Annotated in this window: 83 protein-coding genes, 3 pseudogenes and 1 riboswitch (2 of these 87 running past the window's edge); of the genes and pseudogenes, 29 read left to right on the top strand and 57 right to left on the bottom strand. The window is 33.3% G+C overall.

The window, feature by feature from the left end; translation table 11 throughout:
- The 4 genes from CAB05_RS12190 to CAB05_RS12175 form a co-directional block, all read left to right on the top strand.
- On the top strand, window positions 1-422 hold the 3' portion of the coding sequence (locus CAB05_RS12190) for a MaoC family dehydratase (RefSeq protein WP_088000102.1). It extends 22 nt beyond the left edge of the window; the window shows 422 of its 444 coding nt (coding positions 23-444); its start codon lies off the left edge, out of view; its stop codon occupies window positions 420-422.
- 90 nt (window positions 423-512) lie between these two features.
- On the top strand, window positions 513-704 hold the full coding sequence (locus CAB05_RS12185) for an alpha/beta-type small acid-soluble spore protein (RefSeq protein ID WP_088000101.1): 192 nt from the start codon (window positions 513-515) through the stop codon (window positions 702-704).
- Window positions 705-880: 176 nt separating this feature from the next.
- A complete protein-coding gene (gene nagE / locus CAB05_RS12180; RefSeq protein ID WP_088000100.1) occupies window positions 881-2,245 on the top strand; it encodes an N-acetylglucosamine-specific PTS transporter subunit IIBC in 1,365 nt (454 codons plus the stop codon).
- 222 nt (window positions 2,246-2,467) lie between these two features.
- Window positions 2,468-3,571 (top strand): SDR family oxidoreductase, encoded by a 1,104-nt coding sequence (locus CAB05_RS12175; RefSeq protein ID WP_235821439.1) that lies wholly within the window; start codon window positions 2,468-2,470, stop codon window positions 3,569-3,571.
- A 116-nt stretch (window positions 3,572-3,687) separates the two neighbouring features.
- On the opposite strand, the gene CAB05_RS12170 is transcribed toward CAB05_RS12175, so the two are convergent.
- Complete coding sequence (locus CAB05_RS12170; protein WP_088000099.1) at window positions 3,688-3,999, bottom strand: cyclic-phosphate processing receiver domain-containing protein; 312 nt, start codon at window positions 3,997-3,999, stop codon at window positions 3,688-3,690.
- A gap of 343 nt (window positions 4,000-4,342) precedes the next feature.
- On the opposite strand from CAB05_RS12170, the gene CAB05_RS12165 reads away from it, so the two are divergent.
- The gene (locus CAB05_RS12165) at window positions 4,343-5,149 is read left to right on the top strand and encodes a CAP domain-containing protein (RefSeq protein WP_088000098.1); all 807 of its coding nucleotides are present in this window, start codon (window positions 4,343-4,345) and stop codon (window positions 5,147-5,149) included.
- 60 nt (window positions 5,150-5,209) lie between these two features.
- Here CAB05_RS12165 and CAB05_RS12160 read toward each other — a convergent pair whose 3' ends face one another.
- The 3 genes from CAB05_RS12160 to adhE form a co-directional block, all read right to left on the bottom strand.
- Window positions 5,210-5,902, bottom strand: a complete 693-nt coding sequence (locus CAB05_RS12160; RefSeq protein ID WP_088000097.1) for a copper homeostasis protein CutC — start codon at window positions 5,900-5,902, stop codon at window positions 5,210-5,212.
- Between the two features lie 11 nt (window positions 5,903-5,913).
- Window positions 5,914-6,822, bottom strand: a complete 909-nt coding sequence (locus tag CAB05_RS12155; protein ID WP_088000096.1) for an RluA family pseudouridine synthase — start codon at window positions 6,820-6,822, stop codon at window positions 5,914-5,916.
- Window positions 6,823-6,918: 96 nt separating this feature from the next.
- Complete coding sequence (gene adhE, locus CAB05_RS12150; RefSeq protein ID WP_088000095.1) at window positions 6,919-9,522, bottom strand: bifunctional acetaldehyde-CoA/alcohol dehydrogenase; 2,604 nt, start codon at window positions 9,520-9,522, stop codon at window positions 6,919-6,921.
- A gap of 588 nt (window positions 9,523-10,110) precedes the next feature.
- On the opposite strand from adhE, the gene CAB05_RS12145 reads away from it, so the two are divergent.
- Entirely contained in the window at window positions 10,111-10,752 is a 642-nt protein-coding gene (locus tag CAB05_RS12145; RefSeq protein WP_088000094.1) for a YitT family protein, read from the top strand.
- Here the strand turns inward: CAB05_RS12145 and CAB05_RS22800 are convergent.
- Both CAB05_RS22800 and CAB05_RS22745 read right to left on the bottom strand, forming a co-directional pair.
- A pseudogene (locus CAB05_RS22800) lies at window positions 10,749-10,886 on the bottom strand (YodN-related protein); the annotation flags it as partial. The gene CAB05_RS12145 and the pseudogene CAB05_RS22800 overlap by 4 nt on opposite strands.
- Before the next feature lie 125 nt (window positions 10,887-11,011).
- Window positions 11,012-11,201: pseudogene (locus CAB05_RS22745) on the bottom strand (YodN-related protein); the annotation flags it as partial.
- A 212-nt stretch (window positions 11,202-11,413) separates the two neighbouring features.
- Here CAB05_RS22745 and CAB05_RS12135 point away from each other — a divergent pair.
- A complete protein-coding gene (locus tag CAB05_RS12135; RefSeq protein ID WP_088000092.1) occupies window positions 11,414-11,842 on the top strand; it encodes a MarR family winged helix-turn-helix transcriptional regulator in 429 nt (142 codons plus the stop codon).
- Window positions 11,843-11,874: 32 nt separating this feature from the next.
- On the opposite strand, the gene CAB05_RS12130 is transcribed toward CAB05_RS12135, so the two are convergent.
- The 5 genes from CAB05_RS12130 to CAB05_RS12110 form a co-directional block, all read right to left on the bottom strand.
- Entirely contained in the window at window positions 11,875-12,924 is a 1,050-nt protein-coding gene (locus CAB05_RS12130; RefSeq protein ID WP_088000091.1) for an ABC transporter substrate-binding protein, read from the bottom strand.
- Window positions 12,925-12,946: 22 nt separating this feature from the next.
- Window positions 12,947-13,750, bottom strand: coding sequence for an ABC transporter permease (locus CAB05_RS12125; protein ID WP_235821438.1), 804 nt, complete (start codon window positions 13,748-13,750; stop codon window positions 12,947-12,949).
- A complete protein-coding gene (locus CAB05_RS12120) occupies window positions 13,751-14,602 on the bottom strand; it encodes an ABC transporter permease (RefSeq protein ID WP_088000090.1) in 852 nt (283 codons plus the stop codon). It lies immediately after the preceding gene.
- Entirely contained in the window at window positions 14,599-15,567 is a 969-nt protein-coding gene (locus CAB05_RS12115) for an ABC transporter ATP-binding protein (RefSeq protein WP_088000089.1), read from the bottom strand. Before CAB05_RS12115 ends, CAB05_RS12120 begins: the two co-directional genes overlap by 4 nt.
- Window positions 15,568-15,668: 101 nt before the next feature.
- Window positions 15,669-17,060: an aldehyde dehydrogenase gene (locus CAB05_RS12110; protein ID WP_235821466.1), complete on the bottom strand. Its 1,392-nt coding sequence runs from the start codon at window positions 17,058-17,060 to the stop codon at window positions 15,669-15,671.
- 299 nt (window positions 17,061-17,359) lie between these two features.
- Here CAB05_RS12110 and CAB05_RS12105 point away from each other — a divergent pair, with 299 nt between their 5' ends.
- The gene (locus tag CAB05_RS12105; protein ID WP_088000088.1) at window positions 17,360-17,980 is read left to right on the top strand and encodes a DUF47 domain-containing protein; all 621 of its coding nucleotides are present in this window, start codon (window positions 17,360-17,362) and stop codon (window positions 17,978-17,980) included.
- Between the two features lie 11 nt (window positions 17,981-17,991).
- Window positions 17,992-18,999: an inorganic phosphate transporter gene (locus CAB05_RS12100; RefSeq protein ID WP_088000087.1), complete on the top strand. Its 1,008-nt coding sequence runs from the start codon at window positions 17,992-17,994 to the stop codon at window positions 18,997-18,999.
- 20 nt (window positions 19,000-19,019) lie between these two features.
- Here the strand turns inward: CAB05_RS12100 and CAB05_RS12095 are convergent, their stop codons facing one another.
- The gene (locus tag CAB05_RS12095; RefSeq protein ID WP_088000086.1) at window positions 19,020-20,234 is read right to left on the bottom strand and encodes a D-alanyl-D-alanine carboxypeptidase family protein; all 1,215 of its coding nucleotides are present in this window, start codon (window positions 20,232-20,234) and stop codon (window positions 19,020-19,022) included.
- A gap of 268 nt (window positions 20,235-20,502) precedes the next feature.
- On the bottom strand, window positions 20,503-21,177 hold the full coding sequence (locus tag CAB05_RS12090) for a DNA alkylation repair protein (RefSeq protein WP_088000085.1): 675 nt from the start codon (window positions 21,175-21,177) through the stop codon (window positions 20,503-20,505).
- 144 nt (window positions 21,178-21,321) lie between these two features.
- Here CAB05_RS12090 and CAB05_RS12085 point away from each other — a divergent pair, with 144 nt between their 5' ends.
- Window positions 21,322-22,539 (top strand): MFS transporter, encoded by a 1,218-nt coding sequence (locus tag CAB05_RS12085; RefSeq protein ID WP_088000084.1) that lies wholly within the window; start codon window positions 21,322-21,324, stop codon window positions 22,537-22,539.
- A 43-nt stretch (window positions 22,540-22,582) separates the two neighbouring features.
- On the opposite strand, the gene qoxD is transcribed toward CAB05_RS12085, so the two are convergent.
- From qoxD to qoxA, 4 genes are read right to left on the bottom strand one after another with little or no spacing between them, the layout of a single operon-like run.
- Window positions 22,583-22,864 carry a cytochrome aa3 quinol oxidase subunit IV gene (gene qoxD, locus CAB05_RS12080; RefSeq protein WP_088000083.1) on the bottom strand — a complete coding sequence of 94 codons (282 nt, stop codon included), beginning with the start codon at window positions 22,862-22,864 and terminating at the stop codon, window positions 22,583-22,585.
- Entirely contained in the window at window positions 22,861-23,451 is a 591-nt protein-coding gene (locus CAB05_RS12075) for a cytochrome (ubi)quinol oxidase subunit III (RefSeq protein WP_088000082.1), read from the bottom strand. The genes qoxD and CAB05_RS12075 overlap by 4 nt, the downstream gene beginning before the upstream one ends.
- Entirely contained in the window at window positions 23,429-25,396 is a 1,968-nt protein-coding gene (qoxB, locus tag CAB05_RS12070; protein ID WP_088000081.1) for a cytochrome aa3 quinol oxidase subunit I, read from the bottom strand. Before qoxB ends, CAB05_RS12075 begins: the two co-directional genes overlap by 23 nt.
- Window positions 25,396-26,307, bottom strand: a complete 912-nt coding sequence (gene qoxA / locus CAB05_RS12065; RefSeq protein ID WP_088000080.1) for a cytochrome aa3 quinol oxidase subunit II — start codon at window positions 26,305-26,307, stop codon at window positions 25,396-25,398. Before qoxA ends, qoxB begins: the two co-directional genes overlap by 1 nt.
- Window positions 26,308-27,162: 855 nt before the next feature.
- On the opposite strand from qoxA, the gene CAB05_RS12060 reads away from it, so the two are divergent.
- The 3 genes from CAB05_RS12060 to CAB05_RS12050 all read left to right on the top strand — a co-directional run bounded on the left by CAB05_RS12060 (window position 27,163) and on the right by CAB05_RS12050 (window position 29,820).
- Window positions 27,163-27,495, top strand: a complete 333-nt coding sequence (locus tag CAB05_RS12060; protein WP_088000079.1) for a DUF1904 family protein — start codon at window positions 27,163-27,165, stop codon at window positions 27,493-27,495.
- 265 nt (window positions 27,496-27,760) lie between these two features.
- Window positions 27,761-29,119, top strand: a complete 1,359-nt coding sequence (locus CAB05_RS12055; protein ID WP_088000078.1) for an arsenic transporter — start codon at window positions 27,761-27,763, stop codon at window positions 29,117-29,119.
- 35 nt (window positions 29,120-29,154) lie between these two features.
- Window positions 29,155-29,820: a YwrJ family protein gene (locus CAB05_RS12050; protein WP_088000077.1), complete on the top strand. Its 666-nt coding sequence runs from the start codon at window positions 29,155-29,157 to the stop codon at window positions 29,818-29,820.
- Window positions 29,821-29,835: 15 nt separating this feature from the next.
- Here the strand turns inward: CAB05_RS12050 and CAB05_RS12045 are convergent, their stop codons facing one another.
- Window positions 29,836-30,408 carry a GNAT family N-acetyltransferase gene (locus CAB05_RS12045; protein WP_088000076.1) on the bottom strand — a complete coding sequence of 191 codons (573 nt, stop codon included), beginning with the start codon at window positions 30,406-30,408 and terminating at the stop codon, window positions 29,836-29,838.
- Window positions 30,409-30,904: 496 nt separating this feature from the next.
- On the opposite strand from CAB05_RS12045, the gene CAB05_RS12040 reads away from it, so the two are divergent.
- The 3 genes from CAB05_RS12040 to CAB05_RS12030 are packed head-to-tail and all read left to right on the top strand — an operon-like array spanning window position 30,905 to window position 33,473.
- Window positions 30,905-31,654: a metal ABC transporter ATP-binding protein gene (locus CAB05_RS12040; RefSeq protein WP_088000075.1), complete on the top strand. Its 750-nt coding sequence runs from the start codon at window positions 30,905-30,907 to the stop codon at window positions 31,652-31,654.
- The gene (locus CAB05_RS12035; RefSeq protein WP_088000074.1) at window positions 31,651-32,526 is read left to right on the top strand and encodes a metal ABC transporter permease; all 876 of its coding nucleotides are present in this window, start codon (window positions 31,651-31,653) and stop codon (window positions 32,524-32,526) included. The genes CAB05_RS12040 and CAB05_RS12035 overlap by 4 nt, the downstream gene beginning before the upstream one ends.
- Before the next feature lie 20 nt (window positions 32,527-32,546).
- Window positions 32,547-33,473 carry a metal ABC transporter substrate-binding protein gene (locus CAB05_RS12030; protein WP_088000073.1) on the top strand — a complete coding sequence of 309 codons (927 nt, stop codon included), beginning with the start codon at window positions 32,547-32,549 and terminating at the stop codon, window positions 33,471-33,473.
- 83 nt (window positions 33,474-33,556) lie between these two features.
- Here CAB05_RS12030 and CAB05_RS12025 read toward each other — a convergent pair whose 3' ends face one another.
- The 7 genes from CAB05_RS12025 to CAB05_RS11995 form a co-directional block, all read right to left on the bottom strand.
- Window positions 33,557-34,885, bottom strand: a complete 1,329-nt coding sequence (locus tag CAB05_RS12025) for a DUF4097 family beta strand repeat-containing protein (protein ID WP_088000072.1) — start codon at window positions 34,883-34,885, stop codon at window positions 33,557-33,559.
- Window positions 34,882-35,343, bottom strand: a complete 462-nt coding sequence (locus tag CAB05_RS12020; protein ID WP_088000071.1) for a hypothetical protein — start codon at window positions 35,341-35,343, stop codon at window positions 34,882-34,884. Before CAB05_RS12020 ends, CAB05_RS12025 begins: the two co-directional genes overlap by 4 nt.
- Window positions 35,343-35,816 (bottom strand): anti-sigma factor family protein, encoded by a 474-nt coding sequence (locus tag CAB05_RS12015; RefSeq protein WP_088000070.1) that lies wholly within the window; start codon window positions 35,814-35,816, stop codon window positions 35,343-35,345. Before CAB05_RS12015 ends, CAB05_RS12020 begins: the two co-directional genes overlap by 1 nt.
- Entirely contained in the window at window positions 35,813-36,361 is a 549-nt protein-coding gene (locus tag CAB05_RS12010; RefSeq protein ID WP_088000069.1) for an RNA polymerase sigma factor, read from the bottom strand. Before CAB05_RS12010 ends, CAB05_RS12015 begins: the two co-directional genes overlap by 4 nt.
- 295 nt (window positions 36,362-36,656) lie before the next feature.
- Window positions 36,657-37,841, bottom strand: a complete 1,185-nt coding sequence (locus CAB05_RS12005) for a CapA family protein (protein WP_235821437.1) — start codon at window positions 37,839-37,841, stop codon at window positions 36,657-36,659.
- Between the two features lie 200 nt (window positions 37,842-38,041).
- Window positions 38,042-39,742 carry a HAMP domain-containing methyl-accepting chemotaxis protein gene (locus tag CAB05_RS12000; protein ID WP_088000068.1) on the bottom strand — a complete coding sequence of 567 codons (1,701 nt, stop codon included), beginning with the start codon at window positions 39,740-39,742 and terminating at the stop codon, window positions 38,042-38,044.
- 664 nt (window positions 39,743-40,406) lie between these two features.
- Window positions 40,407-40,811, bottom strand: a complete 405-nt coding sequence (locus tag CAB05_RS11995; RefSeq protein ID WP_088000067.1) for a hypothetical protein — start codon at window positions 40,809-40,811, stop codon at window positions 40,407-40,409.
- 402 nt (window positions 40,812-41,213) lie between these two features.
- On the opposite strand from CAB05_RS11995, the gene CAB05_RS11990 reads away from it, so the two are divergent.
- Genes CAB05_RS11990 through CAB05_RS11980 form a run of 3 tightly spaced genes read left to right on the top strand, consistent with a single transcriptional unit; the run spans window position 41,214 to window position 44,602 of the window.
- Complete coding sequence (locus tag CAB05_RS11990) at window positions 41,214-42,164, top strand: AAA family ATPase (protein WP_088000066.1); 951 nt, start codon at window positions 41,214-41,216, stop codon at window positions 42,162-42,164.
- Window positions 42,164-43,360: a DUF58 domain-containing protein gene (locus CAB05_RS11985; RefSeq protein WP_088000065.1), complete on the top strand. Its 1,197-nt coding sequence runs from the start codon at window positions 42,164-42,166 to the stop codon at window positions 43,358-43,360. Before CAB05_RS11990 ends, CAB05_RS11985 begins: the two co-directional genes overlap by 1 nt.
- 42 nt (window positions 43,361-43,402) lie before the next feature.
- Window positions 43,403-44,602: a DUF4129 domain-containing protein gene (locus tag CAB05_RS11980; RefSeq protein WP_088000064.1), complete on the top strand. Its 1,200-nt coding sequence runs from the start codon at window positions 43,403-43,405 to the stop codon at window positions 44,600-44,602.
- Window positions 44,603-44,653: 51 nt separating this feature from the next.
- Here the strand turns inward: CAB05_RS11980 and menC are convergent, their stop codons facing one another.
- The 5 genes from menC to CAB05_RS11955 are packed head-to-tail and all read right to left on the bottom strand — an operon-like array spanning window position 44,654 to window position 50,151.
- On the bottom strand, window positions 44,654-45,760 hold the full coding sequence (gene menC / locus CAB05_RS11975; RefSeq protein WP_088000063.1) for an o-succinylbenzoate synthase: 1,107 nt from the start codon (window positions 45,758-45,760) through the stop codon (window positions 44,654-44,656).
- An 18-nt stretch (window positions 45,761-45,778) separates the two neighbouring features.
- Window positions 45,779-46,600 carry a GNAT family N-acetyltransferase gene (locus CAB05_RS11970; RefSeq protein ID WP_088000062.1) on the bottom strand — a complete coding sequence of 274 codons (822 nt, stop codon included), beginning with the start codon at window positions 46,598-46,600 and terminating at the stop codon, window positions 45,779-45,781.
- A 25-nt stretch (window positions 46,601-46,625) separates the two neighbouring features.
- Entirely contained in the window at window positions 46,626-48,107 is a 1,482-nt protein-coding gene (locus CAB05_RS11965; protein ID WP_088000061.1) for an amino acid permease, read from the bottom strand.
- Window positions 48,108-48,122: 15 nt separating this feature from the next.
- Complete coding sequence (locus tag CAB05_RS11960) at window positions 48,123-49,268, bottom strand: amidohydrolase (protein ID WP_088000060.1); 1,146 nt, start codon at window positions 49,266-49,268, stop codon at window positions 48,123-48,125.
- 28 nt (window positions 49,269-49,296) lie between these two features.
- The gene (locus tag CAB05_RS11955) at window positions 49,297-50,151 is read right to left on the bottom strand and encodes a MurR/RpiR family transcriptional regulator (protein WP_088000431.1); all 855 of its coding nucleotides are present in this window, start codon (window positions 50,149-50,151) and stop codon (window positions 49,297-49,299) included.
- A gap of 419 nt (window positions 50,152-50,570) precedes the next feature.
- On the opposite strand from CAB05_RS11955, the gene CAB05_RS11950 reads away from it, so the two are divergent.
- Together CAB05_RS11950 and CAB05_RS11945 are read left to right on the top strand one after the other, a co-directional pair.
- The gene (locus tag CAB05_RS11950) at window positions 50,571-51,677 is read left to right on the top strand and encodes a glycosyltransferase family 4 protein (protein ID WP_088000059.1); all 1,107 of its coding nucleotides are present in this window, start codon (window positions 50,571-50,573) and stop codon (window positions 51,675-51,677) included.
- On the top strand, window positions 51,670-52,449 hold the full coding sequence (locus tag CAB05_RS11945) for a HipA family kinase (RefSeq protein WP_088000058.1): 780 nt from the start codon (window positions 51,670-51,672) through the stop codon (window positions 52,447-52,449). The genes CAB05_RS11950 and CAB05_RS11945 overlap by 8 nt, the downstream gene beginning before the upstream one ends.
- Window positions 52,450-52,572: 123 nt before the next feature.
- Here the strand turns inward: CAB05_RS11945 and CAB05_RS11940 are convergent, their stop codons facing one another.
- The 4 genes from CAB05_RS11940 to CAB05_RS11925 form a co-directional block, all read right to left on the bottom strand.
- Window positions 52,573-53,892 carry a UDP-glucose dehydrogenase family protein gene (locus CAB05_RS11940; protein ID WP_088000057.1) on the bottom strand — a complete coding sequence of 440 codons (1,320 nt, stop codon included), beginning with the start codon at window positions 53,890-53,892 and terminating at the stop codon, window positions 52,573-52,575.
- Window position 53,893: 1 nt separating this feature from the next.
- Window positions 53,894-54,793, bottom strand: coding sequence for a UTP--glucose-1-phosphate uridylyltransferase GalU (gene galU / locus CAB05_RS11935; RefSeq protein ID WP_088000056.1), 900 nt, complete (start codon window positions 54,791-54,793; stop codon window positions 53,894-53,896).
- Window positions 54,794-55,248: 455 nt separating this feature from the next.
- Window positions 55,249-56,988 (bottom strand): glycosyltransferase family 4 protein, encoded by a 1,740-nt coding sequence (locus CAB05_RS11930; protein ID WP_088000055.1) that lies wholly within the window; start codon window positions 56,986-56,988, stop codon window positions 55,249-55,251.
- Window positions 56,985-58,079, bottom strand: coding sequence for a CotS family spore coat protein (locus tag CAB05_RS11925; RefSeq protein ID WP_088000054.1), 1,095 nt, complete (start codon window positions 58,077-58,079; stop codon window positions 56,985-56,987). The genes CAB05_RS11930 and CAB05_RS11925 overlap by 4 nt, the downstream gene beginning before the upstream one ends.
- Window positions 58,080-58,318: 239 nt before the next feature.
- Between CAB05_RS11925 and CAB05_RS11920 the strand changes: the two genes are divergently transcribed.
- Window positions 58,319-59,353, top strand: a complete 1,035-nt coding sequence (locus CAB05_RS11920; RefSeq protein ID WP_167374467.1) for an NAD-dependent epimerase — start codon at window positions 58,319-58,321, stop codon at window positions 59,351-59,353.
- Window positions 59,354-59,941: 588 nt separating this feature from the next.
- Here the strand turns inward: CAB05_RS11920 and CAB05_RS11915 are convergent.
- A complete protein-coding gene (locus CAB05_RS11915) occupies window positions 59,942-60,145 on the bottom strand; it encodes a hypothetical protein (protein WP_088000053.1) in 204 nt (67 codons plus the stop codon).
- Between the two features lie 351 nt (window positions 60,146-60,496).
- Here CAB05_RS11915 and CAB05_RS11905 point away from each other — a divergent pair, with 351 nt between their 5' ends.
- Genes CAB05_RS11905 through CAB05_RS11895 form a run of 3 tightly spaced genes read left to right on the top strand, consistent with a single transcriptional unit; the run spans window position 60,497 to window position 64,342 of the window.
- Window positions 60,497-62,068 (top strand): spore germination protein, encoded by a 1,572-nt coding sequence (locus CAB05_RS11905; protein WP_088000051.1) that lies wholly within the window; start codon window positions 60,497-60,499, stop codon window positions 62,066-62,068.
- A 26-nt stretch (window positions 62,069-62,094) separates the two neighbouring features.
- Entirely contained in the window at window positions 62,095-63,198 is a 1,104-nt protein-coding gene (locus CAB05_RS11900) for a GerAB/ArcD/ProY family transporter (protein ID WP_088000050.1), read from the top strand.
- A complete protein-coding gene (locus CAB05_RS11895; RefSeq protein WP_088000049.1) occupies window positions 63,185-64,342 on the top strand; it encodes a Ger(x)C family spore germination protein in 1,158 nt (385 codons plus the stop codon). The genes CAB05_RS11900 and CAB05_RS11895 overlap by 14 nt, the downstream gene beginning before the upstream one ends.
- 173 nt (window positions 64,343-64,515) lie before the next feature.
- On the opposite strand, the gene CAB05_RS11890 is transcribed toward CAB05_RS11895, so the two are convergent.
- The gene (locus tag CAB05_RS11890; protein WP_235821436.1) at window positions 64,516-65,664 is read right to left on the bottom strand and encodes a glycosyltransferase family 4 protein; all 1,149 of its coding nucleotides are present in this window, start codon (window positions 65,662-65,664) and stop codon (window positions 64,516-64,518) included.
- 678 nt (window positions 65,665-66,342) lie between these two features.
- Between CAB05_RS11890 and CAB05_RS11885 the strand changes: the two genes are divergently transcribed.
- Window positions 66,343-68,025 carry a M4 family metallopeptidase gene (locus CAB05_RS11885; RefSeq protein ID WP_088000047.1) on the top strand — a complete coding sequence of 561 codons (1,683 nt, stop codon included), beginning with the start codon at window positions 66,343-66,345 and terminating at the stop codon, window positions 68,023-68,025.
- A gap of 157 nt (window positions 68,026-68,182) precedes the next feature.
- On the opposite strand, the gene poxB is transcribed toward CAB05_RS11885, so the two are convergent.
- From poxB to CAB05_RS11835, 10 genes are all read right to left on the bottom strand, one after another.
- Window positions 68,183-69,919, bottom strand: coding sequence for a ubiquinone-dependent pyruvate dehydrogenase (gene poxB, locus CAB05_RS11880; protein ID WP_088000046.1), 1,737 nt, complete (start codon window positions 69,917-69,919; stop codon window positions 68,183-68,185).
- A gap of 227 nt (window positions 69,920-70,146) precedes the next feature.
- Complete coding sequence (locus tag CAB05_RS11875) at window positions 70,147-74,310, bottom strand: S8 family serine peptidase (RefSeq protein ID WP_158093256.1); 4,164 nt, start codon at window positions 74,308-74,310, stop codon at window positions 70,147-70,149.
- Between the two features lie 148 nt (window positions 74,311-74,458).
- The gene (locus CAB05_RS11870; RefSeq protein ID WP_088000044.1) at window positions 74,459-75,736 is read right to left on the bottom strand and encodes a helix-turn-helix domain-containing protein; all 1,278 of its coding nucleotides are present in this window, start codon (window positions 75,734-75,736) and stop codon (window positions 74,459-74,461) included.
- 242 nt (window positions 75,737-75,978) lie between these two features.
- Window positions 75,979-76,233: a spore coat protein gene (locus CAB05_RS11865; protein ID WP_088000043.1), complete on the bottom strand. Its 255-nt coding sequence runs from the start codon at window positions 76,231-76,233 to the stop codon at window positions 75,979-75,981.
- A 12-nt stretch (window positions 76,234-76,245) separates the two neighbouring features.
- Window positions 76,246-76,434: a hypothetical protein gene (locus tag CAB05_RS11860; RefSeq protein ID WP_088000042.1), complete on the bottom strand. Its 189-nt coding sequence runs from the start codon at window positions 76,432-76,434 to the stop codon at window positions 76,246-76,248.
- 373 nt (window positions 76,435-76,807) lie between these two features.
- Complete coding sequence (locus tag CAB05_RS11855) at window positions 76,808-83,524, bottom strand: immunoglobulin-like domain-containing protein (RefSeq protein WP_088000041.1); 6,717 nt, start codon at window positions 83,522-83,524, stop codon at window positions 76,808-76,810.
- Between the two features lie 693 nt (window positions 83,525-84,217).
- A complete protein-coding gene (locus tag CAB05_RS11850) occupies window positions 84,218-85,744 on the bottom strand; it encodes a long-chain-fatty-acid--CoA ligase (RefSeq protein WP_088000040.1) in 1,527 nt (508 codons plus the stop codon).
- A 136-nt stretch (window positions 85,745-85,880) separates the two neighbouring features.
- The gene (locus CAB05_RS11845; RefSeq protein WP_088000039.1) at window positions 85,881-87,089 is read right to left on the bottom strand and encodes an iron-containing alcohol dehydrogenase; all 1,209 of its coding nucleotides are present in this window, start codon (window positions 87,087-87,089) and stop codon (window positions 85,881-85,883) included.
- A gap of 55 nt (window positions 87,090-87,144) precedes the next feature.
- A complete protein-coding gene (locus CAB05_RS11840) occupies window positions 87,145-88,662 on the bottom strand; it encodes an aldehyde dehydrogenase family protein (protein WP_088000038.1) in 1,518 nt (505 codons plus the stop codon).
- Between the two features lie 126 nt (window positions 88,663-88,788).
- Window positions 88,789-90,780, bottom strand: coding sequence for an alkyl/aryl-sulfatase (locus CAB05_RS11835; protein WP_213087726.1), 1,992 nt, complete (start codon window positions 90,778-90,780; stop codon window positions 88,789-88,791).
- Between the two features lie 479 nt (window positions 90,781-91,259).
- Between CAB05_RS11835 and CAB05_RS11830 the strand changes: the two genes are divergently transcribed.
- Window positions 91,260-92,168, top strand: a complete 909-nt coding sequence (locus CAB05_RS11830) for a LysR family transcriptional regulator (protein WP_088000037.1) — start codon at window positions 91,260-91,262, stop codon at window positions 92,166-92,168.
- 92 nt (window positions 92,169-92,260) lie between these two features.
- Here the strand turns inward: CAB05_RS11830 and CAB05_RS22795 are convergent.
- The 5 genes and pseudogenes from CAB05_RS22795 to CAB05_RS11810 all read right to left on the bottom strand — a co-directional run.
- Window positions 92,261-92,467, bottom strand: a pseudogene (locus CAB05_RS22795) (APC family permease); the annotation flags it as partial.
- Window positions 92,468-92,549: 82 nt separating this feature from the next.
- Window positions 92,550-92,691, bottom strand: a riboswitch (cyclic di-AMP (ydaO/yuaA leader).
- Window positions 92,692-93,094: 403 nt separating this feature from the next.
- A complete protein-coding gene (locus CAB05_RS11825) occupies window positions 93,095-94,126 on the bottom strand; it encodes a C40 family peptidase (RefSeq protein WP_088000036.1) in 1,032 nt (343 codons plus the stop codon).
- A gap of 208 nt (window positions 94,127-94,334) precedes the next feature.
- Complete coding sequence (locus CAB05_RS11820) at window positions 94,335-94,652, bottom strand: DUF3870 domain-containing protein (RefSeq protein WP_088000035.1); 318 nt, start codon at window positions 94,650-94,652, stop codon at window positions 94,335-94,337.
- 455 nt (window positions 94,653-95,107) lie between these two features.
- Window positions 95,108-95,947: a hypothetical protein gene (locus CAB05_RS11815; protein WP_088000034.1), complete on the bottom strand. Its 840-nt coding sequence runs from the start codon at window positions 95,945-95,947 to the stop codon at window positions 95,108-95,110.
- Window positions 95,948-96,213: 266 nt separating this feature from the next.
- Entirely contained in the window at window positions 96,214-97,107 is an 894-nt protein-coding gene (locus tag CAB05_RS11810) for a LysR family transcriptional regulator (RefSeq protein ID WP_088000033.1), read from the bottom strand.
- A gap of 409 nt (window positions 97,108-97,516) precedes the next feature.
- On the opposite strand from CAB05_RS11810, the gene CAB05_RS11805 reads away from it, so the two are divergent.
- Window positions 97,517-98,737, top strand: a complete 1,221-nt coding sequence (locus CAB05_RS11805; protein WP_088000032.1) for a helix-turn-helix domain-containing protein — start codon at window positions 97,517-97,519, stop codon at window positions 98,735-98,737.
- Window positions 98,738-99,717: 980 nt separating this feature from the next.
- Here CAB05_RS11805 and CAB05_RS11800 read toward each other — a convergent pair.
- From CAB05_RS11800 to CAB05_RS11785, 4 genes are all read right to left on the bottom strand, one after another.
- Complete coding sequence (locus CAB05_RS11800; RefSeq protein ID WP_088000031.1) at window positions 99,718-100,707, bottom strand: aldo/keto reductase; 990 nt, start codon at window positions 100,705-100,707, stop codon at window positions 99,718-99,720.
- A gap of 132 nt (window positions 100,708-100,839) precedes the next feature.
- The gene (locus tag CAB05_RS11795) at window positions 100,840-102,075 is read right to left on the bottom strand and encodes a sugar efflux transporter (RefSeq protein ID WP_088000030.1); all 1,236 of its coding nucleotides are present in this window, start codon (window positions 102,073-102,075) and stop codon (window positions 100,840-100,842) included.
- A gap of 390 nt (window positions 102,076-102,465) precedes the next feature.
- On the bottom strand, window positions 102,466-103,332 hold the full coding sequence (locus tag CAB05_RS11790; protein ID WP_158093255.1) for a Cof-type HAD-IIB family hydrolase: 867 nt from the start codon (window positions 103,330-103,332) through the stop codon (window positions 102,466-102,468).
- Between the two features lie 100 nt (window positions 103,333-103,432).
- Window positions 103,433-104,008, bottom strand: coding sequence for a TetR/AcrR family transcriptional regulator (locus CAB05_RS11785; protein WP_088000028.1), 576 nt, complete (start codon window positions 104,006-104,008; stop codon window positions 103,433-103,435).
- A 140-nt stretch (window positions 104,009-104,148) separates the two neighbouring features.
- On the opposite strand from CAB05_RS11785, the gene CAB05_RS22350 reads away from it, so the two are divergent.
- Entirely contained in the window at window positions 104,149-104,322 is a 174-nt protein-coding gene (locus tag CAB05_RS22350; protein ID WP_217348565.1) for a hypothetical protein, read from the top strand.
- Between the two features lie 189 nt (window positions 104,323-104,511).
- Here CAB05_RS22350 and CAB05_RS11780 read toward each other — a convergent pair whose 3' ends face one another.
- Both CAB05_RS11780 and CAB05_RS11775 read right to left on the bottom strand, forming a co-directional pair.
- Entirely contained in the window at window positions 104,512-112,557 is an 8,046-nt protein-coding gene (locus CAB05_RS11780; protein ID WP_088000027.1) for an InlB B-repeat-containing protein, read from the bottom strand.
- A gap of 585 nt (window positions 112,558-113,142) precedes the next feature.
- A protein-coding gene (locus CAB05_RS11775; protein ID WP_088000026.1) for a S8 family serine peptidase crosses the window boundary here: on the bottom strand, window positions 113,143-115,343 show its 3' portion. Its footprint extends 1,342 nt past the window's final position; only the last 2,201 of its 3,543 coding nucleotides appear in the window; its start codon lies off the right edge, out of view; its stop codon occupies window positions 113,143-113,145.

The raw sequence follows: 115,343 nt of genomic DNA, 5'->3' as shown, positions 1-115,343 counted from the left end.
AAAATGTACGCGAAATTCATTTTGATTCGATTTCAGTTGGTGACGAAGCTAATTTTCAAGTCAAAATAACTTCCGATATGATAGAACAATATGCAGCAATTTCAACAGATGTAAATCCGATTCATTTGATTGATGATTTTGCAAAAGAGAGTATTTTCGGTGAAAGAATAGCACATGGCATGTTAATCTGCAGTTTTATATCTGCCGTACTTGGTACAAAACTTCCCGGTAAAAATACGATTTACTTATCACAAGAAGTATCCTTTAAAGCTCCAGTTAAAATTAACGATACAATTACTGTTTCTGTAAAAGTATTAAAAAAACGTGATGATAAAAAGTTATTATCACTCGAAACAAATGTATATAATCAAGAAAATGTATTGGTAGTTGAAGGCTCTGCATTAGTCAAAAAGTTAACTTAATCCTAATATGACTGTATTTTCCAAGCATGATATAGCCCCAATTGTAAATTATATGAATGTAAGTTATTACTTACAGAAGGGGTGAAAATCATGGCACGTTCAAATAATAAATTATTAGTTCCAGGTGTTGAACAAGCACTTGATCAATTTAAATATGAGATTGCTAATGAATTTGGAGTTACATTAGGATCTGATACAACTGCTCGTTCAAATGGTTCTGTAGGTGGAGAAATTACTAAACGTCTAATTGCGCAAGCGCAAAGTCATTTAAAAGGTCTTTAATTAACATAAAATTATATAAAATGGCTTAATATAGGGGAGAATCTTTTCTTCCCTATTATTTTTTAATATTTTTCCAGAAAATGTAAGAATAATATTAACTAGTTGTATAGACAACTTTATAAGTTTGAGTTTATAATGAAAGCGTAAACAAAAATTGATAATTTGGAGGAGAAATTATGCTTAGTTTTTTACAACGTATTGGTAAAGCACTAATGTTACCAATCGCTGTCCTTCCTGCTGCTGGTTTACTGCTGCGCTTTGGACAACCTGATTTACTTGATATCCCATTTATGGCTGCTGCCGGTAATGCGATATTCTCGAATTTAGCATTAATTTTTGCAATTGGTGTTGCAATTGGTATATCTAAAGATGGAAATGGTGCTGCTGGTCTAGCCGGTGCAATCGGTTACTTTGTACTGACTGCAGGTGCAACTTCTATTAATAAAGATATTAACATGGCCGCTCTTGGTGGTATTATTGCCGGGGTTATTGCTGGTCTACTATATAACAGATTTAGTGCTATTAAATTACCTGAATGGTTAGGATTCTTTAGTGGACGTCGATTTGTTCCAATTATTACATCCGCTGTTATGCTAATTTTAGCTGGTTTATTTGGATATATTTGGCCATCAATTCAAGATGCAATTAACTCAGTTGGTAACTGGATTATTGATCTTGGTGCAATTGGAGCTGCAGTATTTGGTTTCTTAAACCGTATTTTAATTCCATTAGGTTTACACCACGTATTAAATACAATTTTCTGGTTTAACTTAGGTGACTTTACAGATGCAGCTGGCAAATTAGTGCATGGTGATTTAAACAGATTCTTCGCTGGTGATAAATCTGCGGGTGCATTTATGACTGGTTTCTTCCCAATCATGATGTTTGGTCTACCAGCAGCTGCGATCGCAATGATTGCTGCGGCGAAGCCAGAAAGACGTAAAGCTGTAACTGGTATGTTCTTAGGACTTGCATTAACATCATTCTTAACTGGTATTACTGAGCCAATTGAATTTGCATTTATGTTTATTGCTCCAGTATTATATGCATTCCATGCAATTCTAACTGGTCTATCAATGGGTATCGTTAATGCTTTAGGTATTAAAACTGGTTTCACATTCTCAGCTGGTTTTATTGACTATGTGTTAAACTTTAATATTTCACAAAAACCAATTTTACTAATTCTAATTGGATTAGTCTTTGCAGTGATTTACTTCATCGTATTCTACTTTGCAATTATTAAATTTAATATTAAAACACCTGGTCGTGAAGACGAGGAAGTTGATACTGACGAAGTAACAACTGAAATTGGTGATTCTTTATACCTACAAGGTTTAGGTGGTAAAGAAAACTTAGTAAATATTGATAACTGTACTACTCGTTTACGTTTACAAGTAAAAGACGCATCAAAAGTTAATGAGTCACTTCTTAAAAAAGCTGGTGCTCGTGGCGTTATTAAATTAGATGATAAAAACGTTCAAGTTGTTGTTGGTACAAATGTAGAGTTTGTAGCAGAAGACTTAAAGAAATCTGTAAAATAATGAAGATGCTGTTTTCTTATAGTTTGTAGCTATTATAAAGCCTTAGTTGATTACAAACCTAAAAAGAAACATCTTCTAGAAAAGAAGCTTATCCTTTCCGATGAGCTTCTTTTTTGTCCTTAATATCATTTGAGTTTCAACAAATTAGAAGTAAATAAAAAGGAAAATTCTCTTTTCATGCGAAATATCATTATTATGTTACCAATTTACTAGGAGGTATTTATGATCACAAAAACCTATTTTATTACTGGTTTCCCGGGATTTATTACTCAAAACTTGGTTCAAAAAATAATAACTTCAGACTCTTCTCTTCACAAAATTTACCTTTTAATTCTCCCAAGTATGTTAGAAAATTGTCAAAATACATTACATGATTTACATAAAAAATTTCCATCATTACATCTCTCAAAGATTGAACTAATTGAGGGGGATATAACTAAGCCACATTTAGGAATCGATTCAACTAAGCTAATTCAATTACATAATGAAGTGACGGATTTATTTCATTTAGCTGCTATATATGATTTGGCTGTTCCTAAACAAATTGCATATGAAGTGAATGTAAATGGAACAATAAATGTAAATGATTTTGCACTTTCTTTAAAAAAACTTTGTCGCTATACATATTTTAGTACGAGTTATGTATCTGGAAAACGAGAAGGAAAAATCCTTGAATCAGAATTAATAATGGGCCAATCCTTTAAAAACTTCTATGAGGAAACAAAATATTATGCAGAAATTGAAGTGGAGAAATTAAAAAGCAGACTTCCTATTACGATTATAAGACCTGGAATTGTCGTTGGACATTCCGAAACTGGTGAAACTTCTAAATTTGATGGGCCATATTTTATTTTGAATTTCTTTTCTAAGCTTCGATTCTTACCCTTTATCCCGCAATTAGGTAAAGATAACGCTACTGGCAACTTCATACCGATTAATTATTTAATTGATGCTGTGTACTATTTAAGTCAACAAGAAGTAGGAATGAATAAAACATATCAAATTACTGATCCAACACCATATCCTGTTCAAGACATTTATAAAGAAATGCTCTCTATTTATTTAGATAAATCAACTTTTGGTACAATTCCACTCAAAATTGTTAGACCGATTCTCTCCTTTTCAAAGATCAGAAAAATGCTCAAAGTAGAAAAAGAAGTTCTTTCTTATTTTAATTGTTATTCAGAGTATGATTGCACAAATACATTAAATGATTTAAAAGGATCAAATATTACATGTCCTGACTTTATAAAAATCTTACCTACTTTAACTAAATATTATCAGGATCATGAACACATGATTGAAAAGCATGTTGTTATTACATAAACAATGTTTTATAGGCTAATACGAAAGTTAATAGATTCGCAGATTGTTACACCAAAATACCCATCACTAAAATAGTTTCTTCTATATAAAAGGACACTTTAAATGAAAGTGTCCTTTTAGTAACTAATCCTCGTGATCATCATCTCTTTATTTAATTTTCCTTCTATAATAGCTAAATTGATTTCTTCTATAATATAACGAACATCGATTTGATCATCGCTATGAATATTGATATGTGCAACATATAATCCTCTATTAATAAACTCTTTTATAAAATCTAAACCCGTCTTTTTTCTAAATCCTAAATTAAAATCTAGCGATATTAGATCAAAATGATGTTGTTCACATAATGATATTGCTTCATCAGCTGAATTAGCTAGTAAAAATCCGTATGGAACTGGTCTTGTATCATCAACAAACAATTTCAATTGATTCACCCTCAATACATATTTTACAGAATGATTACAATCGTAACTGAACTAAAACAAAATTGGATATTGCTTCCACTATTGTAATGTGGAAATCTCGTGTTTTCGCAATTTCTCACTTTTTTTGTGGAAATTTTATGCATTTATTTTGATTGATCAACTTTATGAATCTACTAAGATAGTTAATATATTAGGCATTTAGCCAAAAAGTCCTTTTTTCTACCTTTCCAAAAAAACCCTCATATTTCGTTCTCCATTTTTTCCCATAATTATGTCATACGTTTTCATGCTAAAGTATTACTTGTACAGCGAGACAATAACCAAACAAATGGAGGAATAAGACATGAAAAAAGTTATTACATTATCAACATTGGCTGCTACTCTACTAGTGGGTGCTCCTGTAACTGCAGTAAACGCGGATACAATTACAACTAAGGAAACAAAACCATACACTCAAAATATTGATTTAAATAATATATTATTTAGTTACTTCAATCTACCAAGCTTAAATACTACTAACGGTAAAATTGATTTATCAAAATTTGGTATCGATATGGCTAAGTTACAGGAAGCAATTAAACAGCAAGTAGAAGCACAATCAAAACCAGCTAATGGTTCAAATAACTCTACTACAAAACCAACTGTGCCATCTACACCGGCTAAACCAACTACACCACCAGTTGCTGAAAAACCATCTACACCGGCTAAACCATCAACACCTGCTGAAAAGCCAGCAACACCAGAAGCAGAAAAACCATCAACTTCAACTGCTTTAAATGCTTATGAAAATAAAGTATTTGAATTAACAAATGTTGAACGTACTAAAAATGGTTTAAAACCATTTACTTTAAATGTTGAATTATCAAAAGTAGCTCGTATTAAATCACAAGATATGACTGATAAAAACTACTTTGACCACAACAGTCCAACTTACGGTTCACCATTTGATATGATGAAAAAATTCGGGATCTCTTATAGCTATGCAGCAGAAAACATTGCTAAAGGTCAAAAGACTCCTCAAGAGGTTGTAACTGCATGGATGAACAGTGCTGGTCACCGTGCAAACATCTTAAATCCTAACTTAACTCAAATTGGTGTTGGTTATGACTCAAGAGCAAACACTTGGACTCAACAATTCATCGGTAAATAATATTATAAACATTTAAATAAAAAGTAGTCCACTTCCAAGTGGACTACTTTTTTATTTTATCTAATTATGATCTTTCAATTGCTCAATTAGTTTTTCCATCATATAAGAATCGATTTTTTCAATAGATGATTGATTCTTTCTAACGCCAGAACCAAAATGCACCTCGTTTACATTCGTTTGTTGAATAAACTTGGCAACATTATAAATGGATAACCCGCTTCCTGCTACTATCTTAATATTTGATTGTTTTGTTAAATCATTCATTTGCTTAATAACTTCTTCACCATCAATTGCACTATTCATTCCGCCTGATGTAAGAATATGTGTAATTTCCGGGTATTGATTCAATATATGTAAGGCTGCGATTATATCATTTGCTTCATCAATTGCTCTATGAAATGTAAAATTCATTCCATTTGTATGATTACATACTTTTCTTAATAGATTTTCATCAATTGATTTTTCTTTTGTTAATGCACCAAATACAATACCATTAGCACCAAGTTCATTACATATATCAATATCACTTAAAATTACTTCTTCGTCGTATTGATCATATGTGAAAGAGCGACTATGTGGTCGAATCATTACATGAACTGGAATTGTAACATTATTTATAACATTCTTTATCGTGCTATAACTAGGAGTTAATCCCCCTTCTGCAATACCACTAACTAGTTCAATTCGGTTTGCACCAAATTTCTGTGCATCAATAGCATCTTTTACGTTTGTTGCAATTACTTCTAGAATCATCTTCACTCATCTCACTTCTCATTTAGTATCTGTCTTATGTCTGCTGGAAAAGGAATATCAATTGAGAGAGGTTCATTTGTAAATGGATGAATTAATTGAACATTACTTGCATGTAATGCTTGACGTTGTAACAATCTAGATTTACTCCCATACAATGTATCTCCTATAATTGGATGTCCTAAGTGACTTAAGTGAACACGAATTTGATGTGTTCTACCAGTATCTAGCTGACACTGTAAAATTGTTATATTTTGCTTTGAATTATAGTTGATTTTTTTAAAATGAGTAATTGCTTTATCTCCCTTTAATGAAACCCTTCTCCTTGTAGGATGATGACGATCTCGTCCAATTGGTTCATTAATTGTACCTTCTTTTAATTTTACATTCCCACTTACAATTGCTGTATAAGTCCGTTTTATTTTTCGTTGGCTTAATAGCCCATCCAGAACTGCACTACTTAATGCATGCTTTGCAAATACGATTCCACCAGTTGTATCTTTATCAAGACGATGGATATGTCGAACCTTTGTTTTTAAACCAGATTGTTCAAAATGATATGCCACACCATTTGCTAATGTATGTAATTGTCCAGCCTCATTTGGATGTGTATCCACACCAAAAGGTTTATTCACTATTAATAAATGATCATCTTCATAGCAGATTTCTATCGATTGATTTTGAGGTATTACCCCGTAATCTTCTTCTTTAAAGATATTGATTTCTAATCGATCATTCGTAGAAAGCGAGGTATTCCAAGCCTTTAGTTCACCATTTAGTTTTACGCCTTTCTCCATTCGTAATTCATGTAATAATTTCTTAGGAAAATGCCAGAAGTTTCTTAAATAGTGTTCGATTGTTTGATTATTATTTTTTTCGGTTATGATCGTTTCACACCATGAATCATATTTATTTCCATTCATTTTTTACTCACCATACTTTCGATATAGACATTATATCAAATGTATAGTCCACAAAAAAGGAGCCTACATAATTTGTAAGCTCCATTTTTCCCTTAGTTAAATGCCTATAAAAGCGTTCAAATACACTTCTTCAAGCTCTTTTACTAACGGAAGTTTTGGATTAGCTGTTGTACATTGATCTTCAAAAGCGCGGTCAGCTAAATATGATACTTTTTCTGTGAATTCATTTTCACTCACACCTTGAGCCTGTATACTCATATTAATGTTTAGTTCTTTTGCCAAACTGCAAACAGCTTCAATCAAGCTTTCAACTCCTTCTTCAGTTGTAGAAGAAGGTAGGCCTAAGGTTCTGGCGATTTCAGCATATCGTTTGTCAGCTACAAAATACTTATATTTTGGAAATGCTGTAAATTTAGTAGGTTTTTTTGCGTTATAACGAATGACATGTGGCATTAAAATAGCATTTGCTCGCCCATGTGGAATATGGAATTCTGCTCCAATTTTATGTGCTAAACTATGATTGATTCCTAAGAATGCATTTGCAAACGCCATTCCCGCAATAGCAGAAGCATTATGCATCTTCTCTCTCGCTTCAAAATCTGATCCATCATGGTATGCTCGTGGTAAATAGTTAAATACTAATCTAATCGCCTGAAGGGCTAAGCCATCTGTATAATCATTTGCTAATACACTTACATATGCTTCAATCGCATGCGTTAAAACATCCATTCCCGTATCTGCAGTAATGCTTTTTGGAACAGTTGATACAAATTGAGGATCGATGATTGCTACATCTGGCGTTAATTCATAGTCTGCTAATGGATACTTTATATTCTTTTCCTTATCTGTTATGACTGCGAATGGAGTGACTTCTGAACCTGTTCCAGAAGTCGTTGGAATTGCGACAAAGCTCGCCTTACGACCTAATTTAGGATATTGAAATGAACGTTTACGAATATCTAGAAACTTTTGTTTTGGGCCATCAAATGAAGTCGACGGATATTCATAAAACATCCACATACCTTTTGCAGCATCCATTGCAGAACCACCACCGAAGGCGATTATTGTATCTGGTTGAAATAATTGCATTCTTTCTGCACCTTTAAAAACAGTATGATTTGAAGGATCTGGCTCGACATCAGAAAATATTTCAATCTGAACATTATTTTCCCGCTTTTCTAAATAATATTTAATAATGTCGACATAACCTAATTTGACCATCGCTTCATCTGTCACAATAAAGGCTTTTGAAATATTAGGCATTTTTTCTAAATACCCTGTTGAATACTTTTCAAAGTAAATTTTAGGGGGCAGTTTAAACCATTGCATATTTGTATTTCGTCTGCCTAACTTTTTAATATTTAATAAATGTACTGTTGATACATTTGATGAAACTGAGTTCTTACCGTGAGAACCACACCCTAGCGTAAGTGAAGGAATAAATGCATTATACAAATCTCCAATCCCCCCATGTGACGATGGTGAATTAATAATAATTCTACAAGCTTTCATTTTTAGTCCAAAATTTCTTTGAATTTCTTCATTTTCGCTATGAATAACAGCTGAGTGTCCTAACCCACCTAACTCTAACATTTCTTCACAACGTTTAAATCCTTCTTCATATCCTTTCACTTTAATAGCAGCTAATACAGGACTTAACTTTTCCCTTGTTAGTGGTTCTTTTTCACCAACGGAAAAACATTCAGCTATCAAGATTTTTGTATCCACTGGAACATCTATTCCTGCAAGTTTTGCAATTTCAAAAGCAGATTTGCCTACAATATCACTATTAACAGCACATGTTTGTTCGTTAATTACAAGACTTTCTAATTTTTTCTTCTCTTCTTTTGATACATAATAGCAATTGTTTTCCTTCAGTTCATTTTTTACTTCATCATAAATGTCCTCATCTATGATGACTGCCTGCTCAGAAGCACAAATCATACCATTATCGAACGTTTTTGAAAGGATTAAATCATTCACTGCGCACTTTTTATTTGCTGATTTTTCGATATAACAAGGTACGTTACCAGGGCCAACTCCTAAAGCCGGCTTCCCGGTACTGTATGCTGACTTTACCATACCAGCTCCACCTGTCGCTAAAACAAGTGCTACCCCTTTATGATTCATCAAGCTTTTAGTAGCTTCTATTGATGGCTCTTCAATCCATTGAATACAATTTTTAGGTGCACCTGCTTTTACTGCTGCTTCATGAACTATTCTAGCTGCTTCACGACTACATTTTTGAGCTGAAGGGTGAAAAGCAAAAATAATTGGATTTCTAGTTTTTATCGCAATAATGGCTTTAAACAGTGTTGTAGAGGTTGGATTCGTTGTAGGAGTTACACCAGCAATTACCCCTACTGGTTCAGCTATTTCTATAATCCCTGTTTGTTTATCTTCATTAATAATGCCTACCGTTTTATTATTTTTAATTGAATTCCATATATATTCGGTTGCAAATAAGTTTTTAATAATTTTATCTTCATATACCCCTCTTCCAGTTTCATCTAGCGCCATTTTGGCTAATCTCATGTGCTGGTCTAATCCTGCGAGTACCATTGAATGAACAATTTTATTAATCTCATCTTGCTCATAGTTTTCAAATTCTTTTAATACTATTTGTCCTTTTATAACTAATTCATTTACAATAGTTGAAGCGTTAACCAAGTCATTTCTTTCTTTCTCTTGAACGGTCATCAGTAGTCCTCCTTCAAATGTGGACTGTTTTTGTCCATATAAAACAAATTACGTCCCACTATCAATTTAAATTATGTGAAGAATTTCACATATATGTATTAGTTCAACCTCCACACCTACAATATAACGCCCATTTTAAGAAAAAGCTATGTATATTTTGTGAATAATTTCACGTATAAATTTTACATTATTTTTTATAATTTTAAGTTTTTGTTAAATCTTTTCTTTTTTCAAACTTTTCAACATATGATAAGATTAAGAATAAGTTCATTTGAACTTGTTTTATCTGTTAGATTTTTTCTAACAAAACTGGAAAAAAGGACGTGTAACCATGATTGCTCGAAGGAGCATTTGGCAACGTAAAGATCTATCCTACACTTAGCAGTTTTTATTTAGAGAACGAATAGAACTCTAAAATAAAACTGAAGGTAGGCGAAACTATGGTTGACAGGCGATTATGTTATTTCTTCAATGACATATAGCGTAGTAGTTAGGGAGTTTTTAAACTAACTACGAGAAGCTATTTGTACGTAGTTAGTTTAAGTAATGAACTTTTTAAACTACTAACTACGAAAAGAGGAAATAACAATGATAAACAATCGTTTGGGTGAGACCTTAATGATTTTGATCGGTTCATTTATTTTAGCAACTTCTTTATACCATTTTCATTTTCAAAACAATTTATCTGAAGGTGGTTTTCTAGGAATTGCGCTATTAGTTAAAAATTCTTTTAATATTTCACCATCAATAACAACATTAATTTTAGATATTCCCATTATATTAATGGCTGGATTTTTTCTCGGTAAAAGATTACTGATTAATACCTTTATTGGTGCAGTTTCTTTTTCAATTTTTTATTCAATCATTGAAAAAACATCTACGGTCACCTTACAATTCGAAAATCATCTTTTTATTCCCGCAATTTTAGGAGGAGTTTTTGCTGGTTTTGGTCTTGGCTTAATCCTTAAGTTCGGTGGAGCGACTGGTGGAGATGATTTATTAACGATTTTAATGAGTAAGAAATCAAATATTTCTATTGGGAAAGTATACTTTATTTTTGATGCTTGTATCCTTCTTTTTTCATTAAGTTACCTATCTTGGAATGAAGTAGGTTATACAATTTTATCAGTCGGTATTTGTGCAAAAGTAACGGAACTCGTATACGAAAGTAAATATTTTACAAAGTCCGTATCCATTAAAACTACAAATGGAAAAAGATTACACGCTTAGTGCGTGTAATCTTTTTTTGTATCAGCATAATCCGCTAATTCATTTAGTACATTTTCAGCAGCTAAATCGTACAAACAATCCTTAAAAAGCATTGCGAGTCTACGATAATCATTATATTTATCCAATAGTTCATCGACCGAATTAGCCAATACTTCTTTTTCTTTACTGATTTCTTCTTGCTTCTTCGCAAATTTAATTGTAAAAGTCCCTAATTTCTCAAACATTGATCCGTAAAATTCATCAAAATTTGAAACGCTTATTAATTCATCTTCTTCAGCATCAACCTGAAGGCCATCAAACTCTCGTAAAAGTTCATATATAATGCTATTGTATTCATCATTTAAATAAATACTCTTTTCTATTCGATATCCGATTACTCGGTAGAAATGACCATCGTTCTTCGCAAATTGAACAGTATCATTTATTTTAAACTTAAAATACTTAAACACTGTACTTCACCCCTACCAAATGTCTTTTATCATACTATTTACAAATTACCATAGTTAATATACAACCAAAACTTGACAAATTTTATAAAATCGTTTTAACCATACTAGCTTCTTGCAAAATCACCTATAAATTGGTAACCTAATCGTAAAACTTTATGACAAAAGTTTATTCATGAGTAAGTGAAAAGAAGATACAGGAATTGGAGTACAATATGTTAAATGAACATGACAAGCTTTTAGTTGATGACTTAACGAAGCTTTTAATACAAGTTCGAAAAACTTGGCAAAAAGCCAGTGAAGAAGAATCTACCAATTCATTAACTTCACCAAAATATTTATTGTTACATCTTTTATACAAAAATAAAAAAATGACAGCAACGGAACTTGGTAAGCAAATTGGCTTATCATCTGGAGCGATTACAACAGCAATAAATAAAATGGTTAGCAATGAGTTAGTAAAAAGAAAAAGAGATTTTAGAGATCGAAGAGTAACTTGGCTTGAATTAACAGACAAGGGAATCCAAATGGTTGAGGAGCTTTCTGCTACAAGACAAGTTTTATGGGTTTCTCTAATTGAAAAGCTAGATCAATCTGAAAGAGAGCAATTCCGCTTTTTATTGAACAAAATTTTTTCTAATTAAAGAAAGGCTATCTCTAAGAGATAGCCTTCTTATTAATTTTGACCAGTTTTTAATTCCGTCCAATATTTATCATAAAGTTCAGTCTGATCTCCTACATCTTTAATCCAATTTGTACGATTCGTTTCTTCTGCCGTTACATTTATGAAAGGATTCTTTTTGTATTCTTCAGAATGATATTGTTCAGCTTTCATATTTGGATCAGAGTATCCGATTGACTCATAATTTTTCGCACTAACTTTAGGATCATACATATAATTAATAAATTTCTCTGCTAATTTTTTTTGCTTTGAACCTTTTGGAATCGCAAATGTATCAGCCCATCTTGATGACCCTTCTTTTGGTACAACCCATTTAATGTTTGAAAGCTCTTTTTGAATATATGCTGCATCCCCAGACCATACTTGACCAATCCAAGCATCTTCCGTGATAAACTTTTGTTTTACTGTATCTGTATCAAATGCTAAAAGGTTTGGTGTTACTGTTTTTAAATCATTAAAAGCAGTTAATAATTCATCTTCATTTAATGAACTATTGGAATATCCATTTTTAATTAAACCCATTCCAAATACTTCGCGGTTATCATTTAATAAAGTAACATGTCCCTTGTACTTCGGGTCCCATAGATCTTCCCAACTATCAATTTCCTCTTTTACATATTTAGGATTATACGCAATTCCTGTTAATCCACCAGTATAAACAACTGAATAGTCACCTTTTGGATCAAATTCTTGGTTTGTAAATTCTGGAGCAATATTACTTAGATTTGGCATTTTATCCTTATCTAATTTTTCCAACATATCTTGTTGAATCATTAATTTTACCATATAATCTGAAGGCTGAATCACATCATAATTAGACCCACCCGCCTTTAATTTTGCATACAATTCTTCATTACTCGCAAATTGTTGATAATTAATTTTGACATCATATTTTTTTTCAAATGACTCTAATACTTCTTGATCAAAATTATCTGCCCAACTGTAAATATTCAGTTCTTCTTTGCCAACTGAACAAGCTGACAATAATAAACCTGTTAATCCAAAGGAAAAAAGTAAACTAGCCGCTTTTTTAAATTTATTCACTTAGATAATCTCCTTATTCATTTTAAACTATATAAGATTTTTTCTTTGTATTCTCTGTGTTCATCCCTTTAGTACGATATACCTCAGATAGAACCATTAGCCCTATGATTGTTACGATTAGTATAGTTGAAATCGCATTAATTTCAGGTGTGACACCTTTTTTAACCATTCCATAAATATAAATCGGTAATGTAGTTGAACTTGGACCAGATACAAAAAAGCTAATCACAAAATCATCAATACTTAATGTAAAGCTTAGTAATGCTGACGCAATAATGCCGGGCATAATCGCTGGTAATGTAATAAATCTAAATGTCTGCCACGGGGTCGCTCCTAAGTCACTTGCAGCATCTTCTAAATCCTTTGACATACCTGATAGTCTAGCCGTTAGCAGTATCACAACATAGGATATACAAAAAGTTACATGTGCAATAATGATTGTCATACTTCCTAATTCAAAATGAAAATTAGTAAACAAAATTAATAAAGCAATTCCCATTAAAATATCAGGTACAACAATTGGTAAATAAATTAGACCACTAATCAACTTTGAAAATTTGTACTTATATCTATGTAATGCTAACGCACAAATCGTACCTAGTACTGTCGATAAAATCGTTGTAATAATCGCTATAAGTAAACTATTGATAAACGCATCAACAATTTGAGGGTTATCAAATAAATTTATATACCATTGGAAAGTAAAACCAGACCACTCGGCATTTATTCTTGATTTATTAAATGAAAAAAGAATTAAGACCAAAATAGGTAAATATAAGCAAGTTAAAACAATTGTAGAAAATCCTATTAGTAATTTCTTTTTCACCTATTTCTCACCTCCACTTTTTTCAGCACCTATATTTTTAGTTGCTAAATAGTAAAGGCCAATTAATCCAATAGAAGAAATCACTAAGAAAATTGAAAGCGCTGATCCAAAAGGCCAGTTTCTTGCTCCTAAAAACTGATTTTGGATGACATTTCCGATTAAAGCAACCTTTGATCCACCCATTACATCAGATACGACAAACATTCCAAATGAAGCGACAAATACTAATATACTTCCTGCAAAAATACCTTTCATCGTTAATGGCAAGGTTACATGGAAAAATGTTTGAAATGGCGTCGCTCCTAGATCATTTGCTGCGTCTAACTTGCGATGGTCTAGCTGTTCGATTGCCACAAATATTGGTAAAACCATAAATGGTAATAATGTATAGACCATTCCCATTATGACTGATGGCATATTATAAAGTAATTGTAAAGGTTCATTAATAATCCCTAGTTTTAATAGTAGTGTATTAATAATACCTTTAGAACGAAAAATCACAATAAGTGCATAAGATCGTACTAAAAAATTAATCCAAAAAGGAATGGTTATTAGTAGTAATAACATCCTTTGCCATTTTTCACTGACAACTGTAGCTGTATATGCATAAGGGTACGCGATCAATAAAGTGATGATTGTCGTTACGACTGCAATCCAAAAAGTTGTCCATAAAACTTTTAAATACAATGGGTCAAAAACTTTTGTTATATTTTCAAATGTAATGACGTTTTCAATTTGTCCATACATTCCATTTTTCATAAATGCAAATTTAAAAATGAACAATAATGGAATTAGAAAAAAGACAATTAGCCAAATGATTGAAGGTGTAATGATGTATTTTCCAAACTTCAATACATGATCACCTCATCTTCCAATTTCCAATGAATGTAAACTTCTTCATTTCGAGATAGATTCGACTGATCTGGCATTTGATAAACGATCACCGTATTCTCTTCACCTTTTATTTCAATATAAATTTTGTTAAGTGTACCAACAAACTCAATATCTTTGATGATTCCTTTATGTTTTCCAACAGGTGACTGTGAGATTTTAATATTTTCTGGTCTAACAGCAATTAACTGATCATCTTTATGAAAGTAGTTATTTTCACCAATAAAGGATGCTACAAATTTACTTGCCGGGTTTTGATAAATTTCTTTTGGCGTACCAATTTGCTCAATTTTCCCGTTATTCATGACAACAATTCGATCACTCATACTCATAGCTTCTTCTTGATCATGAGTTACATAAATAAATGTAATCCCTAACTCTCTTTGAAGATTTTTAAGCTCTCTTTGTAAATCTTTTCTTAATTTAAAATCTAAAGCTCCAAGTGGCTCATCGAGTAACAACACTTTTGGATTGTTTACGATGGCACGGGCAATCGCAACTCTTTGCTGTTGGCCGCCTGAAAGTTGATGCGGTTTACGATTTCTAAACTCGGTTAATTGTGTTAATTTCATCGCTTCTTCAGCTCGAGTTTTTTGTTCTGCTAATGAAATCCCCTTCATTTTCAAACCAAATTGAATATTTTTTTCAACATTCATGTGCGGAAACAGCGCATAGTGCTGAAATACTAAATTCATGTCTCTTTTATATGGAGGTAAATTATTAACGACTCCCCCATTAAGTTTAATAACACCTGAAGACGGTTCTTCAAAACCAGCTATCATCCGTAGAAGCGTTGTTTTCCCACAACCACTTGGTCCTAAAATCGTTAAAAATTCACCCGAATAAATAGATAACGATAGAGGTAATATGACTTTATTATCATTAAATTCTTTAACTACTTCATCAATTTCGATTATATTATTCATTTTCCCGTCCAATCTAACAAGTCGTTTTAATAAGTAAATTTTTTCGACACATAAAAAGCCCCTTATTGCAAGGAGCTAAAAAACGAAGTTGTATTTAGTTTTTATTTTAACAATTTACGAATAAACCGTAAAGCGTTTTTTGTAGTATGATATCGAATCTTTAGGTCAATTTTCGTGGTTTGTACTAGAACACTTTTTTCATGTGTAAAAGCTTTAAAACTGTACTCACCGTGATAGCTCCCACTACCGCTTTCTCCAACACCACCAAACGGTAAATACGGAGTAGCCATATGATATAAAGTATCATTGACACATCCACCGCCAAAAGGAACTCGTTCGATGATTTGATTTGATATTGATTTATTCTCTGTAAATACATAAAGCGCTAAAGGCTTAGGATGTTGATTAATTTCCGTTATGACATCATCCAAGTTGTGATAGGTTAATATCGGTAGGATTGGTCCAAATATTTCTTCGTCCATTATTGATGCTTCCCATGAAATATCTGAAAGAATCGTCGGTTCAATTTTATGTGAAGTTGAATCTGATTGACCACCATGTTCTACTTTTCCATCTTTTAAAAAGTTTACTAACCGATTAAAATGCCTTTCGCTTACAATTTTTGTATATTCTTCATTTTCAAGAGGTTGATTTCCATAAAATTGAACAATTTCTTGTTTCATCGCTTGTATTAGTTGGTTCTTTACCTTTTCATGTACATAAATATAATCTGGTGCTATACATGTCTGACCTGCGTTTGTAAATTTACCCCAAATAATTCTTTTAGCAGTAACACTAAGATTCGCATCATGGTGAACAATCGTAGGACTTTTTCCACCTAATTCAAGAACTAAAGGAGTTAAATGCTTTGAAGCAGCCTCCATCACTATTTTCCCAACCTGTACACTACCAGTAAAGAAGATGAAATCAAATTTCTGTTTAAGTAATTCTGTACTCGTTTCTACACCACCTTGAACAACGGCGACATATTCTTCATTAAAAAGTTCACGTATCATTTGGTCTATGATGTTTGATGTGTTTGGTGTTAGTTCTGAAGGTTTAATGATGGCTGTATTCCCACCAATAATTGCACCTACTAATGGCGTCATTGTTAATTGAAAAGGGTAGTTCCAAGGGGAAATAATTAATGTAACACCATATGGTTCTCGATAAATCCTACCTTTTGTGCCTACATGGGTAATTGGAGTTTTTACTCTAATTGGTTTCATCCAATTTTCAAGATTTTTAATCGCCTCAGATATTTCTTTTAAAGTAAAACCAATTTCAGTAGAATAAGCTTCAAATTCGGATTTATTTAAATCTAAATGTAGTGCATTTTTTATTTTTTCTTCATTCTTTACAATTGAATTGTAAAGTTTCTTTAGCTGCGAAATTCGAAATTCCCTACTTTTTGTAGATCCTGCATGAAAGTAAACTCTTTGTTTCTTTACTATTTGATTTACGTTCCCCTCTACATCCACTACCGATTCAATCAAATCGTCACTCCCCTTAGTCTAAACGTACATTTTTAATTAATTTTATGCTAATGAATCACTTAAATAAAGTCAATAATAGAGTAAAGCTTAATTATTAATTATGTTAAGGAATTGTAAAGATATTGTAAATTTGTAAATATAATATATCTTTTTAATTGATTAATTTTTAAAACCAATTATTATTATTAACGTAGCCTTTACTTTATTCGACATTTTTCATTGCTAATTTAGACATACTATTACTGAGTATTGTGAAGGTAATTAATAAACTATATGTTTTATTTGGAGGAATCATAATGTTTTTTGGACAAAAAAAGGATGTATTCTTTGAGAAGCTTTTAGGTATTGCTGATAACTTGCACATATCTTCAAAATATTACGTTGACTTTAAAATTAAGAATGCAAGCGACTTAAAGAAATTTTCACAAGAAATGAAAGAATATGAGACGAAAGGTGATAAATTCATTCATTCACTAATTGTTGAATTAAACAAAACTTTCATTACTCCAATTGAGCGTGAAGATATTCTTCAATTAGCAATGATGATGGATGATGTTTTAGATGGCTTTGAGCATTGTTCTGCTCGCTTTGAAATGTATTCAATTACAGGTGCAGACGAGTACATGGTAAAATTCGTAAACATTTTACATAAAGCTGTTGAAGAAATTTTAGAATCTGTAAAATTACTTTCTAATAAAAAATTATTAGAAATCCGTGTACATGCCATTAAAATTAAAGATTACGAATCACAATGTGATGAGTTATTACGTACTTCAATTAAGCAATTATTTATGAATGAAAAAGATCCAATTAAAATTATCCAATATAAAGAAATTTACGAAATGTTAGAATCTATTGCTGATAGTGCACAAGATGTAGCCAATACTCTTGAACAAATTATCATGCGTAATGCGTAAGGAGAAATAATATGGAACACTTATTTTTACTTACGGTACTAGTTGTTATCTTTGCATTAGCCTTTGATTTTATCAATGGTTTCCACGACACAGCAAATGCGATTGCTACATCAGTATCAACAAAAGCACTTAAGCCTAGGACAGCTATTCTGTTAGCAGCTGGTATGAACTTCCTTGGTGCAATTATTTTTACAGGTGTTGCTAAAACGATTACAACAGGAATAGTAGATCCAGTTACAATCGAAGGTACAAATGGACTAGTAGTCGTGATTGCAGCATTATTAGGTGGAATATTTTGGAATTTATTAACATGGTATTATGGAATTCCAAGTAGTTCTTCTCACGCAATTATTGGTGCAGTAGCAGGTGCTGCTATTTCAGCAAAAGGTTTTCACGCATTAGAAGCTGAAGGTTTCATAAAAATTATTCAAGCTTTATTAATTTCACCGGTTATTGCAATAACTGTTGGTTTTATTGTCATGACAATTTTAGCTATGATCTTCAAACGTGCAAACCTTTCAAAAACGAATAAAGGTTTTAGGATTGTTCAAATTTTCACTGCTGCATTACAATCGTTCACTCATGGAACGAATGATGCACAAAAAGCAATGGGAATTATCATGATTGCCCTGATTGCATCGAATGAAGTTGCACCAGGTTCAGATGTTCCACTTTGGGTACGTATCGCCTGTGCTACTGCAATGGCTTTAGGTACTTCAATAGGTGGTTGGAAAATCATTAAAACTGTTGGCGGTAAAATTATGAAGATTCGCCCAATCAATGGGGCTGCAGCTGATTTATCTTCTGCAGCAATTATTTTCACATTTACTGCATTACATTTACCAGTAAGTACGACACACGTTATTTCTTCATCTATTATGGGTGTTGGGTCAGCTCAACGTGTAAAAGATGTTAACTGGGGCACAGCAAAACGAATGGTAATCACTTGGGTTATTACGATTCCAATTTCAGCAACTGTTGCAGCCATTTTTTATCAAATTCTTAACATATTCTTTTAATAAAAAAGTCGAACGTTTCATTACGTTCGACTTTTTATATATACTCTTTTTCTTCTTGGTCTTGTAAACAATACGATTGTAAAAAAGACGATTATAATCCCCGCAATTACTAATGTATTTAAGGTGAACACTGTTGGACGATCGTATGATTTGGCTGTTAACAAATCTGCTGTTGTTACTATTTCTCCATCTGATAAAACTTCAACTTTTCCAATTTTTTGATTTTTATGAAGACCATTCTTTTTATAAAAAGTGGGTAACGCATTTTCTTCTTTTACATTAACTTCGTATTTCGTATTTGGATTTTTTGCGGTTAAAAACGATAAATCTTCGCTAATTTTTGTTTGAATGACATCGTCTTTAACTTTTATTTCTTTTTTCCAATCCTCTTCTTTTACAATGACCTTTTTATAAATTCTCGGAAAAGCATATGCATCTAATAATTTAATATCATTTAAATACTGTGGCTTCGATGAACGTAATAATATATTTATGATTTTTTGACCATCTTTTTGATCAATTTCGATTAAGGTATTCCTAGATGTATTTGTATACCCTGTTTTTCCTGCTAAGAAATAAGGATTTGTAAACATATTACCTCTATTGAATATATACTTATTCATTTGTTTGGAAGTGGTAATATGAGCTTCTTTCGTACCCATAGCTTTAATGATTAGTGGATATTTCAAAGCTTCTTTAGCGATTAAAGCTAAATCATATGCAGTAGTGTAATGATTATCATTATGCAAACCGTTTGGATTTGTAAAATGAGTATTGTTAGCCCCGATTTTCTTAGCTCTCTCATTCATCATTTTAACAAAAGAATTCATATCACCCGCAACTGTTTCCCCAATCGCGTATGCTAAATCATTTGCACTTAAAATCATCATTGTCTTTAATGCAGTATTACGATCGAGTTTCTCTCCTTCAGAAAAAAGAATTTGTGAATTACTTTTCTCTTCCTGTAAACTTCTTGCTGACATCGTTATTGCTTCATTTTCCTTTACATAATCCATCATAATGATTGCAGTCATTACTTTTGTTGTACTCGCCGGAAAATCAGTTACATTAGCGTTTTTTTCATAAACTACTTCACCACTATCAGCAAGGATTGTAATAGCCTTATCACTAAAAAGATTAATTTCCTCAGCTTTCGTATTTTTTTGAATGAAAAAACAAGTTAGTAACAAAATACAGAGACAGCACTTTATGACTTTTAATAATCTAAATCTCATTTTTTCTCCCTATATTCCCTTTAATTTGTATTCATTATCAAGAATGAATTTATTATAACTTTTTCATACACTTGACTCAACCTGACTTTAGTAACATTGTTTAAGTAAATACCATGTTAGTGAAGTCGATTTTGCATCTCCCTTAGAAGTATCTCACCTTCTGTCGTAATCAACTTCTGTATTTATATCTTCTAATCCAAAAAGCGACTACTTTTAGAATGAATAAATGTAGTTACCTTATTAAGATATTTCCCGGAAAATCGACAGATTATTGTTTCCTTAATTTATCAATATTCTTCATACCTTCCCTTTTACTTAATGGTGCTAGATTTGTGTTTTGAATAAAGTTTTCAACCGCATCCCCATTTATGTATGAATACTCCCTTAAAGCCCATCCAATTGCTTTTTGAATGAAAAACTCATTTGAATTAGACATTAATTGACAGTATCTAAATAGTCTCTCTTGATCCGTTTTATCTTTAAATTTCATTTGAAAAAGGATCGCAGCTCTATTTAGCCACATATTTTCTGATTGTATCCATTTCTCTGCATATTCTTCGATCAACTCAGGATATGTAAGAAAATGAAAACAAATTAACCTTCCAGCTAGGGTATCAACAGTATCCCACCATGATTTATCTACAACTAAACTTTCATAAAATTGTATTCGCTCTTTTTCAGCTTTTTTATATTGACGATCGAGTAAGGCTAAAGCTATATATTGAAATTCTCTGCCCTCTAAATCCCAAATCTCTCTGATTATTTTCAGCTCAGTTGGATCACCGTTTATTTTAATAAATTGCTTTGTTAATTGTACTCTCTCAGGTGCTTTAATACCTAAAAATAGAAAATTATGTTTCATATAAGCTTCCATCGCTGGACGATTCAAATCATTTTTGTGTTCAAGTATATATTTTTTTAAATCTCTTGTGTATTTTTCCATTTTAATCTCCATATAGCGTTTGTCTACGCTTTCATTCCCTCTATTATAATGCTGCAATAAATTGAATGGAAGTTTTTGCAGGCAAAATTATGTAAATTTTTTGAAGATTAGTTTATTATTATTTCAGACGAAAGGAGGGTTTTAATGCAACCAGCGGTTAAATCAAATGTTGTTAGTCAAAGTACTATGTATCAAATTTTATTTGCTATTAGTTTAGGTCATTTATTAAATGATTCTATGCAAGCTGTAGTCCCAGCTATTTTTCCGATTTTAGAAAAGACAATGAATCTAACCTACACAGAAATTGGTTTCATTGCCTTCGTTCTCAATATGACTTCCTCTGTGATGCAACCCGTTTTTGGGATATTTTCTGATCGAAAACCTTCACCATTTTTGCTTCCGATTGGTATGGCTTCAAGCTTACTTGGTATGCTTTGTTTAGCTTTCGCACCGAATTTAATCGTCGTATTGCTATCAGTATTATTAATTGGACTTGGTTCTGCTATTTTCCATCCAGAAGGTTCTAAAGTTGCTTATTTAGCTTCTGGTTCAAAGAGAGGTCTATCTCAAGCCATCTATCAAGTAGGTGGTAATACAGGTAATTCTCTTGCTCCTATTTTTACAGCTCTTATATTTGTACCACTTGGTCAAAAAGGAGCAGCATGGTTTACCATTTTAGCTGGAATCGGCATTTGCGTATTAATATATGTATCAATGTGGTATCGAAATAAGCTAAACGAAAACTTTATTCCGCAAAAGAATAAAGCTCTAGTGAAAACTGAAGGTACATCTATTACGAAAGCTGTAAAATTTGCAATTATTCTTTTGATTTTCATTACTTTTGCTCGTTCTTGGTATTCTGCGGGAATCGGTAATTATTATCAATTTTACTTAATTAATAGCTATGGTTTATCAATTAAAAGTACGCAATTATATTTATTTATTTTCATGATTTCTGGTGTAGTTGGTACATTTATCGGCGGAACTTTAGCAGATCGATTTGGAAAACGAAATATGATATTATTTTCATTGGTTGGGACCTTCCCATTAGCATTATTACTGCCTCATGTTTCGTTAATTGCAGTCATTCCAATCTTATTTTTAATCGGAATCATCAGTTCAAGTTCTTTCAGTGTCATCGTAGTGTATGCTCAAGAACTTGTACCTGGTAAAGTAGGATTAGTTAGTGGTTTAATCGTGGGCTTAGCGTTTGGAATGGGCGCATTAGGAGCTGTTTTACTAGGCGTTATAGCAGATGCAACAAGCTTAACATTTGTAATGAATTTATGTAGTTATTTACCTTTATTAGGTTTAGTTGCTTTTATGCTTCCAAATGATAGAGAGAAAAAATTATCAAATTAATATGCAAAAAAAGCTCTTCTATAATAGAAGAGCTTTTCTTTATTTACCAACCCCAAAGCAATGTCCAGAGCGTACCAAATACGATTGTTACGGCTACAAATATCGCATAACCTAAATTAAGATATAATACAGACTTATCTTCATTCTCACCCATATGCATGAAAACAATCAATTGTAACCCACCTTGTAATAATGCCGTTACGATTAAAATAATCAATGAAATACTATATGGGATGTCTAAAAAATATACGCTTAATGCAATGATCGTAAGCACAAGTGATTGGATGAAGCCAACCACTTGTTGCTTTGGAAATAGTGCACTCATCCAATCAGTCCTTTCACATAAACAAAGCTAAAGATAAAGATCCAAACTACGTCTAAGAAATGCCAGTATAACGAGTAAATAAATGTTTTATTTGCTGTAGTTTCTGTAATTCCTTCACGATATGTCTGAATTAAAATTGCAATACCCCAGAACATACCGAACGTTACGTGCGCACCGTGAGTTCCTAAAAGAACAAATAAACTAGATAGTGCCCCACTACTTTGAAGAGTAGCTCCTTCGTGTACATAAGTGAAAAATTCTGTTATCTCAACACCAAGGAAGATAGCACCTAAAGCCAAAGTAATGATTAAAAAGCTCATAAATGCTTTTTTATGGTTTAGTTTAATTGCATTGACAACTAAACCAATTGTAAAACTACTCGTTAATAGTGCGAATGTTTCGATCATCACACCATTCATTTCAAATAATTCTTTTTGAGTCGGTGCAGAACCAGTATTGTTTGCTAATGTTAAATAAACAGCAAATAATGTACCGAATAAAGCAATTTCTGCTCCAAGAAATAACCAAAATCCTAAAATTCGATTAGAACTTTCTTCACCTAAACTATACAGAGGCTTGCTCTTCATATTGATCACCTCGTAATTTTTTCTCTGTTTCTATTACTTCTTCTTTATGAATGTGGAATCCATGATCTCGTTGGAATGAACGAGCAATTAAGCAAATCAATATTGGAATTGAGAAGATAATTGTTGGTACCCACCATTCAAATATTAAGAAGAAACCAAATGCCATAAACGCAGCACCTAAAATAAACGGTATCCCACTATTGCTTGGCATATGAATATCTTTAATCTCACCTTTTAGTAAAGATGTACCTTCTTTTTTGCTCTTCCAGAATGGATCCAATGAATCGATTGTTGGAATTACAGCAAAATTATAAGGAGCAATTGGACTACTTGTAGACCATTCTAATGTTCTAGCATTCCAAGGGTCTCCGTTTGTTTCTCTTGGTGCATAACGTACACTGTAATAAATATTGTAAACAAGTAAGATAAATCCGATTGCTAATCCAATTGAACCGATTGTTGCAACAAGATTTAATGGACCAAAACCTGACTCTGCACTATAAGTAAACGTACGACGAGTCATACCCTTTAATCCTAATATGAATAACGGGAAGAATGTAACGTTAAAGCTAATCGTAATAAACCAGAAGGTAATCTTACCGATTTTTTCATCTAATTTAAATCCAAATACTTTTGGGAACCAATAGTAGAATCCAGCGATTACCGCAAATACAGTACCTGGGATTAATACATAGTGGAAATGCGCTACTAAGAACATCGTATTATGATATTGATAATCCGCACTTGCCATCGCAAGCATTACGCCTGTTACCCCACCAATCGTAAAGATTGGAATAAAAGCTAATGCGTATAACATAGGAACAGTAAACTCGATTTTACCTTTTCTCATTGTGAACAACCAGTTAAATATTTTCACACCCGTAGGTATACTAATTGCCATTGTTGTAATACTAAAGAAACCATTTACCATTGCGCCTTGACCCATTGTATAGAAATGGTGAACCCATACAACGAAGCTTAATGCTGAGATTGCGATCATACTAACAACCATACTCTTGTAACCATATAGATTTTTTCTTGAGAAGGTTGAAATAATTTCACTATAAATACCGAATGCAGGAAGAATTACGATATACACTTCAGGATGTCCCCAAATCCAGAACAAGTTCGCCCAAAGCATATCCATTCCGCCATTTGCCATTGTAAAGAACTGAGCTCCAAACATACGATCAAACATCATTAAAGCAAGAGCTACTGTCAATACTGGGAATGCAAATAAAATAATTACGTTTGTAATTAAGATACTCCAAGTAAACATCGGCATTTTCATTAATGTCATACCAGGTGCACGCATTTTTAAGATTGTTACAATAAAGTTAATACCGGTCATTAATGTACCTAAACCAGCTATTTGTAGTGCAATTGCATAATAGTTATTCCCTACACCCGGGCTAAATTCTTTACCCGCTAGTGGGAAATATGCTGTCCAACCTGCATCAGGTGAACCACCGATGATGAAACTTACATTTAATAACATTGCTCCAGCAAAGAATAACCAGAAGCTAACTGCATTTAAATATGGAAATGCTACGTCTCTTGCCCCAATTTGAAGAGGAATAACAATGTTCATTAAACCGATAATGAACGGCATTGCCATAAAAAGAATCATAATAAGACCATGTGTTGTAAAAATCTCATTATAATGTTGAGCATCTAAAATTTTTAAATCTGGACCCGCAAGTTGAGCTCGCATTAATAATGCATCAACCCCTCCACGGAACAGCATTAATAGTGCACATAATATATACATAACACCAATTCGCTTATGGTCAACTGTTGTTAACCATTCAGTCCATAAATAACCCCATTTTTTAAATTTGGTTAAACCAATTACAATAGCAAGTGATACTAAAACAATACTTACCATTGCTCCATAAATCATTGGTTCACCTGTTACAAAAAAGTGATCCCATTTGAAACCCATTATTTATCCCCCTCCATGTCCATATCCATCTCGTGGTGGTCATGTGTACCACTTTCACTATCTGATGAACCATGATGATGGCCAGCATTTTCACCTTCTGGAGCTGGTCTAAATTCTAAATGAGTAGAAGTATATGTTTTTCTACCTAAATGTTCTATTTCTAGTAATTTATCAAACTCTTTTTCTGTTAGCGCAGGTGCTGTTTCTTTTACATCTGTAACCCAGCTATTGAATTCATTATCGCTCATTGCTAATACTTCAAATTCCATACCAGCAAAGCCCTCGCCATTGAAATTACTATTTTTCCCTATGAATGAACCTTCACTTGAAGCAACAAAATTCAATTTTGTAACCATATCACTCATTGCATATTTTTGACCACCTAATTGCGGAACCCAGAAACTAGTGATTGGTCCGAAAGAATATAAACGGAATTCTACGTGTCTGTTTGTAGGAATATTCACATAGTTAACTGTTTCAATTCCTTGTTCTGGATATGAGAAGTGCCATTTCCAGTTTGATGAACTAGCATAAATGACAAGCGTTTTATCATTTTCATGTCCTTTTGGTACAGTTTCAACAGCTGTTGTCGTTTTTACCGTTACGACTGATAAAATAGTTACGATCACAACCGGAATCACTGTCCAAATAATTTCAAGCCACTTACTTCCTTCTTCGTGAGGAGGCTCATAATCTTCTGGTAGTTTACTAGCACGATATTTATTAATAATGACAATAAATAGAATATAAACGACTAATAATACCCCTAACATCATCAACATCGAAAAAATAATTGTATCTGCTTGTGTTTTTGCAACAGGTCCTTTTGGGTCAAGAACGGCTATTTTTTCACAAGCGCCCATGATGACAGCAATCATCATAACCATGATGCTCATTAGAAATTTTTTCATTTCATTCTTCCTTCCTCTAAATTAAGTAAAAGTTCAAAAACGATTCTAAAATAGAATGCTAATTAAGTATGTTTATAAATTGTCACTGTAATGACAAACAATATCCACAGTTATAGTAAAATACTTTAAATAAAAAAACAAACAATTAATTAGCAATTTGAACTTAAAAAATAAGTGTTCACATTTTAGACATATTTCCACCCATCAAAAACCTTCTTAATCCTATATATATCAAGTGTTCAACCCTTATGTTACCTTTTTCACAACGTTCACATTTTAGACAAATATTAGATTCACATTAAATTTTTATTCTAAAGTTTAAAACTTTAAAAACAATAAATTAGTATAATATTTAGATAATTCAAAGGTTGTTATCTTCTTCAAAATCTCTTTATAAAAATTCTACAAACACACAAAAAAACGCAGATAATCTGCGTTTTTGTACAGGCAATTAGGGTGAAGAGGAAAATAGATGTCCTAGCACATTTTCCTCTTCTATAGGGTTTGGGGGGCTCTAGGGTTGAATCCAAAATTAGGATCCAATCCAAGAACATTTAAAAACAATGGCTTATACTTAAAACTTCTTTATGAGATTAGAATAGCACAATTGAAAATGATTATCAATAGCAATTATATTTTTTCTTTTATTAACCTACTTTTTTATAGAAATTGATATTTGGATCATTCAATTTACAAAATATTGATTACTAAAAAATGTGCCAAACTCCCTAGTAAAAATTAATATTAATGAGACAACACAGGTACTTTATATAATTTTCATTTATAGCATTAGCTTTTTATTACTTTTTTTCGTTATAATTAATTCCATATTATAGCAAGTAAGGAGTAATGATCATGCCGCAACTATTATTTAGAGGATTTAATGTAGAAGATATTTGCCAAATTAGTAAACCATTAGTAGATGAATTAGCAGAAATATGTGATTGTGGAACAGATAATTTTATTCTTGAATGTCTTCATTCTACTTCAATATTCGATGGTAAAGTCATAGAAACTTTCCCTTTTATTGAAGTAAAATGGTTTGAAAGAGGCCTAGAAACGAGAGATCTATTTTCAACATCCATCGCAAAATATATCCAGTCATTAGAAATACCTGAATTTGAAATAGCATTTTCTACATTTCGAGAAGATAGTTATTATGTAAATGGAAAAAGATGTTTTGATTAACTAAATGTTATTTTGAAATAAAATTACCAAAAACCAGACTAGCCCCGCTGCCTAGTCTGGTTTTTGGGTTTTTATACAACTTTTCTAGGCGTTTCACATAATAGACAACTATCTTTATGGGGTATTTATACTATCTGGACAAACATACAATCTTAGAAAATTAGACAAGTAACTAAGTACAAGTTTGATAAAATTGAATATTAGTATATTAATCGGACAAGTAGGTGTCAAAACAAAACTTCCGTGTAAAGAAAGGTGAATAAAAATGAATTTTGAAATTGTAGTGACTGCATTTGTATTTATCATGACGATGGCAGTCATATTTTGGAGGCCAAAAGGAATTAATGAAGCTTGGCCTGCGACAATTGGAGCGCTGATTATTTTAGCAACAGGAATTGTAACTGGTTATGACCTACTTGATATCATTAGTAAAATTGGCGGAGCATCAATTACCATCATTGCAACTATTGTTATGGCGGTTATATTAGAAAGCTTCGGTTTTTTTCATTGGTCTGCTGCAAGATTAGCAACCTTAGCAAAAGGTTCGGGATACAGACTATATTGGTATATTCAATTATTATGTTTTTTAATGACGTTACTATTCAACAATGATGGAAGCATTTTAATAACTACTCCTATATTAATTCTTTTATTAAAGAACCTTCGACTAAAACCACATCAACAAATTCCTTATCTTCTTAGTGGTGCATTAATCGCTACAGCTTCAAGTACTCCAATCGGAGTTAGTAATATCGTCAATTTAATCGCATTAAAAATCGTACACATGACTCTTTACATGCATACGGCAATGATGTTTGTACCTGCTACTTTAGGCTTACTATTTATGTCTTTTATAATGTATCTAGTCTTAAAACAAAAATTACCTGCTAACCTACCAACTTCTACAGATGATATCGAAGAATCATTTTTCATCAAAAATTTCCATCCATTAAAGGGCAAAATCTCGGTTGAGACAAAAAGAAAACGTACAAAATTCATGTTAAAAGTACTAGCTTTTGTATTTTTGATGAGATGTTTATTATTTGTTGCATCCTTTCTGTCAATCCCAATAGAGTTAGTAGCTGTACTAGGTTCACTCATACTATTAATTTGGAGATGGTACCACTTACGAACAAACCCCATCGATATTCTAAAAAAGACACCTTGGCAAATTTTACTGTTTGCTTTCTCTATGTATGTCATCATATATGGATTGCACAATGCCGGTCTAACTTCATTTTTAGTAAGCATATGTGAACCAATAGTCAACCAGGGATTATTCCAAGCAAGCTTTATTATGGGTGGCTTAGTTTCACTTTTATCAAATCTATTCAATAATCACCCTGCGCTAATGATTGGCACAATTACCTTAACTGAAATGGGCTTAGATCCAGTTACTTTAAAAACGATTTATCTCGCTAATATTATCGGAAGTGATATGGGCTCATTATTATTACCAATTGGTACACTTGCATCATTAATTTGGATGCACATTCTAAAACAAAATAAAATTAAAGTAAAATGGAAGGATTATATAAGCGTCACAATAATTGTTATCCCTATTACTACACTTGTATCACTGTTTCTATTATATTATTGGGTACAATTAATCTTCGCACATTAAAAGAATTTCGTTTTTACCTCTAGGAGGAGATTAGAGTGAGTGATGTAGCAACATTACTTGGGAAACAAGTTACAGTAAAATTATCCGGAGACCAAATTTTCGAAGGAATTTTAACAGATTTAGGTCAAGATGTATTAGTGATATTTAATGGTATGAAATATTACTATATCCCTTGGATGCATGTTCATATGTTGTATCTTAGTCAAATTTTAAAAGAAAAAATTGATGATCCAATTGAGCCTTCAATTGGTGAGGAATTAGAATCAATCTCCTATAGAAAGATTTTATTAAATGCTAAAGGTATTTTTTCTGAAATTTATGTGACAGGAAATATTACTTTTCATGGTTACATTATCAGTGTTTTGAGTGATTATCTGGTTTTTTACTCACCTGTGTTTAAAACAATGTATATTTCCCTCTCCCATTTAAAATGGATCACACCATATAATCATAGAGTCATTCCATATAATCTCACAAATGAAAGTCTACCTGTTAATCCTTCACATACTTCATTACATCGTTCTTTTGAAAACCAGCTTAGAAAAGAAGAAGGGAAACTTGTCGTATTTGATGGTGGGAGTGATCCAATGAAGATTGGTCTCGTAAATAAAGTCGAAAATAATATCGTCACACTTTTTGTAGCTAGTGGTGAGATTATCCACTTGAAACTTTCCCATATAAAATCGGTACACTTGCCTTAAAATAACTAAAAAGAGTCAACCATTGAGTTGACTCTTTCTTTGTGATTCATTTTTAATAAATTCTTCCCACTCTTCTCTTAAAATTCCCATTCGAATAGAATCATAGTATTTCCCATCATAATACCTACATTTTCTTAATCTTGCTTCTAAGGTCATTCCTAGTTTTTCTCCGACTTTTATCATTCGATGATTACCAGACCACGTCGTATACCCTACTCTAACGAGGGGCATTGTATCAAATAAGTGATTGATCCATAGTCGAAGTGCTCTTGTTCCTACTCCGCCACTCCAATAATCCGAATCATAAATACCTATTCCCATTTCGAGCCAATTTGAAGGTTTATGCTCCCAATAATAACTTACAGTACCAATTACTTTCCCATCTATTAGAATAGCCCATTTCGCGTCTTGATTCAGCTCTTCAGATCTTTTTGAATAATATTCATTAAATGTTTTTGCCTTATGCTCGAAATATGGTGCGTCCCACTTTTTCCATTCGGGTGATTTTTCTTTATACATTAATTCCCAAAGCCTCTTTAAATCTTCTTCTATAATCGGCCGAATGATAAGATTATTATCTTTATACAAATATTCGTTCTCCTTTATTTTTAATTCAGTCACTTATTAAACACAACATTATGTAGAAAATCTAATACTAGTACAAGCCACTGATAGTTAGTTTTAAAAAATCTTTTAGCACATTTTCTATCCGATTTTCATAAGATTCTTTATAGATTAAAAAATGATTAGTTTTATATAATTTTAAATTTTCTAATTATGTAAATTGTAATAGATGAGCCTTACTTGATTCAAGCTAAAATAAAGTTACCAAATCATGAAATAAACTATTAAACTAAAAATTTTAATTAAATATGAGTTTATTTGCTTTACAAAGTCATACAGAACAATTAAAATTTCATTAAACATAAAAAAGTTTCCTTAACGCAACTTTTTACGCATGTTTTTTATTTAACCGAATATATTTTTCTTATCATCAACAATTTTAAGAGGACAAATTTTTTTACTTAAAAAGTTGCACCAGTGCAAAATAGATAGACGAGGTAAAAAAAAGGGGGATTTAATATTGATTAAAGCATTAGTAATAAAAGACCTTTACGTTTCCTACCAAGGAAATCAAGTTATTCAAAATGTTTCCTTTGAAGTTGAAAAAGGAAAATTAGTAGGGATTATCGGTCCAAATGGTGCTGGTAAATCCACATTAATGAAAGCGATTCTTGAATTAATTCCTAGAGACACTGGAGTTATTAACATTTTTGGACAGTCGATTCGCAATTTCAGAAAATTTGTTGCTTATGTTCCACAAAGAAGCGATATAGATTGGGATTTTCCAATAACAGTATTAGATGTTGTTTTATTAGGCACTTATCCTAATCTAGGATTTTTTAAGAAACCAAAAAAAGAAGATAAAGATTGGGCTGTTGAATGTTTAAGAAAAGTTGGAATGGAAAATTTTAAAAATCGTCAAATTGGTGAGCTCTCAGGTGGTCAACAGCAACGAGTATTCTTAGCGAGAGCATTAGTACAAAATACTGACATCTTATTTTTAGATGAACCATTTGTTGGTATTGATGTGACTAGTGAAGAAACAATTATCAAAATCTTAAAAGAACTTAGAAATTCAGGGAAAACGATAATTGTCGTGCACCATGATTTAAGTAAAGCAGAAAAGTATTTTGATGATTTATTATTACTAAATCGTAGTCTTGTAGAATATGGAACTGTAAATGAAGTACTTGATCCAGAAGTCATTTCAAAAGCATATTCTAATCAAACTTTTTATGTTAAAGAAAGGGCAAAGGTAAGTTTATCATGAGTGTATTACATTTTATAGAAGCCATCATGCAATATGATTTCTTACAAAAGGCTCTACTCACATCAGTTATTGTAGGGATTATTTGTGGAGTAATTGGATGTTTTATCGTCCTACGAGGGATGGCATTAATTGGAGATGCAATTTCTCATGCGGTATTACCGGGCGTAGCAATTTCTTATATGCTAGGATTTAACTTCTTTATCGGAGCCGTTGCAACTGGTTTACTTACAGCGATTGGAATTGGATTTGTTAGTCAAAATAGTCGCATAAAACATGATATGGCAATTGGTATTATGTTTACTTCCGTGTTTGCAGTGGGAATTATACTAGTCACTTTTATGAAGAGTAGTGCAGACCTGTATCACATTTTATTTGGTAATGTATTATCGGTTCGTTCATCTGATATGTGGATTACAATCTGCATTGGAATCGTTGTCGTTAGTCTGGTCTACTTATTTTATAAGGAATTACTTGTATCTACATTTGATCCAACTATGGCTCAAAGTTATGGGCTACCGATTAAATTGATTCAATATGGTTTAATGGTGCTTCTAACACTGGTTACAGTTGCATCACTTCAAACAGTAGGAATCATCTTAGTCGTTGCGATGTTAATTACACCAGCTGCGACCGCCTATTTATTAACAAACCGTCTATGGGTCATGATTTACTTATCGGCTTCAATCGGTGTAATTTGTTCGGTCATTGGCCTTTACTTTAGTTTTACTTACAATTTAGCATCTGGAGCAACAATTGTACTTGTAGCAGCATTTTTATTTGCAATGGCATTCTTCTTCTCTCCTTCTCAAGGATTAATTTGGAAGCTAATGAAAGCAAGGAAAAATAAAACAAATTTATCGATGGATAAGTAATCACAAAGGAGGAATCATTCTTGAAATTTAAAAAAATATTATTACCACTACTTCTTATTTTCCTTCTAGCATTTACTGCTTGCTCAAAGGATTCAAATAATGATAAGAAAAAACTACAAGTTGTGACTACTTATTCAATTATTTATGACATTGTCAAAAATATAGGTGGAGACAAGGTTGAGATTCATAGTTTAGCGCCAGTTGGTTCAAATCCTCATGAATATGATCCACTTCCAAAGGATTTAATGAAAACAACTGATGCAGATATCGTATTTTATAATGGGTTAAACTTAGAGGAAGGCAATTCATGGTTTAAAAAACTATTAAAAAGCTCAAATAAATCTGATAAGAACTCACCAGTTTACATGGTTAGTAAAAACGTAACACCCATTTACTTAGAATCAAATGGACTTGAAGGTGAAACTGATCCACATGCATGGCTAGATATTCAAAATGGAATCATCTATGCTAAAAATATACGTGATGGTTTAATAAAAGAGGATCCGAAGAATAAAGACTATTATCAAACAAATGCAGATGAATATATTGCTAAGCTTGAAAAGCTTCATGCTGAAACGATTACAGCATTAAGTAAAATTCCAGAGGAAAAAAGATTCCTCATTACTAGTGAAGGTGCATTCAAATATTTTAGTAAAGCATACAATTTACAATCAGGATATATTTGGGAGATTAACTCTGAAGGTCAAGGTACACCAAGCCAAATAAAAAATGTAGTGGATTTAATCAATACTAAAAAAGTACCTGTATTATTTGTTGAAACAAGTGTTGATCCAAGAAGTATGGAAACCGTATCTAGAGAAACTGGTGCGCCAATCGTAGGTACAGTTTTTACTGATTCTTTAGGTAAACCTGGTGAGGAAGGCGACACTTATTATAAAATGATGGAATGGAATACAAAAACAATTATTGATGCTTTAAACAAATAAAAATAAAACCCAAGCTAAATGCTTGGGTTTTATTTTTATTTTTATTTATTATCTATATTATGAATCTTAAACCTTATAATCTATCATTTATTAACAATAATATTTCCATTTGATGTTTTTATAAATAATTGATTCGTACCTTCGCCTAAAATAATTGTTTGTTTTCGATTTTCTTCTTCATTTTTGTTTGATTTCCAACCTATGTTCCCTTCAAATGAACCATCTTCTTTTTCAGCCTTTATTGTAACATCCTGCTGTTTTCTCATATTCAATTGAATATTACCATCTTCTGAAGTAATCTGACTATTACCTATTAAATTAGCTTCATCAATTGTAATTGAACCATTACTTGTTTGCGCATAAAGCTCACCAATAAAATCGTCTATATCTAAATTTCCGTCCTCTGTTGTAATCTTACTACGATCCTTTAAGTTTGCTTGACTAAGCTTGATTGTACCTTGACTTGAGGTCATGTCGATTGATCCAACAATATTCATTATTGAAATATTACCATCCTCTGTCGTAACTTGACTCTCTTCTGTTACATTTGCTTTATTTACTGTGATTGATCCATTTGCAACTTTTACATCTAATTTTCCTTTAATGTTTTCAATATCAACAGCACCATCATCTGCTGTTATCTTACTGTTATCACTTAACTCCACATTTCGTATTGAAATTGATCCATTATTTGCATTCGCAATTAAGTAACCAGAAACGTCTTCTAGTTTCATTTCGCCATCATCAATTTCTACTTCTGTTTTATTTGATTTATTTTGTAAATCAATAGAACCATTATCAACGTTTATCTTTGTACTAATGTCTTTTGGTAATTCTATGTTTAATTTAGCTTCTGAATCATGAAATGTTATGAATGAATACTTGTCTTCTTCACATTTTACATATAATTTGTTACCAAGCTTTTTAATAGAGAAGTAATCTTCAAGCTGACCATTCTGATCCTTTTTATTGTCAGTTGGAATTCTCATACTACCATTTACTTTTAAAGCTTGTGAATTTGTACCAAGAACATTCACTTTTCCATCAGGTGCGTCTATGATGATTTCATTTATATCATTTGGAATGTTTTGTTCTTCATTTATATCAACAGTTGTTGATTTTAAATTTATTCCTAATTGCTTTATTGCTATATGACCAAAATTAAATGCAATTGAAGCAAACATAACGCAAATTAATAATATGATACTAAACCAACTAAATCTAAGTGAATCCTCCTTTCTAATTAAATGGAAGACTAATATCTCGATGCCTAATAAAATACAAGCAATTGGCCATGCATTAAGTAGTAGTTTTGTATATGGAAGAGAAATAAAATTCTGAAGAAAATAAAGTATCCCAATTGCTATTAATAGGACTCCAGCCGTTATAGAGCCAACTTTCCAGTTCTTCATACTTCCTCCTTAGGTTTTCCAATTAAAATTCGAATCCCAATAATGACAAATACTGCGCTAACAATGATTTTATATAGAATATTAAAATCTATACTAAGTTGTAAATAATCTGCTGAGTTTTCTAATAATGATAGACCTCCAAAACCGATAAAGATCCATGCGATTACAGCTTTATTTACTCTTATTAAATTTTGTTTAAATACAGGCTCATCAATTAGTTCTTCATTTTCACGGTATTTACTATGATATTGAAGCGCATCAAAATAACTATAAAACACAATAATTGGAATAAAGAATGCAAACATCTCAACCATATGTGTCATAAAAATAGCGCAAAATAAAAGTAGCATGAATTGCAATCCACGTTGCATTAGTCCTAAATAAAAATGCCCTAGACCAGGTAAAAAGGATAAAATATAAACCCCCATTTTACGTTTTTTTAAAGTTCTTTCTTCCATTATTTACTCATTCCTTTCCAAATTTTTGGTATGGTGAAATTCACTTTTTCGCTTTTTTCTAATAAATTAGAAGTTTGTTCGATCGTTTGAACTACTTGTTGATTAGACTTAGTAATTTGTTTTTCTAATTGAAAATGGAAAAATAAAAACGTTGCCGCTGCAGCAAGAGATAAATGAACTAGTCGTACTAATTTTGAATTCGAACGCTTTTTATGATGTAGCTTTGAATGTTGCTCTGATTTTATTACTTCTTTATTCATTTCTTCTGTTTTCATCATAATCTCTTCAAACATCTCATCTGAAAGTTCTAAATTTGTAGGGTTCATCCAATCTTCATGAAGCTCGCCAAGTAGGATTAATTCATTTTGACATGCAGAGCAGCTTTCTAAATGCTGTTCAAGAAGTTGAGATTCTTTATTTGATAACTCCTTTAATTGATAAGAAATAAGTTGTTCAGTCGTTAAGTGTTTCAAATGATCCCTCCTCTATGCTTGTCTTTTATTAAACGTTTGGCTCGATACAAACGAGATTCAACTGTTTTCACTGCAACATTTAATTTCATTGAGATTTCACTATATGAAAGTTCGTCAAAATAATATAACTTTAATACATCTCGATAAGCTGGTGGCAATTCTATTAAATATGAATGAATTAGTTCTTTATCTAGATTTTTTAATAACGCTTCTTCTGGCGATAAACGATTCATTTCAGGTAATGATGAAATAACATCTTCTGGTTCTTGTTCGAGTTGCCTATCTTGTTTTCGTTTATAATCAATCGCTTTGTTCATCGTTATTCGATAAATCCAAGTTGAAAAACTAGAGTCTCCGTTAAAGTTTCCAAGAGATCGATACAATTGAAGAAAGACTTCTTGCGAGATATCTTCTGCGTCTTTTTGATTATTTGTAACTTTTAGGGCAACTGCTAACACACGAGACTGGTACTTTAAAATTAGTTCTCTAAAATGTTGTTGATTACCGTTTAAAATACTATCTACCAATTGCTCATCTGACTCCACTTTGTATCACCTCTTTTCCTCTTCATAACATTAGACGAAGCATTTTTATTAAACCCTGCAAAAAAAGATAATTTTTTTTATTTTTTTGAGATTGCTTTAGTAATGCTTGATAAATAGAGTTTTATTCGATAAAAAAAGAAAAATCTATTTTGAATGGAACAATTCAAAATAGATTTTACAAGTGATTTAAATCTTTTATTATTCTATTTTTATTTAGGTTGTCATTTTTGCTATTTTAAGAATGGGTTAGTTGATTATACAAATCCAAATGCAACAATCTATTAGAGGAGAGCCTTTAATTTTTAACGGGCTCCACAAAATGTAAATCCTTTATATAGGTTCTCATATGAGATTTGATATTCTTATATCTTCCCTCCCCATATACAAGGTAGGATTCACTTATATTTTGTAATGGTAATATTTTAAAGTTTTGATTTTTGTAGTAGTAATTATAGGTTGGTGTAAAACTTGGATTTGTTAATTCTATTTTTTCTACACCTTTATATTTCGTTTTCACGACATCAATTGATGCGATCCCACCAATTAGTTCATATAACTCATCCTGCGCTGATAAAAAGTTTCCTAAAGAATATAATACGAAAGCTTTATTACCTGATTTACCTGTCACCCAAGCTGGTGGTTGTAAAACATGTGTATGATTTCCAATTACGATTTGAACGCCAATATCGGCTAATTGCTTCGCTAAATCTTTCTGAAATTGATTTGGCAATCTTTCATATTCATTTCCCCAATGCATCGAGACGACAACTACATCTGATATTGTTTTCGCTCTTTGAACATCCTGCTGAATTTTCTTCTTATCAATCAAATTCACTAAATATTCCTTCCCTTTTGGAACGGGGATTCCATTTGTCCCGTAAGTATACGAAAGAAAAGCAAATCGAATATTATTTTTTGTTAAAGTTCTAATTTTTTCATGGTCTGCCTTTGATTTATAAACCCCAGTATACGGCATATGAATATGATCCCAGTGAGATATTGCACTTTTAATGGCTACTTCTCCTCGATCAAGTGAGTGATTATTAGCAAGCGTCACAACATCTACACCTGCAGACTTTAAAGCATCACCAACTTCATATGGACTATTAAATGCTGGATAGGTTGATAACCCTAGTTTTTCCCCACCAATCATTGTTTCTTGATTTGCAACAAGAATATCCGGCTTTTGCATTGTCGCGCTAACTTCTTTGAACATTTTATGAAAATTATATGAACCATTTTTTTGTTTCGCATCTTCATAAACTTCATTATGAATCAGTATATCTCCAATAGCTCCAATTGTTGCTTTTGATACAATCGGTTTTTCACTTTCAGGCTTTTGCTCAGTAGTTGGTGTTTTTTTAATCTCTTTTTCTTCATGTATTGCTTGATTCTGAATTGGCTCGTTGGAGAAATATTCTTTCTTTATAAAAATGAGGATAAAAAGTAACATTGTGCTCATAAGAAGTAATTTTTTCAAGATGATTCTCCTAGTGTAGATTCTTTTTTTATTTTTATTAGACTTTTTTCTATTAAGTAACTTGTTAATAATACCGTTTATTTCATAGTTACTTCTTATTATCGACCCTCTTTTATTTTTCGTAAAGCTATTAAATCAAAAATCCGCTTAAATCTACGCAAAAAAGTCACCCATTTGAAAATGAGTGACTGTGATGTTTATTATACTTTAAAGGTTTTAACTGTATCTTGTAACTCTTCAGCCATTTTACTTAGAATATCTGCTGATGCAGACATTTCTTCCATAGAAGCGTTTTGTTGTTCAGCTGCAGCTGCCACACTTTGTGACTGCCCTGATGCCTCTGCTGAAATTTCTGAAGTTCTTTCTACTATACTAATGATACTGTGTGAACTTGCATTAATTTGCTCAAATATTGCAGAAACTTCTTGAGTTTGTGCAGATACTTCTTCAATCATTTTAACGATATGATTGAAGTTTTCGCCTGATTCAGACACAAGGTCAATACCGTTTTTAATTTCAATTGAACCTTCATTCATTGAAGTAATTACTTTTTTGACTTCATTTTGGATAAATCCTACTAAACCAGAAATTTGTCCTGCTGCTGATCTAGATTGTTCAGCTAGTTTTTTAACCTCATCTGCAACAACTGCAAATCCTTTACCTTGTTCGCCAGCTCTCGCAGCTTCGATTGCAGCATTAAGCGCTAATAAATTCGTTTGCTCAGCAATTTCGGTGATGATTGTAACAATTTTACCAATCTCATCGGACTTTTCGCCAAGTGAATTAACAATATTTGATGTGTTATTTACCGTATCATGAATCATGTTCATCTGATTAACTGTTTTTACTAAAACTTTATTTCCATAAACTGCTTTTTCAGAAGTAGAAAGCGAATTTTCCGCTACTGTTTGAATTGATGAAGCAGCTTGTTCCATTCCTGTTGAAATTTCTTTTACAACTGTAAATGCTTCTAAACTACTTTTTTCTTGTTGTTCAGCACCTTCTGCAATGTTAATAATCGAGCTTGTAATTTGCTCAGAAGCCCTACTTGTTTCTTCTGCACTTGCAGACAATTCCTCTGATGTTGAAGCAACTAATTGTGAATTATAAACAACACTTTCAATTAGTTCTTTTAAATTAGCTGTCATTGTATTAACATTACTTGCTAATTCACCAATTTCATCTTTATTTTTAATATCTAAAGGCTCTAGTATAAGATTACCTTCTGCAACTTCCTTCACTTGCGTCGATAATTTTGTTAAAGGTTTTCTAATACTTCTGATTAACACAACTGCGATTAAAATAGTCAGTACAAACGCAACAATTACACTAATTAAAGTTGTGTAAGTAACATTTGTAAATTCTTTATTACTATCTTCATTAATTTGCTTACCTTGTTTTTGGTGCATTATAATCAATGCATCTAAGTCAGTATGCATTTTATCAAATAGAGCTGTTCCACTAAATGATGTCAAAACAGCATTTTTTGTATCCATCTTATTACTTAACTCAAGAATTTCTGCATTCTTTTCTACAAAATCATCCCATTCAATATGTAGTTTTTCGAATAATGCTTTTTCTTCTTTTGTTTCTAGTAATTTTTTATATTCAGAAAAAGCCTGATCAATTAATTTATATTGACCTTCCAATTCGTACTCATATTTTCTTTTGTAAGACTCATCATCACTTAACATATGCTTTTGAGTCGTACTTAAAATATGTTCTGCAATATAATTGATTTCACCAATCAACTCTACCTTTGGTAAAACTTCTTCACTTACTTCTTTTGTATTATTGTTTAGTCTAAATGTACTTGTTATTGAAAAAGCGCTAAGCGTTAAAATAATAACTAATATTAGAATAAATGAAAATATTAGTTTTCGACCAATTGTCCATTTCATCCATACTTCCCCCTAATTACAACAATATCTATCTACTTTTACATTTAAATGTATCGGCGAATATTCAAAAAATTAAAGTAATAATCTTAGAATAATAATTAACTGTTAATTTAGAATTTTTAAAACTAATATTGTAGAGAATATTCTAATTTTTATCCAAAACTACTAAACTTCCATTGTTATACAAATATAAACTTTCCCCATAGAATCGTTAATTAATGAAATCTAGTGATTGCAACTTAAATTTGCTCTTTTTGACAAAATGTCTATGAAGCAGCTTTTTATAAAAATAACATCTCAAGAGACATTGCGACATTGTCGGGGTGGTATTCTTCATAGTAGTAGGTATAGTTGAAGAAGTATTTGATGTAAATACATGAAATTACATTTATAGAAAATGAAAAGATTGAATCAATAATTTAACTCTCTTCTTTTTCAAAATCTTTTAAAATAATTGAAGGCTACTCAAGAAGGTGAATGTAACGGAAGGTGCTCGACTCCTATGGGAAATGTGGGACAGCTGAGACCCCGCAGGTGCGAACGCACCGAGGAGGCTCAGCGCCCACCCCATGGAAAGCGAGCACCTGTAGTGGAATTCAACACACTTCTTTCCCAGACAGACCCTAAAACAAAAAAAAGAGCCTACAATAGACTCTTCTAACCATTACTCATTTCTTTTAAAATAAGTAGCTGTATGTTTATCTCCTTGAAGTCCTTCAATTTCCTTTACTTCCTCCAAGCCCTTTACAAAACTACCCGAACAGCTTGGACATAACGAAACACCATCAGTCAAATTCTCACCGCACTTTGGACACGGTAATCCAATATTCGGAAAATGCCTCTGCAATATTTTCCCTTGTCTAACCCAATCATAGATCCACTCTTCATTCACAAGTGTAGCATTCAAAACTTGCACAATCGTAGCAGTTCGATTTTCTCTTTTTCTTAGATAATCTAATACAATCTCTAACCAAGCATTGTCTATCTTCTGACACTTTTGACATAGTTTACTTTTTCCATTTTGAACCGTTAAAGAAAAGCATCTTTCACAATTAATAGGGTTGTTCATATGATCTTCGCTCCAATAAAATTCTGACAATAATTTTATAAAAAAATGGAAGATTACTTAACTGAATTAACTTTTATGCGATTTGAACTGTACGAATTGATTCTTCAATATATACTTCCATCCTCTAGATGAATCAATATTATTATCGGCAAGAAATTCCAATTTTTTTACCAATTTAAAATGTACAACTTTTAAGAAATATTTTCAATCATTATATATTACTCAAATTCTAGTTAAATTAATGTATTTTAATATTCTGTCCCTCGAATTCAAAAAAACTTTTTAAATAGACTACCTTTCAAAATACCTTTACAATATATTTAAGTTATAAGAATTGGAATATTTTGTATAATGTTCAACACTGTATTGAAGATACGATCAAGTAGATTAAAGGAGAGTAAAATGAATATTTCAAAAAAGTTATCACAGCTAAAAAGCGAAATAGGTAAAGTAATAATCGGTAAAGATGAAGTTGTAGAAATGATATTTATTGCACTTATTAATGATGGACATATTTTACTAGAAAGTGTTCCAGGTACAGGAAAAACTCAGTTAGCAAAGAGCTTCGCTAAAACGATCAACGGATTATTTAAGAGAATTCAATTCACACCCGATTTATTACCTAGTGATGTTACAGGAATTCAATTCTTTCATCCAAAACATCAAGAATTCCAACTTAGAATTGGCCCTGTAATGACAAATATATTATTAGCTGATGAAATTAACCGCGCTACCCCTAGAACGCAATCAAGTCTACTCGAAGTGATGGAAGAGCGCCAAGTTACAATCGATGGCGAAACGATTTCACTTCCAACACCATTTATTGTAATTGCTACACAAAATCCTATTGAATCTCAGCAAGGTACATTCGCATTACCAGAAGCGCAAATGGACCGATTCTTCATGCAAATCAAACTTGATTACCCTACTTTTGAAGAGGAAAAGAAAATGATGCAGACACATCGAACAAATTCTCCTTTTTCACGTTTGAATCAAATATTTACTTTAGATGAAATTACTCAAATCAAAGAGGAAGTTAAAAATATACATATTTCCGATGAGGTTGAAGATTATATTTTAAGTATTGTTCAGGAAACTCGCCAACACGAGGATATTCAAATGGGTGTAAGTCCCCGTGGAACACTTGCATTGATGAGATGCGCTCAAGGCCGAGCATTTATAAATAATAGAACATATGTAACTCCCCAAGATGTAAAGGATGTTGCTGTTTATATGTTGGCGCACCGCTTAGTATTAACGTTGGAAGGCTCTTTGAAAAAGAATAATGTCCAAGTGATGGATTCTATTTTAAAAAATGTAGCTGTACCTGTTGAAGCTGGAGCGAATAAATAATGATTTGGAAAAAAGAAGTCTTTGGAAGAAATTCATTAGATGGATTATCTGTAATTGGTATCTTCTTTCTGATTATCAATTTCTATCAATCTTCATATTTATTAATGTTTTTAGGCACTCTCTTAATTGTCATGAGCTGGATGGGCAAATATTATTTACAACATGTTGCAGATCATCTTGTTATTGAAAATAACAAAGAATCAATTAAAGTTTCTGTTGGAGAAGAATTTAAACTTCCACTTAAATTCACTCAACTTAGTAGATTACCAATCATCCATGCAACTCTTCGGATAAAATTGGAACCAATTATTGAAGCCCCTAATTTACATTCAAGCTCAAGTTCAGATAAAAGAGATTTAGAGCTGACTATACCTTTTCAAATTAAGGGGAAAGAAAGTGTACAAGTTTCGCTTCCACTAAATGCTGTAAAAAGAGGCGTTACTAGAGTGAAGTCACTGGAAATCACTGTTACGAATTTCTTTGGAGTAGGCTATGTGGAACTATTATGTATCCCTTTTTTGCATCAAGAAATTGTCATATATCCTAATTTAATTCCTGTACCTAAAATTGAACAGTTGATCGCTACAAAATCATATGGTTACTTTTCATCTTCTTCAAGTATGTTCGAGGATGTGTTGGCACCAATTGGTACTAGAGACTATGTTTATTCTGATCCTTTCCAACGAATTCATTGGAAACAAAGTGCAAAGGCTCAAGTCTTACAAACGAAGGTATTTGAGAGGACTGCTGAATACTCATGGACTTTTATTATTAATTTACGAGATATAGACTTACCGAATTATCGTATGAATGTGATAGAAAATCTTGATTCAATTGCTAGTAATATAGCTTATATGGCTAGATACGCTACCTTGAAGAATATTGAATACGAAATTGTTCTGAATTTGAACATGGAAAGTGGGGTTCCAGTTTATCACTTGCCAGTAGGTGGGGGATCAACTCAATTAGGAAAAACCTTTGAAATACTTGCTCGTATAAATCGCGAAAGAAGTACTCAACCGATTTCAAAACTATTACATTTTGTAGAGAAACAACAACTAAAATCACCTGTCGTAATCCTATGTGGCCCATTTGGGCGTGAGGGTGATCGCTATTTCGCACAAATGCAAAAAAGAGGTCAAAAAGTTTATTATCTTCAGGATGATGAACAACATCCTTCAATCGTACCACTTTGACGATCGTTTTGTTTCAAGTAAGAGGAAAATGAGAGGTACATTATGATTAACCGTATACTTCCTAATTATTATTTTTCATTAGAATGCTTATATGTATATTTTCTTTTATGCTTATTTAATTTCTCATCAAATCAACTTCCACCTTTATTTAGCTTTCTTAGTGTATGTTTGGTAGGAAATATCAGTTTATTTTTCATTCTACAGCAAAAACAAGTAACACAATTAATCCCTTTCCTCACTGGAATCGTTGCAGGTGGAATCGGATATGTTCTCGGATTCAATCAAATTACAGCGATCGCATGTGCTTGTTTTCTATTTTTCCGTATGAAATCATTCTCAATTGATTCATCGCTTTGGATCGAAGAACGACATAAATTTCAAGTTCTATTCTATTGCAGTGGCCTTTTCATATTATTTTATGGTTGGATTGTAAATTATTCATATATGAATGTGCTGTATGGGATTTCGATTGGTTTTACAGTCCTTTTTAGCTTTGGACGTTTTTTACAGCAAGCGGTTCATAAAGATGCGCTAAAAAATGTGCATGGCTTATTCGGAGCCCTTTCAATTGCGGTAATTTTAGCTTCAATTGTAACAGTCTTTATTCCTACGGTGAAATGGGGAATTTTTAAATTACTCGATGGTTTACTGGGTTTAGTAGGCTTTATGGCAGCGCCTTTATTCAATCTCTTAGAAAAAATTCAGCTTCAACCTAAACTAAAGGGAGAAGAAGAAGAACTAAGGCAAAATCTAGATAAACTACCACAGACACAAAAAGATAACATCATCATATCCGATATACCTTCTTGGTCTTGGCTGATTATTTTCATTCTAATATGTATCATGATTGGCGTTTATTTATATAAGTTTAAATTCATAAAAGTTGAACAAACTTTACAACAATCACCACTAGAAATTGACCAACTATCATTTAAAGAAAACACAAAAATAATAAAACGTTTTTTCAATTATTCTGCCCCATCAGATCATATTCGTAAATTAATATTCCAACTTCAAAAATTTGCACTCAAACACGATCTTGGTAGGCATGAACACGAGACCTTAAATGAATGGTTTCAACGTGCTGAATTCCAACATCATCAAGACCTTCTACATGCATACGAGCAAGTTCGTTATGGAAATGGGATATTAGAGCATAATGAAAAATACTATGAAAAGGAATTCCAAACATTAAAAAAAGAGATAAAAGACCGAACAAAGGATAAAGCGAAGAAAAACTAAAATAAAACAAGGGTTAGAAGTTTATAGACTTTTAACCCTTTTTTTTTTATGCTACAAATATTTTTTTGAGATTGTATACTTATTAATTTTTTCAATATCTGGCTCATATCCAATCCCAGGAGAGCTTGGAACCTTAATGATGCCATTTTCTACTGTTACCTCTGGTTTAATGATATCTTCTGCCCAGTATAGTGAAGACGCGGCTGTATCGCCAGGTAAGATGAAGTTTGGTAAGGAGGTAATTGCAATATTATGTGCTCTTCCAATACCAGATTCTAGCATCCCACCGCACCATAAAGGTATTCCATTCTCAAGACATAAATCATGAATTTTCTTTGCTTGTGTTAAACCGCCGACTCTTCCAACTTTGATATTAATAATTTTACAACTTCCTAGTTTTAAAGCTTTCCGCGCATCCTCTAATGAATGGATGCTTTCATCAAGACAAATAGCTGTTTCCATTCTATTTTGAAGTTCAGCATGATCAATAATGTCATTATAAGCTAATGGTTGTTCGATCATCATTAAATTGTATTGGTCTAATGCTGTAAGATGCTCAAGGTCAGCTAAAGTATAAGCCGAGTTTGCATCAGCCATTAATGGAATATCCGGATAGACTTTACGTACTTTATCTATTAATTCAACATCCCAGCCTGGCTTGATTTTTAATTTAAACCGCTTATAGCCTTCTTCTAAACGTGATTGTATTATATTTATTGTTGCATCTATGCTGTCTTGAATCCCAATACTAACTCCAACTTCAATTTCTTTTTTTGTTCCACCTAATGCATTTGAAAGCGAAATATTTTCCTGCTTAGCATATAAATCCCAAACTGCACCTTCAATTGCCGACTTTGCCATATAGTTCCCACGAATATGAGCAAAATATTTTTCAGATAGTTCATTAGGATGAGAGATTTCATTATTTAATACAATCGGAATTAAATAATCTTCAAGTATATGACGATTTGTTTTTACCGTTTCCTCATTATATAAAGGGTCTAACATCGCAACTGATTCAGCCCAACCTGAAATTCCATCCTCACTAATTGCTTCAACTAAAATGAATTCTCGGTCATATTCAGTTCCAAAGCTAGTTGTAAATGGATGTAATAAATCTAGCTTCATATGGCGTAAAATGACTTGTTTAATTTTCATAGATAAAACTCTCCTATTCTATTTACTTAATACATAAAATTGAACGGGTAATTCGGTCTTGTTATTCTTATGAAAATCAATGACCTTCCAACCATTTGAAAATAACTTTGTAAATACAGATCTCGTTATCATTCTCCACTCTTGTGCAAGTTGAAGATTATGATCTCTTATTGATCGAAAATCTTTCGGAATAGCAACAAATGCTAGCTTTTTCTCTATCTTCGCTAATTGTTTACTTGGCACCGGAAATCCTTCTTCGTTTTCGTTCCACTGTATAATTGACTCAAGTATCACTTGATTTAATTCAATGTCATCTAATTGCTTACCATTATTTGTATCATTTCTGATATGCCATTCTACAAGGAAACGGTCTGATGGAATACCATTATTAAGTAGATCATCCATCTTTCCATAACAATTCTCAACATAATGACTACAAATCCCACCAAGCTTAGCAATATTTAAATAACCATTCACGCTTTCTAACGGATCATAAGTCCATGTGATAAGAGAATAACCAAGTTCAAGCGCTTCTTCGCGTTGTGCAATTTTAAGTAGGTTTCCAATCCCTTTATTTCGATATGCCTTATCGATCCCCAACATATGTGAACAAAGATAAAGTGAATTACCATCGAATCCAGGAAAGCTATATTGGAATCCAACTAGTTTCTGATCATCGTAGGCACCTAAAACAAGTCCGCCATTCTTTACAGCAGTTAACGTTTGATGTGTTGGAATTGAATCATTCTCTCCCCAAATTGAGGATTCTAGTTTTCTAACTTCTTCAAGTTCTTCAATAAATTGTAGGGAACGAATAGTAATCTGATTTGTCTTAGTCATGAAGATCCCCCTTTTGATTTTTTTATTATTCTTGACTAAAGTCTGCTTGTTTTAAAGGAACCATTTTTGTTTTTTTCAAGATTTTATAACCAAAATAAGCTAATAAAAACAATGGTAAGCCAATATAAGAAACTAAAATACCATACCAATCAATTTGTGCACCAGTGAATGCAGAATAATTTTGACCAAGTATTGCGATGACACAAAGAATCGTTGCTACAATTGGCCCAAATGGATACCATTTTGATACATATGGTAAATCACTTAATTTTCTTCCTTGCGCTATGTATGCTTTTCGAAAACGATAATGTGTAATTGAAATTCCTAACCAAGAAAGAAAACCAGATAATCCAGCAGCATTCAATAACCATGTATATACTGTCCCTTCACCAAAAAGTGAAGTAAGAAAAGCAGCCATCCCAATGATTGTAGATAAATAGATTGCATTTGTAGGAATGCCATTAGAATTTACTTTTTTTAGAAATGCAGGTGCCTTCCTTTCCTTTGCTAGAACCCACACTACCCTTGATGCACCATACAATGCGGAATTTCCAGCTGACAATACAGACGTTAAAATAACAGCATTCATGACTGATGCAGCCATAGCAATTCCAGCATTTTTAAATACAAGTGTAAAAGGACTCACCGCAATATCTTCAATATCAGAGCTTAATAGTTGTGGGTCATTGTAGCTAATTAGGCACCCAATAACAAAAATCGCAAGGACATAAAATAAAAGCAAACGCCAGAAAATTTGTTTGATTGCCTTAGGGATATTTTTTCTCGGATTCTCACTTTCACCAGCAGCAATCCCAACTAATTCTGTTCCTTGAAAAGCAAATCCGACCACCATAAACACACTAATGATTGATAGAAATCCTCCTTTAAATGGAGCCTCACCATTCGTAAAGTTATCAAATCCTGAAGTATGTCCATTCATGATGCCAAATATCATAAGAAGTCCTACAGCAATAAAGATAATTATTGTAATTACTTTAATAATCGCAAACCAAAATTCTGATTCTCCGTACCCTTTTACAGTTAAAATATTTAAACCAAAAATCAGAAAAAGGAAAATCATACTCCATACGATTCCAGGGACTGATGGAAACCAATATTTCATAATAATGGCAGACGCGGCCAGTTCGAGTGCAACAACTATTGCATTGTTATACCAATAGTTCCATCCAACCGCAAAGCCTAAAGCAGGATCAACAAATCTTGATGTATACGTACTAAATGAACCAGTGATTGGAATTAATGCTGCCATTTCTCCTAAGCTTGTCATCAAAAAGTAAACCATTATACCAGCAATTAAATAGGCTGTTAACGCCCCACCAGGTCCAGCAGTATGAATAATTGATCCACTTGCCAAAAATAATCCTGTACCAATTGTTCCTCCAATCGCGATCATAGAAAGATGTCTCGTTTTTAATTTACGATCTAAATGATTTGGGGCAATGTTTGTTTTCAAACTCTGTTGAGAAATATTTGTTCCATTTTGCATCATTACACCTCTTTTTTAGATTGAAGTCGTGCCTTCTTCTAATGCTATTAACACTGATTGAACTAATATTTTGGAACCATAATGAAGTGCATCTAAATTAAAATTCATTTGTGGATGATGTAGACCAAAATTTAGATCACATCCTAATCCAATCATTGTTGCAGCAATGTTAGGGTATCTGTTTGTATAAAAGTGGAAATCCTCACCACCATTAGAGATACACTTAGGAACTACATTTTTAGCACCAAGAATATCAGCAATTGCTCTTGCGACAATCTCCGTTGCACCTTCATGTAAAACGGCCGCTGGTACAAATTCTTCCATTGACCAAGTCATTGTCCCCTTAGTCTCATCTATGATTTCGCTAAAAATATAAGTAACAGTTTCGTTTAATAGTTCCATCACTTCATTTGTTTGCGCACGTACATCAAGAGTAAATGTAGCTGTTTCAGGTATGACATTTGATGCTTCATTTTCTGTTTGAAGCTGCGTCATTTTTATTGAAAAAGGTGTGTCAGTTTCAATTTTTATTGCCTTTAATTTCATGACAAGTAAAGTAGCCATTTCAATTGCATTAATTCCATCTTGTGGACGAGAGGCATGTGCTTGACGACCTTTAAATGTACCTCTGATTGTTTCAGCAGACCCATGAATAATGACAGGTGATGCATGTAAAAATGGAACCTCCGACTTTGGACGAACGTGAATACCAAATAATGAAATGACATTCTCTAAAGCCCCGTCTTCCATCATTTGAAGTGCTCCCTCACCTTTTTCTTCAGCAGGTTGAAATATAAACCGTATCGTATGTTTTGGCTTTATACCACTTGTTGCGAGTGCAAGTGCAGTGAAAAGTACCATTGTGCTATGTGCATCGTGTCCACAAGAATGATTAGCTCTTACAACTCCCTCTACTTCTTGTACTAAAGCATCCATATCTGCTCTAACCGCAACGACTGTTTCTAATTCCCCTTTTAGTTCAGCAATCAACCCATAATGAGCTTGAAAAGTCTTAACATGGAAACCCGCTTCTACTAATCTATTTCTAATATATTTAGAGGTTTTTTCTTCCCCCCAACTCGGTTCGGCTAGCGAATGTAAGTCATGATATGTTTCTAGAATGGCGTTTTTATGTAGATCAATATATTTAATTGGATTCATATTTTAATAGCCTCCTTCATGAAAAGCTTTATTCAATAAATACCTCATAATTTGAATAAAGCTTTTCTAATTTCTGTTGATATGATTGAACTTTTTTTCGATCTTTCTTATAAATTCCTGCAATGACTAAATCTAATAAACTAATGACTGATGCAATCGAATTTGTTCCACTCTCAACGTTTTCTTCAGTTGTTAAGACAATATCAGCAATTCGCCCGATAGGAGACAATAATCGATCGGTCACCGAAATCAGTTGAATATCATGCTCTTTTGTACATTCGCATATCGTGAGGGTGTCTTTTGCATATCGCGGAAAAGAAAATGCAACAACAACTGATTGCTTCGTTAAATTACTAAATTTTTCGTAAAAGTCTCCTGCCGGCGTACATAAATAAACATTTTCTCTTAAAGAGCTTAACGTACTAGAAAACCAATATGCAGCAACATGTGAAATTCGATGACCAACAATTAAAATTTGATCAGCATTCATTAATGCATCAACAGCTTTCCATACTTCTTGTACATTTGATGGTTCCAATAAATTTCTTAAAATATTTACTTCATTTTCAATTACTTTTGAAAATGTATCTTCGTTATGTTGTTCCTCTTTCTTGATTTCCCCATTTGTGATATCTGATTTATTCATTTGAAGAAAGTGTTTTTGAATATTAATTTGCATATCACTAAACCCTTCAAACGCTAACGCATAAGAAAGCCTTATGACAGTTGTTTCACTAACATCTGCCTCTTTACCAATTTGATAAGCAGTTTTAAAGGCACTTTCTTCCAAATGCTCAATCATATAATTAGCCACTTTCTTTTGTCCAGGTGAAAGTTGAGAAAATTTTTCTTTCACTAACAATTTAAATGAAATTTGTTCCATGATCATAATCCTTCCATCTTTGAAGTTTTAACTTCATTCACAATTAATTTTGCAGTTTATCCTTCACTTATTATTTATACATTATCATAATTCATACATAAAACAAATACATTTTTAATTTTCAGACTATTATTCAACCTATTCTTTAACCCTCTTCTTTTTTTTAATAATGATAGAAACATAGTACATTCGTTGATTAAATTTCTTTTTTTTAGTCACATGCCCTTACAAATAAATAAAAATTGAATTAAATAAATTAGGACTTCTTTACAATTTAATAGCCAACCGTGTGTAGAGAATTGCTCAACCACAAATGGTTAACAAGAATATAGTTTGAAAACATTCAGGAAACTTAAATCGAATACTGGTACTGTTCAGTCATAGATCATATGAAACCAGTTAAATGAGGAGGGAAAAATTTGAAAGTCCTTGTAATCTGGCGCCTTTTAACAGTTGGAGGAGTAAATGCTGGTTGGAGAAACCGGGCAATTTATTTTAAAAAATATGGAATTGAAACCGAATTCCTTTACACAACAGACCACGGTGGACTTCACATTATGGAAGATGTCGCTACTGTTTATTTAACGAAAGATGAAGATAAAATTATTAATATCATAAAAAATAATGCTTATGATGCAATCATTGTAGTAGATACGGGGGCCGCTTATAAATGGATTCAAAAAGCAAATTATCATGGTCCTGTTATTGTCGAAGCTCGGACACCAGAATTAATTAAACTACAGCCACATTTAAAAAAGTTTAGAACAATTGAGCCTGTTTCCATTATTGTTCCTTCTAATTATCAAAAAAGATTAGTTTCTATCTTAACTGATAACATCCCGATCAATGTCATCTACAATGGCGTCGACACGTCTTTTTTTCGTCCATTAGTGGAAAATGAAATAGATTTTGAAAACGAACCGCTTCTACCTAAGGATAAAAAAGTTGTTTGTTGGATTGGTAGAGTTGATAAGCGCAAAAATTGGCCAATGCTCGTAGAAATAGCGAAAGCAATTAAAAGTGAACGGACTGATATTGAAATATGGTTGATAGGTGGCGCACAAAGTGTACAAAGAGAGGAATTTGCCATGACATGGAAGGAAGAGAATCTGACTGATATCATTAAATGGTTCCCAGTCATTCCCTATCAACAAATGCCTCATGTTTATGCAAAAGTGCTTCAATCTGGAGGATGTTCTTTAGCTACAACTAAATCAGAATCATTTGGAAATACATTTATAGAATCCATGGCATGTGGTGTTCCAGTTGTTGCTTCAAACATTATGCCAATATCGGAACTTGTTATGAACGGAAAAACTGGAAAATTGTATCGTGGCCATGATGTGCAAGACGCTGTTAAGAAAATTTATTCCGTTTTAGATAATCCAGTTCATCATGAAAAAATGTCCAAAGCAGCAACAAGGCACGTAGATCGACATTTTGCAATCGAAAAAGTTGCCGATATTTATCTTCAAATACTTTTACAAATTGGGCATAAAGATAATGAGGTGAAGTACGATGATTGAGCCAGTCTCCTTTGTCAAAAAACTTGAAGGTAAATCGAACTCGTATTTAATTACTTTTAATGATGGAAGAGACTATGTTGTTAAGTACTTTCACAATGGTTTCGAAAAAGCATTACCCAATGAATGGATTGCATATTGCATAGCTAGATATTTAGATTTGCCTATTCCATTCGCTCAAATCGTCCAAATTCCAGTTGAATTCTCATCTAAAATTCCTGATTTAACGGAAGAAGTTATCAATAATTCTCAGTATCAATTTGCTTCATTATATGTACCGAACTGCAAGGATGGCCATCAAGTTTCAACAATTCAACATATCGTAAATGCTAGAAGTCTTGCAGGAATCATATTATTTGATTACTGGCTTTATAATGAAGACCGCACACGAAAAAATATTCTTTTGCATGAGGAAGACTCGAATAACTATCATTTATGGATTATTGATCATGCAGAGGTTTTTGGTTCTTACAGTTGGTTAATTCCGGAAATAGAAAATTTGCCTCAGAAAATTATGAAGAGTGCTACACACCAATTAATGGTGGGCTTTATTGAAGATGAGAAAGAGTTTAAAAAACATTTAAATATTATTCAAACTGTTCCAGTCCTTTTATTAGAAGAAATTGTTGAATGTATTCCTGAAGATTGGATGGTTTCAAAAGAAGAAAAAAAAGCGATTGTTGGTAGACTCGTCAACCGTCGAAAAAAAATCCTTCCACTACTTTTGAAAAAGTTTTTAAAAAAAATATATCGTCCCATTAAAAACATTCCTTAAAAAATATTGAAAATAAAAACGACTTCTTTCTATTAGAAGTCGTTTTTACTTGTAAACAAACTACAAAAACCAAGAGATCTAAACTGTTTGAGTAGTCGTTTTAGTTTTTTTAGTCTTATGAATTTACATTACGTTTATCAAAATCGATGGTTTTCCAATAGGATAGTATTCTACTGTTCCACAGTCTCTTAACTTAGAATCTAAAATACAATTTCTACCATCAAAAATAATTGGATTTTTCATGCTCTCTGTTACACTCTTTAAATCTAATTCTTTAAACTCATTCCATTCAGTAACAATGAACACTGCATCTGCGTTATTCACCGCTTCCTTAACAGATGATGAATATTCTATCGTTTCACCTAATATATGTTTTGCATTTTCAATTGCAACCGGATCATAAGCACTGACTTTTGCACCTAATGACAGTAAAGCACGCGATATTTTAATAGAAGGAGCCTCTCTCATATCATCCGTTTCTGGTTTAAATGATAAACCTAATAATGCGATTTTCTTCCCGGCTAATGAACCAAAACGTTTTAAGGCTTTCTCAACGAGCAACTCATGTTGATGATCATTTATTGCAATAACCTCATTTAAAAATCCAAAGTTTACACCATTTAACTTGGCAGTATAAAGTAATGCTTTTACATCCTTTGGAAAACACGATCCACCATACCCAATCCCTGCATGTAAAAATGCTTCACCAATTCGAAAATCTTTACCCATTCCTTTTGCAACATCTTCAACATTTGCTCCAACTGCTTCACATAAGTTAGAAATTTCATTAATATAGCTGATTTTACTTGCTAAGAAGGCATTAGAAGCATATTTAATCATTTCTGCACTTCGTATATTAGTCATGATAAACGGCACATTTAACGGTTTGTACATCTCTTTTATCTTCTCTCTAGCTTGTTCGTTTTCACTTCCTATTACGATGCGATCGGCTTTCATTGTGTCTTTAATAGCAGAACCTTGTCTTAAAAATTCAGGATTAGAAACAATTTCAAACGATATCTCTTTTGGACAGTTTTTTTGAATTAAATCTTTAATATATTCATTCGTGCCAACTGGAACTGTACTTTTAATAACAACAACTGTATTAGGTTGAATATGTGTTCCAATATGAACAGCAGCACCTTCTAGATATGATAGATCGGCAGCACCATCATTTCTTTGTGGTGTTCCAACAGCAATTATGATGATCTCAGCTGACTCTAAACCTTCGCTAAATGACGATGTAAAAAATAATCTTTCTTCTAAAGCATTTTTAACAAGTAGTTCGTCTAGTCCTGGTTCGTAAATCGGTGAGATTCCAACTTGAAGATTCTTTATTTTTTGCTCGTTTATATCGATACATGTAACGTAATGGCCTATTTCAGACAAACAAATACCAGTCGTCAAACCTACATAGCCCGTACCTAAAATAGCAATTTTCATTTTATTCATTCCCCCTATTTAGGGAGTATTCTTTTTCAATTATGTCTTTTAAGAATGCAATGACTTCCTCTTTTATTTCATCTCTATGAATTGCAAAATCAATCGTTGCCATAATAAATCCAATTTTATTACCAATATCATAGCGTCTTCCCTCAAAGTTATATGCCAGGACCTTTTGTTCTTTATTCAATTCATTGATGGCATCCGTTAGCTGCAATTCACATCCTTGTCCAACAGGAAGTCTCGATAGTATTTCAAAAATTTCCGGAGTTAGAATATATCGACCCATAATAGCATAATTTGATGGCGCAATCTCTATTTTCGGTTTTTCTACTAAATAGTCAATTTGAAACAAATCATCTTCATTTTCTATATTTTTTGGTTTAATAATGCCATACTTACTAACATCTTCATCAGCTACATCTTGAACAGCAATTACTGAGCTATTATGTTTTTCAAATACATTTATTATTTGTTTTAGACACGGGGTTGATGACAACACAATGTCATCACCTAACAATACAGCAAATGGTTCATCACCAATGAAGCTTCTTGCACATAATATTGCATCACCTAAACCTTTTGGCTCCTTTTGACGGACATAAAAGATTTTGACTATGTTTGATATTTTCTGAATCTCCTTTAATTCTTCTAATTGGTTTTTACGTAGTAGAGCTTCTTCAAGCTCGTAAGACTTATCAAAATGATCCTCAATGGATCTTTTTCCCCTACCACTAATAATTATGATTTCTTCAATACCTGATGCAACTGCTTCTTCAACAATATATTGAATAGTTGGTTTATCAACTATTGGTAGCATCTCCTTCGGCTGTGCCTTCGTTGCCGGCAAAAAACGAGTCCCGAGACCGGCGGCGGGAATAATAGCCTTTCGGATTTTCATCTATGGTTGCCTCCAAATCTTTGTTCAATAATACTGTATATGTGAATTTGGAATTTTGGACACCATATAAGCCTATTAATATTGAAAGTTCAATGTATACCTAGTAGACGTTTCTCATATATGGACAAATAATCTACTATTTCAATCACCTACTATGTAATAAATTTAGTAGGGTATTTGCATTTACAACTGAAATATACTTGTTAATCCTCCATCTTAAAACTAGATGAATTGAATATTTATGTAAAAAAATTTGCATACTAAAGGTAATGAGGTGATATTTATGCTCAAAAAAAGTTGGCCAATGGCCGTAATAGTCATTCTTCTATTTATTTACTATATGTACATTCTTCCTATTATCATAAAATGGCATGATCGACCATAATCAAAATAGAATGTTAACTGTTTAAAACATACTAAAAAGAGCATGTAAGATTACAAGCTCTTTTTATTTTCTAAGAAATAAACTTCTTATTATGCTGTTCCGTAACACTCGAAATTTTTCTTAGTCCTTTTTGATGGTTAATTTGTGTATTTAGTTCATTTCTTGTTTCTTTCATTGTATTAACATCTATCACTTCGACAACCGCGTTCGTATTTGCAATCACTCGATCTGTTATGCTTCTGATTTTTCTTAATGTTCTTGGGTTAACATTCGTTACATCTCTAATTTGAACAGTCTGCTTCCCTTGTACCTTATTGCTTCGAATAGATTGCTTTACTAATGCTTCTAAGATTTTTTCCTCGAAAGATTGCATCATTGCAACTGTTTCTATGACTCTTTCCTGGATAGGTTGTTTACCCACTGTTTCTATGACTTTTTCCTGAATAGGCTGTTTAGCCACTGTTTCTATGACTCTTTCCTGGATAGGCTGTTTACCCACTGTTTCTAGTTCTTTTTCAATCTTGATTTCTTTAATTTCGTTATTCTCGTTAACTTGGTTTTCCTCAGATACTGTAGGAATGTTTTTGTTCGTTTGTACAGGAGCTGCTGTTTTAAAGACTAATTTAGATTCATATTGTTCTAACTGCTCCGAAGTAACAGTAGAAACAAATTCTGATCTATTCCATACGTCTAAAATCTCATTTCCTACTCGACTCCAGGTATATTTAGAAACTGCTAGTTCTCTTCCTCTGTTACTCATGCTTCTCATTAATGATTTATTCGATAAAATCTCTGTAATCTTTGTTGCAAATTCACTAGGGTCTTCTGGATTTTCAACAATTAATCCATTTTCACCAGGTATAATAACTTCTGGGTTACCACCTCTTGCTGTTGTTACAATAGGAAGTCCTGCTGCCATTGCTTCATAATGAACTCTAGCAAGTGGTTCTTGCCAAAGAGAAGTACAAACAAATATATCAGCTACAGCAAACCAGTTTTGCATTTCAAATGGTGAAACGAATCCTGTTGTAACGACTGGAACTTCCTGTTTTTTTGAGATGGCTCTTATATATGCTACATAATCTGTTACATTATTTTGACTAAACCAATTACTCCCTACTATGACCAATGCTAAATCTTTAAATGTTTTCGATAGCTGTGGTAGAGCTCTAATTAAACGGTCTACTCCTTTATTTTCAGAAAGTCTGCCCGCAAATAAAATGACTGTTTTATTCTCTAAACCATATTCTCGTCTAAGTGTATCTCTAATTCCACTCATTTTCGAATTATTTCCAGGTAAAAATCTATCAGAATCTACTCCGGAATAAATTGTTCTAATCTTATTAGAAGCCTCAGGATAAAGTTCGCGAATTACATTCCCTACATAGTCACTGACAGTTACAATATTGGAAACTTCTTCAATTACCAACTTAGCTTCTTCTGGATCGATTTTACCAAGATTAAACATATCGTTATGCATACTCAAAGTTATTTTTGCATTAGGAGCAACTTTTCGAATTGGCAAAACCAATCGAGGTCGGTTAAAAATGTGAATTAAATCGAATTGATTTGAATTTATATATTCAACGACACCTTCACGATACAATTCAAGTACTTTTCCAGGAACACGAATATATTTCACTCCATCAATTATTTCCTCATCTGGTAGTGTTGGGTCATTTATTCCCATAATTGTTATATCATGACTTTTACTTAAATAAGGTAAACTTCCTGAAATATAGGTTTGAATCGCTCCACCTAAAACTGGAGGTACCGGAAGATTCTCAGTACAAACCATTAATATCTTCATGATTTATCACTCCAGTCATTTCTTATTTCATTTAAAGTAGCCCATTTTGACTGCTCCAGATCAACAATCGATTGAATTAATTGAATTGTTGTTTCAGTTAAGAATAGTTCTGGTTCATATAGAACTTCTTTAATATTTTTATAAAATTCATTTGGTAATGAGAAATCAATCATTAGTACCTCATATAACTCTGGAGAAATAGGATTCGCTTCATGATAGGACTGAATCATTTCTCGAACCCAAGTAGCATCCCATCCAAATAAATCCGACATTGTTCCAGATATTAACTTTCTTAAATCACGAATAGGTAAGTCATATGCTACTCCATCAAGGTCGATGATCCACATACCATTTGGTCCCATTTGACCATTTGACCAACCATAATCCTGATGAACTAATCCCCAATTTGCATTACCTTCATTTACCATCTCAAAATATTGAGATTGATTTAGATCTTCAATACTTTTTGCTGCTTGTTCCTGAAACATATCAACTACATTTAATAACGCCTGACTTGCTGGCATTTCTTCATAAGCTAATGCTACTGTTCGGAACCAATTCATTTTTGAATATATTTTTTCATAACTTTTTGGCCATTTGTGTAATCTTGATGCTACTTCAGCTTGACTAGGTGGAACGTAGCCTTTGCTTAAACGATGGAATTCCCCTAATGCGTAGCATAGCTGTTTTGCCCCAACTAAATCTTTTGACACTGGAGCTAACGTTTCAATCCACTCTGCCACAAACCATAATTTCCCACCTGCTTCTACATATTCCTCACCATTTTTTGTTCTAATGATAGCTGGAACTCTAGCCTCTTGTACTTCAACCAAATACTTTTGAGCACCCAAACTAAACATACTTCTAGTTGGTCTTCTGTGTAAAAGCTTAAAACTTTTTGGACCAGCGTTTGTCTCTATCTTCCAAATTGCTCCACCTTTATCTGGTTTTGTTGTAACAACTTGCATACTGTTAACTTGAAGATCATATTCCTTTAACACTTCTATGCCAATCGCTTCTATATACTCAGGTACGTAAAACTCATGAGTTAGTTCGTCGACATCCCATGGTTCAATTATTAAATTTTCCAAATTCTCCCTCCTACTTATTTAATGCCCATTAAAAAATGAACATTTCAAAGGTGAAATGTTTTTATTTTACTCATCTCTCTGAGCACTAAGTCAGTATAGACCTAATCTAATAATATGAATTTGTACAAGTGTTGTGAGGGCTAAATCCTTTTAATAAAAAAATTTCACAGCCTAAAATGTGATTTCATAGTTATTTGCATATTTTTCCAAGCGGTAGAACCTCGTCCTTTAAACTACATATGATATGTTATCGGTTATTAGGTAAGGAGGTAATTCAAATCATACAGAATACTAATAGACTCATTTTTATTACTGGTTGTGCAGGTTTCATAGGATTTCATCTATCTCGTCGCTTATTAGAGGAAGGTTGCCAAGTAATAGGTATCGATAATATAAATGATTATTACGATGTAACATTAAAATATGATAGATTAAATATGCTAAAGAAATACCAAAAGTTCCATTTTGTGAAAGGTTCAATAGACAATAAAGAATTAGTAGAAAGTCTATTTGAACAATATCAATTTGAGATTGTTATCAATTTAGCAGCACAAGCAGGAATTCGATATAGCATCGAAAATCCCGAGTCTTATATTCAATCGAATCTAGTTGGGTTTGCAAATATTCTAGAATGCTGTAAACACCACAAAATCAGTCACCTGATCTATGCATCATCAAGTTCAGTTTATGGAAATAATAAACACATTCCCTCATCAATTTATGACCGAGTAGACCATCCAATCAGTTTATATGCTGCTACAAAAAAAGCGAATGAATTAATGGCATATACTTACAGTCATACATTTAAACTTCCTACTACTGGACTACGCTTCTTCACAGTTTACGGACCTTGGGGTAGACCCGATATGGCATTGTTTAAATTCTCTAATGCCATCATCAATCAACAGCCGATCGAAGTGTATAATTATGGAAATATGAAAAGAGATTTTACGTATATTGATGATGTTGTAGAATCAGTCATGCGGATTATAAATAATGGTCCACCGAAGGAATCTGATTCGTACTATAAAATTTATAATATCGGTAATCATAAACCTGTAAAATTAGACTATTTTATTCAGTTAATTGAAGTGCAATTAGGCAAAAAAGCAATTTTAAAGTTATTGCCAATGAACCCCGGAGAAGTTCTTGAAACATATGCTGATATTGAACAATTAGTAAATGACATAAAATATCGTCCTCAAACTTCTATCGAGGAAGGGTTAATTAAATTTACAGACTGGTTTAAAGACTATAAAAATATTAAAACTTAACTAGAAACAGACCGAAAATTTAACTTACTGCAATTAGCAAAAAAATTATATAACTATATAATTAACATTTAAAAATAGGGGCTGTCTCATAAGACTATTTGTCTAAGAGACGCCCCTTCTACTTTAACGAAAAAAGAAAATGCGTTGATTTCCACTCCAGGATGCTCGCTTTCCATGGGGCGTGCGCTGAGCCTCCTCGACGCATTCGCGTCTGTGGGGTCTCAGCTGTCCCGCATCTCCCATAGGAGTCGAGCACCTTCCGTTCCAATCTTGTTATTTTTATAAGGACTCTTTAAAAACTTTTTTAATACCTAGAATGTTTAAAAAGCTATACTCTTAAATAGTGAAAATCTACTACTTTTTGGTGACCCCTATCTCTCTTTCTCCAAAAAAGTTTGTAAGTCCAAGTCTTTAAACGGCGTTACCATTATTCCCTCTTTTCTATTATCCTTTTTTAACTCAATAAAAAAACTGACCATATCCTAAGCGATTTGGTCTTCTATTTTTTTATCTAATTACATTATCGTACTATTGACGGGATCCCGTTAATATCCTAGTATTTGCTCTTTACATCAATATCTTTATCTTTTAACAATTAGGAAATGAGTTTATATCCTGAACCATTTGAAATGGATAATGTTTCATTGCAAATTGCGCTTGGTATAAGTATTCCATTACATAAATTTCTCCGCCGTATGCGTTACATAATATACCCGATATACCTTGACCATTCATTAATGATACGCCTACTGGTCTTCCAATTAAATATTGTAGATTTTGTTGCCAAGCCATCGTTTTACCCCCTCGGTCGATTTCTATACGATATGAAAAATCATTCTACAAGTGCCTGACTCTTCACCGTGACTATTATCATTCAAAGATAACTAGTGAAATTCTCATAATCAGAAATGAAAAACATTTTAAGTAATGAACTATAACTAAAATGGTTAATTTACCAACTTTAGGAAATAATACCTTTATATTTTATTACTCATTTTGGGGGAACAAATAATGCTTAAAAAATTGCTTTCTTTCATTCCTGATTACATGATTTTTATCCAAGCTTTTATTACTTTTATAGTTCCTTTTTCATTATGGAAATTTTTTAAATGGGTTCATTTAATGGAGAAAGAGTGATAAAAAATGAAACGGTGGAGATCCAAATTTAATCAAGAGCAAGAACAAGAGCAAAATACACCAAATAATCCTACATCGTCAGATAAAAGTTTATCGGGTAATCTTACTTACGATTTAAAAGTTATCAAAAAAGAAATCGGCCATAATTCTGATGTGAAATTTCGTGAATTTCAATTAGGTGATACAACTGTTCAAGTTGCGGTTGTTTTCATCGATGGTCTTTGTGATATTGAATTAATTCAAACTCATATCATGGGTGGATTGATGTTAGGATTAACATCTTTAGCCACTAAGCAGCAATTAGAAGATGACATCGAACAGCAAAGTGAGCGTTTAAGTAAGTATATTAGGAATCAATCTTTGACTGTGTGTACTTTGAAGGAAGTGCACACAATTGATGATTTAAAATCGGGTGTCTTATTCGGCGCAATTTGTTTATTAGTAGATGGTTTGTCCGAATGCTTTTTATTAGGTGAAGCATCAACTAAATCAAGAGCTATTGATGAACCAGACTCGGAAGCTCTAGTTCGTGGACCCCGAGTGGGGTTTGTTGAGCACTTATGTGATAATACTGCCCTACTGCGACGTAGCGGAAGAAATCAAAATTTATCAATTCTAGGGTTTGAAGTCGGCGAGGTTTCAAAAAAAGAGCTCGTTATTGTGTATATTGAAGGCATTGCTGAACCTCAATTAATTGAAGAAGTAAAGAAAAGAATAAAAAGAATTAAAATTGATGCTGTCCCAGATTCCGGATATATTGAACAACTCATCGAGGATAACTATTTAAGTCCGTTCCCACAAGTACAAAGCACTGAGAGACCGGACCGAGTGATGAGTGCATTAATGGAAGGAAGAGTAGCACTTATTTTAGATGGTTCACCTTTTGCATTAATTGTTCCAGTCACATTTCAGATGTTATTACAATCACCTGAAGATTATTATGAAAGATGGATTGCAGCGACTTTAATTAGAATTCTACGATTTGTCGCTTCATTTATTTCTTTATTTGCCCCATCATTATACATTGCATTTATATCGTTTCATCAAGGATTAATTCCTACTAAGCTTGTTTTTCACATCGCTGTAACTAGAGGTGGCGTACCATTTCCTCCTTTGATTGAAGCTTTAATCATGGAAGTTTCAATTGAGGTTCTAAGAGAAGCTGGATTACGATTACCAAAACCAATCGGTCAATCACTTGGTATTGTTGGCGGATTAATCATTGGTGAAGCAGCCGTAGAAGCTGGGATTGTTAGTTCTATTATGGTAATCGTTGTAGCTGTTACAGCGATATCATCATTTACTTTGCCACAATATAATGTTGGCATTGCACTTCGAATGCTCCGCTTCATTTCAATGTTATTCGCTAGTGTATTCGGATTGTATGGGGTCGTCCTATTTTCACTTTTACTTTGCAGCCATGTAGTCAAACTAAAAAGCTTTGGCGTTCCATATTTAAGCCCTTCTGCTCCATTTCGCTTTACAGATTGGAAAGATTTCATTATAAGAGGCCCATTATTCTTGATGAAACGTCGGCCAAAAAATTTACAATCAAAAAATTCGATTAGAGAGAAGTAATCAATAGAATGGAGGGTTAAACTTTTATGAACTCAAATCCTGTAGATCGAATATCTACCTATCAAGTAGTAATGTTTCTAGCCAATTTCATACTAGGAGCCGGTATTTTAACATTACCTAGAACATTAACCGAAAAAGTAGGTACTCCTGATGCATGGATTGGCATTATATTGAGTGGATTGTTCATTATTTTGATTGCATTATTGATTGTCAGACTTTGCAAAAAATTTCCGAACGAAACATTATATCAATTTAGTCAAAAACTTGTTGGAAAATGGTTTGGCATCATAATCAGTATGATTATCATCATCTATTATATTTGCCTTTCTGCTTTTGAAGTACGCTCGATGGCTGAAACTACAATGTTATATTTACTTCAAGGAACTCCGACGTGGGCAGTTATGATGCCATTTTTATGGATTGGTCTATATTTAGTGATCGGTGGAGTCAATTCAATCGCTCGAATGTTAGAGATTATCTTTCCAATCACAGTTTTATGTTTTTTGCTCGTTATTTTTTTAGGAATTGGGATATTTGAGATTGATAATCTACGACCTGTGTTAGGAATGGGTATTAAACCTGTATTAAAGGGATTGACGACAACTTCTCTTTCATTTGCAGGATTCGAAATCTTTCTAGTGATATTTATGTTTATGAAGGAGAAAAAAAACGCTTCGAAAGCAACAATTTTTGGTATTGGGATTCCTTTAATATTCTATACGATTACAGTTATATCAGTAGTAGGATCGTTTTCGGTAGCTGGTGTCGTATCTCAAACATGGCCAGTACTCACATTTGTCCGAAGCTATGAAATAACAGGCTTATTTTTTGAAAGATTTGATTCAATTTTACTTGTTATATGGATTATGCAAATCTTCGCCACATTTATCGTATCATTTTTTGCAGCAGCACTTGGTATGGCCCAAATATTTAATAAAAAAAGTTTCCATCCTTTTTTATTCCTTATCATTCCTTTGATATACTTAATTGCTATGATTCCAGAGGACATAAATGGTGTCTTTAAAATGGGCGATCTATTAGGTAATTTTTCATTTTATACATTTGGTGCCTTAACTATATTTTTATTATTTGTTTCATTTGTGAAGGAAAAAGTAAATGGGAAAATTTAATCAAACTCTACTGTTGTCTTTTATGTTACTATCAATTTTAGTTTTATTAACTGGTTGTTGGAGTAATAAGCCAATTGAGGAGCTTAACATTATTGTTGGTTCATCTATTGATAAAGATCAAGATCAACAAATAAAATCTACCCTTCAGTATGTTGTACCTGAAGCAATGGCTAAAAAGGCTGGTGGGTCAACCTCACAGCAAAAGCCTTATATTAATGTGTCTGCAGTCGCAAATTCGCTAGAACCTGCCGGATGGAAAACAACATTACAGAGAGAAGGTATCATTTTTGGACCGCATCAAAAAACAGTTATCATTAGTGAAGAAATCGCTCGTGAAACCCCATTAAGACAAATAGCAGATTTATATTATAGAGATATAGATATTCGAGGAAGTACACACGTATTTATTGCAAAAGGCCGAGCAGATCAAACGCTCGAAACAAAAGAACAAAATGTGATTCCAGCACTACGAATAGCAGAAATTGCAACACAATCATTTACGACAGAAGTTTTAACGGATACTACGCTAATGAAAATATGGGGTAGTATTAATTCAGGCTCTAGCTTTCTTTTACAAATGTTAGATTCTACTTCTGGTGAAGTGTCATTTAATGGGGCAGCTGTAATTGGTAGCACTTCTAAAATGATTGGTTTTTTAAATAAAAAAGAAGTAGAAGGAATTAATTGGTTAACTGGAGAAGGTAAAGGTGGTTATGTGAAAGCATATCTGAAGGAAGAAGATAAGCCAACATATTATCAGATAGGATCAATGAAAAGTAAAATTAAGCCACATGTTAAAGGCAAGGATATTTCATTCGATGTATCAATTGAATCTGAAGGCAGAATTGCAGAATATTGGAATCCACATCTTAAAGAAGCATTCAATAATAAAAATGTTAAACATATAGAAAAAGCAGCTGAAATAGAAGTGCAAAGAATAGTTGAAAATGTAATAAAAAAAACTCAAAAGGAATTAAAGGTAGATGTTGTTGGATTCGGAAATCAGTTAAGAATTCAAGAACCGAGGCTTTGGAATAAAATAAAAAATCATTGGGATGAAGATTTCAGTAAAGCAAGCATTCATTATAAGGTTGATTTAACAATAAAAGATTACGGAATGCTGGGCTCTAAAAATAATAAATAAAAATCCAAAATAAAAAAGCTCAAACTCTAATGGTTAGATGTTTGAGCTTTAAATCATTCCAAGGAGGATGAAATTTAATTCTATCCAATTCAATTGAATGATTATTTTATACTTTATTAATATTTTTTATACTAAAAGTTTTAATGAGTTTTTACAACTGCAAAAACTGTCTCCTAGACTTCTGCTTCTTTATGATGATTGATCGCAGCAGTATACAAATTTTCTAACCGCTGAGATACATGCGAAAATTCAAAGTTGGATTCCACGAAAGCTCGTCCTTCTTTTGCCAATTTATTTTTTGCTTCCAGATTTGAAAATAAGAACAAAATGGCTTCAACAAAAGCATCCGAGTTTGTGTAATCATCTATTACATAGCCATTTTTCATATGCTCGATAATTTCTGCATTTCCACCTCTGTTTGTAGTAATGATTGGTAAGCCTGTCCCCATCGCTTCATAATGAACCCTTGCTAAAGGTTCTTGCCATTGTGAGCTGCACACAAAAACATCTCCAATTAAAAAATGTGTTGGAATGTCATTTGGTGGAACAAATCCAGTAAAAATCACTTTATCCTTACCTAATGATTCAGCTTGTTCTCTAATTTTCAAACCATATTCATCTATTCGATCTTCACTGAACCATTTACTCCCAACTATGACTAGTACAGAATTACTATATTTATTAATTACTTTCTTCATTGCTTCAATTAAAACATCTGGACCTTTTACTGCACTCAATCGTCCAACGAATAAAACAACTTTTTTATCTTCTACCCCATATTTTTGTCTTAACTCTTTTCTTTTCTCCTGTACTTCTTTATCCCAATAAGGTTTATACCTTTTCAAATCGATGCCAGAATAAACAGCTTTGATTTTATTTTTGGCGTGTGGAAAGCGTTCAATGACTGTTTGTCCTATATATTCACTAATTGTCATGATTCGATCTACTGCTTGAATCACTAAATTCCCCATCTCGAAGGAAATTTTACCTTCTTTAAACATTTCATTATGGAGACTTAAAACGAAGCGACTCTCTGGCATGGAATTCTTATAAACTAGTAAATCACGAGGCCGGTTAAAAACATGGACTAAATCGTACACTTCATGTTTCTCTCTCTTTTTAGAAAGTTCAATTCCTATATTAAATACATAATTCTGTTTTGGTACACGGATATATTCAACCCCATTCACGACTCCCCGTTCTGGTAGATCGGGATGTGTAATTCCGAAAATAGTCAATTCATGGTGGGCATTTAAGTGAGGTGTAACACCATCAATTAGTACTTGTATTGCCCCTCCACCAACAGGAGGTACAGGAAACATTTCTGTACAAATTAATGCAATTTTAATTGTAGACCACTCCTTTCATTCACATGAAACAAAAATAAAAACGAACAATCATCTATCATCTCTTTGTAATCTATGATGTTAAAAATGTTTAGAAACGGCGAATCTACTAATTAGTGGACTTAATCATTTAATAAATTAAAATTTGGATTTATTCTACTAAAATTGATCTAACTCTTATTTTAAGATTTTAAGATTTTATAATTAACTTCTAGTAAATACTTTCCAAACAAAAAGCGATTACTAGATGTGAAAGTAATAAATAGCATGCTAACTGTACTTACCCATTTGCAAAAATTGTAGATTTTAGAGATTTCAAATACTGAAACTGTCTAAATATCATATCTTCAATTTATATTAACTATTTTTAATTGGTAAATTATTACCATTTTTAATAGTACCTCTATTGTACTCACTGATATATCACTTGTGTATTACCCCCCTTTAAAATAGAACTAATTGCTCAAGTATTCCAAATTAACCTTTTCTATTTCGTGACTATTTAAGGGATGAAACAATTTACACATGTAAAATGTATCTGTTTTACGACATACTTTTACAATATTCCTAATATTAAAAATTGTTTGAACAATGTAAATTATGATGTTACGATGGTGTCCTGAGTCAAAAATGTTAACCATAGGAGGAATTTTAGTGAACAAAAAAACATTGGCAATTGGATTATCTTTTGGATTAGCGGTTAGTTCATTATCAGTTTCATCTGCATTTGCAGAACCAAAAAATGTCTTATCAAATTATAAGTACAATGAGAAAGTTGGATCTCCTGAATTCGTATCAGGTAATTTAACAAAGCCATCTTCAAAAAGTGCTGAGTCGATTGTTTTTGACTATGTAAACGGCAACAAAGACAAATTTAAATTAGGCTCTAAAAGTGCTTCTGAATCATTCACTGTTAAATCAAAAGCAAAAGACAAACTTGGTTACACTTCAATTAAGTTGCAACAAGTGTATAATGGTGTACCAGTATGGGGTTCAACTCAAGCAGCAGTTGTTAACGAAGATGGTGTCTTAACTACATTTTCTGGAACAGTTTTACCTGAACTTGACACAAAAAAGGGACTGAAATCAGAAAAGAAAGTAAACGAGAATAAGTCAATCTCAATTGCAGAAGAAGATCTTGGTTTTATTCCTGAATATGAAAAATCACCGACAGCTGATTTAGTTGTTTACTCTACTGGGGATGAAGCTACATACGCTTACCTTGTAAATTTAAATTTCTTATCTCCAAAGCCTGGTAATTATAACTATTTTATAGAAGCATCAACGGGTAAAATTTTAAATAAATACAATGATCTTGATGAAGCACATGGTAATCAAGATCAAAAAACGGTTACCGCTGCTGCTAAACCAGGTGGTGGGACATTAACTGGAACAAATACAACTGGAACTGGTTATGGCGTACTTGGAGATTCGAAAACGTTAAACATGTTACTTTCTGGATCTTATTATTATTTACAAGATAATACGAGAGGAAATGGCGTTTTCACATACGATGCTGCTAATCGAACTCGTCTGTCTGGATCTTTATGGTCAAGTGTTGACACACTTTTAAATGCTTCATATGATAGAGCCGCTGTTGACGCTCATTACTATGCGGGTAAAACTTATGATTATTATAAAAATGTTTTCGGACGTAATTCTTATGATGGAAATGGTGGCGCATTAAAATCTAGCGTTCACTATGGTAGCAGATACAATAACGCATTTTGGAATGGTACGCAAATGGTTTACGGTGATGGAGATGGCTCTACATTTATCCCATTATCTGGTTCAGTTGACGTAGTAGCACATGAGTTAACACATGCTGTTACAGATACAAGCTCAGATTTAATTTATCAAAATGAATCTGGCGCATTAAATGAAGCAATTTCAGATATTTTTGGTACATTAGTTGAGTTTTATGCGAACAGCAATCCTGATTATGAAATCGGTGAAGATATCTATACTCCTTCTATTGCAAATGATGCTTTACGTTCTATGAGTGATCCTACAAAATATGGTGACCCTGATCATTACTCTAAACGTTATACTGGAACTAGTGATAATGGTGGCGTTCATACAAACAGCGGAATCATCAATAAACAAGCTTACCTATTAGCAAAAGGTGGCACTCATTACGGCGTAACTGTAGCGGGAATTGGAAATGATAAATTAGCTGCAATTTACTATCGTGCAAATACTGTCTACTTAACTGCATCTTCAACTTTCAGCCAAGCACGTGCAGCAGTAGTTCAAGCAGCATCAGATTTATATGGTGCAACTTCTGCTGAAGTTAGCTCAGTTAAAAATTCATTCAGTGCAGTAGGCATTAATTAATATTATTTAATGTAAAATCCAAAAGAATGCATACTTCCCCTTCTCTATAAAGTGAAGCCGGTTTCCTAAGAAAAGGAAATCGGCTTTTTTTAATTCAATTTTTCAACAAATGAAAAAGACTGTCTAAAGTTTATTAGACAGTCAAAAAGATTCTTTTCTATAAATGAAAGCGATCTAATAAATTCGTTTTCGCAAGATCTATGACATCATCTGCATGACCGTTTAAAACAGCTTTAAGCGTCCATAATGTAAAACCATGTGCTTGCTCTAAGGTTACTTTTGGCGGCATAGCTAACTCTTGACGATTTACAACTACATCTACCAAAAATGGTCCATTATGATCAAAGGCACGTTGTAATGCAGATTGTAATTCAGCCGGATCCTCAACACGAATGCCTTCAATTCCCATTGCCAAAGCAACATTTGCAAAATTAGGATTTGATAGACTAGTTCCTGTCTCTAAATATCCAGCTGCTTTCATTTCAAGTTCTACAAAACTTAGAGCACTGTTATTAAAAACGATTACTTTTACTGGCAAGTGATGCTGATGTAATGTTAATAAATCTCCCATTAGCATGGACAATCCACCATCTCCACATAAAGCAATCACTTGATTTGACGACTTTGCAACTTGAGCACCAAGCGCTTGAGGTAGTGCATTTGCCATTGTCCCATGATTAAACGAACCAAGTAATCTTCTTTTACCATTCATACGTAGATATCTTGCAGACCAAAGCGTAGGCGTACCAACATCACATGTAAAGATTGCATCTTCACTTGCTAGGTCGCTAATTACCTTTGTTAAATATTGTGGATGTATGGGCTTCCGTCCTGGTTTACCAATTGCAAAACTATCTAAATCTTTTCGTACATTTTCATATGCAGATACATACTTATTTAAATGGTCTGAATCTCGCTCTCCTTTTAATAGAGGTAATAATGATTGTATTGTCTCAGACACATCACCGCATAAACCATAGGTAACCATTGCTCTTCTTCCTAGATGCTCTGCTCTTATATCTACTTGTAAGATGATTGCATCCTTTGGATAAAACTGTCTGTATGGAAAATCTGTTCCAAGCATTAACAATATATCAGCATCCATAATGGCATGATATCCAGATGAATAACCAATTAATCCAGTTAACCCGGCATTATATGGATTGTCATATTCAAGATGCTCTTTCCCTCTAAGTGCAATTACCATCGGAGATTTTAACTTTTCACAAAGCTGCATTAAAAGTGAATGCGCACCCTCACATCCTGCTCCGCAAAGTAGTGTAATTTTTTTATCTTCATTTAAATAGTCTGCTAGTCGTTCTAACTCTAGTTTAGATGGCCTAATGACAGGTGTCGTAACATGAATCACTTGTTCCGGGATCGATTCCTTATCTTCTAGTGCTGCAATATCACCTGGCAAAACAAGTACTGACACCCCTTTACGAGATATGGCATGTTGCATTGCAATCGTAGCCAAGCGAGGCATATGCTCTGGCCTTGTGACTGTCTCACAATAATGACTACATTCTTTAAATAATTGCTCAGGATTTGTTTGTTGAAAATACTCCCCACCAGTTTCAACACTAGGTATATGTGCTGCAATTGCAAGAACTGGTATACGACTTCGATGGCAGTCATACAGTCCATTAATTAAATGGAGATTTCCAGGTCCACTACTTCCTGCACATACAGCAATACTTCCGCTTAATAAAGCATCTGAACCAGCTGCAAAAGCAGCAACTTCCTCATGTCTAACTGAAATCCACTCTATTTTTTTAGATTTTCGAATGGAATCCAAAACTGCATTAAGTGAGTCTCCCACTATACCATAAATTCGTTTAACACCTGCTTGCAGTAAAGATTCGATTAATAAATCAGCAATTGTCTTCCTCATATAGTTCTCCTTATCCAATTGAATGTTGACCGAATTTCTAATAGAAAAGAATCAGGTCAAAATTGTTAGATGTCAATTTACTAAACTTATGGTTTACGATTGTCTAAAGTGATATACATAAATTTCAATTTCTGGTTCAATTTGGAACTTTTTTCAAAACCAATTGTCATGAATGATCATTGAAATAAAAAAGAACAACTACATGATTAGTAGTTGTTCCTGATCTTTTATTGAATCCCAAGTGAACTTTTCACAGTTTCTAATGTCTGTGATTTATATTTTTTCTTAGGCGTTGGCGCATTGTTAATTGTAGGATTTTGCATTAAATAATTCTTTTCTACAAATGCCATGTCTTTTACATCAACAACACCATCAAAGTTGATATCCGCTGCTCGTTTATTCGTTCCCCAATAAGTTTGTAAATAGATCGCATCCAATACATCAATTACATCATCTTTATTTACATCCCCTGCGATTGCTGGATTTAATTTATAGTAAAGATTTTGATTCGTGACTTTTCCATCTTCATGGAATCCAATAGTAAAGTCTTTGTGAACTGTAAAGTGTCCTGGGAAATCAATTGTAAACTCATATTGATCGTCAGTTAATGGTAAATTTGGGATTTCGAAAACAACTGAAGAATTGTTTTTCCCATTGTAAACTGTTCCATTTGAACTTGTTGCTTTTACGTTAACGCCTAATTTTGAATAATCAATTGATTGTGTTGCGGATCCAGTTGGACCTAAGAAAGCCTCGGCACCTTTACTTCCACGAAATAATGAACTCGTATTTTCCATGTAGAAAATCGATGGGTTTCCACTTGGAACTACTTTTGATGTATTATTCGTATCTGTAACTGTAACACTCGACATATAAGCCGGGAACATAGCTGGAAATGGCGTATACACATTTCCCATTTTAAATTCTACGTCTGCTAGTTTTAATTCTCCAGCTAAAGGTGTAACCCCATCTTTTGATGTAATTGTTACCGTTGCTTCAGAAGTATTTGAACCACTACTAATTGCTTTATCTGTAACAGTAACGTTTACTTTATCTGCAACGCTAGAGTGTGGTGTAATGTTCATCGTTGCCACATTTGTATAATGATAGAATTTATACACAACTTGTTTTACACCACTAGCTTTATTTAAAGTCAACGTTGCATGAGCTGTTTCACCCATCTTTGCAGTACGTTTTTCAGGTTGTATAAAACCATATGTAACATCATCGCGTGTTACAAAAATCTCTCTACCTTCTTTAAACGTTTTATTCGAAGCTGCATCCATAGAATAGAATGATAGTAACATAGCCCTTGTTGGGTTTGTCGGAATCGTAGCCGTGAACGTACCATCTGGATTTACAGGCACAGAAACCGCTCTTCCACCTAATTGATCTTGATAATATACTTTTGTACTTCCTTGGTTAAAACTCATTCCAAGCTTATGCATTTCTTCCGTTTCTTTATCATAAACAGATCCAGAAATTGTGACACTTGTTTGACCGTTCTTATATTCAACTACATCAGAACTATTTACTGTCATTTTCGGTGCGGTGTTGTCAAAATAGAAAGGTGCATCTTGTGAGAATGTTTTTCCTGCATCATTTGTACCAATAATCTTTAGCTTATAATAACCAGGTTTTGCTAAATCTTGATTATATGCAATTGGTTGATCATCATCACCAGTAAACTTGTAGTAATATCCATTAAATATTTTAGAAATACCATAAGTAATATTTTCATCCATTCCTAAGCCATTAATCGTACCAACAAAACCTAAATCTTTTCCTGTATTACCATCTACAAGCACAACATCAAGTGTGCGCATATGAGATTTGATACTCATTATTGCATTTGTATAAATTAACTGACCACTATAAGCTGAATCAAATACTTGAGTAAATGCTTGTGGACTCATCGTAAGTGAATTAATTCCTTCTTCAACTGTTTTAATTGCAAAAGGAACTTGGAACGTTTCATCTGGATTATTTTGATTTGTATATGTTACAAATCCTTCGTAAATACCTAATTTTGCTGATTTCGGAACTGTAATGGCAACAGTTGATTTCTTTTTCGAATTGGCATCAACTTTAATTGATTTATCTGTAACAATCATTACCCCATTATCATCAGCATCTAACGACCCTCGACGCTCTGTTTGGAAACTAACTTTTACATCATATGTTTTTGCTTGATTACTATTGTTATAGATGTTCAATGAGCGTTGATCGCTAATATTTGTTCCAGCTGGAGCAAATACCCCGAATGAAAGTGCGCCTGTTAAGTCTTTAATCGTTTTTAGATTTCCTTTTTTATCATAACTACCTTTTGTCTCATCCATTATTTCAATTCTTGTTTTTGAATGAATTGCTTCATATGGATCTACTTGACCAGCTCCAGTTTCAAAAACACTATAATTTCCATTTAAAGGATCTGCTGTGTTCATTAATGTTTCTTTAATTTGTGCAGGAGTTAAGTTTGGATTTGCTTGTAATAATAATGCTGCAACACCAGCTACATTTGGCGTAGCCATTGAAGTACCAGACAAATTATCATATGCATATTCATATTTACCAACTTGATCAGCCCCATGCATGTAAGATGGTACAGTTGAGAATACAGCAACACCCGGTGCAGTAACTTCAGGCTTAATATCATATGTGATACGAGCTGGCCCACGAGAACTGAAAGAAGCTAATTTGCTACCTTCGTCTACTACTTTCCCCATTTCATCAAAAGAGAACAGTGAAGTTGTATCAAGTTTTGACGTAAGTTCACTTCCTTGCTCATAAGACATTGAGAATGTTGGGACTAATCCATAGCTTGATCCTAAATATGTTGGAATAAATCCTTCACCTGGTACATTATTGACTAATATTACTGCAATTGCACCATGATTTTTAGCAAATTTTATTTTATCTACCAGTGCAATAACTCCGCGGTTTACTAATGCAATCTTACCTTTTACATCAATTGATTTATAGTCAGCTTCTGTGCCGGAATTTGGAACTTGAACAATTGAATAATTACTTCCTGAAAGACTCTCTTCATTGTCTCCAAAACCTTTACCTAATAGTTTCATATCTGCTTTAACATCTACAGTACCATGGAAAGTTCCTTTAGATGTTGCAATCTCAGTTTTCGTATCGTTGGCACCAACTGTAATCGCTAAAGCTGAAGCTCCTGGAGCACCTAATGTATACGATCTATCTCCAGCATTTCCAGCAGCTACAACTGCTGTTACACCTGAAAGCACAGCATTATTTACTGCGATACTTTCAATATTCTCTGGGTCATTACTTGAATTTCCAAGCGATAAATTAATGACGTCCATTCCATCTGCAACCGATTTATCAATTCCACCTAAAACACTCTCCGTTGAACCAGAACCAAATTCTCCCAAAACACGATAAACATAAAGGTCAGCGTCTGGTGCTACACCTGTTACTGCGTAATCTGCATTATTTTTTCCATTTCCAGCGATGATACCAGATACATGGGTACCATGCTCTGTATAAAAAGTTGACCCTGTAAGAGGATCAGTTTCTGCTAATCCAGATTTCTTCCAATCATCATATGTAGTCTCCATTGGATCTGCATCATTATCTACAAAATCCCATCCTTTTACTGCGCTTGGCGAAATGGATTTTGGGTCTACTCCTTTTTGTGCACGGTATCCTTTGTATGCGTCTGTTAAATCAGGATGATTGTAATCAATACCAGTATCTATTACACCTACCTTAATCCCTTTTCCAGTAAATCCTTCATCATGTAACTGATTAATTCCTGGGAATACTTCATTTGCTATTTTTTTTGCTTCTGTATTGCTTTCTGTTTTAGTAGGTGGTTCAACTTTAATAACCTGATTAGGCCATATTGCTTTTACAACTTTTGATTTTAATAATGACTTCACTTTATTTGCAGGAAGCTCCATAGATACTCCGTTTAGTGAGCTATTATACTTTAGTTTGATTTTGAATACATTTTTATTTTCACTTAAATCTTCTTTATAAATAGATTCAAGGTCATTTTTAAATGTTTCTTGTGCTTCTCTTGCATTTTGTTCAGCTTCTGAAATAGATAGACTATTTCCATTTGTTGCTTCTTCAATTACTGCAACTTTTGCTGGTTTGTCTTTAAACTCAACAATAACTGATAAGTTATCTGTACTCTCTAAATCTACCGAATCAGGTAATTGTAAGCCTTCTTGACTAGTAGCTTTTAATTTTTGAAGAGCCTCTCGTTGTTCAACCGTTAATTTTGAAAGGATTTCTTCAATAGAAGCAGTTGAAGCTGCTTTTACAATTGATTGTTGCGGTTTTACTGGTATTGAGTTAAATAAAACTCCAGTACTTAAAGTTAATATTGCTGTCCCTTTTATAAAACGATTCATTCTTCTCTCCCCTTCTTGCATTAATTATCTTTCTGACTTGATTATAAGGAGATTTGACAGTATTTATTTTTCTCAAAATTCTATCAATTACCGAAAAACTCTTCGTCAAACTTCGACAACTCCAACAAAAAAAGAGCTGTAATCAGCTCTACACTTGCGTAACTTCTTTGTAATCACTATTTTTTTCATCGCTTAACATTTGCATATATTTGCCATCTAGGCCATCTGTTAAATGTCCTCTATAATGCCAAATAGCCAGAAGACATTTTTTAAATTTCTCAAGTATTCCAGCATTTTTCACTTTTATAGCAACATCAATTAATTCATTTAATCCATTCTCGTAATCTTCTATTTCACATTTTAAGAGAGCAGTAGCATAGCAGTAATCTAAATATAATTGCTGCTGATATAGATTTGAACTATTCTCCATTTCAAAAATCTCTTTTTCATGCCTTTTTAATAGCTGACATGCACATTCAAATTTTCCCAATTTCACATATGCCTCTATGATTCTAGGTAATCCTACAGACAGATCTTCTCTATCTTTTAACCATTCATAATATTCATCAGCATACTGTAATTCACCAAAATCAATCCTTGCAACAAATCGATTGCCAATTGCAATGTCTGAAAAATATTGATTCACCTTTTCATATTTTTCTATTATATTTAATACTTCTTTTAATGAATGACTTAATCTTGTTAAAGCAAATCCTTGATAAACGAGAGCATAGCCATAATGTTGATCAAGCTTGGCAATTTTTTCTAGACGCTTCGCGTAATGGAAAACCTTGTCCCAATCTTTTAACATATAATAAGTTGCAGTAATCCATAAAAATGTTAATTCTTGAAAATCAGCTGGCATATAGCTTACATATTCTAAAACATGAACGAGTGTAGATGGCCCTTCTTCTGTTAATCTATTTACATAATACTTTCTAAAATAACTGATCGCTACTTCTTCAGATATTGAATCTGGCATATGGTGAATAATGATTTCATACAAAGGTAATGCTTCTTTTTCTTTTCCTTCCAAAAATAGCTTTTCAGCGATTTGAAATAAATTTTGTAGATTTTTTGTGCGAATTGTTTTTGACTTTTCCTCTAACATAACCGTAATCATAAATTCCAGTTCTTCCTTAAAACCATTAATAGCACATTTATAAATAAAAGCTACACTTCTGCGTTTATCTAAGTATCGATTTTGATTAAAACACAGTTGAGTATATAATCCATAAAAAGTTCCTTCATCAAGACCAAATGTTTTGGTCAGAGCATCCAAATAATGCAAAGATAGAGGTTTTTTATTATTAAAAACTCTACTGATATCACTAATATGAATCCCTGAATGTTTCGCTAAATCTGCTTTATTCCAATTTTTCACTTCCATTAGTTTGAGAAATTCATATAAAAGAATCTGGTTCATTATGATACCTCACTATATTATGTCATCGTTAAATGTTTTTTTAATTAGGTAAACATTCCATTAAAACTGTCTAAGTCCTCTTAATTAATGAAAAGATAATCTAGATGTATTAGACAGAAATCCCACATAGTTCAATTGTCATTAAAAGATTCAATAAAAAAAGCTCAAACCAAAATATGGTTTGAACTTTTTTCCTATTTTCATTAATAAAGTACTGGAATCACAATTCTTTAAATATCTGATTATTGATTAGAAGATAACTCAGATTTAATTTGTTGAACGACTTCTGGTTGTGCAGGTTCTGCTGGTTTATAGTAGCCCTTATTTAGCGCATAATTGTATAAAGTTCTTTGACGTGCTTCATCTTGGTTTCTAAGTTGTATTAAAGTTTGTCTTAATTCTGGATTATTTGATTCGTTTATAAATCCTGCATAACCCGTTAAACTTGCATTAATTCCTGCTAAGTAATCATTGACCATATCTTTATCCTGTAACATTGTCTTTCCTCCTTACCCTAAGAACGATAGTAGTTGTTGACGTGCTTGTCTTGCAGATTGAGCATCTCTTTGTAGCATTGCTTTTAATTCAGGATCAGCACATTGCTCTGCATATGTTTCTAATTTAGTAGCAATTGTACTATGTCCTCCGATAATATGACGGAGGTTTTCAACTTCAAGTTCAGTTAATGATTGATTCATTCTTACATCTCCTTTCAAAGCATAATACTTTATTAATTTTCCTAAATGTGGAAATTCTATTCGTGAAAATTTAAATTGATTGATCATATGATTTATGAGACACAAAGTTATTAAGATGGCGATTTCGATTTCTCTCTGAACTAGAAAAAATTGAAAATGAAAAAATGTCCCAAATGAAGGAATGATTCATTTGAGACATCTTATGTTTAAAAAATTAAATTAAATTGTTTTATTTTTATTGTTTTTTTACAGTATTACTTTTATTTCCAGCTTTATCAATTGCATAAAAAGTCATCGTAATTCAACCTTTACTTATTGCTTTTACAATTGAACAGCTTTTTCTTTAATATCATACCATTTTAGCAATATGAAATTAGTACTGTTTATTTTTTTTATGATCTATTACTGTTGTTTTAGCTGCAGCACTTTGATTTCCTTCGCTATCTTTGGCATAAACTGATAGAACTGTACCTTCTTTCTGTTTACTTATTTTAATTCGATACGCTCCTTTAGAATCTGCTTTTCCAGTTGCGATAATCTCATCATTTTTCTTAATAATGATCAATGCATTTGCTTCAGTTGTACCAGTTATATCATTATCATTGTTATCAACTGTTTCGATTATTGGCGCATTTGGAGCTGTACGATCTAATACGGTAGTTGATAATGTTTTTTGATATCCTGTCATACCCTGTACTTGTATTGTTAAGACTGTTCCTGCTTTTTGAGGACTAATTTGAATTATATATTTACCTTCAGAATCTACTTTACCTGTTGCGACAATACTATCTTTATTTTTCACTGTAATTTTTGCATCTTGTTGAGCTGTACCAGAAATTGTAGTGTCATTGTCATCAATCGAATTGATTGTAGTTTCTACATAATTTCGTTTTAATACAACCAGTGAAAATTCTTTCGTCGTGCTCGCTTTACCTTTAGTAATTGTTGCTGTTAATGTGATTGAACGATTTCCATCCTCAAAATATGGACGAATTACTGTTCCATCTTCTTTTATAACAGAAGCATCACTAGAAGACCAAGTAATACTTGTATCATTAGTACCTTGTGTTGGTAAATTCAAATTAGAAGTGACTGAATTTTGATCAGTATTATTTTGCTTAATCAAATTCCAAACAACTGATGACTTTGCTGCGACAACTGCCGGTTCATCATTCGTATCTTGACTTCTTACAAAGAAATAAAACATTTTTCCAATTCTTGCATCACCTAATTTTATATATGCGAATACTGGAACGTACTGATTTTGGGCAGGTCTTGTCACTTTTCCGTCATTTGAGATGACGTCTGGCATATCCGATTCCCATCGAATTTCGACACCGTCATTTCCAAAAGTTGTCGGGAACGTTAAATCCTTCGTGACCTCCATATCGCTTGTGTTTTCACCAAGTAATTTTTCAGTTGTTAACCCTTGAGATACTCGCAGTACTTTTGTTCGTTCTATGTTTTGTGTATCTTTTAGGACTGTTAAATGGAACGTTTTGTAGAATGTACCGCTGTTTCGTGTGAATTTTGCAACAAGTTCCACGTGTGCATCATCTTCGTCAAATAACGGTAGGTACACGCGACCTTGATTCGTAATATGCTTTTGATCATCAGAAGTCCATGTAATTACTGAACCATTTGATCCTCTAGTTGGTAATGATAAAGCTTCTGATACATCACCTTGCTCTTTGTTACCTTCTCGAATAACATCCCAAGTTATTGATGAAGCATCTTCAGCAACAGCTTGTGAATCATTTTGAGTTTTCGCTTTCACTGTTAGGTTGAAAGTTTTAACTGCAGTAGCACCGCCTACAGTTGCAGTAGCAGTTATAGTGATATTCTTATCTTTATCTGCTCGATATACCTTACCAGCGTTTGTGATAATGGTTGGATCACTACTTTCCCAGCTAATTTCTGCTTGATTATTTTTATCATATAAAGGTAGCACTAAATTAGTCGTCACATTCGTTTGATCTGTGTTACCACCTTTTATCTTGTCCCAATTTAACTGTTCAGCTGCTTTTGTTGCTAAAGGTTGATCTGCACCCTCTGCTGCACCAAGACGATAGATTACCACATTGAAAACTAATGGATGGTTCCCTGCAAATGGGTGACTAGGATTCTCACCGATTGTACTTCCACCATCTATTTCAAAATAGTTTACTCCAGGTTTTAACTCTCCTGTTGGCATACTGAATGATTTCACACCAGGTTCATTGTTATATCCTGCTGGGATATTTCCACCAGTTTCTTCGTTTAAGCCATCGTCATATGGACCACTTCTCCATTCTGAAGTTGGATTAAATAAGTTTTTATAGAATTTATTTTCTCCCGCTACTGCTCGATTCCAATCGACCCATTCAGCGTAGAAATTCATTCCAACCGCTGTTACCGACCCTTTTACATCATATGTTGAATCATAAGTAAAGAATGTTGCCGTACCAGTTGAATCAATAATCGCATCGTCAAATTTCACTTTTGGTATATACGAATTTTTGATGACAGGAACTTGGATCGTCGTCTCGTGACCTAAATAGTCAATCATAGTTACTGGGAACGTACTTTCGCCTTCAGGTATACTACCTGGGTCATTATAACCGACAGGATTATTAAAGGCATATACATCTCCTAATGGTAAGTCCCAGTCTGGTATTGCATTAGGGTAATAAGATGTTGCCGCTTTTCTTTGTTGATTTCCAACTAATAAAATTGGTGCTAAATCTGGATTTGCTGACCATGTTTTATTGTTACCATAAGGCGTTACAAGATAGCCTGCAACCCATGGATCGAAATTTTCTACATGGTAAGTCTTATTGTAATTAAGTTTTATTTCTGGATTTCTACTTGCATCTTTATATGGAACAACATCAATCGGAAGTTCAGTGTTTGTACCATTATTTTGCACTGTCACTTTATCAACTGCAATAGTAACTTCAAACGTCATTGAACTTGCATTTCCCATATAATCGGTAGTTGTCAGTTCGATAGAGTGATCTCCATTTTCTAACACAACTGGATATCGGAACGTTTGTTCAGATCTATCTAAAGTTGTAATACTTCCCATTGATTTTTTAATTCCACCATCAACAGCAACTTCTACTTTATAGCCTCTTGAATTTGCTATTTCATCTTTCGCTGTCGTATTAAGCATTAGAGAAACAGGATCTCCACTATTTTCTACGAATGCCTTCATTTTACTCGCATTCAATGAAATGCTTGGTGCCTCTGTATCTACAAATGTCTCGATACCAATAGCTGGAACCTCTGCATCATTCCATTGCTCACCTTCAGCCAAGCATACATATTTCACAACGTATTCTCCTGCAGGTAAATCAGTTGGAACGGTATATTGTCCTTTAATCGAATACTCACTGTATTCTCCATATGCAGGTTTTTCCGTCAGCACTTGATTTAGATCAAGATCGATCGGATTTCCAACAATCGAATTATTATCGTAATAATTCTTTAAAAGGACTGCTTGAATTTTTTTCACAGCACCTGTACGTCCAACTGCATTAAAATTCAAACTAAAATTATCGCCAGGTTTTACGTTAGCAGTCCAGTACATACTTGGAACTTTGTCTCCTAAAGTAGCTGAATACATATCAATCCAAACATGGTTACTTGTTTTATTAACGATAACGGTACGACTTTCACCATAATTTCCAACTTTATCAATTGGCGAAATAGTGATGATGTTAAGACCTTCATTTAGTCCTGGTACGTTTAATTCATATGTGCCGTCAGCATTTTGCTTAACATCTGATTTATAATTAGTAAATGGCTCGCTTCCATTCACGGCTAAAAATACACTACCGTCAACTTCACCAGCTTCTCCATCATCCATAGTCCAGCGCACAGTATAACTATCTTTATTCGTCACTTCCGGATTTGTTTTTTCATCATAATCTGCTGATCTTAATAAATTTAAAGTCGGTGCTGCAGTATCCTTATACATCGGAATATAAACTGTTGGTTGTGGTTTTGCATTTGGTGCATCTGCTGTTGCTGTAACCGCAAAGTAATACTGCCCATCTGGCATTGGAATTCCTTGTTTATGTGCATACCAAACCCAATCTGCTGAAAGTAAAGAGGGAAGACCACCTGAATAAGGATCACCTTTTGCAAACCATTGTTCATCTGCCATGTGTGTCACAAGATTATGTTCTTTATCAACAACATCTATTTTTAAGTTACGCGCGCTTCGAAGCAAAGCAAGCGCAGGTACTGGGGAGAATTGTGGACCAAAAGCATAAAACTTGTCACCTAAAGCGATTTGAGCCGGTGTTTGTGGCTTACCGAATACCTCCTCGTATCCAAAATAAAAAGGACCTGTTTGAATTGCTAATTGTGTTCCAAATCCTGACTGAGTCCATACATCAGTTGTATCTTGCGTATCGATAACTTTTGGCTCATCCCAATTGCCATAAAAACCATTATATGGAACGTTTAAAGTTGGGTTGCTTGAATCTGTCGGTGTTAAATAAATATAGCCCTCAACAAACGTGTTTTTTACTGTAGCATCTGTTAAAGATAATGTAACACTCACGGTCTTAGTTGAATTTGCTGGGATTGTAATTTCCTTTAAATCAAATGATACTTTTGCATCATCCAAATATCGACTACGAATGTTATCTGAATTTGTATTAAGCGAGTCTTTTAAAACATCCGTCATCACATTTCCATTTAATTTGTACGTAACAGATTTATTTGAAAGATTTGAAGCAGTTAATGTAAATATAGTGTCTTTATCAATTTCTTTTAAACTAATGCTTCCAGTTTCAGTTGAGCCTGTGACAACAACAGGAGATTTCACAGCTAGATCCGGACGAATCATACCTGCTCCTTGTCTTCTAGGTTGGTATTCTGTCATATAATCAATTCGGTCAATTGAATTGTTCGAATTGACATAATCTCTTTTGGCTGGAATAGATGTATTCATGATTAAATTCTTTGTTAATTGTGCAAACTTTCTTGTTCCAGGTTTAAATCCTTTTTCGATCAAAGCTTGCATAACATCAGCAACAGCTCCAGCTACATAAGGAGCTGCCATAGACGTTCCATCTTCATTCTCATATGCATTATGTTTAGTTGTATCTGCTGTTCTAACTGACGAATAAATCGCATGTCCAGGAGCCATTACTTCTGGCTTTAATAATAAATCACTAGTAGTTCCCCAGGATGTGAAATCTGTTGGTTGCCCTGGGTTCGATTCAGCGAATGCTGAGCCTACAGTCTCATCATTAATTTTAAACTTAATTGACTTTTGAGTTGTAGCATCTAACGGGCCAATAACTGGTCCCCCACCACATGTACTAAGTGGCCCTATATCAATACCACCACCACCACAAGTAAGTTTATCTTCTAATGCTTTTCCATCATCATAACTAATAAATGAAAAAGGAATTGATCCAAAGCCTTGAGGTTCTGGAGCTGGTTGAGTAGAACTTGAGTTATAAACGATTACTCCTACGGCACCTTTTTGTTTCGCATGTGCTACTTTTTCTGCAAAACTTATTGTTCCGCGCTTAATTAATACGACCTTACCAGTCACATCTAAACCATCGTAATCTGTAGGTATTCCAATACGTTCATTTCCACTACTGTCTTTTCCTAGAGAAACTAAAGAATACTCTTTGTTTTTATCTGCTGGCCAATTCCAGTCATCAAGACCTTCTCCAGTAATATCAAAATCAACTTCGTCTGTATGAAATTTATACGTATGTTTAGATACTATGTTATTTGCTGCTGCAACTGTAAATGAATCTGGATAAACACCTGGGTTACCAATTTTATTTAAATCAGGAGTTTGTCCAATTTTAATTGTTTCACCCAAACCACCAGATCGATCTGCATAGGCATTAGACGCATTTCCTGCTGCTACTACGACAACATGTCCCTCGTCTGTTGCATTTCGAATCGCAATCCCTAATGGATCATTAGGGTCTCTTGTATCGAAAGAAGAAGATGAACCTAAACTCATGTTGATTACATCTGCTCCTAAGGCTGAAGCATGGTCAACCCCTTTAATAATATCTTCTGTTAATGCACCAGCTTGTTTGTCTGAGAACACTTTTTCTGCAATAATTTGAGCTTCAGGTGCAACTCCTTGAATGACAGGGCCAGATCCAGCCGCAATTCCTGCTACGTGTACACCATGTGAGCTAGTTGCATTATTTGGATCTTCCACACGTGGGATGATATCGTCATTTTGATCAGCCCAGTTGTAGCCGTCTACTACTTTCAGAGAAGTTGATCCATCTGGACGAGTAAATTTCCCTTTTTTAATTCTTGCTTTACTCATATCTTTAGGATCTGGGAATGCTTCATGAGTATAGTCAACTCCCGTATCAACAATCGCGATAACCATGCCTTCCCCTTGATAACCGATAGGTTTTCCTAAAGTAGAACCATTCCAAAGATTTTTGATTCCTGTCAAGTCATGCTGTTGATTAACCGCAGGAGTAAATGTTTGTTGTAATGTAACTGCTTTTACATCTGGCAAGGATTTAATATAGTCGATATCTTCATACTTAATATCTTTAATACTAAAACCTTTAAATACGTTTTCGAACTCATGTTTAAATTTTAAATTCTTTGATTTACTACCAGAAAGTTTGTTCTTAATTTTGTTTTTTGTCGCATCTATGTCTTCTTGAATCATATCTTTTGCATTACTTAAAGACTGTTGATTAACACCAACATTTTCTTCGGCTGTCATTTCGGATACAGTTTGGCCCTTCAATTGAACAATAACCGAAACCATCTCTTCTGGATTATGAGCTTCTAATTTCGCAAGCTTTTCCATATCTGCTAGTTTCTTTTTCTTGTCCCTAGCAATTGCAGCCTCGATCGATTTTTCACCTTTTTCTTTTAATCTCTCAATCTCTTCACTTGTTAAATTAGCTGAATTAGGGTTACCTTTACCATTTGTTACAAATATACCTGATTCTGGTTCTGTATTTTTTGCAATGAATGGGTTTTGTTGCGAATTTTCTTCAGCTAATACAAATGTCATGTTTGACATGACAAGGCCGAAGACTGTCAAATAAGAAATTTTTTTCAAAAACCTTCTTCTAAACTTCATGTTGTCCCCCCTTGACTGAGCAATCTATTATTGGAGATTACTTGCTCAATCATTTTCATTAATAAAAATTTAAGTATTGAGAATTTTCTTAACACTTATTTCTATAAGTCTTATTCTACTTAAGCTTGTATTTGGCGTAAATTGGGGGAATATATGATAAATTATTCTGTTTAACCCAATAATAATAGAATCATTATTAGCAGAAATTGCAGTAAATTGTAGAATAAAAAAATAATTATAGAAATCTGAAGGAATTTGAATCAAATTTAAAAAGATTCATAAATAAACTTGGGGGAATTCTGCTGTTGAAGATGATTTTAAAAATTAAAAAATAGAGGGAAAATAGTTTTAAGTTATTTCAAAATAAATTAATTCTATTTTTTTAGAGTAAAATTTTAAGAGTTTTGTTTTTAAAGCTCAATTCTATCTTCAATTGAAAATTTACAAACCCAAATATAATATTTTGAAAAAATGTTATATTTAAGTTTACAACAATAATTACCAATTTCATTTTTAATGTTATAAAGATGAATTGAAAACACAATACAATTAACTTAATATAAAAAAGCCCAAACCCTTTTTACAAAGAGTTTGAGCTAATTCATTTGTCATCCCAATTGACAGCCAAACAATGATCAAACCACTGTTCATTACATGGTAGGAATATGATTTGTTCAAAAAATTAGGTTGAATTTAATTTGACTTAGCGTGCATTTCTACTGATTCGCGTATTGCTCTACGTAAGATTTTCCCTGTACTATTTTTAGGTAATTCAGAGATGATTTCAATAGCTCTAGGTGCTTTATATTTTGCTAATTTAACACTACAGAATTGTATTAATTCAGCAGCTGATACACTTTCATCATTACATACAACAAAAGCTTTTACTTGTTCTCCAAAAACTGGGTCTGTAATCCCAATTACTGCTGCTTCTACTACTGCTGGATGTTGATATAGTACTTCTTCTACTTCTCGAGGATACACATTATAACCGCCTACAATTATCAGATCCTTCATTCGATCAACGATAAAAATATAGCCATCCTCATCCATTTTTGCTAAGTCACCAGTATGGAACCAACCATTCTTTATAGCAAAAGATGTAGCCTCTGGCATACCTAAATAACCCAACATAACATTTGGTCCTTTAACTATTAACTCACCAACTTCACCTCTTGGTAACTCATCTCCATTTGGATCGACAATCATATTGTATACATTTGGAATATTAATTCCAACGGAACCCCTTTTTCTTTTACCATTTATTGGATTAAAGGCTGTAGCGGGTGCTGTTTCTGTACAACCAAATCCTTCAAGAATAGTAACTTGATATTTTTCTTCAAATCTTTGAATTAATTCATCTGGCAATGGGGCACCACCCGATAAGCAGGCACGAATTGTTTTAAAATGTTCAGCTGTATAATCTTTTAATTGAAATAAGAAACTATACATTGTCGGTACACCCACAAATAATGATACTTTCTCATTAAAAATAGTATGAATGATTTCATTTGGAATAAACTTCTGTGCAATTACAATATTCGCTCCACTCATAATAGGCGCATTAATACAGACAGATAGACAAAATATATGGAACATAGGAAGAACTGCTAAAATGCGATCTTCTTTTTGAAACTCCACTAGTTTAACAATTGACTCTGCATTTGAAGCCATATTTCTGTGACTTAACATAGCACCTTTTGGTTTTCCTGTTGTTCCAGAAGTATATAAAATTACGGCAAGATCCTCTTCTGTAATTAATGGATATTCATAATCTTTTAACCTAAATTCGATCAACTGCTCCCAATTAAATTCAGCTTTATTCGATCCAACATAGTACAATATTTCTATTTGTTTACATTCCATTTTAAGTGAATCAATTATCGCTTCCAATTCAAAATTTGCAATGACAGCTTTTGCTTCAGAATTAGATAATATATATGAAATTTCATCCTTTGTATAAATTGGATTAATCGGTATAACTACTGCGCCTGCACGTAGAATTCCATAATAAGAAATAACAAACTCAGGACAGTTCCCTAATATTAATGCAACTTTATCACCTTTATTGATTCCATTAGCAGCTAAGTTAAAAGCTACACAGTCAACTTGTTTATTTAGTTCGGAATATGTTATATCCTTACCTGCAAATGAAATTACATTTCGATTTGGGTATTTTTCTACACTTTTTTTCAAACTTGTAATTAAATTCCAAGTCATATTGCTTCCTCCCCTATCAATACAATCGTTAACAAGATAAAAGTCAAACTCCATATAACTAATCACCAACTTTTTATTCATATACACTTTTTCTACATGTTGAGGCACCATCCAATGATGGTGCCCTTCATTTAAATTATGAAACTCCTAAACTAGTTCCAGCAACTTCATTTGAAACTTTAGCAATTACTTCTGGTGGAATTTTATAAAATAAGCCAGTCGGATCACTGTGAACCATTGCGACTATGTATGCCATATTATCAACATTCACATTAAAATCAGCAAATGTATCAGGTAGTCCCACTTTCGTTCTTAAGTTTTGAATGAATGCAACTACGACTTTCAGACAATCTTCAGGTTTTTCTGGCAGGTTACTAATTCCAAGTGCGTCGGCAAATCCATGAATTCTTCTTAAATAGAAAGGTGCCATAGTTTCCATTACACTTGGTAATAACACTGCATTTGCTAGTCCATGTGGAATATTGAATTTTGCCCCAAACACATGAGCAATATTATGAACTGGAACTGCATTGATTGTTAAACAAAAAGCAGAGATTGCCATTGTACTAGCCATTAACATATTTGCTCTTGCAACTATATCTTGTCCTTTATGAACGGCTGTTTGAAGATTTTCTACAATCATTCGAATCGATTGAAGTGCATATGCATCTGCCATTGGATTCGATTGAGGAGAAAAATATGCTTCGACAGCATGAGTTAATGCATCAAAACCTGTAAATGCTGTAATTTTTGGTGGTAATCCAACAGTTAGTTCAGGATCTAGTATTGCCATATCCGCACTAATAAATGGATTTAGTATATTTGTTTTAATTCCAGCAATTTCATTCAATACGACAGCTACTGGTGATACCTCTGCTCCAGTTCCAGCAGTAGTTGGAATTGCAACATGAGGAATTGCAATGTACTCCGCTTCAGGCCAAAATTGCATGATATTTCCAACAAGAAGTTCATTACGAATATCATCGACTTTATTATGAAGCATCCATTTTATTGCTTTTACTGTGTCTAAAACACTACCACCACCAACAGCAATTAATGCATCTCCGTTACATTCTTTAAAATATTTAGCACCTCGGTTAATAATTGCCCCTTTTGCATCTTGCTCGATATCCTCAAAGACACCAACTAACTGAACCGCTCCAGGAACAACCTCGAACAATTCCTTAATTTTATCTGTGATTCCAGCTTGCGTAATTCCTTTATCTACATAAAGAACCGCTCTTTTACCGCCAAGATCTTTAATCATTTCAGGTAACAATGAGCGTGCTCCTACACCACTATTTACAACTGTTCGAACTGAAAACTGAAAAAATGACGTTACCATAGGATCACTCTTTTCTATAATTTTTTATAAACATTAAATTATGAATCTATTTTTCTTATAGTAAAATTCCATACCATGGTTTTTGACTTAGTTCCGGTGTTAATGAAACATGAACATGTTTTACTTGTGTGTATTCATCTAATGCATATTTTCCAAGCTCGCGTCCAAAACCGCTTTGTTTATATCCACCAAATGGTGCATCACTTCTAAGCATGTGCCAGTCATTAATCCAAACAGTCCCTGCTTTTAATTCACGTGAAACTTGAAGTGCTTTGTTAACGTCCTTCGACCAGACTCCCGCAGCTAATCCAAAGATCGTATCATTCGCAATTTCAATTGCTTCCTCAATCGTGGAGTAACGAATCACACAAAGAACAGGGCCGAAAATTTCTTCTTGAGCAATTTTCATTTTATTGTCTACATCTGCGAAAATAGTTGGTTCAATGAAATAGCCATGATCATAGCCTTCACCCGTTAAACGTTTTCCACCACATACTAAGCGGGCACCTTCTTTAATTCCAGCTTCAACATATGATAAAACTGTGTTAAGTTGCTGCTCAGAAGCCATAGGACCCATTCCGTTTGCCATATCGAGCTGATTTCCAATCGTAATCGAAGAAGCCAATTTTCCTAATTGATCAACAACTTCATCATAAATAGAATCATGTACTAATAGACGTGTGCCAGATTCACAAAGTTGTCCAGAGTGTAGACAGAATCCAAATAAGCTTCCTGGAATCACGATATCTAAATCAGCATCTGGTAAAACGATCGATGGTGATTTACCACCTAATTCCAAAGTAACTCGTTTTACTGTTTCCGATGCCATTTGCATAATGTGGCGACCTACTTCTGTTGATCCAGTAAAAGCAATTTTATCTACGTGTGGATGAGTAGCCAATACTTCACCAACTGTAGCCCCAGGTCCCGATACAACATTGAACACACCTGCTGGAACTCCAGCTTCAGTTGCTAACTGAGCAAGTTTTAGCGTAGAAAGTGGTGTATTAGATGCCGGTTTTACAACTATCGAATTTCCCATTGCAAGAGCAGGTGCAATTTTCCACATCGCTAAAAGCATAGGAAGGTTCCAAGGCGTAATTGCTGCTACAACACCGATTGATTCACGCCAAACCTGATTATTGCTTGGTCCTGGAAATGGGATAACTGGTAATGATTCTACAAACGGATATTCCATCGTAAATTTAGCAGTTTGTTGAAGTAAATCTACTAAATATAAAATATCAAGATTTGAAATCCTTCTTACAGTTGCGCCTGAACTAATTGCTTCCAAGAAAGCTAGTTCCTGAGAGTTCTCTACTATTTTATTTCCAAAATTAATTAAAATTTGCGCTCTTTCTTTAGGGGATTTTTTAGCCCATACACCTGAATCATAAGCTTTACGAGCAGAAGCAATTGCAACTTCTGTATCCTGTTTTCCAGCTTTAGCAACCTTAGCAATTACTTCACCAGTTGCCGGATTTTTCACATTAAAAGTTTCACCACTTACTGCAGGTGTCCATTTCCCATCAATATAAAGTGGAAATTCCAATACTTTTACAGCTGTTTGCATAAAAAGACCTCCTAAAAATAGTTTTTAAAAAAAGACTCTGTTACCGTTACAAGTTGCTTAACCATTTTGATTAACAGAGCCTATAAATAAAGCGATTACATTTTATGACCTAAAGATTCATCTTCATTAAGGTGTTACGATATTTGGCCATGGGTCAAACTTGTCCATTAGTGACAATAGTTCTTTAAATTTTTGTTTATTTCCTGAAATGGAAATCTTACCAGCAGCTTCCATCTGATCCATGTCAGCCAAACCAAGCGCAATTAAATAGAATGTTACTTTATCAACTGTTAATGTAGCGTCAGGATTTGTAGCTTGCTGATCTTTTTTATAGTTTAGAACTGAATTACCTACATTGATTGAGTAATTCGTTTTTAAATCTGTTAATGACACATTAAATGCATACTGTTTACCTTCTGCTTTTGTTCCATTCAGTTTGATTGAGAAGAAATTCATAAAATCTTCAACTGGCATATTCATCAGCATGTCTAAATTCATAGGATTCGGACGTTTTGAGTCATCTTTTACAACGCCTTTTCTTAGCTCTTGTGCACCAGTAAGATAGAAGTTACGCCATACTGAAGATTCTGCTTGATAGCCTAATTGTTCGTAAGCATTAGCAAGTAAGTTTTTTGCTTCAGTATTTTTCGGGTTCGACATCACCACATGTTTTAATACTTCAGCTACCCATCTATATTCGCCTTTGCTATAGTCTGCTTTCGCTAATTTCAATACATTTTTTTCTCCGCCCATATACTTCACATATTTAGCTCCAGCTTCTATTTCCGGAAGTGGATCCAAATCTGATGGATTTCCACTAAAATTGCCTAAATAAAAATTATATACAGCCTTCACATTTTGTTTTAAATTCCCATAATATCCACGATTAGCCCAATATTTATCTAAGCTCTTAGGAAGCTTAATCTTATCTGCGATTTCATCCGCTGTGTAGCCTAAGTTTGCCATGCGTATCGTTTGATCATGAATATATTTATATATATCGCGTTGTTTTGTTAATTGCTCGATTACTCGGTCCTTACCCCATAACGGCCAGCTATGTGCAGTTACCATTACATCAATATCTTCTTTACAATATAAATCAATTGTTTGATCAAGTGCTTCTGTCCATTTCAGGGCATCTCTTGTCTTTGCTCCCCTTAATGTATAAATATTGTGTAATGTATGTCCTGTATTTTCTGCTACTACTAATGCTTTATAATCCTTGATATAATAATGCATTTCAGCAGGAGCTTCAGTATGAACAGTTAATAAAAATTCAAAAGTAAGACCATCTATTTGCATTGTTTGGACATCGTCCTTTATTTCAATAGTTGGCTGCATATAACTAAACGTTCCTGTACTTAAACCTGGTCCAATACCTGCTGTAACAAATCCTTTCTCATTAGCTGGTAATAGATTACCAAACATATAACCTGCACGTCGGGACATGATATTCCCTAAAAGAACATTTTCACTTAATGCTTCTTCATTAAATCCATTCGGCACAACGATTGGAACCTTTTTAGGATCTGTTGCATACCCAGCAACTCCTTTAATGCCACCAAAATGATCTGCATGACTATGACTGATCACAATTGCACTTACAGGTTTTTTTGGTCTATGTGCAAAATATAATTCCATCGCTTCTTTAGCAGTTTCAACTGTCGACATTGTATCCAAAACAATTAAGCCTGTTTTTCCTTCAACAATCGTCATGACTGATAAATCTAGTCCACGAACTTGATAAACGCCATCAACTACCTTAAAAAGACCTGAAGTATTTTGTAATTGAGCTTGTCTCCATAAACTTGGGTTAACTGTTGCAGCCGCAAATTTGTCCTCTTTTATAAACGAATATCGATTACTATCCCAAATAACTGTCCCATTTGCATTTTTTATCGGTTTATTGTTTAGTGGTGCAATAAATCCTTTATGTGCATCTACAAAATCTTGCTTATCTGCAAAGTTTAATTCTTTATATACTGAACTATTCTTTTGTGTTGTTATTTTTGTCGCTGGTAATGGAGTAGTATAGGTTGCGGCATCTGTCATGGTAGTGCTTAACAATAATGTAAGTGCCACAGGTACTGTTTTTGTGAACATAAACTTTTTTGACATTTGTTTTCCACCTCTATAAATGAATTAAATCTGTAAAACGACCCTATTTATGATTTCTGTGAATAGTTGTATTCCGCTCAAATTCAACATCTTTACTAGTAGTTTGTTTAACTTTAACTGTTTAAAAGCATCAATTTTAAAAAAATATTCGTTAACAAGAAAATAGTGAAAAAACTTTTGTAATGATTAGATTTTACATATTTCCAACAACTTTATTTATAGTGCGAACAAAAAGAAAACGCTTGCAAAACATAGGGAATTGAGAGAACATAATGTAAAGAATACAGAGTTAAAACATCACCCTTTCTATTTTTTGAAAATTAAGAATTATTTGAGTTAATTGTATTACTCAGAAGTTCTTAAGTAAAATTAGGATTTGTAATAGGTTGTTCACAAATTTTAATACATAAAATTAGAGGGATTTTCATTATTAAACTTAATTACTTATTTAGGGTTTATGTAAAAAAGGTGGTCACAGTATGCACATACAAAAATTAGAAGTACTTGTTGAAGTCGCTAAAACGGGATCATTTTCTACAGCTGGGCAGAATCTTCATATAAGCCAATCTGGCGTTAGTCAAGATATTAAGAAGATTGAAGAAGAACTAGGAGTTAAAATATTTGAACGATCTCGCTCTGGTGTCGTACAAACAAATGAAGGTTCTATCATTATTCATAAAGCAAATGAAGTTTTGTTAAAATATGGTGAATTAATTGATGAGGCTAGAAAAATATTAGATATACATTCTGGTAACCTTCGCGTATCTACTATTCCAGCTTTCATGACTCATTTACTAAAACCATTAATGGAATTTAAGAATTTATACGCTAATTTAACTGTTGAAATGTCAGAAAATATTACTGAACTGACTGTTGAATATATTCAACAGAATAAAGCTGAAATCGGCTTAATTTGTATATACGAGGATTTATTAAAAAATATAGAGAATTTACATTTAGAGCAAATTCTCGAAGGGACCATGAAGGTTTATGTAAGTAGTGATTCACCGTTTGCCTTAAAAAGAACAATCACGCCAGAAGAACTTCTACAACAAGATATTGTTCTGTATAACGGGGATTATATAAAATGGTTCACTAATCATTTTCAAAATACATTTGGAAAAATGAATATATTATTTTCTTCGAACCAAACAGAAGAACTGTCAAGAACAGTTTCATCAGGCATGGCCATCACTTTTGCTCCTGACTTTGCTATAAAAAATAACACTTATTTATTAGAAGGGAAAATTATTGAGGTTGATATTTTGAACTATGAACCTATAAATGTTTCTCTCGGGTTAATTTACACAAAGAATAGACAACCTACTAAAATAGAAAAACACTTTATCAAATTTCTTACATCTGAATTGCAATATTATATAAATTAGTCTTTTACAAGCAATTTGGACGGCTAATGAAATGATATTGCATTTTTTAGTAAATAGAAACAGCATGGAATAAACTCCATGCTGTTTTTTCTCTACTTTCTTAAATGATAAGGCACTGTAGTAATGACAACTTCTTTCTGTCTAATTAGCCATAATCGAAGTAATAGATCTGTTTGATTGTGTAAAAGGTTATGCCACCATTTTTTTGGAATAAATTGCGGTATGACAATTTGGATATAATTACTTGGCTCTTTTGCTTCAACTAGTTTAATAAACCTTGATAAAGGTTCTAATACTGATCTATATTGTGACTATGGTCGAAAATCCTTTTGAACACAAAAAAGACACAAGGATACCTAGTGTCTTTTAACGAACAAATAGGAACCTTCTCTTAACACGCTGACGAGGTTAGCTGTCGGATTCGGGCTTTATAGAGTAGCCCTACCTTTCTCAAGGATTCACCCCAAGTGCATTTGCACAAATTTGGTTCCCCCGCTCTAAATAGATTAAGCGATCATAGGTCATTAATTTTTTATTATGTTGGTTAATATACTACTTCAATTTGAATTTGTAAACGTAATTTTTTAAAAATTCTTTTCAAAACTGTATAAATCGAGCCTAATTTCAGTTTACGTATTCAATGAATTTATGTTTTTAAAATAATAAATCTGATAATACCTTTCTAATTCAAAAACGCATTAATGTTAAAAAAAACTTTAAAAATGATGTAACTTCTTTTACTTAGAGGTTTTTTTATATAACATCTAGATTGATTTTCAACTACCATATAAAAAATACTTCGAAAAGTAGAATTTTTTATTTGATGTTTTAGTTAAAATTAGTTTAGACATTACTTTTTTAGCTTTCATGTCCTTCTTCAAAACAAAAAAAGGCTCTAAAAAAGAGCCTTTCTAACTTACATTCTATTACTGTTCCCAGTAACGTCGCGCTCCTGAGAACTCCTCAATATAACCTGGAGTATTTAAAGGAATAATTTCAACGTTCTTAGAAGCGTTAGGCGCATGAATCATTAGTCCGTCACCAATATACATTGAGACGTGATGAACAGAACCAGTCCCATTATTCGACGCAAAGAATAATAGATCGCCAGGTTGAATCTCATCCTTATTAACTACTTTACCGTTTTTAGATTGTGGGCCTGAGTCTCGTGGAATCGTTATACCATATGCCTTATGAATCGAATAAGTGAATCCAGAGCAATCAAATCCAAAACCTGAAACACCTGCCCATAAATAGCGTAAGCCAAGGAATTTTTTCGCAGTTTTGATTAATTCTTCAGGAGTTGCTTCCGGAAACTCGTTTTCGTTTTGATAGATTGCAACATCTTCTTTATTAATAAACTTATTTCCATCATCTGGCGTTGCGACCATAACGACATTTCCAAAATCTTTAATGACAGGTAAGCGTGTATTGAAGCTAACTTCCATAAACTTATGTTGTAATGCTTTTCCGTCATACAACCAAGCTGTTGGACTAGATACCATAATAAATGGCGCATCATTTAAATTTTCTAGTCGATCATCCGTTGTTAACTGCCTCTTTGGCATCCATCCTGGATATCCTAAAGGATTTCGTGGAGTAGGCTGACCTTCTACTGCTACTTGCACCCAGTCACCAACTTCCTGTAGAATTACTACTTTCGATCCATACACCGCTTGTGTTTCAAGTTTACCTGTAAGCCAGCGACGAACCTCGCTATCCTGCATATTTGCTGACCATTTCCACGGATCAACTGGATTGCTTAAAGAAGGTGCATCAATATCTCTAACTTGGAATCTACCATTCGTTGTCCACTGAGTTGAAACTGATACATCTACATATGCAGTTTCACCAGGATGAAGTTCCTCCGGTGAATTTGCAAATGCTTGGAATGTCATTGTTGATAGTAACGTACCTGTTACACATAAGCTCAATACCCATTTTTTTGTCTTTTTCATGTTAAAGCTCCTCTCCATATTTTAACGAAGACTTCTTGTTCATCTTCGGTGAAGCCTTAGTTATTCCTGATGTAACTTATTAAACTATCAATCTAATAAAGGAAAATAAATAATCACCTTTATGTTATAAAAAATGAAAATCCAACTATTAGAAAGGGCATGCCCTGCTAATAGCTGGATTTCATCTACGCTAATAGATAAAGCAGCATTATGACTCAATGATTTGCTTGTATTTAATCTGTGCATTTTTAAACGCGACGATCAAAGCTTTCTGTGACGAACCAAAGTAACGTGTATTAATTTCATTGACGACAGTGTCCAGATCTAATACTGAATGTCCGACGAATAATTGTTTCACAAAAGATGAAGTCAAAGAAATCGTAGCTGAACAATCAGCATCAACGATTAAATGAGACGTTCGATCAACAACCAATCCAATAAAGAAAGCATTAAATTGCTGCATGATTGGATTATTAGATGCGGTCTTTGAATCACCAATAATGTAAATAGTATCCTTACTGTACACTTCATTTCCTCCCGAACAAGGTATACCGAGCGGGATTCAATCCGAAAAAGGAAGGAATGAGCAACGGCATATGTATTCGCTTACATTTAATCATAGTACACTAAAATATTTTTTACAATATATTATGAATATTCAGTTATATATTCGTGAATATCAGGAAAAAAGTATTACGATGTATCCCTTTCTCCTTACTTTTTTACTATGAAGAAAATCCAATCGTTTACTTTATGAAAAATGTCACCATCGAAAGAAAAATCACCAAATTTATATCGACGACTACTATTTACATTGCAATTATTAAAACAAAAAAAACTGCAATTATGCAGCTTTTGATCTTTAATTAACTCGTAAGTTAACTAATTATAGATTCCCCTTACTTTTATCACTTAAAAACTCTGTTTCTATATTTGAAACTGTGCATGATGAAACTATCTGATAACAAAAAAGAATATATGTCATCTCTTAATTTTATTAAGAGACGTAATAGCTACTAAATACCCGATCAGCGGCGATATTCCGTATCCCATAATTGGCATTGGAAAATGTCCAAAAAAGGTTACAATCATCATCACTAGAAAATAAACGCCTAATGTAAGTGACATAGTCGATTTTTTCCCATTAAAGAAGAATGGAAATAATAACAATATAAGAGACATTAGACCGATTACGAACCACGTTACCCCCATGTCTTTAACTAAAAATAGTATGTCCTCTACATAAGGTACGGGTGCTAAATCATCAATAAATATCCAAGACAGGATAACAATAGTAGTTGTCATTATTAAGTTAAATAACTCTAGTAACTTATTATTCATTTTGTGCCAAAGGAGTATAGAAGTAGCGCATGCGAATGCTGTCACTTGACCTGCATCAGGTTGAAGAAGCAATATGACTAGAACAATAAAGTTTAGTCCAATTACATAAACATACTGTTTGTTCCCTACCAGTTTCCATAAATAAATCAATAATAATGGCAATACAATACTTGCTATATAAAAACTTAGTGGTCCAAATTGGATCCATCGATGAATACCATCAAAGCCATCAAACCAAAATGGCGCTATCAATAAAGCTATAATGATAATAGGTCGTCGATCAATCAATTTATCGTATTGTTTATGCTTTGTTTTCGTTAAAAAAACACAGCCTAAAATGGATCCTACTATCCAGATGATGATATTTTGCATCCAAACACTTGAAGATACACCATTTGATATCATTGCTAAAATTCCAACCAATATAGCTGGGAACATTAGAAAATAAGGTATGATATCCTTTAATTTAATTTTTTCCATTTAATTTAACCTCAAAATTTACTAGTATCATTTAAATATACCACAATTTCATTAATCTATTTTTTTCTGATTCAAAGATGGCATGCTTTATGTCTTCTTTTATTTTAATTTCATACTATCCTTACAGTAATGAACCTTACTGAGAGTTTCTCAAAATAAATTATTACTTTTGTATATAAAAGGGGATGTCCAAATCAGTTTATACTAATTAGGACATCCCCTTTTTGGATTATATTATGGCTTGTGCTTACCACTCTTCTTATTTACTAATTATTCAAATGATTTTTAAATTCCTCAATAAATTCATTAGCTATAGGTGATAAACCTTTTGTTTCCAAATACATTAACCAAAAATCAAGTTCAAATAAACCTTCTTCTTTTAAAGGAATGACTTTAATATCACCGTTTAAAACGACCGGACGATTTTTTATTGTAAAATTATAAAGATAAAATATTGCCTGGCTTTCTTTAATTAATTGAAAAATAAGACCTGTTCTATTGGATGTAAGAACTACGTTTTTGGGATTCATTTTTGTAATTTTCAATAACTTATTATATTCTGAATTTTTATACATCACTATTTTAGCATTAGCTAAATCTTTAGGCGTTACAAATTCTAAAGAATAAAATGGTGACTTTTTTCCAACTGCAATACAATAATGACCCCGAGTTATATGCTCATAACAAATATTTTTTTCTTTTTTTAATTCTTCTTTTGTTGCCGGAACAAATGCAAAATCAAAATTATCCTTATTGAAATTCTGAATAATATTTGATGGATTGTCCTCTTTGAACTCAAAAGTAACATCATTGTTCTTTGAATTAAAATCTACAAGTGTTTCCTGAAGTAAATATGAAAAAGTTGGTGCAGTTAATATTTTCATATGGTTTTGATTTGTATTTTTATAATAATTAATATCATTTTTTATTTCTTTAATAGTTTTAAGCAAAACAATTGCTTTTGAAATAACTATATTTCCCTCAAATGTAGGCGTAACCCCTTGTTTAGACCTGTTAAAGATTTTAATCCCAAGCTCATTTTCAAGTTGTGTGATCGATTGACTCATTCCTGAAGGTGATATAAATAATTTTTCAGCTGCTTTTGTTATAGATCTTTCATTAGCAACATTTACAATATATTCCATTTGTTCAAAATTCATTATTTCACCTCAGTTTAAAAATATTCTAGTTGAAAAGCAGTCTATTAATGATTTTATGTAAGATAAGTTAAAAACTCAATCTAAACTTATTTTAAACAAAACTCGCCTAGTCATTCTTACCTATCATTGTTTAGTTATTTTCTCCCTGTACATCATTTGCAATTATAACTAGAACAAGAATTCCCACCTTTTTTTACCCATTTTCTAGTTAAGCTTTACTTAACAACATTTATGTTTTTTCTAAATTTACTTAATTTATCGAAAATTGTAATATTTTAATTAAAAGTTAGTTACAAATTATTATACTTCCATAGTGACTAAAAAACATAACTGATCATCGTTAAAGAATAAGCAATTCTAAATAAAGGCTACTTAATGTATTTAAAGCACATCGAAAGGAGAATTGGTTATGTTTGAGGGAAAAATCATAAAATTTTATCGAGTAAAATTAAAACTGACCCAAGAACAACTTGGAAGAGATATTTGTTCGATTACACATATCAGTAAAATTGAATGTAATCGAACGACTTGTAATAATGAAATCATATCTTTATTATCTGAGCGACTTGGAATAAATATGGAAGATGAAATAAATAAGTTAATTAATATAAAAAATAGATTATCACAATGGCATGAAGCAATTATCATGCAGTTACAAAATGAAATTGAACAAATTAATCTTGAACTTGAGTGTGATGAACTAATCAAGATTTCTGATTATATCCATTTATATGAACTACTAAGAATTAGATATCTTCTTATTCATAAACATACTCGAGAAGCTGAAAAAATCATAAAAAAAATTCAAAAAATAGAAAACGAACTTTCAGATTATGAATCCAATCTTCTTAAACATGTTCTAGGCATCTATTATTTATCTAAACAAAATCATAATAAGGCCATTCAAACATTAAAACAAATTCAAATTGAAGATTATCATAACCCTGAATATTACTATCATTTAGCAATTGCGTATCATACAATTCATTCTCCAGTACTAGCTTATTATTATGCCGAAAAATCGCATAAATTTTTTAAAGATATAAACAATTATCTAAGAGTAATTGACGCAGAAATGATTATGATTATCCAAGTTACCGAAGACTGTAATCATGAAGAAATCATTAATCGCTTTAAGAATTTAATAAAAAGCTGTGAATTATGTAATGCGCCAGATCGAAAATCAAAAGTACTGCATAATTTGGCATATGAGTATTACCGTAGAAAAAATTATGTACTGGCAATTGGATATTATAGAGAATCAATGGCACTTAAAAATCAAGAATCTGCTACCTACCTACTCTCTTTCGAAAGTTATATTCGATGTGCTTTTGACGGAAATCTAATACCAACTGATGTATTAATAAAACTTGCAGAAGAAGGCTTAGTCATCGCAATTCGACTGAACGAATTATTATTTATTCATTTATTTAGACTAACTTTATATTTATTAAAATCTAAAATAAAAGAATACCATCAATACTTAGAAAAAAAAGCTTTACCTATGTATGTGAAATATGGATATTCATTTTTAATTCAACGATCTGAAAAAGAATTATTTAATTATTATTCAAAAATGAACTTACCTGAAAAAGCACTGGAAATGGCGAAGTTATTAATTACTAAATAAAAACAAGAATACTTAAATGTATTCTCGTTTTTATTTGGTAATTGCATGCTCGATCCTTGCTCATATGTGTTATCAGAGAATCCATTTGTTTATTTAAGAAACCTTCCTTACCTATAATAGAAAACGTGCTGAAACCCTTACAGTACCACCATTTGATTCGTCCCCATTTGTAGCCACTGTATCAGAAACAAGTGTACCATGAGGACGATCATTTCAGCTTGGAATAACATTAGTATCATGCTGGGCCTAATCATAAATTGATGATATTTTATTTGTTTATCTAACCTCTTTAATCGCTGTTTCATCGAATTTACTTTGAATTCCTTCCTTGGTTCTTTTTACTTTTACTTTCTCTTTCGCTATTTTAGTACGCCCCATATTTTAATGAATATGGTAGATATCTAATTCTTCTTTTTTGATCATCATTGCAACTTTAGTCATAAATGAATTCTTTTTAGATTCTCCCCTTACATTGATCTTAAAGTTTAGTAGTTAAATAGAATGAGAGAAAAGTAATGAAAGCTACTTTATGTTAAGAATGAATATATAAAGGAAAACTATTGTTAATTCAAATTTTACAGCTACTCATAATAAAAGTATATTGGGGTAATCTCCATGAATTTATACGACAAAAATCGTGTAAATACGATCCTAATGTCTCAATTTACATGCAAAAACCTAAAAGAATTGTAGAAAATTATCATTCTTACTCGAAATTAACAACTGTTCATTCGAAATGAAACTTAAAAAATCAGAACGCAGCAATAAATTAGGGATAATTCGAGAGGCTCTATGAAAACTTTATCTTAATCTGAATTTAGTTTTTTATTTTGGATGTTTTACTATTTATAAATAAAAAAGAGAAACCAATATTGGCTTCTCTTTTTCTAGGATTATTTTAAACCTAACTTAGTTAATACATCGACTAATGTTACACCTTTAATGGATAAAACCTCTTTATAAACAAGAGGTTACAAACATTAATTTGAACCAAGCGCACCAACGACTGGATGGGGAACATAAGGCTCCTCCAAATAAGCAACTTCTTCAGTTGTTAGCTTAACAGATAGAGCTCCAACAGAATCTTCAAGATGTGAAATTTTTGTGGCTCCAATGATCGGCGCTGCAACTGGTTCTTTCTGCAATAACCAAGCAAGTGCAATTTGTGCTCTTGGTACCCCATGTTTTTCTGCGATTTTAGCAACTCGTTCTACAATAAGTCGGTCTGTATTTTCAGTGGCACCGTATTTAGATTTTTGCGTATCATCAGTTTCCGATCGAAGTGTCGTTTCTGACCAATCACGTGTCAATCTTCCAGATGCAAGTGGGCTATATGGAATAACGCCGATTTTTTCTTCTTTACATAAAGGTAGCATCTCCCTCTCCTCTTCACGGTAGATGAGGTTGAGATGATTCTGCATTGAAACAAATCTCGTCCAGCCATTTTTCTCAGCTACATGTAAAGATTTTAAGAATTGCCATGCATACATTGCAGAAGCACCGATGTATCTTACCTTACCTGCCTTTACTAAATCATGAAGTGCCTCCATTGTTTCTTCGATTGGTGTATGATAGTCCCAACGATGTATTTGATATAGATCTACATAATCCGTTCCAAGGCGTTTTAGACTTTTATCAATTTCGCTCATAATATGCTTACGTGAAAGACCTGAACCGTTTGGCCCTTTATGCATAGGGAAGTAAACCTTCGTTGCAAGGACAATCTCATCCCTATTGGCATAATCTTTTAAAGCTCTACCTAAAAATTCCTCACTAGTACCGTCTGAATAAACATTCGCCGTATCAAAAAAATTAATACCTACATCAAGTGCTTTTTTAATGATTGTACGGCTACTTTCCTCATCTATTACCCATGGATGAATCCAACGTTTTGCATCTCCAAAACCCATACAACCAAGGCAAAGTCTAGATACATCTAATCCTGTATTCCCAAATTTTATATAATCCATCTTGTTTATTCCCCACCTTCTAAATATGTAAAAGAATTGGTCTTCAAGAGTACTTTTTAATTTAAGATCTTATATTTCGTGATACAAAGGATGTTTTTCGAGCTATAAAGTAAGTAGCAAAAATTATTTCATTTATGCACCCCACTCTGAGTTATTAATTGCATCTTTCTGGGTTAAAGATGAATTGTGTTTTTTAGTGATCCAAAGCGCAATCACTGCAAACATTAGGATGAAAATACATGCTATATTTACATAGCGAAAACCAAGTACTTGTGCAAGAAAGCCACCACCAAGCGTACCAAAAAGCTTACCAAGCGTCTGACCATTTGCATAAAGCGTTGAAGCGATTCCGGGTGCTTTTGGAAAAATATCTGCAAAATAACTAAGCCCATTCCCCATAACAATTGCTACTTGTATAGCTTGAATGATTTGTAAGACTATTACATTCCATGACGCCTCTGAAAAAGTTAACATCAAATGGTAGCTCATTCCGATAAAACATGCCGATATGATTAAGGTTAAGTTTGAAACTTTTTTACCTAAAGCACCAAGTACAATCATAATTGGAATTTCCAATCCGGCACAAATACTGGCAACTAAACCAACATCTGTCTGCGATCCATTTAAATCATTTACAATAAAAAGTGGCGTATTGATACCATTTATATTATTAATCCCAAAGAGTAAAATAAATGCTATAAAAGGAAGTGCAATAACTTTATCTTTCAGGGAATAAGTTTTTGAATTCGTAATCTTTTTGATTTCAATTGTATTTGACAAAGGCTTGCTATTACTAAGGAAAAAGTAAACTAAAAAGGCAATTACCAAAAATATGAGGGCAGTACTAATAAATAATCCCTCATAGTCCATAGCACTCAAAATAATTGTGCCTAATAAAGGACCAATTAAAAATCCTAGTGAAAAAAGCGATCTTAAGGTAGACATTGCAAAAGTAATATCATCTGATTCACTTTCGCTTGCAGACGCTTGAGCATAAGCAAAAATTTGTGGCATTGAGACTGCACCGATCCCACCAAAGAAAGTGACTGTAATCAGGAGAACTAAATACTGTTGAAAGATCACAAAAGCTAAATAACTTAATGAAGAAGAAATCATGGCGATGATAATAATCCATTTTCTGTCTAATTTCCCATCTGAACTTTTTGCGATTGCAGTATTAACGAAAACGCCGCTCAAAGAACTAACTGCCATAAATATGCCAAACGCACTTGTGCTCATGCCAAGTTCTTGAGTAGCATACAATGAAAGAAATGGAATCGTTATAGAGATACTGATTCCCATTAATAGCATACAGAAAATAAATATAGTGAATCCATTAATTGAAAATAACTTATAAAACCTTACCATCTACTACCCTCTTTTTCTTTTAAAAATTGGCTCTGTTAATGTTAATTGTTGATATTTTACAAAAGACATTTTCGAAAAAATCTTTTAGAATTTTAAGTATTGAATATTTAAAGAGATTGATTGGAGTGGAAGGTGCGAGACTCCTATGGGAGTAGCGGGAAGGGTGAGACCCCGCAGGCTTGCCGAGGAGGCTCAGCTCACGCCCCATGGAAAGCGAGCATCCTGAAACGGAAATCAAAACATTCTTTTTTAACAGAGCCTAAAAATTAAAGCAATATCTTCTCTTTTATGGGCTTTATTTTTTATTAATAACAGTCCTTTTTTAAAATAAAGTATCAATTAATTTTCCTTAAGATATCTTAAATGAGTTTCTTCAATAATTATTTTTACTTATCCAACATATGAATCATTTAAAATGTATTTCTCAATTGCGTGTGCTACACCATTTTCATCGTTTGTTAAAGTAACAATATCACAATGTTGCTGCACCTCTTCTTCGGCATTTCCCATTGCAATTGACAAACCAGCTACATTAAACATTGGAATGTCATTTCTTTCATCCCCAATCGCAACCGTTTCTTCTAAGGGAATATTAAAATAGCGGGCCATTGATTTTAAGCCATTTCCTTTATGCCCATTTAGATGCATTAATTCAATATTAAATGGCGAGGAAGAAGTAACATATAACTCTTCTATCGTCCCTAATTTTTTCTGCATACGCTTCCTCTGTTCGGGATCAAGCGCTATGATCAGAAACTTTACGACAGTCGAGTCTTTATTTACGATTTCATCAGGTTGATCAAAAAATGGCTGTCCGTATACATGAGGTGGAGTAGTGAACATTTTGTAATCTTTATGTTCAAAGTGTGCTTTCGGAACACTACCTGATGCTACCACTTTTTCAAATCGTTCAAGCCAATCTTTATGAGCAAATGTTCTTTTATCGGTACTAATTTTATAAGGCATCTTTTCTTTTTCTAGCTCATTCACAATACGTTGACTTTGAGATAGATTCAAAGTTGTCAACTCCACCAATTTTCCATCTACATACAATTCTGTTCCGTTATTTCCACCAACGGGACATTCTAGACCATACTTGGCAAGTTCCATATTAATTGAAAATGATGGTCGTCCTGAAAGTGCCATGACAATATGACCTTGTTGTTGCGCTCTTTTAATCGCGCGAATCGTTTCTTCTGTCATTTCTTTATTTGAATTCAAAGTCGTACCATCTAAATCGAGAGCAATCAGTTTCATTTCAATTCCTCCACTTCTATAATCTAACATTAGATTTTAATAGTTATATAGAATGTCATTCATCCACAATACTCTAAATTTCATAACTTACATTACATATTTATTCTTCATGATCGGAAAGTAGTTTTACAACCAACTCTCCTGCTATATATAATGGTTCTGTGCTTTTTTTGGTAAGGGACAGTGTATAAGCGCCTTCAATAATTGACTGAATCGCTGTACTCAAGCGTTTCGCTTCCTCTTTTTCGTATCCCGAGTTTATCAGACTTTCCACATAAACCTGTTCCCAATCATAATAAACTTCCTCACAAATTTGTCTTAGTATTTCATTTGTTGACCAAACTTCACTCGACATTGCAACTAATGAAATCGTTGTTCTTTCATCTGTTTTCTCCAATTGTCTGGCAATCCTTTTAATATATTCATTAATTCCTATTGCTGGACTTTCATATAATGATAATGTTTCTTTTATAAAATTTTTGATCTTATCTCCAGTCTCTTTGATGGCCTCTTTAGCTAGTTGTTCCTTCCCCCCTGGGAAATAATAATAGACCGATCCCCTTGGAGATTCACTCATCTCCGTAATTTGACTTAAACTTGTCGCATTGTAGCCCTGCTTTCTGAAAAGCATTGAAGCAGCGTTTAATAATTTATCTCTAGAATTAGTTTCTTTCATAAAATAAGTCACCCTTTATTTATATATGTTTTATGTTGACCGTTTAGTATAATTTTAGATATATTATACCGAACGGTCAACATAAGTTTCCTAGTTTTCCATTCATTGTTAAACTTACAAATTCCACATTTTTTCAATGAATGAAAAATAGACTAGCTATCAAGTCTTTCTCATTGTTTAATGCATTAACATTGTTTAAAAGTCATGGATTCAATTATTTAGTCAAACGTTCTGAAAAAGAATTATTTAATTTTTATTCTAAGTCCGACTTACCCGATCAGGCACTAGATATCGCTAAATTAATTCTTCAGTAAATAAAAACAAGAATACATTTTAAGTATTCTTGTTTTTTCTTTTTAGACCGATAGTATTCTATTTCTATATTATCATTTGGGGAAATGTAAATATTTTCGATGGACTATATCTGGCTTGAAATTTTTTTATTCAAGTGTGCTCTAATAGATCTAACTATCATAGCACACTCATTTTCATTAAAATTGTTTTTATTTTTTTGATGCTTTCGCACTTTCTAATTTAGAATAATCACTATAAACCTTAAAACCATTGACTATTTTGTAAGATCTAACTTTGTAATAATAAGTAGTACCTGACGTTAAACCAGTATCGTTGTAAACGGTTTTTGTAGTATTTGCAATTACTGTTAATGTTCCATTTTTTGATGTTGCACGAGAAATTTCATAGCCGTTTACGCTATCTATTTCCTCCCAACTCACTGTGATACTATTGTCGGATGAAGATACTGCTTTCGCTTTAGGAGCAACTGGAATTGCAATCCATTTTGCATAAAGCGTAACGTTGCTTGTCACTTTGTCTGTCTCAAAATTCCATGCTGTTTGACCTTCAGTATCTTTGTACCAACCAACAAATCCATAATTAGTTTTTGTTGGAGAAGATGGTTGTGAGATTATAGAGTTATAGTCTGCTGTCACAGCAGCTACTGTACTACCACCTTGACTATTAAACGTAACCGAGTACTTATTGATATTCCATTTCGCATATAAAATCGTATCTGCTGTTACTTTATCTGTTGCAAAATTCCAAGCCGTTTGACCAGCAGCATCTTTATACCAACCAACGAATGTATAACCAGTTCTTGTTGGTGCTGTAGGCGCTGTAATTGTTGTATTATATTCCGCTGTCTTAGTCTGTTCTAAGCCACCATTTTGACCATCAAAAATAACAGTGAATTTAGCAAGTGACCATTTTCCATAAAGTGTTTTTGCAGAATAGATTGAGCTTGTGAAATCCCAAGGAATTGTACATTCTTCATCTGCAAACCAAGCTAATTCATAACCATAAACAGTCGGTGCTGTGATTCTGCGTGCTACAATTTGATCCTTTGTTCCTTCTTTTAGTTCAGCCGGAGCATCACTTGGAAGGACGAAATGGACATTATATCCATTTACTACTTTTTGAACTACTGTCACATCAGCATAGTCAGTAGCCTTAATCGTAATAGTATAATCTCTCGTTCTTGTGAACAAACTCTTATCTAGCGTAATCGTTCGGTTAACTTTATCCACATTGTATTTCGATCCATCTACCGCACTACCGTTGAGTTTAATATCTGTAATAGCATTTGCCCAATCTTTATCACTGTACTCTAACACGATATCGTTACCTAATACATTATCCGTTGTATCTGCTGTCACAACAGAACCAGCTAACGCATATTTCGCATAAAGTGTGATTGGTTTTGTTACAATCGTATCAAAATCATATGGCATTGTTAGATTTTGATCTGTATACCAACCATAGAATTTGTAGCCTACTTTCGTCGGATCAACTGGTTTAGTCGCATTTCTGTCTACGATTTGAGCTGGAACTGGATCTCCACCATTTGATGCAAAAGTTACCGTATAACCAACGACTTGATCAGTCACAACGACATCTTTATACCCTTCTGAAACAATCGTTACATTGAACTTTTGTCCAACTGTGAACAGATCACCTTTAAGTGTAATACTATTATTTGAAATCGTATAATCCTTATTTAAAACTAATGTTTTAGAACCGATTTGAACTGCCTTAATATTGTTTTTCCATGTGCCATCATCAGTAAATGGTAATGTAATATCGCTACCTACAATGTTTCCAGCAACGTCTTTATTCACTGTTGGTGGTACTTTTATCCAACATAGATAGAAAGTAGAATTATCTGTTAGTACTTTAGGATTTGTTGTAATATCTGACTTCTTATCAATTGAACCTGCTGCATCCAAGTAAAGGTCATTACTAATCGTTAAATTTCCATTTATCACATGTGCTGAACCCATACTCATGGTTGGCGCAGTTGTTTTTCCATTGACTAAACTATCGGCAAAAAATGTATCATTTGCATTCTTTAATGTACCGCCGTTTAAATCAATATGACGTCTATACCCAAGTTGTACACCTGGTATTGTGACAATTTCTCCTGTTGTCGATGTTACAGTTAAATCATACCCTTTGTTAAAATTTAGCGAAGGCATTTCACTGAATGCAAACTTTTCTCCTAATTTGTTTTGCCCTGCTTTAACAGCCTGATCATGGGTAGCTGTTGTGAACGATAGAACTCCGTTACTTCCGTTAGACGAAAAGTTATAAGTACTTGGGTCTAATGTGTACGGTGTTGGTGTTGTTTCTGTTGAACCATCGCTCTTCATTTGATAGAATTTCGCTTCAATTTTTGCAATTTTATCTTTACTTGTTAACCAAGAAACATTCGTTAAATAGTCTGGAATATTGATTTTTAAATCCCCTTCACCAAGTACCCATCCTATCCCACTTGCAGCGCTACTTCCGTCAAATTTCAATCCATTCGGGTTCGCTTTATCAACAGGTGAATAACTTTGAGTTGTATTCATTTGCCATTTTGCATAAACCGTTGTGTCTCCGGTTGCAGGAAATGATACTGGATCCCACTGTGTTATACCTTCCGCTTCATTAAACCAACCTAGGAATTTATAACCAGGTTTAGTTGGTGCAGGTCTCATGTATGAGATTAAATCACTATTCGGACCATTCGATCTACTTGAGCCTGCCTTGAATCCTATTGCCATCGGTTTGAACGCTGACCCGCCTTGGCTGTTAAACGTAATACTGTATCCTACTGGTTGTTGAGCAGTGTAAGTTGGATCAAAACCTCCGATGACATCTGGATAATTCGTACCATCTGCACCTACTGAGCCAATAGTAAATCTGTATAGTTGTGGCAGATAGTTTTTTCCACCAGGGTTGACAGTCGCTGCATTATAGGTTGAAGCATTTTTTGGATCAAGCGTCGAATCTGTCATGAATGTTTTCGCATTGAACGTAATTTGACCAGCTTTACTAATGTCATAATATTTTTGATTCGTATCTGGATTGATTAAATTACTGATATCCATGCTCTTACCAGAGTTTGTCGTCACAATCACCTTATTGATTCCATTTCTCCAATTTGCATCTTCTTGGAAAGTTAATGTTAAGTCTTTCCCGATATGCGCTACAGATGGGTCTGTGATAATTGGAATCGATGGAGTCGGAATTGGTACTGCTGATATTGTTAAAGATTTCGTTACATCTTGGTATCCTGTAGCCTTCACTGTAACTGTATAATTCGTTGCAGTCGGGAATAATGAGCCTGGGAACGTAATTTTTGATGGCATAGTTTGCTGTGCACCATTTGCATCATAATACAGATATGCCGGGTTGATTGTTACTAAATTCGTTACATCCGTTGAACCTAGCATAATTTTTGTAATTGATTTTCTCCATACTACATCATCAACAAACACCGTGCTTGTAGGAGAAAGAGAGATTGTTGCCCCATTTTGCAAGTCTTCTAACTTTGGTGTTGATGCAATTGTTTGTGCTGGAGCTGTAAAGTTAAGCTTTTGCATAACTTGCTGTACCGTATCACCTGCATTTAACGTGATTGAGCCTGCATAGTCTGTTGTAAAAGTTTTATCTTGATCTACTGCTAATTGAGCAGTTGGAACAGTTAACCCTGCATCAATTGCACTTTGATTTTGTTTACCAAAGTTTTTAAAGATGTAATAGAAGTCATTGTAATCAATTCCGTAACCAAATCCCGTTGGTTTAATCCAATAAATATCTGCATCACGGTTCGTGTTTAAGAATGCCGTTTTGTTTGCTGCATTATTTGCCGGGTTATTCAAATTATTTAGGTTTTTATATTGATAATAAACATCGATTTCCTTCATCAAATCTTTCATGTCGATGACGTTGTCACCGTTAACATCTCCACCTAAAAGGATAGGGAATAGACCTCGAATGTCCTTTATCGTACCTGATCGATAACCGAATTTGTTTTCACCTATCACAGGTGTTTTTTCATACCCCTTAAAGTGTCCTGGTACACTTGCTTCGACAGAATATGGCTTGTCACTAACATCCATTGTCAGAGCATAATAAGGGTTTATAAACGTATAAGCCATTGTATTATTAAATGATGTTGGTTGGTCCGTTGTAAATTTTTTACCTTTATCATCAGTTGCAGTTACCTTCGCACCAGAATCAACCGTGAATTGAGGATATTGGTTAATTATATTATTTCTTGCGAAAGATTCCGCTGCCACTTGCCCTCTAAGTACAGAGATATTCTGTCTTACATAAGGTTCATTTGTTGGGAACCACGCGACTTTTGTATCTTCACCTGACAAAGTTAAATTCGCTTGTAACAATTGATAATTGAATGGTCCTGTAACCGGATCAGGGTCGTTATAGGTCACATCTGCTTCTATAATTGGCATATCATGATCAAGTGCGCCCGCTAAACCAATATTTGAAATCGTCACATCTGTTGTTTCGCCAATTCCATAAACTGGATGTTTATACGGTTGACTTACCGTAAGCACTTTAGTCGGATCAATACTTTTACTGATTAAGTAATTTTTATACTCATCCGTAAGGCGAATATTACTGAATTCATAGACATTATGATTATTCAGCAAAAATTTACCGCCGGTCATTCCTACTCCATACTTAGTTGTCATTGTCATTTTGAATGGTTTATTATTATCAATAACTACTTTATCTTCGTTACCTGGTCCTGCATCTACTCCATTAGATGAAGTTAATGTGACATACGGATTTCCCTTTTTAATGAAATAATAGGTCTGTCCGTTTACAGTTCCATCACTTTCACCTGAATAATCCTGAGGTTCAATATAAAATTCACTACCCATTTTATTTGCTACATCCTCAGCCGTCACGCCAAAATGGAATCGACCTTTCGCATCGGTGTCAAAGAAAACTGTTGGGAACTGACTATCTTGATAACCTATTACACTGTTCAAAGCTTGATCAACAGGAACTGGCGTTACGCCATCCTTAGGGCTTGGTACTGACGTTTCTCCATTGTTTTTCATCACGTCTATGTTTGAGTCATAAACTGTACCACGGAATCCTTTTATTTCTTGTCCAGGTAGGTAACCTGTCGGATCAATTTCATAAATTCCACCATTGGAGTCTTGATCCATCTTCATAGTTGGTGGCGTACCATCAACATAAACCGTATCTTCTGCTGTGTAACGTTTACCATCTTTACCAGTTGCGATCAACTCCAGTGAGTAAGCACCTTCTTTTAGCACTTCCACTTTGTTTGAGATGCCAGAACTGTCATACGTTCCATCGTATACCTTTGTAAATGGAAGATAGAATCCATTAAAAAGTGTTATTAGTGGGCCATACTGAACACCTGGGATCAAATTACTACTGTTTGCTAACATGTTGGCTAAACCTATATATTTTCCGTCCTTGTCTTTTATGGCAACATAGTAGTTTTCCATTTCGTTATTGACCGATAAATAATAAGCTGAAAGATTTCCTTCTGCCGCCGCTTTTATCGCTACTTGGAATTTATTAATTCCCTTTTCAGCTACTGTTATCGTAAACGGAATTCGATAAGACTCAGATGAGTCCTGAGAGTTTAGTAGGTTAATATAACCCTCGTAAGTTCCCTCTAACGAATTTGACGGTACTGTAATTTTTGCCGTTGCTTTAACAGTACTTTCTCCGCCAACATTAAAAGATGACACATTTTTCCCATCTACCGTAAAATCAATTTTCACATCATTTCCTGTACCCGGACCCACTTTATTCGAGCCAGCAAACTTTGTTGAAATAAATTCAGTACTTACATTAAATGTTTTACTGCTAGTTCCTTGGTTCGTTACGTTAAAATCTTTTGATGAAACTACATCATCAGAACCGTTTGTTGCGCCTTCTCCTCTACCTTTAAAACCAAAGAACATACTACCTGTAAGGTTTTCAACCTGGTGTAGTGTATTATCTGAATCAGTTGCGTATGCTTTTTCTATAACTTGGATTTTTACCTTCTCTTTAATTGCACGAGCAGGATTAACACGACCAGCACCGACCTGGTATACACTATAAGTCTTTGAATCTGTGTTAATATCCTTAGCTGTATTCATTAAAGCCGACTTGACATCTGCCGGAGTATATTCAGGATTTGCAGCCAAAATCAATGCTGAAATACCTGCAACATGTGGCGTCGCCATTGAAGTCCCTGACATTAATTCATAAGCAAACTTATAATCTCTGTTTTCTACGCTCACACCATCTTGTGGCTCCCAAACGTCATATGGAACAGTAGACGAAATGTCAACACCTGGTGCTACAACATCTGGTTTGATTGTCCAATCTTTTACCGGACCAGTTGAGCTGAAGCTTGCTAACTCGTCGCCTTTCTTTGAGATTGGCACATCAAGTGTAGCTGGGTAAGTAATCGTAGCAGATTTAGGATCCTTTGAAATAGCTTCAGAAAGTACTTGTCCCTGTGCTTGAGTCAATGAAACAGAATAAACATTATCCATGCTAACGCCTAGGAAGTTGTTTATATATCCTTGGCTATCTGCATCGGCAGTATTGTTCCAAATAATCATACCTGCTACGCCGGCTTTATGAGCATTTGCCATTTTTGTCTGTAAAAACTCTCCTCCACGCTTTACAAGAGCAATCTTACTAGACATATCTAATCCATTGTAATCAGCCACACTTCCTAAACCGACATCAACAATTGGAAATGTTTGTCCTTTAAAAGCATCATCTGCTTGTGCGAAGGTTTTACCAAATAAACGTGATTGGTATGATGCTGAACCGTTCTTAATGGTCATTACTGGAATTTCTCCTGGGATTGTACTTGCACCAACCGTTATTGCTAATGCAGAAGTTCCCGGAGAGCCTACAGTAGCTTGTCCTGGACCATTGTTTCCTGCTGCAACATCACACACTACACCGGCTAATGTAGCATTGTTAATAGCGATACTTGTTGGATAAAACGGATCATTAACCGTTGCTCCAAGCGAAAGATTGATGACATCCATATCATCCTTAACAGCTTGGTCAATACCGTTTAATACCGAGTCAGAAGTTCCACGTCCACCTGGTCCTAATACACGGTAACCATATAGGTCTACATCTGGAGCTACACCATTTGCTGAATATACGTTGTTATTATTTGTCGTGTTTGCAGCAATTGTTCCTGAAACGTGAGTCCCATGAGACGTAATATATAGCTTATAATCTGCTGGAGGTTGTCCAACGATTGCATTTGGATTCGCTTTATCAGCTACCCAATCATCATAAGTAGTTTCCATTGGATCATGGTCATCTACATACTTAACATTTCCATTTGCATCGAATCCTTCGTTATTAACTAAGTCATGTCCACCTTTATATACAGCCTTTAAATCAGGGTGGTTGTAATCAATACCTGTATCTAATACACCAACCTTAACTTTTTGGCCTGCACGAGGGCCAGATTTAATAATACCTGTATGACCTTCAGCTTGAAGTTTATCTAACCCTAATAAAGAAAGCCCAATTGTTGGTTTACCTACAAATTCACTTGTAACTGAAGCTTTTGGCGTTGATCCGTCAGCAACTGTATATTCTACTTGGGACCAAACAGAAGCAACATCAGGATTTTCCGCAACTTTTTCAATTAATTTTGCTGGAAGAGATACAGAAACTCCATTAAATGCTTCTGAATATTCTCGCGTAATACTCATTGATGTTTTAATAGATTTTCCGCCTACAATTTGAGTCTTAGGTTGGTTTGATGATACAAAGTTTTTAAACTTTGCGTGAGAAGCTTCAACCTTTTTTTGTGCTTCAGAATAATCGCTTGAAAAAGCTTGGCTATTTAAAGTAGCACCACCATTAGCCAATGACTTTTTAATCATTTGAATTTTTGCTGGATCTTCTTTAAATTGAACGATAACATTGATATTTTTTTCACTTCGTAGATCCTTTTGGTCTACATGGATTTTCTTCGAATTATCTGCCCCAGTTAGCTTATTTATGTTTGCTTTTTGCTCAGGAGTAAGACCCGCAAGTATTCGGTTTACTTCTTCAGCATTAAAACTTCCATTAGATACAGTTTGCTGTTTTGGGTCTGAATCAGCATGTACGAGTTGTAAACTCTGTGGTAGTGCAAAATTAAAAACCATAGCACTCAACGTAAAGATCGAAATCATTCTTCTTGTTTGTTTTTTACTAATCTTTTTTCTATGTTTCATATTCTCCCCCCTACCGAGCCTAATGAAGATCTAATCGTATGCTCAAATAAATCGTTGTATTTCCAAAGTATTTATAACTTTAAGAATACTTTGAATATAATTAATGTTACTTGAGCTTAAGCAAATCGTGTATTGGGAAAATAACACTCATTTTTCTTTGGCACATTTCGACACAATCCAACCTTTTCTTTTAAAAATACAAATTATCATGCGTTTTTTTGCCAGAATTTCTCAAAACCTATAGACTTTCTTCCCATATTTATTAGGTAAGCATTGCAATGAATACTTTCCAACTTGAGCAAAATTAAGGGTTTTTAATACTTTTATTTTAATAAACTATTAAATCCCATAAATTTACAAGATTTTTAATAATATAGTTGGTTTATTGAGTAGTAAATATGACTTTAAGCTTCATCGCAATAAAATGTATTTAGAAAGTCTCTTTTAGAATCTATTATCCTCAAAAAACAAAATGGCTCCAGTTTTCACTAGAGCCATTTTAATACTATTAATAATAAGTAAATTTAAACTGTTCACTAAACTTTTGAAGTGAAGTCCTTGAAAGATATATATCCCATTATTAGATTATTGAATAACGGTTACTGTTTTAGGTGTCGATGTTACTTTAAAACCATCCTTTGTCACAAGTTCTAATGTAATCGTATAGGTACCATTTGGAAGATTTTTATCAGGTGCCCAGCTTCCTTTCAATGTATGTTCATTCTTCAATGAAGATGTCTCTACAATTTGACCAGTTGAATTTTTTACATTAATCGTCCAGTCACCTCGATTATACGCATAACCAGTAATTTTCGCTGGTTTTGTTTGGTTTATACCAGTAGCCGGTGTTACACCCCAAGTTTGAATCGCCATACCAGATTTTATATAACTTGGATCTCCCCATGGAGTCCAAGATACATTTCCTGCATAATCAATCCCTAAAATAACAATACTTTTCGGTTCTGCGTTAACAAGTAGAGATGTTTTCTGATTATTCACTTCATAATATTGACCATTTACATAAACAATGGCATTCATATAATCACTTGCATTATCTACCGCATTAAATGTAATTTCATATTTTCCATTCACTGGCGTAACTTTAATATCTGAAACTTTTGGCCCGATGGAATCAACTACCATTGGCATTTTTACTATCTGTGGTCTTGCGTTTGGATAATCTAATGTTGTTTTCAGTACATATTGGTAGATACCGTCAGGAACGTATTGTCCAGAAGGATCTTTCATATCCCATTTATAACCATCATACTTAATATCTCCATATGACATAATATTTTTTCTGAATTTCCATGGTTGCCCAGTTCCAGTATATTCACTAAAGTCTCCTAAATTTTTAATGAGATTTCCATCTTTATCTTCAATATAAGATTCAACTTTTTCTAAATTACGTAGTGCTTGGAATCCCGCAAAAATCCCAGTGTTAAGATAATTTGGCGAATAAGCTATATGATTTACCTTAAATCCTTTGCCATCAAACCCTAACGGCGCTCCACCTTCTGTCATATCATCCCAAAGTGCCGTATATCCTACAAAGGCATCTTTATCCCAAGCTGGTGCATCGATATTACGCAGTTCATCCCATTTTCCATAGAAGCCCATATAAGGTATAGATAGAGAAACAGCTTTATCTTGATCCTTCTGTACTGGAACAAGACGAACAAATCCTTCAACAAAACTATTTTTCTTTAAGGAATCTGGTAATGAGACATTTACAGTCAGCATTTTCGTTTGACCCGATTTGATTTTAACTAAAGCTCCTGTTTTTTCTGAAACGATATGATCATTAACAGTAACAGTTGCACCACTAATACGTTCGCTTGTTAAACTTAAATATTCTTTTGGTTCTATTTGTCCATCCCCATCAAAATCAAATTCTTTCGTTTCCGTTTTATCTTTCAATAAATCAACATAGACATTGTATTCGATATCAGCACTATTATTTTTCCCTTTTGGAGCGTCAAATGCCTGCATATTTAATTTAAACTGCGTTTCTTGCCCGATTTCCTTTAATGCAACAGCACCCGCCTGTTCTAACGGAGCATTTCTATTTGTCACAATGACTGGCGTATTAATAGCATTTTGAATTTGCATTACCCCAGATCCTTGTATACGTGGTGAATATGGAACTTCTCCATCAGTTCTTGGATCCATCACTACTTTAGATGAATTCATTAAAGCAATTTTTGACTTTAATATTGTATCTTCTGAATGTTTTAACCCTTTTTGATAAAGACTTTGCAATAACAATGTTGCACCGCCCGCTACATGAGGTGTTGCCATGGATGTACCGCTCATCACTTCATAATCATTTCCAGGTATAGTGGAATAAATATTTCCTCCGGGAGCTGACATTTCCGGTTTAAAATCTAATGTAGTTGTAGTACCCATCGATGAAAAATACGACATAGTATCCTTTGACGGGTTGTTTCCCCAAATATCACCTGCAAATTTCATACTTAAATATTGACCGCTTGGCATACTTCTTATTTTACTTAACAGCGCTTCCCCATCAGCTTTACCTGTTGAAGCCGTCGGTACTGCAGTTGGCGTTACTGGTAAACTAGTATAATCTGACCATACTGTAGGCGGGATCATAATAATAGCCTTTGCGCCAGCACTTTTAGCCGTCCACTGAATTGAAGAAACAGTACTATATGAATTTAATAATTTAACAACGGCAATATAGCCAGTTTTTCCTTTAGGATAATCTGTAGCTTTTATTCCTTCTCCTACAAACACCATATCATAGTTGGTATCAGGCAAAA

Source organism: Gottfriedia solisilvae, assembly GCF_002128405.1.
GTDB classification, from domain to species: Bacteria; Bacillota; Bacilli; order Bacillales; family Bacillaceae_G; genus Gottfriedia; species Gottfriedia solisilvae.
Note: the sequence above shows the minus strand (reverse complement) of the source record. Positions and strands in the feature narration are given on the sequence as shown.

What these genes read in the sequence shown, in the direction of transcription:
- CAB05_RS11905 (WP_088000051.1), top strand. Translation starts at nt 60,497, where the DNA reads ATGAAACGGTGGAGATCCAAATTTAATCAAGAGCAAGAACAAGAGCAA.
- CAB05_RS12055 (WP_088000078.1), top strand. Translation starts at nt 27,761, where the DNA reads ATGAATTTTGAAATTGTAGTGACTGCATTTGTATTTATCATGACGATG.
- CAB05_RS11850 (WP_088000040.1), bottom strand. Translation starts at nt 85,744, where the DNA reads ATGACTTGGAATTTAATTACAAGTTTGAAAAAAAGTGTAGAAAAATAC.
- CAB05_RS11940 (WP_088000057.1), bottom strand. Translation starts at nt 53,892, where the DNA reads ATGAAAATTGCTATTTTAGGTACGGGCTATGTAGGTTTGACGACTGGT.
- CAB05_RS11995 (WP_088000067.1), bottom strand. Translation starts at nt 40,811, where the DNA reads ATGAACAACCCTATTAATTGTGAAAGATGCTTTTCTTTAACGGTTCAA.
- CAB05_RS11830 (WP_088000037.1), top strand. Translation starts at nt 91,260, where the DNA reads ATGCACATACAAAAATTAGAAGTACTTGTTGAAGTCGCTAAAACGGGA.
- CAB05_RS11805 (WP_088000032.1), top strand. Translation starts at nt 97,517, where the DNA reads ATGTTTGAGGGAAAAATCATAAAATTTTATCGAGTAAAATTAAAACTG.
- CAB05_RS11890 (WP_235821436.1), bottom strand. Translation starts at nt 65,664, where the DNA reads ATGTTTCCTGTACCTCCTGTTGGTGGAGGGGCAATACAAGTACTAATT.
- CAB05_RS12035 (WP_088000074.1), top strand. Translation starts at nt 31,651, where the DNA reads ATGAGTGTATTACATTTTATAGAAGCCATCATGCAATATGATTTCTTA.
- CAB05_RS11970 (WP_088000062.1), bottom strand. Translation starts at nt 46,600, where the DNA reads ATGACTAAGACAAATCAGATTACTATTCGTTCCCTACAATTTATTGAA.
- CAB05_RS11790 (WP_158093255.1), bottom strand. Translation starts at nt 103,332, where the DNA reads ATGAAACTGATTGCTCTCGATTTAGATGGTACGACTTTGAATTCAAAT.
- qoxD (WP_088000083.1), bottom strand. Translation starts at nt 22,864, where the DNA reads ATGAGTGCACTATTTCCAAAGCAACAAGTGGTTGGCTTCATCCAATCA.
- CAB05_RS11900 (WP_088000050.1), top strand. Translation starts at nt 62,095, where the DNA reads ATGAACTCAAATCCTGTAGATCGAATATCTACCTATCAAGTAGTAATG.
- CAB05_RS22350 (WP_217348565.1), top strand. Translation starts at nt 104,149, where the DNA reads ATGAAAAATAGACTAGCTATCAAGTCTTTCTCATTGTTTAATGCATTA.
- CAB05_RS11875 (WP_158093256.1), bottom strand. Translation starts at nt 74,310, where the DNA reads ATGAATCGTTTTATAAAAGGGACAGCAATATTAACTTTAAGTACTGGA.
- CAB05_RS11915 (WP_088000053.1), bottom strand. Translation starts at nt 60,145, where the DNA reads ATGGCTTGGCAACAAAATCTACAATATTTAATTGGAAGACCAGTAGGC.
- CAB05_RS11835 (WP_213087726.1), bottom strand. Translation starts at nt 90,780, where the DNA reads ATGTCAAAAAAGTTTATGTTCACAAAAACAGTACCTGTGGCACTTACA.
- CAB05_RS11955 (WP_088000431.1), bottom strand. Translation starts at nt 50,151, where the DNA reads ATGGAACAAATTTCATTTAAATTGTTAGTGAAAGAAAAATTTTCTCAA.
- CAB05_RS11980 (WP_088000064.1), top strand. Translation starts at nt 43,403, where the DNA reads ATGATTAACCGTATACTTCCTAATTATTATTTTTCATTAGAATGCTTA.
- CAB05_RS11795 (WP_088000030.1), bottom strand. Translation starts at nt 102,075, where the DNA reads ATGGTAAGGTTTTATAAGTTATTTTCAATTAATGGATTCACTATATTT.
- CAB05_RS11780 (WP_088000027.1), bottom strand. Translation starts at nt 112,557, where the DNA reads ATGAAACATAGAAAAAAGATTAGTAAAAAACAAACAAGAAGAATGATT.
- CAB05_RS12165 (WP_088000098.1), top strand. Translation starts at nt 4,343, where the DNA reads ATGAAAAAAGTTATTACATTATCAACATTGGCTGCTACTCTACTAGTG.
- CAB05_RS11990 (WP_088000066.1), top strand. Translation starts at nt 41,214, where the DNA reads ATGAATATTTCAAAAAAGTTATCACAGCTAAAAAGCGAAATAGGTAAA.
- CAB05_RS12145 (WP_088000094.1), top strand. Translation starts at nt 10,111, where the DNA reads ATGATAAACAATCGTTTGGGTGAGACCTTAATGATTTTGATCGGTTCA.
- CAB05_RS11845 (WP_088000039.1), bottom strand. Translation starts at nt 87,089, where the DNA reads ATGGTAACGTCATTTTTTCAGTTTTCAGTTCGAACAGTTGTAAATAGT.
- CAB05_RS12175 (WP_235821439.1), top strand. Translation starts at nt 2,468, where the DNA reads ATGATCACAAAAACCTATTTTATTACTGGTTTCCCGGGATTTATTACT.
- CAB05_RS12090 (WP_088000085.1), bottom strand. Translation starts at nt 21,177, where the DNA reads ATGGAAAAATACACAAGAGATTTAAAAAAATATATACTTGAACACAAA.
- CAB05_RS11825 (WP_088000036.1), bottom strand. Translation starts at nt 94,126, where the DNA reads ATGAAAAAGACAAAAAAATGGGTATTGAGCTTATGTGTAACAGGTACG.
- galU (WP_088000056.1), bottom strand. Translation starts at nt 54,793, where the DNA reads ATGAAAATCCGAAAGGCTATTATTCCCGCCGCCGGTCTCGGGACTCGT.
- CAB05_RS11815 (WP_088000034.1), bottom strand. Translation starts at nt 95,947, where the DNA reads ATGGAAAAAATTAAATTAAAGGATATCATACCTTATTTTCTAATGTTC.
- CAB05_RS12060 (WP_088000079.1), top strand. Translation starts at nt 27,163, where the DNA reads ATGCCGCAACTATTATTTAGAGGATTTAATGTAGAAGATATTTGCCAA.
- CAB05_RS12185 (WP_088000101.1), top strand. Translation starts at nt 513, where the DNA reads ATGGCACGTTCAAATAATAAATTATTAGTTCCAGGTGTTGAACAAGCA.
- CAB05_RS12155 (WP_088000096.1), bottom strand. Translation starts at nt 6,822, where the DNA reads ATGAATGGAAATAAATATGATTCATGGTGTGAAACGATCATAACCGAA.
- CAB05_RS11870 (WP_088000044.1), bottom strand. Translation starts at nt 75,736, where the DNA reads ATGAACCAGATTCTTTTATATGAATTTCTCAAACTAATGGAAGTGAAA.
- CAB05_RS12075 (WP_088000082.1), bottom strand. Translation starts at nt 23,451, where the DNA reads ATGAAGAGCAAGCCTCTGTATAGTTTAGGTGAAGAAAGTTCTAATCGA.
- CAB05_RS12100 (WP_088000087.1), top strand. Translation starts at nt 17,992, where the DNA reads ATGGAACACTTATTTTTACTTACGGTACTAGTTGTTATCTTTGCATTA.
- CAB05_RS11965 (WP_088000061.1), bottom strand. Translation starts at nt 48,107, where the DNA reads ATGCAAAATGGAACAAATATTTCTCAACAGAGTTTGAAAACAAACATT.
- CAB05_RS12115 (WP_088000089.1), bottom strand. Translation starts at nt 15,567, where the DNA reads ATGAATAATATAATCGAAATTGATGAAGTAGTTAAAGAATTTAATGAT.
- CAB05_RS11945 (WP_088000058.1), top strand. Translation starts at nt 51,670, where the DNA reads ATGATTGAGCCAGTCTCCTTTGTCAAAAAACTTGAAGGTAAATCGAAC.
- CAB05_RS12000 (WP_088000068.1), bottom strand. Translation starts at nt 39,742, where the DNA reads ATGAAATGGACAATTGGTCGAAAACTAATATTTTCATTTATTCTAATA.
- CAB05_RS12135 (WP_088000092.1), top strand. Translation starts at nt 11,414, where the DNA reads ATGTTAAATGAACATGACAAGCTTTTAGTTGATGACTTAACGAAGCTT.
- qoxA (WP_088000080.1), bottom strand. Translation starts at nt 26,307, where the DNA reads ATGAAAAAATTTCTAATGAGCATCATGGTTATGATGATTGCTGTCATC.
- CAB05_RS11930 (WP_088000055.1), bottom strand. Translation starts at nt 56,988, where the DNA reads ATGAAGATATTAATGGTTTGTACTGAGAATCTTCCGGTACCTCCAGTT.
- CAB05_RS11985 (WP_088000065.1), top strand. Translation starts at nt 42,164, where the DNA reads ATGATTTGGAAAAAAGAAGTCTTTGGAAGAAATTCATTAGATGGATTA.
- CAB05_RS11855 (WP_088000041.1), bottom strand. Translation starts at nt 83,524, where the DNA reads ATGAAGTTTAGAAGAAGGTTTTTGAAAAAAATTTCTTATTTGACAGTC.
- qoxB (WP_088000081.1), bottom strand. Translation starts at nt 25,396, where the DNA reads ATGGGTTTCAAATGGGATCACTTTTTTGTAACAGGTGAACCAATGATT.
- CAB05_RS11840 (WP_088000038.1), bottom strand. Translation starts at nt 88,662, where the DNA reads ATGCAAACAGCTGTAAAAGTATTGGAATTTCCACTTTATATTGATGGG.
- poxB (WP_088000046.1), bottom strand. Translation starts at nt 69,919, where the DNA reads ATGAGGAAGACAATTGCTGATTTATTAATCGAATCTTTACTGCAAGCA.
- CAB05_RS12105 (WP_088000088.1), top strand. Translation starts at nt 17,360, where the DNA reads ATGTTTTTTGGACAAAAAAAGGATGTATTCTTTGAGAAGCTTTTAGGT.
- CAB05_RS11960 (WP_088000060.1), bottom strand. Translation starts at nt 49,268, where the DNA reads ATGAATCCAATTAAATATATTGATCTACATAAAAACGCCATTCTAGAA.
- CAB05_RS11800 (WP_088000031.1), bottom strand. Translation starts at nt 100,707, where the DNA reads ATGGATTATATAAAATTTGGGAATACAGGATTAGATGTATCTAGACTT.
- CAB05_RS11785 (WP_088000028.1), bottom strand. Translation starts at nt 104,008, where the DNA reads ATGAAAGAAACTAATTCTAGAGATAAATTATTAAACGCTGCTTCAATG.
- CAB05_RS11860 (WP_088000042.1), bottom strand. Translation starts at nt 76,434, where the DNA reads ATGAATCAATCATTAACTGAACTTGAAGTTGAAAACCTCCGTCATATT.
- nagE (WP_088000100.1), top strand. Translation starts at nt 881, where the DNA reads ATGCTTAGTTTTTTACAACGTATTGGTAAAGCACTAATGTTACCAATC.
- CAB05_RS11865 (WP_088000043.1), bottom strand. Translation starts at nt 76,233, where the DNA reads ATGTTACAGGATAAAGATATGGTCAATGATTACTTAGCAGGAATTAAT.
- CAB05_RS11920 (WP_167374467.1), top strand. Translation starts at nt 58,319, where the DNA reads ATGATATGTTATCGGTTATTAGGTAAGGAGGTAATTCAAATCATACAG.
- CAB05_RS12020 (WP_088000071.1), bottom strand. Translation starts at nt 35,343, where the DNA reads ATGGAAGAAAGAACTTTAAAAAAACGTAAAATGGGGGTTTATATTTTA.
- CAB05_RS12160 (WP_088000097.1), bottom strand. Translation starts at nt 5,902, where the DNA reads ATGATTCTAGAAGTAATTGCAACAAACGTAAAAGATGCTATTGATGCA.
- CAB05_RS11810 (WP_088000033.1), bottom strand. Translation starts at nt 97,107, where the DNA reads ATGAATTTTGAACAAATGGAATATATTGTAAATGTTGCTAATGAAAGA.
- CAB05_RS12095 (WP_088000086.1), bottom strand. Translation starts at nt 20,234, where the DNA reads ATGAGATTTAGATTATTAAAAGTCATAAAGTGCTGTCTCTGTATTTTG.
- CAB05_RS11895 (WP_088000049.1), top strand. Translation starts at nt 63,185, where the DNA reads ATGGGAAAATTTAATCAAACTCTACTGTTGTCTTTTATGTTACTATCA.
- CAB05_RS12025 (WP_088000072.1), bottom strand. Translation starts at nt 34,885, where the DNA reads ATGAAGAACTGGAAAGTTGGCTCTATAACGGCTGGAGTCCTATTAATA.
- CAB05_RS12085 (WP_088000084.1), top strand. Translation starts at nt 21,322, where the DNA reads ATGCAACCAGCGGTTAAATCAAATGTTGTTAGTCAAAGTACTATGTAT.
- menC (WP_088000063.1), bottom strand. Translation starts at nt 45,760, where the DNA reads ATGAAAATTAAACAAGTCATTTTACGCCATATGAAGCTAGATTTATTA.
- adhE (WP_088000095.1), bottom strand. Translation starts at nt 9,522, where the DNA reads ATGACCGTTCAAGAGAAAGAAAGAAATGACTTGGTTAACGCTTCAACT.